Here is a 115,343-nt window from a genome sequence, read left to right on the forward strand (position 1 = left end):
TATTTGATTTTTTGCTTAATTTTTATGTAATTACTTCCCCACAATTTTTGCCCACATATTGTGGATAAATTTTCCACATTTTATTCACAATGTTGATAAGTTGTGTAAGTCGACTTGTTGGCTTTATAAAGCAAATGACACACTGAAAGTTATCCACAAACAAATTTTTCAAAAGTGTTTAAATCAAAAAGTTATCCACAAATAATGTGGAAAACTTTTTAATAAATTTGTCGTTTCTTATGCTATCATAGTTTTACATAAATTATTAACTACTATAGGGAGGCAGTCATGAGTCCAAACAGCACATTATGGCAGACAATATTACAGGATTTAGAAAAACTATACAACGAGGAGACTTACAACGAGCTATTTCTACCAGTGACTTCTACTTTTAAAGATCAAAACGGATTACTTACAATGGTTGTAGCTAATGAGTTCTTAAAGAATCGTATCAATAAACTATACATTGCAAAAATTAACGAACTTGCTACAAAATATTCAAGTACTCCAGTTAGATTGAAATTCGTATCACAAGAAGAAGTTATTGAAGAACCAGTAGCTGATCGTAAATTAACCATTGATTATCGTCAAGGGAACTTAAACTCTACCTATACCTTTGACTCTTTTGTTGTTGGAAAATCTAACATGTTTGCTTTTCGTATGGCGATGAAGGTTGCTGATCAACCTGGAGCAGTAGCAAACCCTTTCTACATATTTGGTGATGTAGGTTTAGGTAAAACCCATCTTATGCAAGCAATAGGTAACTATATATTAGATAATGATGTCGAAAAACGTATCTTATATGTTAAAGCTGATAACTTTATTGAAGACTTTGTATCTTTATTATCAAGAAACAAAAATAAGACTGAAGAATTCAATGCTAAATATAAAGATATTGACGTTATATTAGTAGACGACATCCAAATTATGGCAAATGCTAGTAAAACTCAAATGGAATTCTTTAAGCTCTTTGACTACCTATATTTAAATAATAAACAAATCGTTATAACATCTGATAAACCAGCTTCACAATTAACAAATATCATGCCACGTTTAACGACACGTTTTGAAGCTGGTCTCTCTGTAGACATACAAATACCTGAATTAGAACATAGAATAAGTATTTTAAAGAGAAAAACAGCTACATTAGATGCCAACTTAGAGGTAAGTGAGGATATTTTAACCTTTATAGCATCTCAATTTGCAGCAAACATTAGAGAAATGGAAGGTGCACTCATTCGTTTAATTAGTTATGCACAGACCTTTAATCTAGAAATTACAATGAATGTTGTTGAAGAAGCACTTGGTGCTGTATTAAAAACTAAGAAGAAAACAAATGATTTAAACGAAAATAACTACGATAAGATCCAAAGTATTGTAGCAGATTACTTCCAAGTTTCATTACCAGACTTAATTGGTAAGAAAAGACATGCTAAATTCACATTACCTAGACATATAGCGATGTATCTTATTAAACTTAAATACAATATTCCTTATAAAACAATTGGATCTTTATTTAATGATAGAGACCACTCCACAGTATTATCTGCTTGTGAAAAAGTAGAACGCGATATGAGGATGGATTCGAACTTAAAGTTTGCTGTTGACTCGATTGTCAAAAAAATAGATTCACCATTATTAAAGTGATAAATGTTTATAAAAATGATTAAATGTGGTAAAATAAATGGTAGATGAAGCGATTATTGCTAGTTTCCCACTTTCCCACAGACACTAACAATAACAAAGAAGAAATAATAATTAATAAAAGGGGTAAAATATGAATTTTACAATTGAAAGAGATATCTTACTAAACCATCTAATGCCATGTACAAAAAGGATTACCAAATAAAACACCTCTACCTATTTTATATGCTATTAAATTTGAAGTGTTTTCAGATTATATCCAATTAACAGCTTCTAACTCTGATATAGCCATTCAAGTATTAATTGATGATCCATCATTAGTTGTTCATAAGACAGGAAAGATTGCTTTACCCTGAGAGATCCCCTCATAATTTCCCCAAAGCGTAACCATGTGTGAATAAATTTTGAGCTAGTAGGGTTGCAGCCACGAGTAAGTCTTCCCTTGTTATTGTGTAGCCAGAATGCCGCAAAACTTCCATGCCTAAGCGAACTGTTGAGAGTACGTTTCGATTTCTGACTGTGTTAGCCTGGAAGTGCTTGTCCCAACCTTGTTTCTGAGCATGAACGCCCGCAAGCCAACATGTTAGTTGAAGCATCAGGGCGATTAGCAGCATGATATCAAAACGCTCTGAGCTGCTCGTTCGGCTATGGCGTAGGCCTAGTCCGTAGGCAGGACTTTTCAAGTCTCGGAAGGTTTCTTCAATCTGCATTCGCTTCGAATAGATATTAACAAGTTGTTTGGGTGTTCGAATTTCAACAGGTAAGTTAGTTGCTAGAACCCATGGCTCCTTTGCCGACGCTGAGTAGATTTTAGGTGACGGGTGGTGACAATGAGTCCGTGTCGAGCGCTGATTTTTTCGGCCTTTAGAGCGAGATTTATACAATAGAATTTGGCATGAGATTGGATTGCTTTTAGTCAGCCTCTTATAGCCTAAAGTCTTTGAGTGACTAGATGACATATCATGTAAGTTGCTGATAGGTTTCCAGTTTTCCTCTCCTAGGTCTGCATATTGTACTTTTCCTCTTACTCGACTTAACCAGTACCAACCCAGCTTCTCAACGGATTTATACCATGGCACTTTAAAGCCAGCATCACTGACAATGAGCGGTGTGGTGTTACTCGGTAGAATGCTCGCAAGGTCGGCTAGAAATTGGTCATGAGCTTTCTTTGAACATTGCTCTGAAAGCGGGAACGCTTTCTCATAAAGAGTAACAGAACGACCGTGTAGTGCGACTGAAGCTCGCAATACCATAAGTCGTTTTTGCTCACGAATATCAGACCAGTCAACAAGTACAATGGGCATCGTATTGCCCGAACAGATAAAGCTAGCATGCCAACGGTATACAGCGAGTCGCTCTTTGTGGAGGTGACGATTACCTAACAATCGGTCGATTCGTTTGATGTTATGTTTTGTTCTCGCTTTGGTTGGCAGGTTACGGCCAAGTTCGGTAAGAGTGAGAGTTTTACAGTCAAGTAATGCGTGGCAAGCCAACGTTAAGCTGTTGAGTCGTTTTAAGTGTAATTCGGGGCAGAATTGGTAAAGAGAGTCGTGTAAAATATCGAGTTCGCACATCTTGTTGTCTGATTATTGATTTTTCGCGAAACCATTTGATCATATGACAAGATGTGTATCCACCTTAACTTAATGATTTTTACCAAAATCATTAGGGGATTCATCAGTGCTTTACCTGGCCGTTATTTTATTGATATTATTAGAAAAGTAGCTGCTAAGCGTATTGAGGTTGCTCTACAAGAAGAAAGACTATTAGTTATTAAAGCAGATCGTTCAGAATTTAAATTAAAACTTATGGATATCGATGATTATCCAGATGTTGATTTTTTAGACTTAGCAGAACCAGTGATTCTATCATCTGATATGGTGAAAGAAATTATTAAAGAAACTAATTTCGCTACAGCTGATAACGAAAAACGCCCAATTCTTACTGGGGTAAACTTTAAATATCAAGATAACCACTTATTTGCAGTTGCAACAGACTCTTACCGTTTATCTCAAAAAAATTTAAAACTAAGAACACATTCTAAAACATTTAATATTGTTATTCCAAATAAATCATTAGATGATCTATCAAAAATATTAGATCATGTGAATGAAGAAATTGAAGTATTTATTAATCCAAATAAAATATTATTTAAAATGAATAAAATTTGGTTTCAAACTAGATTATTAGAAGGTACATACCCGGATACAGCAAAAATCATACCTGTTAATTTTCCTACTGTCATTACATTTAATAAAGAAGAATTATTAAATGCAGTGGACCGTGTCTCTTTATTATCTCCAAGAGATAGAGAATCAAACTACAACATTATTAAATTAACATTAAGACCTGATCAAGTTGTTGAGATATCTTCAACAAACACTGAAGTTGGGGATGCAAAAGAAGAAATTATTCCATCAGAAGATGTAGTGGGAGAATTAATTTCAATCGCATTTAGTTCTAAATACTTAAATGAAGCACTTAAAGCATTTAATTCAACTGAAGTTACACTTAACTTTGCAGGTGAAATTAAACCGTTTGTAGTAAAAGGAAATCAAGATCCTGATCTCTTACATTTAATCTTACCAGTACGTATTGACTAATAAATATAGATAAAAATAGATGTCTTAAGAACCTATAAAACAGGTCTTAAGACATTTTTTATAAAAATTAAAAAAACAGGATTAAAAAGAACATAAAAATCTAAATACTTCAAAAACAGCCGAAATCACCATTTTTTATATATAGGCCATAGTAAACATTAATATAGACAAAAAGCGTTAAAAAGTGCGCTTTTTTACTTATATTATGTTATAATATAATAGGTAGGTGAATGAAGCGTATGAATCATTTTGAGTTAGAAGGCGAGTTTATAACCATCGCACAATTATTAAAAGCTTTAGACTACATCGGTTCCGGAGGGGAAACGAAGTATTTTTTATATGAGCATAAAGTATTACTAAATGATGCAGAAGTTTACGAGAAGAAAAAGAAGATTAAAAAAGGTGATGTCGTTACAATTAACGGCAACAAGATTTTAATTAAATGATTACTTCAATTGAATTAAGAAACTTTAGAAATTTAGAAAATTATAAAGTTTTAATCAATAAACCACTTGTGATTATTCAAGGCTTAAACGGAGTTGGAAAGACTTCCATTCTAGAATCGATTTATTTTGCTGCAACAACAAAGTCACATCGATCAAGCGTTGAAAAGGATATGATTCAATATGATAAACCCTATGCCTCAGTAAAACTTATAGAGGATTCAAAACTACATGAGATTGTACTTACACCAAATGGTAAAAGAACAACCATCAATAAATCAGAAGTTAGAAAAATTTCTGACTATATAGGTCAATTAAGAGTTGTAATGTTTGCTCCTGAAGACTTAATGCTTATCAAGGGAAGTCCTTCCGAGCGACGTTACTTTTTAGATATGGAACTCATGCAAGTTTCTAAAACCTATTTAAGAAATTTAAATAGTTATAAAAAGATCTTAAAACAAAGAAATGCTTTACTTAAGAAAAACAGAAATTTAACAGATTATACATTCTTAAATATTTTAGGTGAACAACTCTATGATGTAGGTATTCAAATTTTTGATGAAAGACAAAAGTTTATTGAAGCACTTAATCAAAAATTTAAAACAATACAAACAAAGTATAAGGACTTTGAAGTTGAGATGCTATATGAACCTAACGTCACTAAAGAAAATTTCCTTAAACATCTTAAAACAAAACAAAAACAAGATATTATGTATGAGACAACAACTGCCGGTATACATAAAGACGACTTTAAACTACTTTATAAGGGTTTGAATGCAAAAGACAGTGCATCACAGGGAACAAGTAGATTAATTGTCATAGAACTCAAATTAGCCTTGTTAGAATGGATTAAAGAAGTAACTAAGACAGATGCAATCTTACTATTAGATGATGTATTATCTGAATTAGATTTAGAACGTCAAAACTTGTTTATGAGTCAACTATCTAAAAATCATCAAGTATTTATTACAACAGCACTACCTATAAATGGACACATAGATTTTCAAAAAATAGTATTACAAGAAGGAGAAACAATCAATGCCAAATAATAATAACAGTCATTATACTGCAGATAATATTCAAATATTGGAAGGATTAGAAGCAGTTAAAAAAAGACCAGGTATGTATATCGGATCCACAGGTGAACGTGGACTTCACCACTTAGTTTGGGAAATCGTTGATAACTCAATTGACGAGGCTTTAGGCGGATATGCAGATGAAATCACCATAGAGATTTTAAAAGGTGAAGTGATACGCGTTACTGATAATGGTCGTGGTATTCCAGTAGATATCCACCCTAAGACAAAAAGACCAGCTGTTGAAACGATTTTAACAACGCTTCATGCAGGTGGTAAGTTTGATAAAGGTTCTTATAAAGTTTCTGGTGGTCTACACGGTGTAGGGGCATCTGTAGTCAACGGTTTATCTGAATGGTTTGTTGTAGAAATTCATAAAGATGGAACGATTTATGAACAAAAATATGAACGTGGTATTCCAGCATATGACCTTAAAGTAAAAGGAAGTACAGATAAATCAGGAACGATTATTTCATTCCAAGCGGATCCACTTATTTTTACTGAAACAGTTATTTATAACTATGAAACATTAAGAACAAGAATCCAACAATTAGCATTCTTAAATAAAGGACTTAAACTGAATTTAATCGATGATCGTTTTGAAGAAAACAAGTCTGAATCATTCCACTACGAAGGTGGTATTACAGAATATGTTAAGTTCTTAAATCAGTCTAAATCAAAGATTCATAATGACATTATTTATATCGATAAAGAACAAGATGGCATCACGGTAGAACTTGCTATGCAGTTTGTAGATAGCTATTCTCCAAACCTACATTCATTTACAAATAACATCTCAACTACTGAAGGTGGAATGCACGAAGATGGCTTCAAGATGGCATTAACGCGTGTTATATCTAAGTATGCAGATGATTTAAAAATGAAAAAAGATGACAGTATTTCAGGTGAGGATACTAGAGAAGGTTTAACTGCAATTATTTCAGTTAAACACCCTGAACCTCAATTTGAAGGACAAACAAAAACTAAATTAGGTAACCCTGAAGTTCGTGCAATTACATCCCAAATTACTAGTGAAGCCATAGAACGTTTTTTAATGGAAAATCCAGCTCAAGCAAAAGCGATTGTTGAAAAAGTTTTACTTGCAACACGCGCACGTGTTGCTGCAAGAAAAGCAAAAGATTTAACAAGAAGAAAATCACCACTTGATGCTTTAGGATTTGCAAGTAAACTAGCGGATTGCCGCAGTAAAGATCCTGAAAAATCAGAAATCTATATTGTGGAAGGGGACTCTGCGGGTGGTTCTGCAAAACAAGGTAGAGACTCAGAATTCCAAGCAATTATGCCATTACGTGGTAAGGTCTTAAACGTAGAAAAAGCACGTCTAGATAAAATGCTTTCTAATAAAGAAATTGTGAACTTAATCCAAGCTATGGGTACAGGTATCTCTGATGAGTTTGATATTACCAAAGCACGTTATCATAAAATTGTTATTATGACCGATGCTGACGTCGACGGTGCACATATTAGAACCCTACTATTAACATTCTTATTTAGACATATGAGACCATTAATTGATGCTGGTTATGTATATGCAGCTCAACCACCACTATATAAAATTTCTTGGGGCAGAAATTTTCAATATGCTTATAATGAACAAGAATTAAATGAACTACTAAAAACAATAGAAACAAAACCATCTATTCAACGTTATAAAGGTTTAGGAGAAATGGATGCTGAGCAATTATGGGATACTACAATGGATCCTGCAAAGCGTACTTTACTTCAAATTAAATTAGAAGATGCTATCGAAGCCGATCAAGTGTTTTCTATGTTAATGGGTGAAGAAGTTGAACCAAGAAAAGAATTTATTCAAAATAATGCACAATATGCAACAGATATTGACGCATAGGAAAGGATGTAAATAATAATGAGTGAAAATACAGATAAACTACATGATAAGATTAAAGAAGTAAACATTACTTCAGAGATGAAAACATCCTTCTTAAACTATGCGATGAGTGTTATTGTATCTCGTGCACTTCCAAATGCTAAAGACGGATTAAAACCAGTTCAAAGACGTATTCTTTACGGTATGCATGAAAATAACATGTATGCAAATACGGCACATAAAAAATCAGCGAGAATCGTTGGGGATGTTATGGGGAAATATCACCCTCATGGTGACTCTTCAATTTATGATGCCATGGTGCGTATGGCACAACCATTTAGTTATAGAAAACCATTAGTTGACGGTCATGGTAACTTTGGTTCTGTTGACGGTGATGGTGCTGCTGCGATGCGTTATACCGAAGCTAGACTATCTAAGATAGCTGGTGAAATGGTTAGAGATATCGACAAAAACACAGTAAATTTTGTAGATAACTATGATGGTTCAGAACGTGAACCACAAGTACTACCATCAAGATATCCAAACTTACTAGTAAACGGTTCAACCGGTATTGCTGTTGGTATGGCTACAAATATTCCACCACATAATTTAGGTGAAGTGATTGATGCAATCTTTGCATATTTAGATAATCCTGATATTACAGTACTTGAATTAATGCAATACATTAAGGGACCAGACTTCCCAACAGGTGGTCAAATTCTTGGTATTACAGGTCTTCGTCAAGCATATGAAACAGGTAAAGGTATTATTGCTGTTCGTGCACAACATGAAATTGTTGAAACTAAAAATAGAACAGAATTAATCATTACTGAAATACCTTACCAAGTAAATAAAACAACATTAATTGAAAGAATCGCTGAAGTTGTTAAAAATAAGATCATCGAAGGTATTTCAGACTTAAGAGATGAATCCAATAGAAAAGGTATGCGTATCGTTATTGAACTTAGAAAAGATACTAATCCATCTGTTACCTTAAATAACTTATATAAACATACTCAACTTCAAACATCCTTTGGTATTAATATGATTGCTTTAGTCGATGGACAACCAAGACTACTTAGTTTAAAAGATGCATTAACACATTATATTGCACACCAAATTGAAATTATTACACGTCGTACACAATTTGATTTAGAAAAAGCTGAAGCTAGAATGCATATATTAGAAGCACTTGTTAAAGCTTTAAATGATGTAGATAATGTCATTAAAATCATCAAAGATGCAAAAAATCCTGAAGATGCTAGAAATAATTTAATAGCAACTTATGATTTCACAGAAATTCAAGCTCGTTCTATTTTAACGATGCAACTTCAAAGATTAACAGGTCTTGAAATCGATAAAATTCATGAAGAAGCAGATAATTTAGCACATAAAATTACTGAATACAAACAAATTTTAGGTGATGAAGATCTAAAAATCGAAATCATAAAGTCTGAACTTCAAGAAATTAAAGATAAATATGATGATCCTCGTATGTCAGAAGTGAATTTATATGAAGATCTTGATATTGATAATGAAGATTTAATCCCTGTTGAAGATATCGTTGTAACTGTAACAAATAATGGTTACATCAAACGTATGAATTTAGATGAGTATAAATTACAAAACAGAGGTGGCGTCGGCATGAGTGGTGTTAAACTACATGACGATGACTTTGTTGAGCATATTGCGATGACATCAACACATGACTTCCACTTATTCTTTACCAACCTAGGTCGAGTATTTAAACTTAAAGGGTATACCTTACCATCTGGATCACGTCAATCTAAAGGGGTACCAATTGTAAACTACCTAAACTTCCAACCAGGAGAAAAATTAGCAAGCTTTACAACCATTAAAGACTTTGATGCTGAAGATCACTATCTATTCTTTGTTACAAAGAGGGGTATCGTAAAACGTACACATATTAATAACTACAAGAATATTAGACAAAACGGTATTATAGCAATCAGTTTAAGGGAAGATGATGAACTCTTAGTGACGAAATCAACCAATGGTCATAAACATATCTTACTAGGTGCATCAAACGGTAAAGCTATCCACTTCCTTGAAACAGATATTAGAGAAATTGGACGTACAGCAACCGGTGTCCGTGGTATGGACATACCAGATGATGAAGAAATTGTTGGATTTGCAGTTGTAGACGGTATTGAAGACGATATCTTAGTCATTACCGAAAACGGCTATGGAAAGCGTACATCGATTACTGAATATAGACTTCAAAACAGAGGCGGTAAAGGTGTTAAGACATTAAATGTAACAGATAAAAACGGTAAGTTAAAAACTTTACGTAAAGTTACAAACGATGAAGACATCATTGTAGTAAGTGATAGAGGTATTACAATACGTATGCCAATTGATCAAATCTCACAAACAAAACGTGCAACTCAAGGTGTAAGAATTATTACATTAAAAGGTGATCAAAAAGTATCAACAATCGCGATTGTAGATCATCAGGAACCTGAAGAAGAAGTTGTATCTAATGAAGCTGTAGTAACTCAAGAACAAATGGCTCTAAGCAATCAAAAAAAGGTCTTAGAAGTTGTTGAACTTGAAGCACTAGAAGAATCAGTAGATGAAGAAGATACAAAAAACGCCAAACAAACTAAATTAGATTTATAATCATATAAAACAAAAACCACAGACCAATATAATTACTTTATTTGGTCTGTGGTTTTTTTATATATTAAGGATGATAGTTAATTCTTAGTATTATTCTTTATTAGGAATTAAGTAGAACAACCGAAAAAAAGGCATATTTCGGCAACCTATCACAAAAAAGGGACTGTAAAGAAATGAAGAATTAATATTCTTCAGGGATTTTATAGCTCCTTTTTACATAATGTAAAATCTTTCACATATATATGTAATTCACAAATTTAATAGTCTAAAAATGATAAAATGTAAATAGTTTATATTGTATACATTCATTTATCTTAATGTTGTATACCGGGAAGGTAAGTATAAATATGTTAGAAGTTAGAAAATTAACTAAGTACTATGAAATAGGTGAACAAAGATTTGATGCTGTTAAGGGTATCAATTTAACCTTTAGACAAGATGAATTTGTCTCTATTTTGGGTGAATCAGGTTCAGGAAAAACAACCTTATTAAATTTAATTGGTGGTTTAGACAGATATAATAGTGGAGATATTATCATTGATAATGTATCTACTAAAAATTATAAAGATAAAGACTGGGATGCATACAGAAACCATAGAGTTGGTTTTGTATTCCAAAACTATAATTTAATTGCGCATTTAGATGTGTTATCTAATGTTGAGTTAGCTCAAACATTATCTGGTGTTTCAAGAGAAGTTAGAAGAAAAAGAGCACTTGATGTTTTAACTAGAGTTGGATTAAAAGATCATGTCAATAAGAAGCCTAATCAATTATCTGGTGGTCAACAACAGCGTGTTTCTATCGCAAGAGCACTTGTTAATAACCCAACAATTATTCTAGCGGATGAACCAACTGGTGCATTAGATAGTGAAACATCTGAAGACATTATGAATCTACTAAAAGAAATATCTAAAGATAAACTCATCATAATGGTAACCCATAATGCTGATTTAGCAAAGAGATTTTCAAATAGAATTGTAAGATTAAAAGATGGTGAAGTCATAGGGGACACCAATCCATATGATAAGAAAGATAATAAAGCATTAAAAAACGAAACAAGTAAGTCAAGTATGAGTTACTTTACTGCATTAAGACTATCCTTTAAAAATATGCTGACTAAAAAGACAAGAACACTTATTACAGCACTTGCAGGATCTATCGGTATTATTGGGGTAGCACTTGTAATGTCCTTACAATATGGATTTACAGAGTACTTAAATGATATGGAGCGCGGTACATTTGCTGGACTACCACTTGAGGTGAGTCGTTCTTATACCGACTTTAGTGCAATTATTAACGCTAACCGTGACCGTGTGGAACCAGAACCGGTTGAAGGCGGCATCATTGGTTATGAACCAGAAATTAGTTTTGCTTTTGCAACTAATGATATTACACAAGATTATATTGATTACATAGAAAATAGCGAGTTAAGTGCACATGGTACAATTGTTTATCAATATGACTATAAGACACAATACTACTATTTAGATGGCAATAAGCTTAATGCGAATCCAACATCAAATCCCCAACCTCCATTTTCATTTGTAGGTACGGATTATATTAATCAAAGTGCCTTCTCATATGATTTTGTTACGGAATATTTTGATATTGTATCAGGTAGTTATTATAACCCTTTAAAGTATGAGGCGGTTATTGTTGTAGATGAAGGACATAGATTACCTAATAACATCATGACTTTCTTAGGGTTAAGTCAAAATACAATTATTCCTTTTGAAAATTTAGTTGGTCAAACATTTAAAATATTTACAAATAATGCAATGTATAAAGAAAATGACGGTATCTTCACAGCGAAAAATACAAATGTAGATACAGCAGACTTGTTATCATTATATAATGATGAATCTAACCAAAACGTCATCACTGTTACAATTTCAGGTATTATTAAGGTGAATACAGATTTTGTCTCAGTAGGTGAAGGGATTTATTATACACCTAAAGTTGCCGAAAGAATTATTGAACTCAATACCCAATCAGATGTTGTAGTTGCACAACGTGCAAGTGAAACATCTGTTGTCAACGGTGTAACCATCAGCTTAAATAATACCAAAGAAGATGTGTTGTATACCTTGGGTGGTTATGATATTCCAAGCGGTATCTTGGTTTATCCAAATAGTTTTGATGATAAAGAGGCAATTTTAAATATATTAGATGCTTATAACATTGGTAAAGATGAAGAGGCTCAAGTAAATTATGTGGACACTGTTGCATCCGCTGTAGGTATGATTAAAACAGTGATGGATTCAATTAGTGCTGTACTAATCGCGTTTGCTGCAATATCACTTTTTGTATCAAGTGTGATGATTGGTATTATTACTTATACCTCAGTGTTAGAACGAACTAAAGAAATTGGTGTTCTTCGTTCTATTGGAGCTAGAAAAAAAGATATTTCACGTGTATTTAATGCAGAAGCTATATTAATAGGTTTATTTGCAGGTTCTTTAGGAGTTATTATTACATATTTACTTGTACCTATTGTCAATATTTTCTTAGCTGAACCAACAGGAAATGATCAAATTGCTCAGCTATTCTACCTACATGCACTATTGCTTATTGGAATTTCTGTGTTACTTACATTTGTTGCAGGATTAATACCAGCAAAAATTGCATCCAACAAAGATCCCGTAGCCGCTTTACGTAGTGAGTAAAATAGAGTATAATATATATAATACGATGAAAGAGCTAATTTTAACGTTTATGTGGTAGAGAGTCTGTGGTAGGTGAAAACAGATCATATAGTTAGAAGTTCCACTCTGGAGTGATGCTAAAAACATCCGAGTTATTCACGTTAAGAATGTATGAGCGCTATTGTTTATATACAATAGAATTAAGGTGGCACCGCGATAATCAATGGATCGTCCTTAGACTATTTTTAGTCTAAGGACGTTTATTTTATAAGGAGAAGGAAAAATGTTAGATTTAAAATATATAACTGAAAATATAGATGAAGTCATCTTGAAGTTAAATACTAGAGGTGGTGATTTTAGCCACTTAAGACAATTAATAGATTTACAAGAAGAGCGTAAATCTGTAATTAAAGAAGTTGAAGACTTAAAAGCAAAAAGAAACGAATACTCCAAAGAAATTGGGGAACTTAAAAGACAAAAACAAGATGCTTCTCACGTGTTATTAAAAGTAGAGTCCATTAAAAGTGACATACCAGCACTTGAGTTAAAACTTGGTGAGATTGATGAAAAAATTAATAAAGAACTCATCGTTTTACCAAATATTCCTGCTGACGATGTACCGGTTGGTAAAGATGAATCTGCAAATATTGAAATTAAAAAATGGGGTACTATTAGACATTTTGATTTTGAAGTAAAAGATCATACTCAATTAGGTGAAGCACTAAATATATTAGACTTTGAACGTGCAACTAAAATCACTGGTCCACGTTTTGTAGTAGATAAAGGGCTAGGTGCTAGACTGGAAAGAGCGCTTATAAACTTTATGATAGATACACATGCGTATACACATGGTTATACCGAAATCATTCCACCGTTTATTGTAAATGATAAATCTATGTATGCAACAGGACAATTTCCTAAGTTTAAAGAAGATGCTTTTAAATTAGAAGGATTTGATTGGTATTTAAATCCAACAGCAGAAGTACCAACTATTAACCTATTTAGAGATGAAATCATTGATAATGATGCATTACCAATTCAGTATGTAGCTTATACAACAGCATTTAGATCAGAGGCAGGTTCTGCTGGACGAGATACTAAGGGTATTTTAAGACAACATCAATTCAATAAAGTTGAATTAATTAAATTTGCACGACCTGAAGATTCTGAACAAGCTCATCAAGATATGTTAGCAAACTCAGAAAGAATACTACAACTATTAAATATTCCTTATCGAGTAGTTGTCTTATCAACAGGAGACATGGGCTTTGGTATGAGTAAGACATACGATATTGAAGTATGGTTACCAGGTCAAAATATGTACCGTGAAATTGGATCTATTTCAAATGCTAGAGACTTTCAAGCAAGAAGAGCCAACATTCGCTTTAAACGTTCAAAAGATGCTAAAACAGAATATGTGCATACATTAAACGGTTCTGGTTTAGCTGTTGGTAGAACAATGATTGCAGTACTAGAGAACTATCAAAATCAAGATGGATCAATTACAATACCAGAAGTCTTAAAACCATATATGGGTGTAGAAGTTATTAAATAATGTTATTCATTACAATAAATAACATAGTTTTTCATAAAGATTGAGAAATAAAGGTACAGACTATATACTAGAGGTACTTCATTTTTCTCTCTCGAAACGCCACCTTTAAAAAGGTGGCTTTTCCTTTATAAATACTAAGTTTCAAATTATGTGATAAAATTATATTAAGAAATTAATTAATCCAAGGGGGAATACAATTAATGAAAATATATTTTGTTGAAGACGAAGTTAATATTTCAGAAATTATCCGTAAATACTTAACGAGAGAAAATTATGATGTTACAGTTTTCTATGATGGTGAAACAGCCATGGAACACGTTGGTGATCCAGTTGATTTATGGATTTTAGATATTATGTTGACTGGTGAAATTGACGGTTTTGATTTAATTAAGGCAATTTCAAAAGCAAATCCAGAAGCTGCTGTTATATTTACTTCAGCTAGAGATCAAGCTTTAGATAAAATCAAAGGTCTTGAATTAGGATCTGATGATTATATTGCTAAACCATATTCACCTAAAGAATTAATGCTTAGAGTCAAAGCTGTTTTAAAACGTAAGAATTCAAGACCAGGTCATATGACTTATAGTGACTATTCTATTCAATTAGACTCTAGAGAAATTAGACAAGGTGATAAACTAATTGAACTGACTAATAAAGAGTTTGAAATGTTACTTGTATTCTTAAAAAATAAACAAGAACCAATTGAAAGAAAACTTTTATTAGAAACTATATGGGGTAAAAACTATGTGGGTTCTGATAGAGTTGTAGATGACTTACTACGTCGTCTGCGTTCTAAAATGCCACTATTAAGAATAGAAACTATTTACGGATTCGGCTATAGATTATTATGACCAAACTAAAACTTGCCACACAACTCAATATCATATTTTCATTTGTCACGATATTAGGTGGTATGTTTTTTTTGTTTATCGTTAGTTTGAGTTTTACAAGAGCCTATGAAAATCAAAATAGAATTTATTTAGATAGTTATTTTAATGAGATTTTGAGAATATATGAAGAAAATCCTATGGGTTTTTCTTATGAGAGTCTTACAAAATATAATGATTTTTTCATTATTGTAGACGATCAAGTAGTCCACTATTCAAAAAATAACGTATCACTACAAGATTTTAATCAAATATCTAATTTCATGCTAAGGGAACACTTTAAGAGTCAAGAAACATATACCAACAGAACACTTAGATATACCATAGATGGCAACATAGCCTATATGGGACGAGTTAAAAGACCATTGAATGGTACCAAGTATGGTGTATTTGCAGTATCTAACGTGACTGAGTTTGTTGAAGATATGACAGGTAATATCCCGTTTTATACAACACTCGCATTCTTAAATATATTAGTCCTAGGTAACATCATTGTATGGCTATGGAGTACTAGTACAGTAGGAAAATTAAAGGATCTACAATCTAGTGTGAAACAAATGATTGAAGATGATTATCAATCAGAGGTGAAAGTAGATAGTAGTGCAGAAGAGATTGCTTCTCTTGCTGAAACTATTAATAATATGCGTATTGAAATTAAAAATAATGAAGATACTAAAAAAGAAATGATTCAAAACTTAGGTCATGATTTGAAAACGCCGATTGCTGTCATTAGGTCTTATGCAGAAGCGATTCAAGATGGTATTGAAGGTGTGGAATCGACTGATCTTATTATTAAACAATCAGATTTACTCAATAAAAAGGTTAAGCAAATTATTGAGTATAGTAAGATTGGCTATATTGATAACCATAATACTTATGAAAAGACATCATTTAAGACAATTGTTGAACAAGTTGTAAATAACTATAAATATATTACTAATTTAAGGTTTATTATTGATATTGAAACAGATTGGATTCATCTCATGGATCCAGAGGGGGCCCATATTGCAATATCTAACATTGTAGATAATGCAGTGCGCTATGCACAAACAAAAATCGTTATCCAAATAACAGAAAAAAAGCTCACCATCTTTAATGATGGAGAGCATATAGAAGAAAATGTTTTACCAAAGATTTTTAAAGCCTATGAAAAAGGTAGTAAAGGTCAATTTGGTTTAGGTCTAGCCATTGTGAAAGAAACAATGGATAGATTTGGATTAAAGGTTTCTGTTATCAATCACGCTAATGGTGTATTATTTACGATAGAGCTGCAATAATCATTGCTGCTCTATTTTTATAATCATCAGCAGTGATTATTTTTGAAGTATCGTTGAGTTTAATTGTAATCTCTTCTTTATCATATCGTGGGATAATATGTACGTGATAATGAAATACAGTTTGACCTGCAGTGGAACCATTATTATTTAATAGGTTAATCCCTGATGGGTTAAAAGCATGTTGAATCCCTTTAGCTAATTTTTGTACGACACCAAATAAATGTTTTAAAACATCTTCTGGAACCTCTAAAATATTTTCATAAGGCGATTTTGTAACAACTAACGTGTGTCCTTTAGTACTTTGTGTAATATCTAAAAATGCGATGACTAAATCATCTTCATATACGATATGGCTAGGAATCTTTCTTTCCACTATTTTTGTAAATATTGTTTCCATAATTATCATCTCCTTATACATATTATATCAAATATCTTTTCTTGTGGATGTTTCTTATACGTGATATAATTTATATAAAGATATAATTTGGAAGGAAAATAGTTATGAAAAAAATACCTGTAGGCATCTCTGGACGCCACGCTCACGTTACAAAAGAGCATTTAGAAATATTATTTGGAGCTGGTTATGAATTAACCATTTTAAAAGAATTAAGCCAACCTGGCCAATATGCAGCAGAAGAAAAAATTGATGTTGTATCTCCAGACGGTAGAGTATTAGAAGGCGTTCGAATTCTAGGACCAACACGTAAAGGTACTCAAATTGAAATCTCACAAAGTGATGCAATCCGTTATAAATTTGTTGCACCTGTTCGTTCAAGTGGTGATACTGCTGGATCAGGAAAAGCTAAATTAGTAGGACCTAAAGGTGAAGTAGAAATCAATGAAGGTGTTATCATTGCTGATAGACATATCCATTTCTCACCTGAGGATGCAGTAGCTTTTGGTGTCAAAGATAGAGATGTTGTCTCAATTAAAATTGATGGTATTAAAGCGGGTCTATTAGATAACGTATTATGCCGTGTACACGAAAGTTTTAGATTAGATTGCCATTTAGACACTGATGATGGTGCAGCATTTATGCTAAGAAATGGTGACACCGTATCACTTGTTAAAAAATATCAAATTTTAGACTAATAAATAGATAAGTGGCATTTGCCACTTTTCACTTCATAAGAGGTAATATATGGTAAAACTTGAAAGACAAGAAGTTTTTAGAGATCCATTATATGGTTATATTCATGTAGATTATGAATTCATCATTGATTTAATCGACACATCTGTATTTCAAAGACTCAGACGTGTTAGACAATTATCTGGTGTTCATATGGTGTTTCACTCTGCAGAACATTCTAGATTCTCACATGCTTTAGGTGTTTATGAATTAGCCAATAGATTCTTAGATATCAAAGAAATAAAGGAAAACTTAAACGAACGTGAAAGTTTGTTGTTTTTAGTTGCAGCACTCTTACATGATATCGGACACGGTGCATACTCACATGCATTTGAGTATGTATTTAAAGTAAACCATGAAGTCATTGGTGCAACCATTATTAAAACACACCCTGAAATAAGAAATATTTTAGATAAGATAGATGCTTCATTTGCTGATGATGTTTCAAGTATCATTTTAAAGGATAAGAAATTTCCATTAATTGAGCAACTCATTTCTTCTCAACTAGACGTTGATCGGCTAGATTACTTAGAAAGAGATGCTTATTTTACGGGGGCAGCTTATGGTCATATCGATTTAGACCGTTTAATGAGAGTCGTTAAAATACACAATAAGAAATTAGCCTTTAAAGCATCGGGTATTCACGCAATTGAAAACTACTTAGTTGCCAGATACCATATGTACTGGCAAGTATATTACCATCCAAAAGCTAGAGCTTATGAAGTAATACTAGAAAAAATATATTTTAGAGTTAGAGATTTACTAGAAACTAATTTTAATTTTGAGCATGATGTCACATCACTTAAAACCATATTAAAAGACCCAACAAACATGTATGCCTATTTAAAGATAGATGATTATTATATGAACGGACTTATTGCATATTTCTTAAATTCAAAAGATCCTATCTTAAAAGAATTATCAAGTGATTTTTTAAATCGAAATATTTGGTCATATATTGATGATACTAAAGAAAACCAACAACAAATCAATGACATCTTGAACTCAAGAAGCTCGGACGATATAAAATACTTTACCCTTAAAACAAGTGTTGAACAAAGTGCCTACCGTGAAACAGAAGCTAATTTGGGTGATCAAATTTATATTTACAATGAGAAAGGTAATATTGTAACTTTATCTGAGCATTCATCTATTGTACACGCACTTGTAACATCAAGTGTAAAATCAGATCCTAAGTTCTTCTATAAAAAAAGATGAAACAAAAAATATATGTTGTTGAAGGCACACACGATGAAACGCTACTTAAACAAATAGATCCAAATATTAGAACTGTTTCTGTTGGGGGATCACAAATCAAAGAAGATGTGATTCAGTTTTTAAAAACCTATGAAGATAAATTTCAAATCATACTTTTATTAGATCCTGATTATACGGGTGAACAAATAAGAAAAAGGATTGCTAAACATTTAACAAATCCTACACATATCTTTGTTCAAAAACATAAAGCGATTAGTAAAAATAAAAAGAAGATAGGTGTTGAACACCTATCCTTAGAAGATTTAAAGACCATGCTTCTCCATGAGGTACAAGAACTACCTAAAGTAGAGTCTATTACATTAGATAGTTTATATAAATTGGGACTTAGCGGTCAAACAGACTCTAAAGCCAAAAGAGACTACTTAACCAGCAAATTAAACCTAACCTATAGTAACTCCAAGACACTGATACAAAGGCTTAATTGGCTAGGGTTAAGTTATAAAGATTTAGAGGATATATTATATGCATCAAGCTAAAAAAAGATTTGGTCAAAACTTTTTAACAGATAAGAATTTATTGAAAAAGATTGTTGACTCAGCACAAATTCATGATAAAAACGTATTAGAAATTGGACCAGGGTTAGGTGCACTAACTCAGTTTATAGTTAAAGATGCCAAAAAGTATCTAGCCTATGAAATTGACTACTCTCTAAAAGATGTTTTAGAAAATTTCTTAAGTGAAGATAGCAACATCATATTCCAAGACTTTTTAGAATCTGATGTCACAAATGATTTAGATACATATTTTAAAGGTGAACCAATTCACTTGATTGGTAATTTACCATACTACATTACAACACCGATTATTTTTAAATTCTTAGAAATAGATCAACTTAAAACAGCAACAATCATGGTCCAAAAAGAAGTGGGTGACCGTATGATTAGCAAGAAGAATTTAAAAAGCTATAATGCCTTTTCTGCGATTCTACAATACTTTACAGATGTAAGGTTGGTTGTTAATGTAAATAGAAAAATGTTTAACCCGGTACCTAAGGTAGATTCCATGGTTGTTCAACTAACTAAAAAAGAAACTAAACTGGATAAATCATTAGAGCTTAAGTTTATTCAAATCGTTAAGTTGAGTTTTATGCATAAAAGAAAAACCTTGTTAAATAATCTATCTACAGGTCTAAACGAAGATAAAGCTAAGATACTAGAATCTTTAAAGTCGCTTAATTTAGATGAGAAGACAAGAGCTGAATCACTAAGTGTAGATGATTTTATTACACTTACTGAAAAACTTTATAAATAAAATAACTAAAAATATTGATCGATTGTATCAATATTTTTTTATTTATATAAGGACAATCAAATAAAATACATAAATAATTGCATAAAAACATATTAAGGAATCTATTATTACATCAAAATTTCATAATTATTATTATTTTGTAATGTAAGCGCTTGAAAAGGCGGAAAATGTGCTATAATATTTTTGTATCAAACATCCGGGAGGGGCAAAGTGAAAATAACAGACGTCAGAGTAAGACACGTAAGTAGTGACTCAAGATTAAAAGGTGTAGTAACAATTACATTTGAAGATGCATTCGTAGTGCATGACATACGAGTGATTGAAGGTGAAAATGGATTATTCGTTGCAATGCCTAGCAAGAAGATGCCAAATGGCGGTTTCAGAGATATAGCACATCCAATACACGCGGATATGCGTAAACAAATCGAAGATTCTATCATCAAAGCATATAAAGAAACACTTGATGCTGAAGCAACAGCTTCAGTTGAAGAATAAACTAAAGAGTTAATAGGATTTAGAGGATAATTAGTACTCGCAAAACAGCATCAATCGAAGATATTGCCATCGGCAATATTTTTTGATTATAGAAAGAGACAACAATTCGCGTAAATGGTTGTTTTTTTCGCTTAGATGCTTTATTAAAACATAATTGATGATATAATGGAAATTAGAAAAGGGAGGCTTACTAACAATGACTATAGATGAAAAAAAGGCTAAATTATTTACACTTTCCGCTAATAAACCGCTAGCTGAAAAAATAGCTAAAAGTGCAGGAATTCCATTATCAAATGTTGAAGTTATTCGATTTGCTGATGGAGAGATTACCGTTAACATTGAAGAATCTGTAAGAGGTAACCATGTTTTTGTGATTCAACCAACATCAGAACCAGCAAATGACCATTTAATGGAGGTATTGGTATTAACGGATGCACTTAAGAGAGCATCTGCAGCATCTATTACAATCATCATGCCATATTTTGGTTATTCAAGACAAGATAGAAAAGTTAAGTCACGTCAACCAATTACCGCTAAATTAGTAGCTAACCTACTGACTGTAGCAGGTGTTGATCGTGTCGTAAGTATTGACTTACACGCGGCTCAAATTCAAGGTTTCTTTGATATTCCAATTGACAATTTCCCTGCTGCACCAACACTAGCTTCATATTTTAGAAGAAAAAAATTAGAAAACGTTGTTGTAGTATCTCCTGACCATGGTGGTGTGACACGTGCACGTGTATTTGCATCATTTTTTAATGCCCCACTTGCAATCATAGATAAGAGAAGACCTGAACCTAATAAGGCAGAGGTTATGAATATCATTGGTGATGTAAAAGGTGCAACATGTATCATGATTGATGACATCATAGATACTGGTGGTACATTAATGGCTGGAGCAAATGCTTTAAAAGAAGCAGGTGCTAAAGAAGTATATGCAGCAGCAACACATGGTGTATTAACTTCTAATGCAACAGAAAGATTACAAAACTCAGTGATTAATGAGATTGTTATTACAGATACAATCTACTTAGATCCAGCTAAAAATCAACCAAAACTTAAACAATTATCTATTGGTGCACTGTTAGGTGAAGCAATCATCCATATTTTACAAGACGAACCAATCTCTCAAATCTTTAATAGAATTCAAGAGGATCAATAATGAAACTCATTGTCGGTTTAGGAAATCCCGGCAAACAATATGTTCAAACAAGACACAACATAGGTTTTATCGCTATAGACAAACTCTTAAGTTACCTAAATACGGAATTAAAAGTCGATTCAAAACTACAAGCAGCATACACTAAAACTAAAATTGAAGGTGAGGATGTTATCATCGCTAAACCACTGACCTACATGAATTTATCTGGTGATGCTGTTACAAAATTAATGAACTTCTATAAAATAGATGTAGAAGATATATTAGTTATCCTAGATGATACTGCATTACCTTTAGGCAAGATAAGAATACGCCAAACAGGTAGCCATGGTGGTCAAAATGGGTTAAAAGATATCATTAACAAATTAGGAACTAAAGACTTTAAAAGATTAAGAATCGGTATTGGAGAACATGCCCATATGGACAAAGTAGACTATGTCCTTGGCAAGTTCTCAACAAATGAGTTAAATACGATACTACCTACGATTGAATATGTAAATGATGCCATCATTGAGTGGATTTCAACAAACAATTTTAATAACATCATGACCAAATACAACACCCCCCAGACTCTTTAGTCTGGGCTTTATCACGTGCAAAAAGGAAGCATTTTATGACTAAAAATTTATTAAACTCCATATATAAAGATGCCGCCATTTTAAACGCCAGAACAGGTGATTTTAAAGGTGTATCCCATAGCTATCTACAGACAATGCTTTCGCTTAGATATGATATTTCTAATAAAAATATTTTTGTAGTTTTACCAAATCTATATGAGGCACAAAAATACTATGATACGTTATCTTCTATTATTGATGAAAGTAAAGTATTGTTTTATCCAATGGATCAAACACTAACCTCCATGATGGCGTTAGGGTCTCCTGAGTTTAAAAACGAGCGTCTATTTACTTTAAGAAAACTTTTACAAGCAGATGATAAGTATATCATCATCACCACTCAAGAAGGTATTTTACACAGACAATTAAAGCCTGAAGATTATGAGCGTAGTGTTAAAAAAATAAGTGTTAATCAAGATTACGATCTTACTGACCTTACAAAAAAACTAATATATGATGGCTATCAGTTTAACTATACAGTAGAACGACCAGGCGAGTTTTCTATTAGAGGTTCTATATTAGATATCTATACACATGATTATAAAGATCCTTACCGTCTAGACTTTTTTGGTGATACCTTAGAATCAATAAAGACATTTGATGTACAAACTCAAAAAAGTATGAATCATATTACATCCATAGACATTGCCCCATTAAATGAATTATTTTATACGGATGAATTAAAAGAACAGGCACTTGAAAAAATAAGTAAATATTTTAGTGGCTTTAAATTATCTGAAAAAGAAGATAAAAAGTTAGAAACTGATCTTATGCATATTGAAGAACGTAAACGTATGGATAGTCTATCTATGTATATAGAGTTCTTTAATGATGAAGTGACAACCATTTTAGATTTTAGTAACCCATATGACTTAATACTTGTTGATAGTTATAAGATGGAACTGAATGAAGAAACAACGTATCAAGATTTATTAACCTATAGTCATACCATGCAAGGAGAGGCATTCATAGGTTTAAACTTTAAAGTAAAATTAAAAGAACTACTGAAGAAAAATCATTTATCATTTCAAATATATTCAGTATCTGATAAACCATCTACTGATTTAGGTGTTTTAGATGTGGATCCATTTGTAGGACATTTAGAACAACTGATCTTATTTATAAATGAATATAACGGATTTAATATACTCATATCTACTAAGACTATGGTATCTTTTGAACGTATTAAAGAGCATTTAACGAATCACAAGATAAGTTATAGTGTCAACCAGTTTAAAGACGCAATGGTTGTATTAGTGGAAGAAGATTTACCGGGATCATTTATTGATCTAAATCATAAATTTATCATCTTAACTGAAGATACTATCTTAGATACTAAGAAAAAAGCTAAGGTCAGATACCGCTCAGTTATTAACCAAGCCGTAAAAATTAGAGATATCTCAGAACTACAAAATGGTGATTATGTTGTGCACTATGATTTTGGTATTGGTCAATACATTGGTCTAAAGACAATGACTTTATCTGGAGATAAAAGAGATTATCTACATATTGTTTATGATAAAGATGAGGCACTTTATGTACCAACAGATCAAATTGATTTAGTTTTAAAATATAAAAGTTATGATCAAGTTAAACCTAAACTATCTAAGTTAAACGCTAAACAATGGAGTAAAACCAAAGCTCAAGTCAAACAAAAGATTAAAGACTTATCGGATAGACTACTCAATCTTTATGCCAAAAGACATCAAGCAGAAGGATATCAGTTTAGTCCTAGAACAGATATGTTAACTTCTTTTGAAAAAGACTTTAATTATGATGAAACCATTGACCAACAAAAAGCGATTGATGCCGTATTTGAAGATATGGAAAGTTCTAAACCTATGGATAGACTTATTGCTGGGGATGTTGGTTATGGTAAAACAGAAGTGGCACTTCGTGCAGCCTTTAAAGCTGTTGTAGATGCCAAACAAGTTGCTTACCTAGTACCGACTACGGTACTGGCTAGACAACACTATTTAACCTTTAAAGACAGGTTTGAAAAGTATGGTGGAAGTGTTGCACTACTTTCTAGATATGTTAGTAAAAGGGAACAAAAAGAAGTGCTAGAAAAAATAGCTAAGGGTTATATTGATGTCGTTATCGGAACACACAGATTATTAAGTGATGACATTGTCTTTAAAGATTTAGGTTTATTTATTATCGATGAGGAACAACGCTTTGGGGTTCAACATAAAGAAAAAATTAAAGAAATTAAAGTGAATGTGGATACCCTAACTTTATCTGCAACACCTATTCCAAGAACGCTTCAAATGGCCATGTACGGGCTTAAGGACCTATCTATGATTGATACACCGCCTTTAAATAGATATCCCGTACAAACCTATGTTGTTGAAAGACAACCTGCATTAATTAAAGAAGCTATTGATAGAGAACTATCACGAGGTGGACAAGTATTTTATTTATTTAATAATACAGAGCGCATGGAAGCTCAAGTATTAAAACTACAACAACTTGTACCAAATGCAAGAATTACATATGCACATGGTAAGATGACGAAAAATAGAATTGAAGATACACTGTCTAGATTCGTTGAAAAAGAATTTGATATTTTAGTTTCAACGACTATTATAGAAACAGGTGTAGATATACCAAACACCAATACACTTATTATCCATGATGCCGATCACTTAGGTCTTGCACAACTCTATCAATTACGTGGACGTGTAGGTAGATCAGATAGAATTGCTTATGCGTATTTAATGTTTGATGGCTATAAAGATGTAAATGATGAAGCCAAGAAACGTTTATCTGTTATTGAAGACTTTACCGATTTAGGTTCAGGGTTTAAAATTGCACTAAGAGATTTAGGTATTCGTGGTGCAGGTGATATTTTAGGTGAAGAACAATCAGGGTTTATTGATTCAGTAGGTATGGACCTGTATATGAAACTTCTTGATGAAGTTATGACGGGTAAAGCATATGAATCTCCTAAGACAGATACGGTTGATCAAGTATTTTCAAAAAGACACATACCGCCTACATATATTAATCATGACCCGGTCAGAATTGAAATACATAAAAGAATTGCTTCTTTAAATAAGATGCAAGATTTAGAAGATTTAAAACAAGAATTACTAGATAGATTCGGTCCAATTGATATAGATTTGATGACCTATATGTATGAGAAACTTTATAAGAAGTTAGGACATCAAGTCGGTATTGAAAAAACTGTGCATGAAAAAGATTTCGTTAAAATGGTCATATCCTTAGAAAAAAGTGAACTTATAGATGGTATGAGACTACTTTATGTAGCCTCCAAATCTAAGATGAATATCAGACTTGGACAATCCAGAGGACATGTTGAAATCAACATGTCTACTAAACATGAAACAAAACACTGGCTATATTTAGCATGTGAATTATTAGAAATGTATATTGACTCAAAGGAGATAACAATTAATGAGTGATGTAGGTGTTGTAGCACGAGGTATACGTACCCCGATTATTCGTAGTGGTAATGATGTAAGTCAAATTGTAGTAGATTCAATTATGAAGGCTTCAAAAACAGATAACTTTAACTTTGATGATAAGGACATTATCGCTGTGACAGAAGCTGTTGTAAGTATTGCACAAGGAAATTATGCAACACTTGATCAAATAGCTTATGATGTGAAAGAAAAGTTTCATACAAAACATATAGGATTAGTGTTTCCAATTTTATCTAGAAACCGTTTTGCAAGTCCGCTTCGTGCTATTGCACGTGCAATGGACAAATTAACCATTTTATTAAGCTATCCTAAAGATGAAGTAGGTAATAGTATATTATATGAGAAAGACCTAGAAAGACTTGGCATCAATCCATATGATACTATCATCGATGAAGCAACCTATCAAAAAGAATTTAGCCATTTTAAACACCCGTTTACGGGTGTCAATATGGTTCAATATTATAAAGACATTATAGAAAAAGAAAACTGTGAAGTTAGCTTTGTATTTTCAAATAATCCAGAAGATATTTTGAAGTATACAAGCGAAGTATTAGTATGTGATATCCATACTAGAATAGCTACAAAAGAAAGACTAAAAAGCCATCAAGCAAGTAAAGTCTTAGGGCTAGATGATTTATTAAATAAACCAGTATTGAACTCAGGGTTTAATGAAGTCTATGGTCTATATGGATCAAATGCTGCTGGAAGTGAAAGTGTCAAGTTATTTCCTCATCATAATGATCTAATAGTTTATGATATTCAAAAGAAATTTAAAGCGTTAACTGGGAAACATGTAGAAGTATTAATTTACGGAGACGGGGCCTTTAAAGACCCGGTTGGTGGTATTTGGGAGTTGGCAGACCCTGTTGTGAGTCCTTCTTATACAAAAGGCTTAGAAGGTACACCAAACGAAATTAAACTTAAATATATGTCAGATGATAAATATAAAGATTTATCTGGTGATGCACTTAAAAGTGCAATCATTAGTGAAATTAGTCAAAAATCAAATACGTTAACGGATGATGCCAAATTAGGTACTACACCAAGAAGATATGTGGATTTAATTGGATCACTTTGTGATTTAGTAACCGGTAGTGGCGATAAGGGTACACCGGTCGTATATATCAAAAACTATTTTAAAAACATTTCTGATAAATAACCACAAAAGTTACGTAATCATAATACATGCTAAAATGATATATATAAATATGTTTTAGCGAAGGAGAATCTAATGTCTAAAATTGATATATTAAAAATTGCTAAATCAGCACAAATAGCAAAGTCTAAAAATGAGCATGTCATTGATGCTACAATCGGCATGTTTTATAATGATGACTCTAAACTCATCATACCAGCAGTAGAAAAAGCATATTATGATCTAGATTTACTAGATGCATTTAAATATGGTGCTACCGATGGTGGGCCTATGTTTGTAGAAAACGTCATAGATTGGGTATTAGATGATAAAAGAAAATCAGTGGAAGAAAAGTTTTTAATAGGAGCACTATCTACACCGGGTGGTAGTGGTGCAATTTCACTTATTTTTAATACCTATGGTCATGTCGGTGATAAAGTCTTAGTACCGAATTTAAGATGGCGTTATGAATACTTTTTGAATGCAGCTAAGCTTAAAGTGCATGAGCATAATATGTTTAAGGGTGACGGATTTGATTTGGAAGATTTTAAAACACAATTAAACTATTTAACCAGTATTCAAAAGCGTGTGATTGTTGTTATTAACGATCCATGTCATAATCCAACAGGTTTTAGCTTATCAGATAAAGAGTGGCAAAGTATCATTGAAATACTAAATAGTTTTGATAAGAATGAACTTATTTTAGTCTACGATATAGCCTACTTTGATTATGATCCTAAAGGTTTTAAAAATGCTAGAAATAACTTCTTAGCATTTAAACAACTGAAACCACACGTTCAAGTATTAACCGCCTTTAGTGCATCTAAATCATTTGCAATGTATGGCGTAAGACTAGGTGGTTTATTAGGTTTATTTCATACAAAGGAACAACAAGCATTCTTTAAAGTTCACGTTCTTGAAGATGCACTTGGTAAATGGTCAACAGCACCATCTGTAGGTGTAGGTATCTTTAATAAACTTGCTACTAAAAAAGATGAATATGTTCAGTACTTAATTACACTCACATCAACACTTAAACAAAGAGGTGAGATATTCATTAAAGAAGCCTTAGAAAATAATTTAGATATCTATCCTTATAGAGGCGGATTCTTTGTTTTAGTAAAATCAAATAATCCAGAAAAAGATTATGAAAAACTAATAGATGATAACATCTACCTTATTCCTATGGAAAAAGGGCTTAGAGTGGCGCTTTGCGGGATAACTACTAAAGAAGTTATAGGTCTTGCAAAACGTATTAAAAATGTTGTAGGAGCGTAACAAGTATGAGCCAATTAAAACGTATGCTAAGTGGTGAACTCTATATGGCTGAAGGCGAAGAGTTAGGCAAAATAAGAGATAATATGCTTGATAAACTTTATCAGTATAACCATGCACACTATAACAATCACAAACTAAGAGATGAACTTATTAAAGAGATTCTTGGCGGTTATAAAGATAAATTAAAAATTACACCACCGGTTTATTTTGATTATGGTAAACATACTTTTGTAGGAAAGAATTTCTATGCTAATTTTGATTGTATTTTCTTAGATGTAAATACAATCACCATTGGAGACAATGTCATGTTTGGTCCACGTGTTGGATTATATACTGCAGGACATCCAATTGATAAAGATGTAAGAATTACAGGTTTAGAATATGGTCTACCAATCACCATCGGTAACAACGTATGGATTGGTGGTAATGTAGTTGTAATGCCTGGTGTACATATTGGAGATAATACCATCATTGGAAGTGGTAGTGTTGTAACTAAAGATATACCAAGTGATGTGATTGCTGCTGGAAACCCATGTAAAGTTATAAGAAAAATCACAACAGAAGATAAGATCTATTGGGAAGGTAAGAAGAAAATATATGAAGAAAGTTTTTAATATCTTAAGATATGTTCACATCATCTTAACTGTAGTTACGATACTTAGTTTTTTCTTATATTTAATTTACTTTAAAACAGATTATAAAAATGTGACTGCAATCCTTGTTGCTACAACATACCTTAATTTTGTCGTATCTTTAATATTTTTTATACCGGTTATAACGTTCATGATTAAATTTAGAGATGAAAGAGAAAATTCACCTTATTTAATGAGTTATGTGATTTATGTTGTAAGTACCATCGCATCTATTATGTTAATGCCCCTGATTCAAAGTTTCTTTTAATTATTAAAAGGAGTTTAAAATGAGAAGGTTTATAAATTTACTAACGAATAGACTTACAATCATTGGACTAATTTTGTTACTTCAAATTGGTATTTTATGGTGGTTTGTCTATGAGTTTGCAGCAACCTGGTATTACCTTCATCTTGTATCTATGATACTTGGTGTGATATTAAGTTTATATATTATTACAACCGATGAAAATCCGATGTTTAAATTGATGTGGGTGGTATTTATGATTGTGCTACCTGTGTTTGGTGTACTCTTTTACTTATACGCCAAAACAGAAAGACTATCTATCTCTTCTTCATCAACCATGAGGCGGATGCAAAAGGTAAGAGAAAATGAGATGCGAAAAATTAAATCCGTTTTTGACCCTAAGTACTTAAAACAACAAAAATACCTAACCAATTTAAATTTCCCATCTTTTAAAAACACATCTTCCATTTTTTTAGGTAGTGGTGAAGAAAAACAAACTGAACTTTTAAGAGAACTTAAAAAAGCAAAACACTTCATCTTCATGGAATACTTTATTATCACGATTTCTAAGATGTGGGATGAAATATTACAGGTTCTTATAGAAAAACAAAAACAAGGTGTGGAAATCAGAATCATGTATGATGATTTTGGTTCTGCAACCAAACTTCCATTTTATTATCATAAAAAGTTAACTAAAATGGGAATTAAAGTTGTTCGTTTTAACCCGATGAAACTACACGTGAACTTTGCTATGAATTTTAGAGATCATAGAAAAATTGTAGTTATAGATAATAGAGTAGCCTTTACTGGTGGATTTAATATAGGAGATGAATATACAAATAAGAAAAAAGTATTTGGTCACTGGAATGATGCTGGTATCATGATTGAAGGTGAAGCTGTTTGGAGTATGACAATGCTCTTTTTAGAAAACTGGTCGTTTTCTAAAAAAGATGATACAACTGATTTTTCAAAATATAACATCAAATATCCACCAATTATAAATGATGCAATCTATATTCCGTTTGGAGATATCCCGGTAGATAATAATCTAACAGCTAAAAATATATATCTACACTTAATTAATGATGCACAGCAGACAATTTATATTACTGCACCGTACTTAATTTTAGATAATGAAATCGCAACCGCACTTAAACTAGCCGCTCAAAGTGGTGTCGATGTACACATCATTATGCCAAGTATACCGGATAAGAGATTTGTATATATGGTGTCAAAATCATATGCGGAAGAACTTGTTCATAGCGGAGTTAAAATTTATAGATATAAACCAGGGTTTATCCACTCTAAGATGATTATTTGTGATAAAGAAGCAGCGATGATTGGATCAAGTAATTTAGACTTTAGAAGCTTATACATGCACTTAGAAAACAACTTATGGTTGAATGATATAAAAACTATTTCTAATATGGTTAATTATTATGAATACACACTCAAAGAAAGTGAACGTATTACAATCAAAGACTTCACTAAGAGAAATATTATCTATAGAGTAGTACAGGCAGTATTAAAGGGTTTCTCGCCATTATTATAAAATGAATATATTAAGCTATTATAAAGAAATAACCTTATACGAGGGGATTTAAGAATGGGAAAAGATTACAAATTTATTAAAAACGGAATAAAGGTTGCACAAATACGTGCTATAGGCTCAGTGATTTTGGGATTAATGGTATTATTTGGTGGAATATATATTGTTAATTTGTATGAGACAGAAGATGAAAAAATAACGGTAATTATTGCTACAATTGCACTGTTTTTCTTGTTTATTATTGCTTTCTACTCAAACATAAGGGCAATCAAAAAGTATAAAAGTTTTTTAGAATAGAAGACAAACAAATAATAAAATAACGGTTTGATACCTAAGCATCAAACCGTTTTTACTATTTATTACTATGTATTTTTTCATTTCTTGGCATATTTGTAATACGACTTACTTCATCAATTTCATTGAATTGTTCAATGTAACCTACTACATGCGGTTCTAATTTGTTTTTTTCAATAACACTTAGTGATATACCGTGGTGAGCTGTCATATGTTGAAGCACAGTTTCTATAATATCTCTTGGGATTATATCTTTTGGTTTGTTTTTAACTTCATCGAAGAATCGTAATGCATAGATACTAGAAATTGTTTCATGACCTTTGTAGTGTCCATTGTACTTAGCTTGAGATTTACCAAGATCATGTAATGCGGAAACAATGTGCATAACTGGATCATGTGAATTTTTAATACACATATCGATATGTGTGTCAATATCTTCTAAATGATAAGGAGTTTCATGATTCTCGTTTAAACGTTCAAACTCTGGCATATATGCAGCGGAAATGTATCTTCTAACAGTCTCATAGATTCCATCTTTTAAAGCACTATTAATAAAGTCATTATATTCCGTATTGGAATTTAAGAATGTAGACTGACTAATAATCTTATAGTTATCACAATCTACTCCAACTCTAGGTGGTGCCATAAATTTATACATGTGCTCAATAATATGAAAAGGTACTACCTTTTCAAAAGAACGCTTCTCATTTTGATATTTTGCAAACATAAGTGGTTCTAGGACCATATGAATTTCTACAGTATATCCACGTGCCTTGAATTTTTCATAAAGCGATGTACGAAGGGCTCTTGAAATATTGGTTGCATCAAAAATTAAGGAGTCATCATAAGAAAAGACACGATCGTGTAATAAATTAAACACCGTCTCATCATCTTTTTGGCTATGGTGCTTTCTTAAAGTACCAAATAGCTCTAAACGAATCATATCTGATGAAAAATGCATGTATTCAAGTTTTTTTGCATAAGTAGATTTTCCAGAACCTGGAACACCTACTAAAATAATTGCTTTTTTCATGAAACCTCCGAATAAACATATATGAATATATGATACCATAATCATAAAATAATTTCTCTTAAATATCACACATTCTAATAGCGCACCAGAGGAAGCGTTTTCATTTATAACATTCCAAGCAAAATGCTTTTGAAGGTTATAAAATGATAGTAAGAATACATGATTCATATGTAAACATTAATTAGGAGGAATGAAATCATGGCTCAATCATGGAAAGGTTTTAAATCTGGTAACTGGGAAAAAGCAGTCGATGTTGCAGATTTCATAAAACAAAACTATTCAGAGTATACAGGAGACGGCACTTTTTTAGAAGGTGCAGTAGAAAGTTCTTTATCATTAAATGAATCTTTTAAAGATTTATTGAAACTTGAAAAAGAAAAAGGTGGCGTAATTGATTTAGATACAAAGGTTGCATCTACAATCATTAGCCATGCGCCAGGGTATATCGATAAAGATATCGAAAAAATTGTTGGTTTACAAACTGATGCACCATTAAAACGTGGATTCTTTCCTGAAGGTGGAATTAACGTTGCTGTAAAATCCGTTGAAGCTTATGGTTATAAAGTAGAACAAGAAACAATTGATATTTATACAAACGTTAGAAAAACACATAACCAAGGTGTATTTGATGCATATACTAAAGAAATTAGAAACGCTAGAAGTTCTCATATCATTACTGGTTTACCAGACGGATATGGTAGAGGACGTATTATTGGAGATTATAGAAGAGTACCTCTTTATGGTGTAGACGCTTTAATCAAAGATAAATATGCACAACAAGAAGAATTAACATTCCCAATGTCTGAGCACAAAATCCGTTTAAGAGAAGAATTATCTGATCAAATTAAATCATTAAATGAATTAATTCAATTAGGAGATATGTACGGATTTGACTTAAGAAGACCTGCAAGTGACTCAAAAGAAGCGATTCAATGGTTATACTTAGCTTATTTAGCAGCTGTTAAAGAACAAAACGGTGCGGCAATGAGTTTAGGTAGAGTCGATGCATTCTTAGATATCTATATCGAAAGAGACTTAAAAGCTGCAAAATATAGCGAATTAGAAATTCAAGAATTTATTGACCATTTCGTCATGAAATTAAGAATGGTACGTTTTGCTAGAACTCCAGAATATAACCAATTATTTACAGGAGATCCAACATGGGTTACTGCTGTATTAGGTGGTATGTCAAATGATGGTAGATCACTTGTTACAAAAACAGCATTCAGATTATTACAAACTTTATATAACCTAGGTACATCAGCAGAACCAAACCTGACTGTTTTATGGAGCAACAACCTTCCAGAAGGATTTAAAAACTTCACTGCGAAGGTAAGTATTGATACTTCAAGTATTCAATATGAAAATGATGATACAATTAGACCACTACATGGCGATGACTATGGTATCGCATGTTGCGTGTCACCAATGGCTATTGGTAAAGAAATGCAATTCTTTGGTGCACGTGCAAACATCGCTAAAGCATTATTATATGCATTAAATGGTGGACGTGACGAAGTAAGTGGCAAACAAGTATTTGAAAAATCTAAGATGGAAGTTTTAAAAACTGATGTATTAGATTATGATGTTGTGATGTCACGTTATGAAAAAACATTAGAAGAATTAGCTGAAGTTTATGTGAATGCTTTAAACATTATTCACTACATGCATGATAAATATGCATATGAAAAACTAGAAATGGCTTTACATGATCGTGATGTTAAGAGATTATTTGCAACTGGTATTGCAGGATTAAGCGTTGTTGCTGACTCATTATCAGCAATCAAATATGCAAAAGTACACCCAATCTATGATGAAACATCAGGATTAATTACTGACTTTGAAACTGTTGGTGAATTCCCATGTTATGGTAATGATGATGATAGAGTTGATGATATTGCTGTAGATGTATTACGTAAATTCATGAGCTATATTAGAAAGAACCCAACATACAGAGAATCACATCCAACAATGAGTGTTTTAACGATTACATCTAACGTTGTATACGGTAAAAACACAGGTAATACACCAGATGGTCGTCGTTATGGTGAACCATTTGCTCCAGGTGCTAACCCAATGCACGGTAGAGATAAATCAGGTGCATTAAAATCATTAATGTCTGTTGCTAAATTACCATATGAAGATGCAGAAGACGGTATTTCAAATACATTTACAATTATTCCAAAAGCATTAGGTCATTCGATAAGTGCTGAAGGTTCTATTGTTCACCTTGTAGATGATGTACAAGTAAATAACCTTGTATCCTTATTAGATGGATACTTCACATCTGGTGGATATCATTTAAACGTTAACGTGTTTAACAGAGAAACATTAAAAGCAGCTTATGACAACCCAGAATTATATCCAAACCTTACAATTAGAGTATCAGGTTATGCTGTAAACTTCTCAAATCTAACGAATGAACAAAAATTAGAAGTTATGAAGCGTACATTCCATGAAGGATTCTAATCTACTAGAAGTAGTAGGTAATGTACACTCAATAGAAACATTTGGTGCCTTTGATGGACCAGGACTTAGATATGTATTATTCTTACAAGGTTGTCCTTTAAGATGTAAATTCTGTCATAACAGAGACACTTGGGGCACAGAAGATAATAAGTTAATGACCGTAGAAGAGATATTAAACGACTATAATAAATATAGAGCATTCTATAAAAAAGGTGGTTTAACAGTATCAGGTGGCGAAGCTACCTTACAAATCGGGTTTTTAACTGCATTATTCAAAGAAGCTAAAAATAGAAATATACATACGTGTTTAGATACATCAGCAGGTACATTTAGTGAAGCAAGATTACCTGAGTTTGAAGAACTTCTCAAATACACAGATCTTGTGTTACTAGATATTAAACATATTGATGATGAACGTCACAAATGGTTAACCGGTGCAAGCAATAAAAACATATTAAAGTTTGCAAGACTGTTAAGTGATAAAAAAATACCTACGATATTAAGACATATACTCTTACCACAAATTAACTCGCAAGATGTTTACTTAGAAAGACTAAGAACATTCATTGACTCTTTAGATAACTTTATTGGTATTGACATTCTTCCTTATCATACTAAAGGTATTATGAAGTGGGATAACATGGGTATTGAATATGAACTTAAAGATACACCAGAACCTACTAAAGAAGAGGTTTTAAGAGCAGAGCATATACTTAAAGACGACTATAAGTATATGAAACTAAATTAGTTCCTAATTAAGGGATAACATAGCATCTTAAACAGATGATATGTTATCTCTTTTACTTTATATGTTGTTTTCTAATATAACCTCTAAGGAAATTGAATGTGGAAAAACTTAATACCTTTTAGTGTATAATGGATATAGATTGGAGTGATTTTATGTCTCATACACACAAAGATCATGACCATACATGCTTGGTCACGGTACCTATATTTAATCATCTAGAATTAGATGAACTAACAAAGATCACAGAACTTATCAAATCTAAATCATTTGATAAAGGTGAACTTATTTTTAGTTATGGTGAAAAATCAGACACCTTATATATTGTAAGAAGTGGACAAATTAAAATGTACTACTTATCTGAAAATGCTAAAGAACATATTTTAAGAATGTTATTTCCAGGAGACTTTATAGGTGAGTTAAGTATTTTCTTAGATGAAAAAAACAATGCTTATGCAGAAGCAATAACTCCAGTTGAAGTATGCATGATAAAAAAAGAAGACATCTCAAAGCTTATGGAGATATATCCTAAAATTGGTCTTAAAATTATTGGTGAATTAACCCAGAGATTAAAGAAATCAGAAAAACAAGCAAGTTGGATTGCTACAGAACAAGTAGAAAAAAGAATCCTGTTATATATGCTTGAACTGTATGATTCAAATGAGCCATTAAAGCCAATTGAACTTCCAATGACTAAAAAAGATTTAGCATCCTTTCTAGGTACTACACCAGAAACTTTAAGTAGAAAACTAGCTTACTTAGAAGATTTAGGTATGATACATCAATTAAGTAATAAACAAATTAAAATTGTTAAAATGGATTTACTATTAGAATTTTTAAATCAAATGTAATAAAAACATAAGAACTAAAATTCTTATGTTTTTATGTATGAATTAAGTTAAGGAAGATATCATGACAATTATTTTTGCCCCTACAAAACTATTTAACCCACAGGCCCAAACCACAGAAAATAAAACAATGTTTGAAACAGTTACTATGTCCATTGTAGAAGAAATTCAAAAGATAGATAAAGCTAATTATAAAAAGCACTTTAATTTAAGTGATAACTTAGTGGATACTGTATATAATTACTATCATAATTTTGAATCAAATAATAGATTCACTGCATTTGATTATTATTTAGGTGAATCATTTAAGGCATTTAACTTTAATCAACTAGATGATATAAAGCGTACATATCTAAACGATAATGTGTATATTATTGATGCATTATATGGTGTTATAAAGCCGTTAGATGGTATTAAACCATATAGGATGGACTTCACACTAAAACAATCTAAATCGGTTTGGCGAGATTTGATTAATAATTATTTTTCAAGTAAAGGTGCTAAACAGATACTAAGTCTGGCCTCAAAAGAGTTTAGTGCATTAATTGATAAATCAAAGTTTGAGTTATATGAAGTATCTTTTATAGACTGCAAAGAAGATGTTTGTAAGAAGATCAGTGTGTTTAATAAACAGATGAGAGGTAAGTTATTGAGATATATTGTTGATCATGAAATCAATGATATTTCTGGTTTACCAAAGATCATTTTAGGATATCACTTAACGGTTGTGGATAAAGAAATAAACTATATTAAAAGTGTTTAATAATACTAAAAGGTTATTTTACAAAAATTACACTCGTAAATTTTGTATAATATACATATATGTTCTATTGAAATAAAATAAACGAGGTTGATTGCATGAATACATATAATTACCTAATTGATGAATTACATATCTTAGATGATGAAATCATATCCTATGGTAAGGATAAGTTTAAAATAGAGTTAAGTTTACAAGAAAGATTAAAGGATAAAGCACCTGGTAAACTTATTCTTGTAACATCGATTAACCCTACATCTAGTGGTGAAGGTAAAACAACACTTTCCATTGGTTTAGCCCAAGGGTTTAAGAAAAATGGTAAAGATGTTATGTTAGCACTTAGAGAACCATCCATGGGTCCTGTTTTTGGTATGAAGGGTGGTGCTACTGGTGGAGGTGTTTCTATTTTAGAACCTTCATTAGATATCGACCTTCACTTTAATGGTGACATACATGCACTCACATCAGCGAATAATCTTTTATCAGCAATCATTGATAATCATATGTACTTTGGTAATGAATTAAATATTAAAGATGTTTACTGGCAACGCGCACTAGATGTTAATGATCGTAGCTTAAGAGAAGTTAAGACAAAAGCTAGAGATGATAAATTTACCATTACAGCAGCAAGTGAAATGATGGCGATTTTGGCACTAGCAAGGGATTTTAAAGACTTAAAAGAAAGATTAAATAATATCTTAATAGGTACCGATAAAGATGGAAAAGATTTATTTGTAAGTGACTTAAAGTGTGCGGATAGTTTAGCATTACTACTAAAGGATGCTATTAAGCCAAATTTAGTATTTGCTAAAGAAATGGTACCAGCACTTGTTCATGCTGGACCATTTGCAAATATAGCACATGGATGTAATAGCGTTATAGCAACAAATACTGCTTTAAAGTTAGCTGATTATGTCATCACAGAAGCTGGTTTTGGTGCAGATTTAGGTATGGAAAAGTTTTTACATATTAAGCAACCACATTTATACACAAAGGCTAGTGTAGTGGTTGTAGTTGCAACTATTAAAGCGCTTAAACTACATGGTGGTGTTACAGAATCTAATTTAGATGAACCTAATATTGAGGCACTTTCTAAGGGATTAGAAAACATTGAAAAACACTTAGAAAATATTAAACTGTTTGGTTTAAACAGTGTTGTAGCACTTAATAAGTTTGATACTGATTCAGAAGAGGAATTACAATTCTTAAAAAACTGGGCAAGAATCAATCACCTAAATTATGGTATTTCAGAAGGGTATAGTAAGGGTGGTGAAGGTACCAAAGACTTAGCTAAGTTAGTTGAAAAAGTGGCATACGAACCATCTAAATTTAAGAGAATTTATTCTAATGAAGAAAATCATGAATATAAGATCAGAAAAATAGCGGAAAATATTTATGGGGCAAAGGATGTGATTTTCTCTCAACAAGCAAAGAAGAAACTAAACCAATATAAACATTTAGAAATTCCTATTTGCATTGCTAAAACACCACTTTCTTTATCTGGAGATCCTAAATTAAAGGGTAGACCAAGAGATTTTGTTTTAGAGATTAGCGACATTAAAGTGTCTTTAGGTGCGAACCTTTTAGTAGTGCTTACAAAAGGGATTAATACGATGCCTGGTTTAAATAATCGTCCACGGGCACTGGATTTTAAGTTGGATGATAAAGGAGAACTTATATAATGTTATTAGATGGAAGAAAAACAGCAGATATACTTAATGAAGCACTTCGTGTTAAAGTTCAATATTTAACTAAAAAGCCTAAATTAGAAATCATTTTAATTGGTAATGACGAGGCAAGCAAAAGTTATGTTAAAGGAAAGCTTAATACGGCCTCTAATTTAGGTATGGAAGTTCATATAAATTATCTAGATGAAGCAATTGATCAATTAAGTGTAGAAGCTTTAATACAAAAGTTAAACACAGATAAAGGTGTTCATGGTATATTACTTCAATTACCTATTCCTAAACACTTGGATTCAGATTATCTTATATCTTTAATAGATTATAAAAAAGATGTTGATGGATTTCATACAATGAATCAAGGTTTACTATTTCAAAAAAAGGACGGTATTAGACCTGCTACACCGCTAGGTATAATGATGTTACTAGATTTTTATAACATTCCAATTGAAGGTAAACATGTGGTTATTATTGGTAGAAGTCAAATCGTTGGTGCACCACTATCCAAAATGTTTTTAGATCGTAATGCGACAGTAACGATTACACACTCTAAAACTAAAAATCTTCCATCCATCACCAAACAAGCAGATATACTGGTAGCTGCAATTGGTAAACCTAAATTTGTTACTAAAGATATGGTCAAAGTAGGTGCTGTTGTCGTTGATGTTGGGATTAACCGAGTAGATAAAAAATTAGTAGGAGACGTCGACTTTGAACATGTAGAGCCGATTGCTTCATATATTACACCTGTACCTAAAGGTGTTGGTCCCATGACAATTTGTGCACTGGCACATAATTTATATGCCCTGTATCTTAAACAGGAGAAAGAATAGATATGAAAATATTACTAAAAGTTGTTAAATGGACACTTATTACAGTTTTAAGTTTTATCTTAGTGCTTGCTGTACTTAATATCGTACCATTTAGTTTATCTAAAGCTAAAAACGAAAACCACTTTAGAAAAACCACAGATTATCCTATGGTCATTCCTCATGGTGGAGCTAAACTATTAGCACCAGAAAACACCATATGGGCATATGATATGTTAATTAATGAATTTCAAGCAGATGTCTTAGAAATAGACTTAGCACTAACAAAAGATAATATCTTAATTGCACATCACGATCTTGATTTAGAGTTTTCTAGTGAGTCTGATATGAATGGTACACTGATAAGAACCCATAACTACCAAGATATCTTAGCTGAATATGAGAGTGATAATTACTATTTAGCTAGAAGATTTACGTACCCTAGTGATTATGCATATGATCCTGTTAAAGGTATCAAACCATTTGAAAATGAAACAGATGAAGCTATACTATCTAAATTAGTACCTGCTAAGTTATAAGATATCTTCACAAATGTTGGTGATGATGTATTATACATATTAGAAATAAAAGATTCACCAACATCTGAAGGTTATGATCATGAGATTCATGACTTTGTATTAGCTTCTCAAATACTAATTGATTTAGTTAACTTATATAATTTAGAATCACATGTAGTCCTAGCATCATTTTCAGATGATGTCACAACTTACTTTAAAGACAATGCACCAGATATTTTAGTAAATGCTGGCACATCAGAAGTTACAATGTTTGCAGTATATAGTGCATTCTTTATCGATTTCTTTTGGACAGTTAAATCAGAGGTGTTAATCCTTCCGACACCATCATCTATGTCTATTACAGGATCAACAGCAAACCTTTTAGATATGCTACCTGGTTTTATTAGAAATAATATTGCAATTAAGGGTGATGATGATATCTACCGTGCAAACCTTATGGGTAAAGAAATTATTAATGATGCACATAGAAAAAATATGGCTGTCTTATACTGGACAGTAAACTCTAAAGAAGAGATGAGACTCCTAATTAAAAACGGTGCAGATGGTATCATTACAGATAGACCTGATTTATTAATTGAGGTCATTAATGAATTAGAAGCAGAAGCGTAAAAATTTTAAAATAATTGCATATAATTTTTAAAATAGGCCATAATCATTTGATAGATTATGGCTTTTATTTATAGTAAACCACCAAATTTAATCTAAAAATAAGAAATAAACCAGCAATTTAATAAGTAACACAACACGAAAATGCGAAAACGTTTACGTAAGAAAAATTACGTTAACGCCTTACTAAAGCGAATCACATAATTTTTGAAAATAAAACGCTTACATTCAGGTAAAAAAATTGCTTGAATTAAAAAAGTGACATGATAAAATATAGTTGCGCAAACGTTTACGTCGATAGGGGATTGATAATATGGTGAAGTTAAAGGATATTGCTGATGTGGCTGGTGTAAGTATTGGTACAGTGAGTAAAGCCTTAAGCAATAGTCATGAAATCAGTATTAAAGTCACAAAGAAAATACATAAGATTGCCAGAGAAATGGGATATATCGCAAACTCTCAAGCTAGGAGTTTAAAAACAAATAGATCCTATAATATCGGTGTTGTATATATTGATAAATCTAAAGCAGGTTTAAAGCATGAGTATTTTTCAACTATGCTAAGTAGTATACAAGAAACCTTACGTATCAAAGGATATGACTTTACCTTCATCTCTAATTTGGTTGGTACAACAAAGCATACCTTATTAAGTCATGCACGCTACCGAAGATGTGATGGTGTCATTATTGCTACTGCAGACTATGATGATCCTGAAATTCATCAACTTATGGCATCAGACATGAAGGTTGTTACAATTGATCATGATTTTCCAAATAGAACAGCTATCATGTCGGATAATAATATTGGTTTAGGAAAGATTGTGGATTATATATATAAATTAGGTCACACCAAAATTGCATTTATACATGGTGAAATGACCCAAGTTACGAAAGATAGATTAGAATCTTTTAAAACAGCATGTCAAAGACTAAATATCGATATACCACAAGCATATATTAAACAAGCAGATTATCATTTACCAAAACAAAGTGGTATAGCAACCAGGGAATTACTTAGTTTAGATGAAAAACCAACATGTATCATATATCCTGATGATTACTCATTTATGGGCGGGATGACTGAAATAGAAAAACATGGATTAAGCATACCGAATGATATTTCAGTTGTTGGATATGACGGGATTTATCTATCTAGAATACTTAGACCAACGCTAACAACTTATGTTCAAAATAGCGAAGAGATTGGTAAACAAGCAGCATTAAAGCTTATCAATCATATAGAAAATCCCAAAGAGTTTATTTCTGAAAGAATAACAATTACTGGAAAACTTCAAAAGGGTCATACAGTTAAAGATATTAAAAACACTTTTTAAAATTTAAAATATAGAAAAGGGGTACTAAAATGTTTAAAAAGTTATTTGTAGGGTTACTTGTATTACTTGCAGCTATTGGGTTAGTTGCTTGTGACAATGGATCAGGTGGTGTAGAGGCAAAAGAAGAAGGTTCTACACTAGTTATTCGAGTTTGGAACGATGAGTTTATCGGTCGTTTCAGAAATTTCTATCCAGGCTTTGTTAAGACAAACTCTGATGGAACAGATCTCTTAGATGATGGAACAATCGTCAAATGGATACAAGTTGCAAATGATAACAACGCGTATCAAATCGCATTAGATGCTGCACTGGCAAACCAAAATTCAGCAGCAGCTAATGATAAAGTGGATATCTTCTTAATTGAAGCGGATTACGCTACAAAATATGCAAACGATCGTTATGCATTAGATATTCATGGTGATTTAAAAATTAAAGAATCAGTTGTTGCAGATATGTATCAATATACTAAGGATATCGTTACAGATGATAAGGGTATATTAAGAGCAGTATCATGGCAAGCAACACCAGGCTTATTTGCTTATAGAGCAGATATTGCAAGAGAAGTACTAGGTACTGACGTACCAGCAGAAGTACAAGCTAAAATTGATACTTGGGCTAAATTTGACACAGTTGCAGCACAAATGAAAGCTAAGAGTTATAGTATGTTATCTGGTTATGATGATGCATTTAGAGCATATTCAAATAATACATCGGCTAAATGGGTCAATGATAAAAATGAAGTAGTCGTAGACCAACAAATCTTAAACTGGATTAAACAAACTAAAAACTATTCAACAAATGGATATAACAATGGTAATGGACTATGGAGTGATGGATGGCAAAGTGACCAAGGATCAACAGGCAATGTATTTGGATTCTTTTACTCAACATGGGGTATTAACTTTACGCTATTAGGTAACTCACTAGATGATGCTGATGCACCTAAAGAAGTAGGTAATGGATTATTTGGTGAGTACCGTGTTGTTCAAGGTCCTGCAAGTTACTATTGGGGTGGTACTTGGATAGTGGGTGCTAAAGGTACAGACAATCCAACACTTGTTAAAGACATTATGATCAAGATGACTGCAAACCCAGCAATTGCAGAATCTATTACAAGAGAAGTTGAAGACTACACAAACAATAAAACAGCTATGACTAAAATAGCAAACGATGCAACATATGGTTCAGCATTCTTAGGTGGACAAAACCATATCGCTTTATTTACGTCAGCTGCCCAAAAAATCGATATGAGTAATGCATCACCTTATGACCAAGGGTTAAATGAAGGTATTCAAACTGCAATGAAAGACTACTTTGCAGGCACATCAACATTTGATCAAGCATGGACAAGATTTAAAGAAATCGTTGGTGAAAAATATCCAGAATTAAAATTCCCAACAACACCGGCAGAACCAAAATAATTAATATACATTAAATTTGATGAGGGAATTACCTTCCCTCATCAAGTCTTTTTGAATCAATAACTTTTAAAATTATGTAAACTTATTTTTAAATATAAGTACATGAAGGGGTATAATTTATGTCTAAAAAGCGAAATAAAATTAATTACAACAAATGGGGATATTATTTTGTAGCACCTTTTATCATTGTATATTTGGTCTTTTCTCTGATCCCGCTATTATCAACGTTTTACTATAGTTTCTTTGAATATTACTATGCACAAGGTGGGTTTATAAAGATAGGACCAAATTTCATAGGCTTTGAAAATTATGTAACATTGTTTAGCCAAGGTGTCTTCATAAAATATCTGGGTAATACAATTGTTTTATGGTTGATGGGTTTTATACCCCAAGTTATTGTTTCATTACTGATGGCATTATGGTTTACATCCTTTAGACTTAAACTAAAAGGTACGGCATTTTTTAAAACAGTCATGTATCTTCCAAACCTAGTGATGGCAGCAGCCTTTTCCATGTTATTTGTTCAACTATTTTCAAATACAGGTGGGTTAACAACATTACTAATTGAATTAAACATTATCCCCGAAACATTTAGTTTCGTTGATAATGTTTGGCCAACAAGAGCGCTAATAGCACTGATGAACTTCTTGATGTGGTTTGGTAATACAACGATATTACTCATGGCAGGTATTATGGGTATTGATGATTCTTTAATTGAATCTGCCAGTGTAGATGGTGCAAATAGTAGACAAGTATTTACTAAGATTACACTACCACTTTTAAAACCTATATTATTATTTGTTTTAGTTACTTCTTTAGTTGGTGGTATTCAAATGTTTGATATACCATTTGTCTTTACAAGAGGGACTGGTGGTCCACAAGGATCATCACAGACTGTTATGATGTACATTAGTGGCTTACTAAGAACAAGTAAGCAATATGATATGGCAGGTACTGCTTCTGTTATATTATTTATTCTTACAACGATTATTAGCTTATTATTCTTCTTTATCATGAATAAAGATGAAATTAAAGAATACCGTGAAGAGAAGAGAATAAGAAAGGAGATGAAAAGATGAACAAATCATTTAATTTAAAAAAGATGCGTTTTGTTGATAAGCTCCCTTTATATTTTCTTAAATTCTTTATCTACTTTATTTTAGGTGTGTTTGCATTTGTAATTATCTTCTTATTCTATACATTGTTTGTAAATGCATCAAGACCACACATTGATATTTCTAAGGGGTTTTCAATATTTCCGGGTTCATTTTTTATTAGAAACTTAAATAAAATCCTAACTCAAGAAAACCTATTTGTTATAGAAGGTATTAGAAATAGTTTCTTTATAGCCTTTGTATCTGGGATACTTACAACATACTTTAGTGCATTAACAGCTTATGCAATACATCTATATAAATTTAAAGGAAATAGATTTATCCATCTAGCGATATTAGCGGTTATGATGATTCCATCACAAATCGCCGGTATCGGGTTAGTAACGATATTATATAGTATAGGATTTGTAAATAATTACTGGGTAATCATCATACCCGCAATTGCATCACCAGCGACATTCTTTTTCATGAAACAATACATTCAAAGTGTATTACCTTATGAGATTATTGAAGCTGCACGTGTTGATGGATCAAGTGAATTTAGAACGTTTAATCAAATTGTACTTCCAATTATTAAACCAGCTTTATCCGTTCAATTTATCTTTGCTTTTGTAGCAAGTTGGAACAACTTATTCATACCATCTTTAATTATTCAAGATGGTAATAAAAGAACGTTGCCAATTATAATTGCTCAACTGGGTGTATCTGATCCGAAAAACTTTGATCAAGGTGCTCGATTTATGCTTATGTTTCTAGCAATTATTCCAACAGTGATCATATATCTGATTTTTTCTAAATATATTATAAAAGGTACTACAGCAGGTAGTGTGAAAGGTTAATAAAGGACAATACTTATGAAATATGGCTATTTTGATGATTTAAATAAAGAATACGTGATAACAACACCTTACACACCCTATCCTTGGATAAACTATCTAGGTAGTGATGACTATTTTGTTTTAATGTCAAATACTTCTGGTGGTTATAGTTTTTATAAAGATGCAAGAGATAGAAGAATTACTAGATATCGCTACAATAATGTCCCTGTAGATAATGAAGGTAAATACTTCTTTATAAAAGATAAAGAAAGTATCTGGAATATTGGTGTTAAACCGACTAAAACACCATTAGACAGTTATGAAGTTAGACATGGTATGGGATACACCAAGTTTAATTCTAAAAAAGATGGACTTGTTGCTAAACAACTATCGTTTGTACCAAAAAACTTTAATGGTGAAATCCATAAAATCACTTTAGAAAATACAACAAATGAAACAAAACATATAGAACTTATATCTTATGTTGAATGGGCATTATGGAATGCCTTAGACGATCAAACAAATTTCCAGCGTAATTTATCGATTGGTGAAGTAGAAGTAGATGGGTCTACGATATATCACAAAACTGAATATAGAGAACGTAGAAACCATTATGCATTTTTTCATGTGAATCACGATCTTAGTGGATTTGATACAGATAGAGAACAATTTTTAGGTCTATATAATGATGTATCTAGTCCTGAAGTTGTAAGAGAAGGTAAACCTAAAAATAGTATAGCTGATGGATGGTCACCTATTGGTTCACACTTTATAAGCGTTGAACTCAAAGCACATGAACATAAAGACTTTATATTCATGATTGGTTATGTTGAAAGTGATAAATTTGATAAATTTGAAAGTCACAAAGTTATCAACAAAAAATTAGCAAAAGAAATGATCGATAAATATAAAAACGTAGACCAAGTAATGGCTTCATTTAGAGATTTAAACACATTCTGGCATAACACGCTTTCAAATTATCAAATCAAGTCTAATGATGATAAGTTAAACCGTATGGTCAATATTTGGAATCAATACCAAACCATGACAACCTTTAATTTAAGTCGTAGTGCATCCTATTTTGAATCTGGTGTAGGAAGGGGTATGGGTTTTAGAGACTCTAACCAAGACTTACTAGGATTTATGCATATGGATAGTGTTAAGACACGTCAAAGATTAATAGATTTAGCATCAACACTACTCTATGATGGTGGTGCATACCATCAGTATTCACCACTTACTAAAAAGGGAAATGCTGATTTAGGTTCAGGTTTTAATGATGATCCAAATTGGTTTATATTAGCATGTGTACAGTACATTAAAGAGTCTGGTGATTTTACAATCCTTGATGAAGTCATCATGTATGAATCAAATCCAAATTTAAAAGGAAGCATGTTAGAACACTTAGAAAAAGCATTTTATAAAACGGCACTTAATCTTGGGCCGCATGGTCTACCATTAATTGGTAGAGCTGATTGGAATGACTGTCTTAATTTAAACTGTTTTTCAGACGAACCAGGAGAGTCTTTCCAAACAGTTCAAAATAAGGGTGATGGTAAAACTGCAGAAAGTATCTTTATAGCGGGACTCTTTGTATATGTAGGTAAAAAATACAGTGAACTGCTAGATAGAATAAATGATCATCATAACAAACAAAAAGTAGATGCACTCGTACAAAAAATGACACATCAAGTTGAAAAACATGGTTTCGATGGTAATTGGTTTTTAAGAGCATATGATGCTTATGGTCATAAAGTGGGTTCACACACAAACGATGAAGGAAAGATATTCATCGAGCCTCAAGGTATATGTGTCATGGCAGGTATTGGTCTTCAAAACGGTATGGCCAAAAAAGCTTTAGATCATGCTAAAACCATGTTAGATACACCATATGGTATGGTTCTAAACTATCCAGCCTATTCCACATACCGTTTAGAATTGGGTGAGATTTCAAGTTATCCTGAAGGCTATAAAGAAAATGGTGGAATTTTCTGCCACAATAATCCTTGGATTGCATGTGCAGAGGCAGTAGTTGGCAATGGTAATCGTGCATTTGAAGTGTATAAAAAAATCGCACCTGCATATATTGAGGATATCTCTGATATCCACAAGACAGAACCGTATGTCTACTCACAAATGATTGCAGGTAAAGAAGCTAAAAGACATGGTGAGGCTAAAAACTCATGGCTCACTGGAACCTCTGCTTGGAACTTTGTAGCAATTAGTCAATATATTTTAGGTATTCAACCAGAATTTGATGGTTTAAGTATCAAACCTGTATTACCTGATCATCTAAATGAACTAGAAATTACTAGAAAGTTTAGACAAAACACATATATTATTAAAGTTATAAGAACTGGTAAGCAAATGATTGAATATAAGGGTAGAATCTATAAAGATCACATGATACCTTACGTGGTTTCAAACCAAATAGAACATATTACAGTACACATATAATTTTTTTCATCTTCCTCCTTATATAGGTGTGGTAAACCTATTAAAAAAATATGGATATCATGGCATCCATATTTTTTTATTGTTATGTATAATTCTTATGCTTGATAAGGAACAATTGTTAAAGTAACACCTGGTTTATCACCAATTAACTTGGATACAGGACATAATCTATGTGCGTAATCAATAATCTCTTTAGTAGTTACAGGATCTAAGTCTTCAATTGCTGCAGTAGCATCCAAAGTAAAACTATATCTTTCAATTGGGTGTAACCATAGTTTAACCTTCACATCCACTCTAGAACGGTTTGTTAACTTTTTAGAACGGATTACAGAAATAATAGCTGCATTTAAACAAGTTGCCCATGCAGCACCAATAAGTTGCTCAGGATTTGTATGTTCAGTGTCCGCTTTTAATACAGAAGCAAGACCAAAAGCATGTCCGTTATCTGCTGTTGCAAATCCCTTAGTACCTTCCATATTAGTTATAACAGTTTCATATATTTGTTTTAAATCATCCATAAAAACACATCCTTTCATATCTATTATATAGATACCTGTGAAAAAATCATAATTTACGCTATTTACATAGGTGTTTTCCACTAATATTGTGGTTTTTCACATTTAGAATAAAACTTTTGATATCTTAGTGTCTAATTCATTGATAACGTTATATCGTTAAGATATAATCAATATGTGAAAGCGTTATCAATATTAGGAGGAATTCAATGACAAAACTATTTTCTTACCCTATGAAAAAATTAGTTGTCTTAACAGTGCTTATAGCTACATTATTTACACTTATAGCTTGTATAAATGAAAATGAACATACGAATGATACAGATGTTACTATTACATTTGAAACAAATGATACAGTGACTAAAGGATCAGTAATAATCAAATCGGGAACCTTATTAAGTGAAACAGATCTATCTATTCATGATAGAGAGCATTTCACTTTTAATGGTTGGTATATAGATGAGGCATTAACTCAACCTTTTGACCCATTAGAAGAAATAAAAGAATCTATAAAATTATACGCTAAATGGACAGAAGATGAAGTGCCTACTTATCGTTATGAACTTCTATTCAACGGTGGTAACTACTGGTATGAAAACAGAGAACAAATGGTAGATGATTTTATAAGTGATTATAATACATTTAGTGATAATACATATACCCTTGAAACTTTACCGATGGATAAAGACAGTTTATTAGATATTGCTGAATTTATGTATGAAGAAACCTATAGAACAAAGTGGTTATGGTTAACAAGATATTTAAGATTAGTCGGATCAGATACTAATAAATCCTCTATGAGTGCATTATTAGCTCAATCTAGTTTAGATAAGTTCTTGGCACAAAACGAGAAAAATAGAAAAGCTGTATCTTATGAAATTAGAGCGTTTATCAAAGGGGCACAGTTTACAGATGATGCAACATTAAGTTCATCAGATTATACAGACACAGAACTTAAAACAGGATTTTGGCCATTCATAGTCGGATCTCAACAAGCCATATTTGAAGATGCAAAACACGAGGTGATATTACCAACCACCTTATACAAAGAAGGCTTTGTGTTCTATGGTTGGTATTTAACTGAAAACTTTTATGGTGAACCAGTAACTAAAATTAATGGTTCAGCAACTTTATTTGCAAGATTTGATGGTGAAAATCCAATTGATTCCGTCATTATTGAAAACGAAGTAGAATATATGGAAAAAGGCACAGAGTTAGCACTGGATATAACAATTCTTCCACTAGATGCAACCTATACTGATTTAAGATTTGAAATTAGAGAGCAATCTGTAGCATCGATAAGTGCTGATGGTGTTATTACAGCACTTAATGAAGGAGAATTTACATTATATATCATGGCTGAAAATGGTAGATTATTAAAGGTTCTTGACATGACAGTTTATCCAAAAGATGATATTAACTTAACCTTTAATGAAGGTTTTAACGGTTACTTAAAAGTGGATGAACAATTTGAAATTGAAGTTACTGGTGTAGGTAGAGATGCATCAAGTAACCACTATACATTTAGTGTTGTTGATGACAGTGTGATTCAAATGTCTGAATCGGGTGTATTTAATGCACTTAAAGTAGGTTCTACAGAAATTAATATCTTAAACTTAGATACAGTTGTAATGACATATACTGCAATTGTTCAAGATGACTTATCTACATCGAGAGTTGATCAGTTACTTGAGTTATTAAGAGATGGACATAATGCTGTAGCTACACCATTTACTTTAGTAACCAGATATGAAACAACCAATGAATGGCGTGATCCTAGACATGAAAGTGTCAACACCTATTTATTTGATGATTTAGTGATTGATAAAGATAGTTATCCAATGCCAGACGGCTTAAAAAACAGTGGTGCTAGACCTTCAACAGAATTTATCTTATTACATGATACAGCAAATCTTCATATTGGATTAATGGCACACGGTGCATTTTTCCAAAGTGCTGCAAATGCAGTATCTATTCACTATATTACAGGGGACTATGGTGTACTACAAAGTCTAGCTGAAGATAGAATTGGATGGCATGCTGGTGATGGTACTGGTACAAGTTTTCAGTGGTATAAGACGGGTGTCATGGCAACCAATAATGAAAAACCATTTATTGATATTTCAGAAGATGGATTCTTCACCTTTAACGGTGAAAAATCAGTAGTTGAAGCACCAAGAGGTTTAAATGGTGAAATTCTTACTAGAGATTACTTTACATATCTAGGACCAACTTGGGATATATTTGATGGTGAGTATGTCATCGGTAGAACATACCTTGCAACTAACCAACAAAAACGTGGCGTGATTGCATCCTTTGGTGGAAATAGAAACTCAGTGGGTATTGAAATGAGTATTAATGTCGATGGCGATATTGTCGATACAGTACAAAGAACAGCAAAACTTGTTGCATACCTATTAGAAAAATATGACTTACCAAATCATAGAGTTATTTCACATAATACAACAGATGGTAAGGGAGATCCTTACACATTACACAATACAGTCTATAAAGGCACTTGGTACTTTGATAGATTTATGGAACACGTCGAAATCGAGCGTGAGATCTTAGTGAATTATAGCGATGCTAAAATTACACTCACATCAGATTCAGATTTAGTATCAAGCACAGGTAGAATTACAAGATTCCCTGATGTAACAACTGAAGTTAAATATACAATAACAGTTGAAATTGATGGTGTTTCAAAATCAATCGATCTAGTAAGTGTTGTTCCAGGTATGAGTACATGGAATCAATACCATGGCTTCTTTACACCAACACAAGCATGGGCTAAAGCAGACTATAGAAATTAATAATGCAAAAAGATAAGAGAACTTTATAAAAACAAAACATAAAGTTCTCTTATGTATATAAAGGGATAAAAAAATATGAGAAAAATAAGGGGAATAAGAGAACTATGAATATCATCAAATATCCAAAAATAGTAACGAGTATTTTGATGGTTTTAAGTATGTTTATACTCGTATCATGTACAAATAATCAAGAGAATATAATTTTAAGTTTATCCACATATGAAGAAGCGTTAGAAGTTGGACAAACACTTCAAATAAACCATGAACTTAAAACAGGTGATAAAATCATTAATGACACCATAAACTGGGAAAGCACGAATGAAGGTGTAGCAACCATTCAAACAGGTTTAGTGCGTGCTATAAGTGAAGGTACTACAACAATTAAAGCTACCTACAAAACGCTAAGTCAAAGTGTTGTAATTACAGTTACAAAAAAATCTGAAACTTCCTATACCGTGTCGTTTAATACAGATGGTGGAACCGTTATAGAACCGGTAAATGTTTTAGAAGATTCGATTATAACTAGACCAGCGAATCCTACTAAAGAAGGACACTCATTTAGTAACTGGTATATAGATGAAGAGTTTTTAGAAGCGTTTGACTTTAATGATGTCATCACAAGTGATTTAGTGTTATATGCTAAGTTTATACCTAATCAATATAGAATAACTTTCACTACAAATCATACGACTTTAAAAGAGGATATTTTAATCCATCACGGGAATACTTTAAATGAAGAACAACTCACTCTAGAAGCTAATGACAAGGCAGTGTCTGGTTGGTATTTAGATAGTGAATTAAAGAACGCTTTTAATTTAGAAACTGTTATCACAAATGATTTAACACTTTATGCTAAGTGGGATGTAAAAAAAATAAGTATATCCTTTATAACAAATGATGAAACTATCACGAAACCCGCTATTCAAATGAACTATGGTACTCAAATGAGTGCTGCTCAATTAAATATCGGCAGTAAGCCGTTTCACGACTTTGATGGCTGGTATTTAGATAGTGATTATAGCGAGGCTTTTGTAAGAACGATACCCTTAACTACATCACTTACTTTATATGCTAAGTGGGTAGAACATGAAAAGACTTATTATACTGTAAACCACTTAATTAAAACATCATCTACAACAAGTGAAGTACATCAAACTTACCAAGTACAAGATGTCTATGTCGGCCAAGTTGTTCGAATTGATGCACTCAATATACCAGATATGTATGCTGATAATTTAGTAGTAGAGGCGACCATAGAAAAAGATGGTCAAACCATAATTAATCTATATTATGGTCCAAAGGGTTATACATATGAACTCGACTTCAACGGTGGTAATACAAGATATAGTAATAGAGAAGCTATGGTTGAAGATTGGATTAAAGACTATAATAGTTTCGCTGGAAAAACATATACATTAGAAACCCTACCAATGGGTTCTTGGGAACTTGGTAATATCCATAGTTTTATGTATAGTCCAGTATACCGAAATAAATGGTTATGGATTGCAGACTATTTAAAAGTGGTTGGATCAGCAACCAATAAAGGACCTGTAGGATTACTTATTACAACACCTACGCTTCAACAATTTGATGCCGTTAGTGATAACAATAAATACGCGGTAAGTTATGAAGTTAGAGGCTTCATTAAAGGTGAAAAGTTTACTGCAAATGCAAGTTGGCAGTCTTCTGATTATGGAATTAATGATTTAAAGCACGGCTTTTGGCCATATCTAGAAAAGGCAGAACAAAAGATTATAACGAATGGACAATTTGATGTAACACTGCCTACAAATGTGTATTATCCGTATCATGAATTTATTGGTTGGTATGATAATGAAGCACTTGAAGGAGAGTCTATCACGGTGATTAATGGACCAACCAAGGTATATGCTAAATTTGAAGAAATTAATCCGGTTACGCTATTAGAAATAGATAACCCGATTGAAGAGATGGAAAAATTAACACAGTATCAATTAAATGTCACGATCTTACCTGAGGATGCCTACAATAAAACATTGGTATATAGTTCCTCAGATGTGCGTATTGCAACAATTAGTTCAAGTGGTTTAATAGAAGCACACAATGAAGGTGAAGTTGTCATAAAAGTAACTTCTCAAAATGGTAAGGTCTCATTAGAATTTAATTTAAAGATATATCCCAAAGATGATATCATGCTTCAATTTGATGAAACATTTAATGGTTACATTACAGTTGGAGATAGTTTTAATATGGAAGCTATTGGTGTTGGCCGTATGGCTACAAGTGAGCACTATAACTATGACATACTTGATACAAACGTACTTACAATGTCTGAACCTGGGTTATTTCATGCGGTGTCAGAAGGTACAACTCAAATTGATATATATAACTTAGATACGCTTCAATATAGTTATAAAGTCATCATTCATCCTAAGTTTTCAACTTCTAGAATTGATCAATTACTAGAAATACTTGCAAACGGACATAATCCTGTTGCAACAGGTGTAAACTTCATTCCATACTACACAGCAAGTGAAGAATGGTCTGATCCAAGACATGAAAGTGTAAATAGCTATTTATTTGATGATTTTGTAGTAGATAGAACGGGCTATAGAGTACCAGATGGCTTAAAGGATAGTGGAACACGTCCTTCTACGGAATTTATTCTCATGCATGATACAGCAAACTTAAATGGTGGGCTCGTTGCACACGGAAACTTCTTTATGAAGACTGATAACAACGTATCCATTCACTATATTACAGGTGACTACGGAATTATTCAAAGTTTAAGTGATGATAGAATAGGTTGGCATGGAGGGGATCGTAACTTACCATTTGAGTGGTTAAAAACCGGTGTGATGGCAACATCAAATGAAGCGCCTTACATTGATATAGCTCCAAACGGGTTTTACACATTTAATGGTATACAAACACTTATCATGGCACCAAAACATACCAATGGTAGCATGTTAGATCGTTCATACTTCACATATCTTGGACCAACTTGGGATATATTTGAGGGTGAATATGTCATGGGAACAACCTACTTTACTACAAGTCAACAAAGTAGAGGGGTGATTGCTACTAGAGGCGGAAATAGACACTCAGTGGGTATTGAAATGTCTGTCAACAAAGATGGTGATATTATGGATACAGTGCAAAGAACTGCTAAACTTGTTGCTAACTTACTAGAACAATATGACCTAGACAATAGCCGCGTGATTCTTCATAATACAACAGATGGTAAGGGCGATCCTTATACATTTAACAATACGATTTATAAAGGTAGTTGGTATTTCGATCGTTTTATGGAGTTCGTTTCGATTGAACGTACGATATTAAAAGACTTTTCTGATGCTAAAATTACCTTAACATCAAACTCACCTTTAGTATCAAAAACAGGACGCATTCTTCACCTACCTGATATGACAACAGAAGTAACTTATACAATCACTGTTGAACTAGATGGTGAAACAAAATCTATAGAACTTGTAACAGTAGTTCCAGGTATAAATACTTGGAGTCAAAACTATGGTTTCTTTAAACCGTTCCAAGCTTATTCAAAATCAGATTATAGACAATCCTAACGAAACTACATGACACCCCAAGTTTGAGATTAAACTTGGGGTGTTTTACTTAATTAAAAATATATATTGAAATAAGACTCGTATATTTGATATAATAAAACACCGCAAAAGATAGAAAAATACCTAATTTAGTGATACAATGTATATGCTAATAGAGGAAAAAGGTGAATATTATGAATATATGGCATGACATAAATCCATCCCGCATAACACCGGAGCGTTTTATTGTTTGTATTGAGATTACTAAAGGTAGTAAAAAGAAGTACGAACTAGATAAAGAAACAGGGATGATTATTTTAGATAGAGTATTATACACATCAGCACATTATCCAGCGAACTACGGATTTATTCCTAGAACATATGCTGGTGACAATGACCCACTTGATGTATTAGTACTATGTCAAGAAGACATTGAGCCAATGTCTTTAGTAGAAGTGTATCCAATTGGTGTCATTAAAATGATTGATAGTGATGAAGTAGATGAGAAAATTATTGCAATTCCTTATGGGGATCCATCTATGACACAGTATAAAGATTTAAAGGGGTTACCACATCATTTGCTTTCTGAGATTTCTCACTTTTTTGAAGTGTATAAATCCCTAGAAGGAAAGAAAACATACATTCTTGACATTGAGTCAAGAGATGAGGCAATTAAAGTTGTATCTGAGGCTATGGTCTCATACGACAAAGTATTTACAAATAAGAAAGAGAAGTAAACATTATGGGTAGAGCATTCGAAGTAAGAAAAGCATCAATGGCAAAAACTGCCGCAGCAAAATCAAAAGTATATTCAAGATATGGTAGAGAAATCTACATGGCAGCTAAAGCAGGAACACCAGATCCTGAGACAAACCAAGCTCTTAAAAGAGTTATTGAACGTGCAAAGAAGGAACAAGTCACAGCTGATATTATTAAACGTAATATTGATAAAGCTAAAGGTGGCAGTGATGAAAACTATGCAGAAATCAGATATGAAGGTTTTGGTCCAGAAGGTAGCTTAATTATTATTGAGTGTTTAACTGATAATACAAATAGAACCATTTCAGATGTACGAAAACTATTTAACAAGGCATATGGAAAACTAGGTGTATCCGGTTCTGTGTTACACCAATTTGACCATAAAGCAGTATTTGAAGTTGAAGCACCTGAAAATAAATTATTAGAAATCTTATTAGAAAACGATGTTGATATTACTGACTATGAAGCAGAAGAAGGTGTAGTTACAATCTATGCTGAACCTACTGAGTACGGTAAAATAGCTGACGTTTTAAAGGATAACAACCTAGAGAGTAAGGAAGAAGCAATTATGTTTATTCCGATGCAAACCATGGAAATTAAAGATCCAGAAGAACAAGCTAAATTTGATCGCTTGATTGAAGGATTAAATGAACTGGATGATGTCAAAGATGTTTTCCATAACGTTATAAGTTCTGGAGAGTAATTTATAATACTTTTATAAAAAAACTTTGAGGTATATCACTTGATTAATCGGTGTGATATACCTCGTTTTTTTTATTTATTAGTGGTTTTATAAATTGATAGTAAGTTTAATCGCTACATGTTTATTCTGATAATTATAATCTGTTAATATTGCTAATATATGAGCACTATGAAAAATAAAAATATGTTTGATATAAGTGACTTTGTTGGTGTCGAAACAATTCAAGTAGTCAAACATAATTTAATAAATAGATTTAAATTAAGAAGAAAAGAATCTAGAATGACTCAAAGACTTTTAAGTCAAATGTCTGGTGTTAGCTATGCATCAGTTAGGCGATTTGAGACTTCAGGAGATATTTCTTTTGCCTCACTTCTAAAGCTAAGTGAAGCACTTGGATTGCTTTTGGAATTTAATCAGCTATTTAGTAGACCTATAATTAAGGATATTCGGAGGGGAAAATGAAAATCGATATAAAGCGACTTACGGTAACCTATAACAATAAAGTTGTTGGTTATCTGGAAGATATAGGTGAAGGTGAAATTGCTTTTCAATATGACGTTTGGTGGAAACAATCAGGTTCTTTACAGTAACATATATTGTAAATATTCTAGTGATTCATTTGATTAATATGAATTTAGAGAATAGATTTCATGTTGTTTTTAATTTACTTAAAAATAATATATATCTTTATATAACACCACTCATATTATCTTTACTAACACTTATGGGCAGTTACATACAGATAGTCACTAGACTTAGCAGAAAACAAATCATTGCTGAATTTGACTAGTTCTGGATTTAATAAATTCAATGTTAAAGAAATCAAAAGGATATTGATTGTTTTAAAGACTATCAATATCCTTTTAATTTATAGATAAAATACGACAAAAATGTTGTAAGCGTTATCAATTATAGGTTTATTTGCAATTAGATTATTTAATCTATAAAATATATGCATTGATTTACTTTACGCATTTTTTGTTATGTCCAAATCACCATTGCAATGTATAAATATATTTATACATGGTAAAATATAATGAAAAGATATTTTGCGGTGAGGTATAACTATGACATTAAAAGACTATGATCTTGAATTATTTAACGCGATTCAAAGAGAAGATAACAGACAAAAAGAACACATCGAATTAATTGCGTCCGAAAACTTTGTTTCTGATGCAGTGTTAGAGGCACAAGGTTCAATTTTAACCAACAAATATGCAGAAGGCTATCCAAATAAAAGATATTATGGAGGTTGCGAATTTGTTGATCAAGTAGAGATACTAGCTCAAGATAGGTTAAAACAAATCTTTAATGCGAAGTTTGTAAATGTACAGCCTCATTCGGGTTCACAGGCTAATGCTGCTGTTTATCAGGCACTACTTAGTCCCGGAGACAGGGTTTTAGGAATGGATTTAAATGCGGGTGGTCACTTAACTCATGGTTATAAATTATCATTTTCTGGACATTATTATGAAGCACATGCCTATGGTGTAAGTAGGTTTGATGAAAGAATTGATTATGAAGAAGTACTGAAAATTGCAATTGAAGTTAAACCTAAAATGATTATTGCAGGTGCGAGTGCATATCCAAGAGTCATTGATTTTAAAAAGTTTAGAGAAATTGCAGATACAGTTGGTGCATACTTGTTTGTAGATATGGCACATATTGCAGGACTAGTTGCTTGTGGATTACATCCATCACCACTACCTTATGCAGATGTTGTCACGTCTACTACACATAAAACCTTAAGAGGTCCACGTGGTGGTATTATACTTACAAATGATGCAAGTATTGCTAAAAAAATAGATCGTGCAGTATTTCCTGGCCAACAAGGTGGTCCATTAATGCACATTATTGCTGCAAAGGCGGTTGCATTTAAAGAAGCACTAGACCCTAACTTTAAGGTATATCAAACACAAGTGATTAAAAATGCTAAAGCCTTAAGTGATACATTCAAATCACTTGGATATAAATTAATTTCAGATGGTACAGATAATCATTTAATCTTAGTAGATGTTAAATCAAAATTAGGTATTACAGGAAGAGATGCTGAGGATGCGCTATATAAAGCAAATATCACAATCAATAAAAACCAGTTACCGTTTGATCAAGAAAAACCGATGTTAACCTCAGGTATAAGATTAGGAACACCTGCGATGACAACTAAGGGTTTTAAAGAAAATGAGTTTATTAAAGTAGCACAACTTATTGATGAAGTGTTATCGAATATAAACAATGAAGAAGTTATCAATAAAGTTAAAAAAGAAGTACTAAAACTAATGAAAGATGTTAAATGAAAAGGAGTGATTTTCTTTGATCACAAGAACAAGATATATACCTGATGGTAAAGATGTTTTAAAGAAACTACCATTAATCCATCACTTAGAAGCACCATATTTATACTATCCAATTACAAACCAAAGATGCCCGGAAGGTGAAACTTGCGTCGTTTTTGGTCAATTTGTTAAAGTTGGTGAGGTTATTGGTACAAGAAAGGGTGCTTTCTTTGAGCAACCAATTCACTCAACAGTTAGTGGTGAAGTTGTCGGGCATGAAATGAAGTTTGATGCTTCAGGAAAACGTGTAAACTGTATGATTGTTAAAAACGACTTCAAATATGAATTACATGAGTCTGTTAAAACAAGAACTGATGAAGAAATAGACAAACTTACTAAAGAAGATTACGTAAATATTACTAAAGAAGCGGGTTTAGTTGGTCTAGGTGGTTCAGGATTCCCAACATATATTAAACTAAACACTAAAAATAAAATAGACATTATCTTAGCAAACGGTGTGGAGTGTGAGCCTAAATTAATTTCAGACTATGAAGTTATGATGGAAAGCCCGGATGAACTTATTAGAGGTTTAATCTATGCAATGAAAGCTGTTGGTGCACCAAAAGGTGTAATTGCAGTTAAGAAAAGATATGTGGAATTAGTAGAAAGAATCCGTTTTTCTCTAAACTCATATACTGAATATGACATCAAAGTTGTACCAGTTGGTAACCACTATCCACAAGGTTGGGAGTTAGAAGCAATTGAAGCGGCTACAGGTATTAAGGTACCTCAATTTAAACTTCCAGCGGATTACGGTATTATTCCATTTAACGTTTCTACCTTACAATCTATTTATCATGCAGTGAAGTTTAACTTACCTGTACTAGAAAGATACTTTGTATTATCAGGTGATGGTGTTGTAAACAAATCATTTAAAGCTAGAATTGGTACTCCAATTCAAAGTTTAATTCAACTTGCTGGTGGTTATGTAGATAAGGCAGTGCCTAAAACATTAATCATGGGTGGGCCAATGATGGGTAGTAACGTAACAAATGATGATATTGTTACAACACACACAGCAACATCATTAATTGTTCAAAACTCACTTTTATTAAACGAAGATCCTTGTATCCACTGTGCAAGCTGTGTATACTCTTGCCCAGTACAAATACAACCGGTTCAAATTATGAATGCTGTGAAAGCAAACGATAAAGATTTCTTAAAAGCTTTATCAGTTAATAAATGTATTGAATGTGGATTATGTTCATTTGTATGTCCATCTAAGATTCATTTAACAGATTACATGCGTGAAGGTAAACGCATCTTAAGAGGTTAATTATGCAAAATATATCTATTTTAAGCCAAACATCACCGTATATACGTAAAGAAACTTCTACAAAACGTATGATGTTTGATGTGTTAATTGCACTAACGCCTGTAGTATTCTTTTCAATCTACAGATTTGGATTAGATGCATTAGCAAGAATATTAGTGAGTTTAATTATCTTTGTTGGTGTGGAAGCTCTATATTTTTTAAGTGTTACGCGTGTAGATGGTTATAACTTCAAAGATAAAATTAAAAATAAGTTTAAAAAATACAGTATAAATAACTTTAGTGCTCCTGCAGTATCTGCAGTCATCTATGCGATGTTATTACCAAACCAACTACATCTTTATGTGGTTGTTATGGGGGCTTTATTTGGTGCTGCAATCGGCAAAATGATTTTTGGTGGTTTAGGGATGAATATCTTTAACCCTGCAGCAGCTGGCCGTGTATTTATTGCACTAGCATTTACAACATTCTTCACAGGTTCTTATGGGTTTATTGATGCTGCAGCAGGTGCTACAGCATTATCTACAAGTTTTCCTGAAGTATTAAATAGTTATTCACTAATCGATTTACTCGTTGGTAATATTCCGGGTTCTATGGGTGAAATCAATTCCCTTGCTATTTTATTTGGTCTTGCTTATCTATTAATTAGAAAAAGTGCAGATTATAGACCTGTTTTATCAGGACTATTAATCTTTACAGCACTTGCTACAGTTGCAGGATTCATACTACACCCAACATTAGTATTTGAATATGTGATATTCCAATTATTATCTGGTGGTTTATTATTTGGTCTAACCTTTATGATTACAGACCCTGCGACATCACCAATCACAAGACCAGGTCGTTGGTGGTTTGGTTTAATTGTTGGTTCATTAGTATTCTTTATTAGAAGTTTTGGTAGTCTTCCAGAAGGTGTGGCGTTTGCTTTATTATTTGGTAACTTAATGGTACCTTTACTAGATTACCCAATGTGGGCAAACAACAGATTTACAAAGAAATTCTATATTAGCTTTAGTTTAGTATTTGTGGCTTTAGTAGCACTTACCTTCGTGATTTTAGGAGGTTACGCGATATGACAAAAGCAGTTAAAAGCATCATTACATTAGCGGTTGTAGCTATTTTAGGTATTGGACTATCAATTGGTACGCACTTCATCTTTAATCCAATTAAAGAAGAACGTGCTAAACAAGAAACTCTATCTATATTAGATGATTACTTTACAGGTGTTACAGACTTTGAAGCAAACAAGCTCGAAGTAATTGAAGGCGTTGAGATTTTAAGATCTGTTCGCGTTTATAAAAATGAAGATCCACTAGGTTATCTATATGAGGCAAATATTACAAATGATTTTGGTAATATGAAAGTTCGTTTAAGTGTGGATGTTAAAGATGTTATTCAATCCATTGAGTTCTTAGAACTTAACCAAACAATGTACTTACCACAAACAACAAAAATGCTTGAAACATATGTATTAAGCAAGTTAAGTACAGATATTTTTGATGGTGCTGCTGGTGCAACATCCATCTCAAAAAATGATCTATCACACTTAATGAGTATGGTAGGATTACATCATGATAGAACAGATAAATTTGAAATCCAAGCACCTTATAAAGATTTCTATGGTGATGACTACGTGATTTCAAATACAGAAGAACTATCCAACTCTGGTGCGACTATCAAGGTTGAAACGATTGAAGGTTTAGGTGTAGTTTATACAATTACTAAATCAGGTATTTATCAAACAGATAGTACTCAAGAAAAATCAATTACACTTGTTCTTGCATTAAATAATGATAATAAAATTATTGGTGTACTTTTACCAGCTGAGTTATATAACCACACTAAGGGTGGATTTATGACAAGTGCAATGGAATTTGCACAAAGTTTTAAAGATATGTCACTACTTGATGTAACAGATGGCAATGCTGGTGCAACAGGTGATGTTGTAGCACATAATTCAAGAACCTTAATCGAAGATATGGTGTTAATTGTTCAGGGGGTACATATCTCATGAAAAAAGAAAATTTAATTTTAGTATTAATGTTTGGTCTAATGTTGCTTATTAGTGTTATTGCATTAAGTTTTGATTATCTATTCCCAACATCAGTTGTGGATAAGATGTTTAATCAAAATGTTAATGTTGTGAATGTCAAACCAGTCATTGATGCTGAGTTTAATGAAATATTAGAACAAGCAGAAGTTACTACATTAGATGGTAAAAAAATTGCTGATCTATATACAGTCAGAGTTGATCATACATACTTCTATTTAGAATTATATGTAGGTATTGATTTAGATGGTAAAGTCTATGCAAGAGATAAATATGTTAGAACTAAAGACGATACATCTTCTAGTTACTTCCCACTTGTTCGTGCGTACCTATTAAAAAACTATAACGGTCTATATTACGAAAACATACAGTTTATTGATGGTGCTGCAGGCGCAACAACGATTGTAGTATCAAGAACTATCATTAAAAATGCTGTAAGTAAAGTTGTAGTCTTTCACGTAGGTGAAGAAGAAGATTACATCGAAACATTACTTGGTGGTAAATACACATTAAATAATGAATCAACAGACGGTAATGTAACAACGTATGATGTAACCTACAATAATGCAGACTATACAGTCTATATGGCATCAGATACAGGTACATACTATGATTTCCAAAGTGTAAATGAAGGTAGTATTACAATTTATGTTGCAGTCGATAGTGATGGTAAAATTACACATACATTATTACCTGAAGCATTATACGGCCATTCTGGTGGAAACTTCTATAGTGCAACAAATACCTTCTTAAGTGGAGTTATCGGTTATAATTTAAATGATCCAATGCCAGATTCAACAACTGGACCAACTACAAACTCAAACGGTTCACAATACTTAGTAAATCAGTTATTACTAGATATTCAAGGAGGGGCTTAAGATGAATAAAAACAATTTAAAACCATTTATTTTATTAAGCATCTTACCACTTATCTATTTAGCAAATACATTAGAAACTGCGCTTTTTATGGGGTTAGTTTATGTTGTATTAGCACTTATCATTTATGCTGGTGGTCTATTAATTAATAAATTTAGTGAAGGTAGAATGCGTTCTTATGCATATATCTTATTAACAGCTTCAATTGTAACAATCATTATGACAGTATTAGGTACATATTTCTCATTAAATCAATTAATGGGTATTTACTTAGCACTTACAATATTTACAATTCCTCAACTCAGATTAGAAACAGTTGAAGAAAAATCTATTGTGGATCATGGCTTTATGATTCTGGTAGGTTTTGTAGCACTCATACTCATTGGTTTCTTAAGAGAGTTCTTAGGTACTGGAAGTATTAGTTTACTAGCATTTGGATTAGACACTGTACAAGTGTTTGATGCTAAATTTGGTATTGCTATCTTAAAAGACAACTCAGGTGGTTTCATCTTAGCAGGATTTATCTTTGCAATCATCAATGCCATACCTTTTGTAAAGGAGGATAAAGCAGATGTTATTTAATTTATTATCTAGTTTATTAGGTGCTGCAATCCTTTCAAATGTTATTTTACAAGGGGTTGGATTAGAAGCAATTAAAGATCGTGAAATCAGAGTTAAACCAGTATTGGTTAAATCTTCAATGATTAGTTTATTAGCACTTGTTGTTTTCTTAATTGATTATGTTGTGTTAGAATTTGTTTTAGTACCAATTGATATGGCATTTTTAAACATCATCGTATTAGCTTTATTAATGATTGGTGTGAATGAACTTTATAAAATTGTTACTGATAAAACAAAGTTTGCATTACCTAAAGAAGAATTATTTGGATTACACTCTATTGTGATTATTGTTGGATTTATGGGGTTGTCAAATGTTGCATTTGATGAAGCATTTATCCAAGTTGTTGGTTCATTAATAGGCTTTGTTGGTCTATCCATATTACTTACAATGATTCAATCTAGAATGCGTGTAAATCCGCTTATCAAGTCATTTAAAGGATTACCAATTCTACTCATTATACTGGGCTTAATTGCTTTAGTATTTAGTGGGTTAGCAGGATTATTTTAAAAACATATAAAAAGGAAAAAGAACATGAAAAAAATATGGGCAGTTATCAACTTAATATTAATCAGTGTTCTTTTTTCTGCTTGTACACAACAAGCAATTGATAACAGTTTAGCCATATCATCTATGGATACATTTATTGGTGGCACAGTACATGCACCAAAAGCTGTTTGGGATAAAGCGGATAAAAAACTAAAAGAAATGTATATGCTCTACCACGAGTTAACCGATAACTATAGAGGTTATGAGGGTGTACAAGGTGTTTACTATATTAATAATTTAGTAGAAACAACGAAAACTGACCAAACAGTTGAGATTAAAAAAGAACTTTATGATCTATTAAGTTTAGGTGTAGAACTCTATGAATTTACAGATGGATACTTTGATATGTCCATTGGTAAGATCATCGATGTTTGGAAAAACTTAATTGATGAAAGTGATTATACGGGTCAAGAAATACCTAAAGAAGATATCGATTATGCGATAAACTTAGTGGATGCTATTGATATCATTGAAGATCCGGTGATTTTAAGTGAAGTAGATAATAAATATTACGTGACACTTAAATATGGTGCAAAACTAGACTTAGGTGCGCTTGCTAAAGGGTATGTCACTCAGTTAGCAGCAGATTATTTAACGGATTTAGGTTTAAGTACCTATCTCATTAGTGGTGGTGGCTCATCCATGTTATATGGTGAAGGTAATCCAAAAACTGAAGATGGTAGTTACAGAACAGGACTTATTAATCCACAAGATGTTATTGATAACTTAGATATTATTGGATATCGACCTAAAAATTACGGTATATATACAGCTAAAAATTATAACTTCACAACATCAGGAAGTTATAATCAATTTATCTTAAGTGAAGGTGTGATGTATCATCACATTGTCTCACCTAAAACAAAACGTCCGGTAAATCATTATCTAACACTTTCTATTGTTGGAACAGATGCAGGATTTAATGATGGTTTATCCACAGCATTATTTAGTATGCCACCTGAAGTGTTAGAACAGTTTTTAGAAACGAATGGTTATGAGGTCTATACATATTTATTTAATAATACTTATAAATCCTATAATCAATCTGAAAACTTTAGACCACTTTAATTAGGTGATGATATGAAGAAAAGAGATTATATCATCATTGGTGGACTATTAGTTGTTGTAGGTATACTTTATATTTGGGTTACATATTTTGGTGCCCCAACTGGTAGTATCGCATACGTTTATCAAGATAATGATGTGGTAATTAGTGTAAACTTTGATGACAATAGTTATGAGTTAACACCACAAACGATTGATAATAACTATCCAGTTGTTACAGATCCTGTACCTGATGAGGGTGGCGATGTTGCTTTCATTATTAAGGGTGCTTATATCCATGAAGGTGAAAGAACGTTAGTCTATATCGAAATTGATTGGGATAAAAAGGCAATACGTATACAAAAAGATGAAACACCAAGACAAATTGGTGTTAGACGTAATTGGTATGATGGCACAGGTTTACCTGCTGTATCCTTACCAAGTAAAGTATTTATCGTATTTGAAACAGTAGAAGATGACGGGATTGATGGTGTTGTATGAAAAACTTAAATAAAATTACAACATTGTCGATGTTAATTGCAGTAGCAATTGTCTTAAACGTTATTGAAATCTCAATTAATGTCATACCGGTACCAGGTGCAAAAATTGGATTTGCAAATATCGTAACGGTCATTGTCTTATATATGTATGGATTTAGATCTGCTTCACTTGTTACAATTTTAAGAGTATTCTTAGTAGGGTTACTCTCAAGATCGTTTACCATACCATTTTGGATGGGCTTGGGTGGTGCAATTGTATCTATTACAGTGATGGGTATCTTTAAAAACTGGATTAAGCTACACTTAATAAGTGTCTCTGTCTTAGGTGCTATTACACATACATTAGGACAAGTGATTGTAGGGATATATCTATTAGAGACAGACCTACTCATACTCTACTTACCACTGATGTTACTTATTAGCATACCTGCCGGTATTTTAATCGGTATCATCGCTCAGAGATTCTTTAAAACATTTAACCGTAGTAAATATCAACGTTCATTATAAAACCCACTTAAAATTTAGTGGTTGTTACATAAAAAAATAATAAATATGTGAGTATTTATATTATGAAATTATGGTGTTGCATTACTTTAAATACATGATATAATAACTATTGCGAAACTTACTATGAGTATTATTTTCTCATGGCGGAAGGAGAATTCTATGAAAGCAAATATTCATCCAAAAACAAGATTAGTAATCTTTGAAGATGCTCAAACTAAAAAACAATTTTTAATTGAATCATCTGTCAATACAAAAGACACTGAAGTTTATGAAAAAGATGGTAAAACTTATCCGGTAGTCCGTTTAGAAGTTACATCTGAAACTCACCCATTCTATACAGGTGAACAAACTTTCGTTGCTCAAGCTGGTCGTGTGGATAAATTTAACAAGCGTTTAGAAAAAGCTAAAAAAGAATAATCATTACAGCGAGATTGCATCTCGCTTTTTGTTATAATAGGATTAAGTGGGGTAAAAAACATGTATCATACATACCGTAATGGTTTCATTGAAGTAGTTTGCGGACCGATGTTTGCAGGTAAAACTGAAGAACTTATAAGACGTGCAAAACGACTTAAATATGCTAAGCAAAACTATTTAGTGTTTAAACCAGTCATTGATAATAGATATAGCAGTAAAGCAGAGATTGTATCGCACAGTTTATTAACGGAAAATGCCATATTAATAGAAAAGTCTAAAGACATTCTTGAACATATGAATGATTCTATTGAAGCTGTAATCATTGATGAAGCACAATTCTTTGATCAAGATATTGTTGAAATTGCTGATAGACTCGCAGACAGTGGTGTGCGTGTAATTATCGGTGGTTTAGATAGAGATTTTAAGGGGGAACCCTTTGGTCCAATGCCACAACTTTTAGCGATTGCAGAGTTTGTTGTAAAACTCACCGCAATATGTCCTAAAACTGGTACACCAGCAACGCGTACACAACGCATCATTAATGGTAAGCCAGCACGTATGGATGATCCACTGATTGTTGTAGGCGCATCTGACTCTTATGAGCCAAGATCTAGACATGCCCACGAAGTACCAGGAAAATATGATAAAAAATAGTCGTGAGTACTTCATGAATGAGGCTCTAAAAGAAGCTAAAAAAGCTAATGATAAAGACGAGGTTCCTGTTGGTGCAGTTGTCGTATTAGACGGTAAAATTATTGCAAGAGCACATAATTTGCGTGAAAGTAGACAATCCATCCATGCTCATGCTGAATTTTTAGCAATAGAAAAAGCAGCAAAAAAAATTGGTAGTTGGCGTTTAGAAAATGCAGATGTATACGTTACATTAGAGCCTTGCCCAATGTGTGCAGGTGCAATGATACAAGCGCGTATTAAGAATTTGTATTACGGCGCGAAAGACCCAAAGACTGGTGCAGTTGAAAGTGTTATAAAACTGCTTGACAATCCCTTTAATCATAAGATATACTATGAAGGTGGATTGTTGATGGATAAGTGTTCAAACATCCCTTTCGACATTCTTTAAAAATAAGCGAAAATAAAAGAGTAAACATCCCTATAGGGTATTCTCATTCAATATTAAGGATCGAACCTGGTCAGGCCTTGATTGGAGCAGCCATAAGATACCTGATATGTGGATGAGGATACCCTATGGGGATGTTTTATTAAAACATAAAACGATATGATATAATTAAAACTAGATGATAAACTTAAAAATTTGGAGGATTTAAAGTATGAAAATGTTACCAAAAGATTACGCTAAGGCAGTAGGCACTCCCTTTAGAGTAGAAAAATATAACGACGCTACCTTAGAAATGTATTATTTAAACGATAGAAGTGATTTCCACAAATTTGCATCACGTGGTAGATTTTCTGTTTGGACATCAGATGGTGTAAACTATAGACTATTTGTTGAAAAAGGATATTATGAATCAGTCACTGATCTTTATACAAATGAAGTGAACACAATCTGGTTAGATTTCACAAATACAATCTATGCTCAACAACGTAAAATGTCACGTATGTATATGATGGTATCGATGATTGTATTACTTATTGTATTAGGTGCATCTATTGGGTTACAACAAATTATTCCCGATCAAGCAGATAATGTTTTTTTAGCTGCAATGGTTGTATTATTTATTGGATTATTTGTTTCATCTAATAGACAACAAAAGAAATTAAGAACTTTAGTAAGCGATGAAAATAAAAAAGCAACACAATTAATCAAAGATACATTAGGGGAAACAAGATTCCAAGGTATTTTAGAAGGTCAAGAAAAATACTACGAAGCATACTACAAATCAGATGATGAAGTCACAGAAGAAGAAGCATCTGAAGAAGAAACACCAACTCAATTAGAAGATTCAGAAACAGAAAACAATTCAGAAGAAAAGACTAATAAGGAGTAAAAAAATAATGGATATAAACAAGTTATCTATTGATACGATTCGTTTTTTAGGGATTGACGCTATTAATAAAGCAAATAGTGGACATCCTGGTATTGTCATTGGTGCTGCACCAATGGCGCATACTCTATTTACAAAACACATCAACATTTATCCAAAGATGAGTCGCTGGATAAACCGTGACCGCTTTATTCTTTCTGCAGGTCATGGTTCTATGCTACTTTATGCATTAAATCATTTATCGGGTTACAAAGTCTCTATTGATGATTTAAAAAACTTTAGAAACTATCCAGGAAATACACCAGGACATCCAGAGTATGGTCATACAGATGGTGTTGAAACAACATCTGGTCCGCTTGGACAAGGTATTTCTAATGCTGTGGGTATGGCAATTGCTGAAAAGCATTTAGCTGCACGTTTTAATGAACCAAACTTTGATTTAATCAGTCACTATACTTATGTATTAGTAGGTGATGGTGACTTACAAGAAGGGGTAGCTTTAGAAGCTATTTCACTTGCGGGACATTTAGGGTTAGGTAAACTTATTGTTTTATATGATTCTAATGATATTCAATTAGACGGTGAAACAAATCTAGCAATATCAGAAGATGTTAAAAAGAAGTTTGAAGCACAAAACTGGCACTACACTAAAGTAGAAGACGGTGAAGATTTAGATCAAATTAACCGCGCTATTTTACGGGCTAAAAAGATCGTTGATAAACCAACCATTATTGAAGTTAAAACAATTATTGGTAGAGGTACAACATCAGAAGGTACTTCAAAAGTTCATGGTTCACCTTTAGGGGAAGCTGAACGTGAAAAATTAGCACAAAAATCAGGCTATAACTACAAACCATTTGAAGTAGACGGTGAAGTATATAGTTTCTATAAGAGCAAAGTATTTAACAAAGGTAAACGTGTCTACAACAAATGGGTTAAGATGTTAGATGCTTATAAAGCACAATTCCCAGAAAAACATGATTTATTCAACCAATTCTTAAGTGGAAATATGCAAATAGATTTAAGTAGCCTAGTATATAATGCAGGTTCTAAAGAAGCAACACGTAACGTATTAGGTAAAGCTTTAACACTTGCAAGTCATCAAAACTTAAATATTGTTGGTGGATCAGCAGATCTAACTTCATCAACTAAAGCTAAAGGTAATGATGGACATTTCAGTAGAGATAATGCTTTAGCAAGAAATATTAACTTTGGTGTTAGAGAACACGCAATGGGTGCTGTAGTTAATGGTATGACACTGCATGGTGGTTTAAAATCATTTACAGGTGCATTCTTTGTCTTCTCAGACTATATGAAACCACCAATTCGTTTAGCTGCAATGATGAAAATACCTAGTGTATTTATCTTCTCACATGACTCAGTTGCAGTTGGTGAAGACGGTCCAACACATGAACCGATTGAACAACTTATTGGATTACGTAGTATTCCAGATTTAAACGTTATTCGTCCAGCGGATGCAAATGAAACAAAAGCAGCAGTTGAGATTGCATTTGAATCTAAAGATACAGCAACAGCGATTATCACTTCTAGACAAAATGTCTTAAATTTAGAACACACAAGTAAAGAGGGTGTTTTAAAGGGAGCATATATCGTAAGTAAAGAAGAAAACAAATTAGACGGTATCTTATTAGCATCTGGTTCTGAAGTGGGACTAGCTTATGAAGCAAAACAAATCCTTAAAGAAAAAGGATTAGATATCCGTGTTGTTTCTATGCCATCACATCATGCATTTTTATTGCAAAATGAAGACTACAGAAGTAAAATACTTCCGGCAAATGTCAAAACCCTTGCAGTAGAGATGGGATCTAGCTATTCATGGTATAGATTTACACCTCATGTATACGGTATTGATACATTTGGACTTTCTGCAAATGCTGATGTGGTATTAAAACATTTCGGCTTTAACAAAGAAAGCATTGCAGAAGCATTTATAAATATTAAATAAAAGTTTTAAAGGAAGATATATATGATTTATGATGGCATTATTGTAGGTGCTGGACACGCCGGTGTCGAAGCTGCACTTGCTATGGCAAAAATGAAACTTAATACTTTACTCATTACAGGCGATCTAACAAAGGTTGCTACTTTGCCATGTAATCCATCAATTGGTGGACCTGCTAAAGGTATTGTAGTTAGAGAAATTGACGCACTTGGCGGTCAAATGGCAAAGTCAGCAGACTTAAGTCAAATTCAAATGAAGATGTTAAATCCTTCAAAAGGTCCAGCAGTTCGTGCACTACGCGCTCAAATTGATAAATTAAAATATCCTAAAGTGATGTTAGATGTGTTACAAAACACACCGAATCTAACTTTACTTCAAGGATTTGTTGACACATTAATTGTTGAAGACAATACCGTTAAAGGTGTAAACCTAGAAGATGGTAGTCAAGTATTTGCCCAAACTGTAATTATTACAACAGGTACATATTTAGGTTCTCAAATTTTAATTGGTCACGAAAAAACATCAAGTGGTCCAAATGGTGAACGTACAACACGTGGTATTTCTAATCAACTTAAAAACTTAGGTTTTGAAATGCTTAGACTAAAAACGGGTACACCACCAAGAATTGCTAGAGATTCTATCGACTATTCTAAAACTGTACCACAACCAGGTGATGGTGTTTTCCAAACATTTTCACATGATTCACCAATCACTGACTTAGGTCACCAAGAATTTAGCTACTTAATCCACACATCACCAGATACTAAAGATATTATATTTAATAACTTAGATGCATCAGCAATGTATGGTGGTGTTGTAGAAGGTGTTGGTCCAAGATACTGTCCATCTATTGAAGACAAATTTGTTAGATTTAAAGATAAAGACAGACATCAAATCTTTATTGAACCAGAATCCATGGATTTAAATGAAATGTATATCCAAGGATTATCCACATCGATGCCAAAACATATTCAAGAGCAAATGGTAAGATCTTTACCTGGTATGGAAAACGCACGTATTGTGCGTTATGCATACGCAATCGAATATGATGCAATTAATCCAAGACAACTCTATCAATCCTTAGAGACTAAAGTCATCCATAATCTATTTTGTGCTGGTCAAATTAACGGTACATCAGGTTATGAAGAAGCTGCTGGTCAAGGTTTAATGGCAGGTATTAATGCAGGATTAAAAGTACAGGGTAAAAAACCACTCGTATTAAAAAGAGATGAAGCATATATTGGTGTATTAATTGACGACCTTATTACTAAGGGAACTAGTGAACCATATAGACTTTTAACCTCACGTGCAGAACATAGACTGTTATTAAGAAACGATAATGCCGATATAAGATTAAGAGATTATGGCTATCAAATCGGTTTAGTCGATGATGCAACGTATGAAAGATTCGAACATAAGAAAATAGCATTAAAAGAAATGATTGAAAGAGCAAAATCAACAAAGATTAACCCAACTGAGGAAAATCTAAACTATTTAGCTTCGGTAAATTCAAGCCCGATTTATGAAGGCGTTACAGTCTTTAAATTACTTGAAAGACCTGAACTTAAGATAGAAACCCTTAAACATTTTTTACCATCAGACTATAATCATGAAATCTATGAACAATTAGAAATATATATTAAGTATGATGGATATATTGAAAAAGCTAGAAGAGAAGCGGATAAATTATTACGCTATGAATCTAGATTTATTCCAAACGATATTAATTATCATAGTATTCACAACATATCTGCAGAAGCTAAAGAAAAATTAAGTAAGATTAAACCAGAAACATTAGGTCAAGCAACTAGAATCCTAGGTGTTGGACCAACGGATGTATCCATGTTACTCGTTTATCTAGAAGCCAAGAATGCTTAATACATACATTACAAATATATTAGGCATCAAGTTAACCGAACAACAAAACGGGCAATTTGATGCCTATTATAACTTATTAGTAGCATATAATAAGCATACGAATTTAACACGTATTACTTCAAGAGATGATGCAGACATCAAACACTTTTTAGATTCCGTACTGATAAGTAAGTTAGTAGATTTAAATAAAGTTGTGACATTATGTGATATGGGTGCAGGTGCTGGGTTTCCATCGATACCTTTATTAATTGTTTTTCCTAATATTCAAGTGACTATTGTAGAGTCACAAATTAAACGTGTGCAGTTTTTACAAGAACTCAAACAAGCGCTTGGCTTAGAGTTTAATATCGTTCACGATCGTGCTGAAAACTTTAGCAGTAAAAATTATCAACAATTTGATATAGTAACCGCAAGAGCATTAGGTGAGTTAAGACTGATTTTAGAGTTTGGTGTACCAATGCTAAAAGTGGGTGGACATTTCATTGCACCTAAGGGAAGTAAGTTTGAAGAAGAACTTACATCAGCAGCACACGCAATTAAGGTATTAAATGTCGAATTAATCACACAAGACTTATTTGAACTTCCTTTAGAATCAGGGTTTAGAGCAAACCTATTATTTAGAAAAGAAAAACACGTATCTGGATATCCTAGACCGTTTCCAATCATAAAGAAAAAACCACTGTAAGGATTGATTATATGAGCAAGTATACAATCGGACAAATCGTAAAAACAAAAAAACAACATGTATGTGGATCCAAAGAATGGATAGTTTTAAGAGTTGGTGTAGATATGAAGCTCGAATGTAAGGGTTGTGGTAGACAAATCATGATGTTACAATTCGAACTTGATAAGCGATTAGTAAAATAAATCAGGTAAATTTTTACTCTAAGAATGGCTTTATAGATTCAAGTAATGGCTATAAATAGGTAAAAAAAACATAAATCATAAATTTATTCATTTTTTGTTTGACTTATGATTTGAAATGTCGTATCATGGTATTTGGCTTTTCCAGGGATTTATATAAATTGCGCCTATATATATTTATATATATGACGTAAAATATCTAAACTTTAGATTATTCGCCAAAAGATAATAAAATGGTTGCAATTTGACTTAAGTTAAGTTAGAATAATAAGGCAATCAAAAAACGGAGGGGTAGCGAAGTGGCTAAACGCGGCAGACTGTAAATCTGTTCCTAACGGTTCGGCAGTTCGAATCTGCCCCCCTCCACCATTCTAATTTATAAGTTTATAACGGCCTTGTGCATTTGTTGAAAAAAGTTGTTGACAAGGTTATTTTATAATGATAGAATGATTAAGCGCTCGAACAAAGAGACGCAAAATTGAGTCTTTGAAAACTGAATGATGATGAACAAGAGAAAACAAAAATAAGAGCTAAAATCAAAACAAAACATAAATTATATGGAGAGTTTGATCCTGGCTCAGGATGAACGCTGGCGGCGTGCCTAATACATGCAAGTCGAACGAAGCATCTTCGGATGCTTAGTGGCGAACGGGTGAGTAACACGTAGATAACCTACCTTTAACTCGAGGATAACTCCGGGAAACTGGAGCTAATACTGGATAGGATGTGTGCATGAAAAAAACACATTTAAAGATTTATCGGTTTAAGAGGGGTCTGCGGCGCATTAGTTAGTTGGTGGGGTAAAAGCCTACCAAGACGATGATGCGTAGCCGGACTGAGAGGTCTACCGGCCACATTGGGACTGAGAACGGCCCAAACTCCTACGGGAGGCAGCAGTAGGGAATTTTCGGCAATGGGGGAAACCCTGACCGAGCAACGCCGCGTGAACGACGAAGTACTTCGGTATGTAAAGTTCTTTTATATGGGAAGAAAAATTAAAAATTGACGGTACCATATGAATAAGCCCCGGCTAACTATGTGCCAGCAGCCGCGGTAATACATAGGGGGCGAGCGTTATCCGGATTTACTGGGCGTAAAGGGTGCGTAGGTGGTTATAAAAGTTTGTGGTGTAAGTGCAGTGCTTAACGCTGTGAGGCTATGAAAACTATATAACTAGAGTGAGACAGAGGCAAGTGGAATTCCATGTGTAGCGGTAAAATGCGTAAATATATGGAGGAACACCAGTGGCGAAGGCGGCTTGCTGGGTCTATACTGACACTGATGCACGAAAGCGTGGGGAGCAAACAGGATTAGATACCCTGGTAGTCCACGCCGTAAACGATGAGAACTAAGTGTTGGCCAAAAGGTCAGTGCTGCAGTTAACGCATTAAGTTCTCCGCCTGAGTAGTACGTACGCAAGTATGAAACTCAAAGGAATTGACGGGACCCCGCACAAGCGGTGGATCATGTTGTTTAATTCGAAGATACACGAAAAACCTTACCAGGTCTTGACATACTCTGCAAAGGCTTAGAAATAAGTTCGGAGGCTAACAGATGTACAGGTGGTGCACGGTTGTCGTCAGCTCGTGTCGTGAGATGTTGGGTTAAGTCCCGCAACGAGCGCAACCCTTATTGCTAGTTACCATCATTAAGTTGGGGACTCTAGCGAGACTGCCAGTGATAAATTGGAGGAAGGTGGGGATGACGTCAAATCATCATGCCCCTTATGACCTGGGCTACAAACGTGATACAATGGCTGGAACAAAGAGAAGCGATAGGGTGACCTGGAGCGAAACTCACAAAAACAGTCTCAGTTCGGATTGGAGTCTGCAACTCGACTCCATGAAGTCGGAATCGCTAGTAATCGCAAATCAGCATGTTGCGGTGAATACGTTCTCGGGGTTTGTACACACCGCCCGTCAAACCACGAAAGTGGGCAATACCCAACGCCGGTGGCCTAACCCGAAAGGGAGGGAGCCGTCTAAGGTAGGGTCCATGATTGGGGTTAAGTCGTAACAAGGTATCCCTACGGGAACGTGGGGATGGATCACCTCCTTTCTAAGGAGAAAGGCTAACTAACACTTAGCACAAGATGACTACTAGTAAGTAGTAATATTCTCTAAATTTGTTCATCATATTCAGTTTTGAAAGACTTAAAGTAATTTAAGTGTTTCAAGAAGTAAAGAAAGTCTTTGAAAAGTAGATAAATGATGTCTGAAAAGAAATAAGGTTAAGGAACAAAGGGCACACAGTGGATGCCTTGGCACCAAGAGGCGATGAAGGACGGAACTAACACCGAAATGCTCGGGGAAGCTGTAAGTAAGCGACGATTCCGAGATGTCCGAATGGGGGAACCCACTATGTTGAAGACATAGTATCTAACACACGTGTTAGAGGCAATACGTAGGGAACTGAAATATCTAAGTACCTACAGGAAAAGAAAGTAATAACGATTCTGTCAGTAGCGACGAGCGAACGCGGAGGAGCCAGATACCTAAGGTTACAAAATTATATAATAGATGAACGATGTGGGAAAATCGGTCGAAGAAGGTGAGAGCCCTGTAGTCGAAATTATATAATCCATGGTATCAGAAAGTAGGGCGGGACACGTGGAATCCCGTTTGAAGATAGGAGGACCATCTCCTAAGGCTAAATACTACTTGGTGACCGATAGTGAACCAGTACAGTGATGGAAAGGTGAAAAGAACCCCGGGAGGGGAGTGAAAGAGAACCTGAAACTGTGTGCTTACAATTAGTCAGAGCCCGTTAATGGGTGATGGCATGCCTTTTGTAGAATGAACCGGCGAGTTATGTTACATAGCAAGGTTAAGGATGAAGGTCCGGAGCCGAAGCGAAAGCGAGTCTGAATAGGGCGCTTAAGTTGTGTGATGTAGACCCGAAACTGGGTGATCTAGCCATGAGCAGGTTGAAGTAAGGGTAGTACCTTATGGAGGACCGAACCGCCGCCTGTTGAAAAAGGCTCGGATGACTTGTGGCTAGGGGAGAAATTCCAATCGAACTCAGAGATAGCTGGTTCTCCCCGAAATATCTTTAGGGATAGCGTCAACAAAATAGGTTTATCGAAGGTAGAGCACTGAATGTGTGATGGCCCCACCTCGGGGTACTGATCTCAATCAAACTCCGAATGTCGGTAAAGTAAGTTGGCAGTCAGACTACGGGTGATAAGGTTCGTGGTCAAAAGGGAAAGAGCCCAGACCGCCAGATAAGGTCCCAAAATATATGCTAAGTGGAAAAGGAAGTAGAGATGCACAAACAGCCAGGAGGTTGGCTTAGAAGCAGCCATCCTTTAAAGAGTGCGTAAAAGCTCACTGGTCGAGTGACTCTGCGCCGAAAATGTACCGGGGCTAAGCATATTACCGAAGCTGCGGATTTAAAAAGATTTTTTAAGTGGTAGGGGAGCGTTCCTAACAGCGGTGAAGCTAGATCGTGAGGACTAGTGGAGCGTTAGGAAGTGAGAATGCCGGTGTAAGTAACGAAAAGACAGGTGAGAATCCTGTCCGTCATAAACCCAAGGTTTCCAGGGGAAGGTTCGTCCGCCCTGGGTAAGTCGGGGCCTAAGGTGAGGCTGAAGAGCGTAGCCGATGGATAACTAGTAGAGATTCTAGTACCAGTGTAGTGACTGATGGAGTGACAAAGAAGGATAGGCGTCCACCCTTAATGGATTGGGTGAGAAGGATTCGAGGCTAGTACTTAGGCAAATCCGGGTACTGTTAAAGCTGAGAACTGATATAAAGACGTACGAGTTCATGCTTTCAAGAAAAGCTTCTAAGGTTAATCATTATACTGCCCGTACCGTAAACCGACACAGGTGGGTGAGTAGAATATATTAAGACGCGCGAGAAAACTGTTGTTAAGGAACTCGGCAAATTGACCCCGTAACTTCGGGAAAAGGGGGACTCCTTATGAAAACGAGGAGTCGCAGAGAAAAGGCCCAAGCGACTGTTTAGCAAAAACACAGGTCTCTGCAAAACCGTAAGGTGAAGTATAGAGGCTGACGCTTGCCCGGTGCTGGAAGATTAAGAGGAGATGTCAGGGTTAAACCGAAGCATTGAATTGAAGTCCCAGTAAACGGCGGCCGTAACTATAACGGTCCTAAGGTAGCGAAATTCCTTGGCGGGTAAGTTCCGTCCTGCACGAAAAGCGTAACGATTTGGGCACTGTCTCAACAACAGACTCGGTGAAATCAAGCTGCCGGTGAAAACGCCGGCTACCCGCGATTAGACGAAAAGACCCCATGGAGCTTCACTGTAACTTGATATTGAAACTGGGTGTAAGATGTACAGGATAGGTGGGAGGCTATGAAGATAGTACGCTAGTATTGTCGGAGCCAACGTTGGGATACCACCCTTCGTGCACTTAGTTTCTAACTTCTAGATGTGTAATCTAAAGGACAGTGTCTGGTGGGCAGTTTGACTGGGGCGGTCGCCTCCCAAAGAGTAACGGAGGCGCTCGAAGGTTACCTCAGAATGGTTGGAAATCATTCTATAGAGTGCAATGGCAGAAGGTAGCTTGACTGCGAGACCAACAAGTCGAGCAGGGACGAAAGTCGGACATAGTGATCTTACGGTACCGAATGGAAGGGCCGTGACTCAACGGATAAAAGTTACCCTGGGGATAACAGGCTTATCGCTTCCAAGCGTTCACAGCGACGAAGCGGTTTGGCACCTCGATGTCGGCTCGTCGCATCCTGGAGCTGGAGTAGGTTCCAAGGGTTGGGCTGTTCGCCCATTAAAGCGGCACGCGAGCTGGGTTCAGAACGTCGTGAGACAGTTCGGTCTCTATCTATCGTGGGCGTTGGAAATTTGAAGGGAGCTGTTCCTAGTATGAGAAGACCGGAATGGACGCACCCCTGGTGCACCAGTTAGTACGCCAGTACTACAGCTGGGTAGCTATGTGCGGAAGGGATAAACGCTGAAAGCATCTAAGCGTGAAGCCCCCCTTAAGATGAGATTTCCCAATTAGTAAGACCCCTCAAAGACTATGAGGTTGATAGGCCAGGTGTGTAAGTACAGCGATGTATTCAGCTTACTGGTACTAATAGGTCGAGGACTTAACCTTTCGTGATGATTCGCATCACATTCTTTTCAGAGAAAATCATTTATCTAGTTTTGAGAGCATTATGTCTGGTGACGATGGCAAGATGGTTCCACCTGTTCCCATCCCGAACACAGAAGTTAAGCATCTTAGCGCCGACGATAGTTATTACAATTAGCGAAAATAGGACGTTGCCAGGCATATCATCTCAATTTTATACCATTTTTTGGAGGATTAGCTCAGTTGGGAGAGCACCTGCCTTACAAGCAGGGGGTCGGCGGTTCAAGCCCGTCATCCTCCACCACTTTACAAGCCGAAATAGCTCAATCGGTAGAGCAACTGATTTGTAATCAGTAGGTTGCGGGTTCAATTCCTGTTTTCGGCACCACTACAATGTCCCGTTAGCTCAGGTGGTAGAGCACTTGACTTTTAATCAAGGTGTCGATGGTTCGAGTCCATCACGGGACACCACTTTTATAATTTAATGCCCGGGTGGTGAAATCGGTAGACACGCAGGACTTAAAATCCTGTGGCATAAAAGCCATGTCGGTTCAAGTCCGACCCCGGGCACCACTAAAAAATTAATTAAATTGTTGGGGCTTTAGCTCAGCTGGGAGAGCGCCTGCCTTGCACGCAGGAGGTCAGCGGTTCGATCCCGCTAAGCTCCACCAGTTTACGATTTTAATCAAGTATCAAAAAGTTTCTAACCAATATATGGCGGTGTAGCTCAGCTGGCTAGAGCGTGCGGTTCATACCCGCAAGGTCGAGGGTTCAAGTCCCCCCGCCGCTACCAGTACGGACCCGTAGCTCAGTTGGTTAGAGCTACCGGCTCATAACCGGTCGGTCGTTGGTTCGAGTCCAACCGGGTCCACCAGTATTAACTTTTAAATAAACGTGGAGGAATACCCAAGAGGCTGAAGGGATCGGTCTTGAAAACCGACAGGGTGTAAAAGCCGCGGGGGTTCAAATCCCTCTTCCTCCGCCACTACAATTTTAAAACCAGTTATGGTATAATAACAACATATCGCGGGATAGAGCAGTCTGGTAGCTCGTCGGGCTCATAACCCGAAGGTCGATGGTTCAAATCCATCTCCCGCAACCAAATAAAATTTAAAACGGTCCGGTGGTGTAGGGGTTAACATGCCTGCCTGTCACGCAGGAGATCGCGGGTTCAAATCCCGTCCGGACCGCCATTTTAGTGGCTCTGTAGCTCAGTCGGTAGAGCAGTGGCCTGAAGAGCCTCGTGTCAGCGGTTCGATTCCGCTTGGAGCCACCACTTATGAACTTAGTAAAGTCTGTTAAATACAGGCTTTTTTTATTGTTTAAGTATAGAGTTTTGGTATAATAGGTTTAAAATAAAGGGGAAAGTTATGAAAATATTAGGAAATATTATTTGGTTCATCTTTGGTGGCTTGTTTGCAGGACTCGCTTGGTTCATTTTAGGTATACTTTTATGTATTACCATTATTGGTATTCCAATTGGATTACAGTTTTTCAAGTTTGCACAATTGGTTATCTGGCCATTTGGTAATGATGTGAACATAGATTTTAATAAACATCCAATTCTAAATATCTTATGGATCATCTTCTTAGGATGGGAAACAGCACTAGGTTACATCTTTATAGGTGCAATATTTTGTATGACTATCATTGGTATCCCTTTTGGGTTACAATGGTTTAAACTATCTAAATTAGCACTCATTCCATTTGGTGCAACGATAAAGTCTACTTAAAGGTAGGCTTTTTATTTGGTAAATTCTGGGTTTGGGTGTAATGTCTATCGTTATTTGATATACTAATGTATAGACAATATATATGAAATATATACTCCATATTAAAAATATAATAACTATAATTAAAAAGAAGAGGTATGAGATGAATATAGGATTAATAGGAACAGGCATCATGGGAAGTCCAATTGTAAGACATCTTGCTGAAGGTGGTCATACATTAACGGTATACAATAGGACAAAAGAAAAAGCAGAAAAACTTTCAGATGTTGCTTATGTTGCATCAACGATAGAAGAACTAACGCAAAAATCAGACATTATATTTATGATTGTTGGTTATCCAAAAGATGTAGAAACTGTAGCACTTGAAATATTTAAAACAGCTAAACTAAATACAATCATTGTAGATATGACAACATCATCACCATCACTTGCAGCATACTTATATGATATGGCTAAAGAAAAAGGCCTACACATGATGGATGCACCTGTAACTGGTGGAGAAGTTGGTGCTATAGCAGGTACACTATCTATTATGGTAGGTGGCGATGAAACAAACTTTGACATCATCAGCCCTTTACTAGAAACCTTTGGTAAAACAATCCAGTATATGGGCAAAGCTGGTAATGGACAACGCACCAAGTTAGCAAATCAAATCGCAATAGCAGGTGCACTTGCAGGTACAGTAGAGAGTTTATATTATGCAAACTCACTGAATCTAGATCTTACAAAAGCATTTGAAATCTTTATGGGTGGTAGTGCATCAAGTACTCAGATGAAGACCAACGGTCTACATATGATTAATAAGTACTATGAACCAGGATTTTACATTAAACATTTCTTAAAGGACTTAAATTTAGCGATCGAATCAAGCGTTAAACATTTAGAAGTTACAGTTAAAGTACGAGATATGCTAGAAGTATTAGTAGATAATCACCATGAAAATAAAGGTACCCAGGCACTCATACTATATTACCTAGATAATTTGGCGATTTTATAACAATATTCGCTTGATTATTCATTTAATAGTATGAATTTTCATAATTATGTGATACACTTAATCTATAAAATATATTTTGATACTCAAAGTATTTTAAGGGAGAAAATTATGAAAAAAATAGCAGTCGCAGTATTATCTACATCTGGAATGGATTATCTAAAAGAAAAAGATCAAACAGAAATTATAAGACTTACCGTATTCTTTGATGGAAAAGAATATGTAGACCATACAGAAATTAAATCTGATGAGTTCTATACAATGATGGTGGATAAACCAAACGCAGATATTCATACATCACAAGTATCAACCGGTAAATTCCAAGAAGTATATGAAAAAATTAGAGACAAGGGTTATTCAGACCTGATTGTTGTATCTATTTCATCGAAGTTAAGTGGTACTTATCAAGGTGCTTTACTTGCTCGTGATTTGGTAGAAGGTCTAAATGTTGAAGTGATTGACTCAAAAAGTGTTTCATTTGGAGAGTTTGTATTAGCTAGAAAAGCACTTGAACTGATTAAACAAGGTAAGAATGTAACTGAAATTGTATCTAGTTTAAATGATTTAAGATCAAAAGTTAAGATTTATGTTTTAGTAGATACACTTAAGTATCTAGTAAAAAATGGAAGATTATCTGCAGCAGCAGGTTTAATTGGAACATTACTAAAGATCAAACCACTTCTAAAAATTATGGAAGACGGTTCACTTAAACCTTTTGAAAAAATTAGAACAACTACTAAAGCTCAAAAAAGAGTATTAGAAATCATCTTAGAAGAAACTAAAGACAAAGATGTTGAGTATTATATAGCTTATACAACTAATTTAAGTAAAGCCGAAGAATTAAAAGAAGAATTAGTTGCTGCAAAACCAAATGCAACAGTGACAATCATTCCACTTACACCAGTTGTAGGTGCACATGCTGGACCTGGTACTATTGGTCTGGGCTATTTTGAAATTTAAGGAGCGTATAAATGCCATCTGCAAAGGAAATTATTAATACATTACTTGTTGACGTATTCAACCACATCTTAAGAATTGAAGAAGAAAAACTTAAAGAAAATAATGTTAAGTTATCAATGACTGAAGTACACGTACTTGAAGCAATTAGAAATACCGAGATTCCGACCATGGGTGAGGTTGCTAAAAGATTGCGTGTCACATTAGGTACTTTAACAACTTCCATTAATATTTTAGTTAGAAAAAAGATGGTATACAGATATTCCGATGATAAAGACAGACGTAAAGTATACTTAAAATTAACAGATGATGCACTTAAAGTTCTAACAATTCATGATAACTTTCATGAGGATATGATTACCTCATTATTTCATGACACAGACATAGAAAATGATGAAGTATTATTGAAATCATTGGAAAATATTACAACTTATTTCAAGTCAAAATATTAATTTGAAAAAACTATATGAATAGTCCCACAAAGCGAAGTTAGATATCAAAGATCTAACTTCTTTTTTGTAATATAGACAGTTTTTAGTATAATGATATGTAGTTTTTTTTGCAAAAAAACTATAGAAACTTTGTATAAGGGAGTACGCATTGAAAGAAAATTTTATCAGAGGAACATACCTCGAAGTAGATTTTGACAAACAAATCATAACACATCAACAAGATGTAGAAACCATCAAAAATATATTGAATGATATCATCAACACCAAGAATGAAGCATATATTAATAGGTATCATCAGGGATTTTTAGATATTAACGATCCGGATATACTGGATACACTACCTAAGATAGTAGAAATGCTTGAACAACAATTTATAGAGTCTATCAAAGTAAACTCTACGCTATCAAGCGTGATATCCAACTTTATTATAAACTTGGAAGTTTTATCCAGTTATCATGAAGATATAATAAGTTATATGTGGGAAATACTAGATGAAATGCACACTAGAATGTATTATAGTCTACTAGATAGTCAAACAAAGTTAGTAATTGAAATGAAAAATTTTCAACCCAAATACTTATTTGATTTACCAGATAATGTTATAGGCATACTTTATAAAGATAGACCAAGTTCATTAGAAATTGATATTCTGGATTCAAAATGCATCGCATGTTTGGCATCAAGAGATACCTATAAAATAGGTAGTAGTTATAAATTTAAGAAATATGATTTAGGATTACTACCGGGTTTAGAACTTGAATATACTAAACTAACTAGAAAAGACAGAGGCAAATTCCAGTTAGGACTAGCCATACATAAGCTGTCGCAAATACATAAAGCCAAGCATGTAGATCCAGATTTTGTTATAGTAGAACCAGAAAAAGGATATATTCAAACCTCTGGTGTTGCTTGTCTAGCAAGGAGACAGGTGTTTTATAAGAAATTATTTGAAACCTTTCCAAATAGTGATATACTCATTACTTTACCAAAGCTAGAATTACTTGATGTATACTTTAGTCAAGGTAATGAAACGAAACTAGATGTAACAACTATCACTAATCATTCAAATATTTATGAAATTGAACTAAAATCAGCATTTAAAACACCAAATGATCGTGTATGTATTACAATTCCTGATATTGAAGACGTCAACGAATTCAATCAAATAAAGAAATATCTAGAACATTTTAGTATTAAAAAGTTTGGATATAAGTTAAAAATTGGCTTAGAGGTAAATACAGAGTATAGTAGTTTGAATTTATCAGCTTTCAAAGGTTTTGAGTACGCCATCATAGATTTAGATAAAAGATTTGAATTATTACTACCGGATGAGGTCAATAGTATTAAATATGCTTTACAACATTCGGATTTAAGAAATATATTGTATAGAAAATCTAAAAGAACCTATGCGATGGGAAAAGATCTATATAATCCAGACTTTGTACAAAAACTCATATATAGAGGATTTAGAAAATTTACAATAAAACCCGAACTTTTTCCACTATATAGTGAGATCATTTATCGATATAATCAAGGTGAGAGATTATACGGTAAAACAGTGTGAAAATACCACATTTTAAACATAAAGATATACAAAAAGACAAAAAAGGGTTGCAATAAAAACTCTTTTTTTATATAATAATAAGGCTTGCGTAAATACAAGTAAAGCGTTGATCTGGAAGGTTGTTGATACACTGATAGCCGTTGTCGAGGTATCGAGTATTTCCAGGGAGTAAAGTCTATGCAAGGATTATAGGCGAAAGGAGAATAAAAATGGCAAAAGATATTATTAAAATCAGTTTAAAAGCATACGATCACAGATTAATTGATCAGGCTGCTAAGAAGATTATTGAAAGCGTTGAAAAGACAGGGGTAGTAGTCCAAGGTCCAATTCCGCTTCCAACTAAAAAAGAAATCTTTACTGTGTTAAGAAGTCCACACGTCAACAAAGACAGTCGTGAACAATTCGAAAGAAGAACACATAAGAGATTAATTCAAATCTTAGATCCAAATTCAAAAACAATCGATGCTTTAATGAGAATTGATTTACCATCAGGAATTGACATCGTTCTGAAAAAATAAAACAGATGTTACAAGGCTAAAAAATAAAAAGAAAGAGGAAAGACAATGGCCAAAGGAATCTTAGGTAGAAAAATTGGAATGACACAAATTTTCGATGAAAATGGTGTATTAATTCCTGTCACTGTAATTGATGTTGAAGGCAACGTTGTACTACAACAAAAAACTGTTGAAGTAGATGGTTACCAAGCAACTCAAGTTGGATTTGAATCCAAACGTGAAAAATTAAGTAACAAGCCTGAATTAGGGCACGTGAAAAAAGCAAATACTGCACCTAAGCGCTTCGTTAAAGAAATTCGATTTGATGCGCTTAATAATGAACTGTTAGCTTTAGAAGTAGGAACGGAAATTAAAGCTGACTTATTCACAGCAGGAGAAGATGTAGACGTAACAGGTACATCAAAAGGTAAAGGCTTCCAAGGTAACATTAAACGCCACAACCAATCAAGAGGACCTATGACTCACGGTTCTAGATATCATAGAGGCGTTGGTTCATTAGGAGCTATTAAAGGAAACATGAAGGGTAAAAACTTACCTGGACAAATGGGTAATGAACAAGTAACTGTTCAAAACTTAAAAATTGTTGCGGTTGATACAGAAAATGATTTACTACTAGTATCTGGTTCAGTACCAGGACCTAGAAAAGGGTATGTCGTTGTAAGAAGCGCAATTAAGAAAGGTAACTAAGGAGAATAATTATGCCAACATTAAATTTATTCAATCAAGCTGGTGAAAAGATTTCTGAAGTTGCTTTAAATGACGCAATCTTCGGTATCACACCTAACCAACAAGTGCTATATGATGTTGTCAATGCTCAACGCGCAGCGTTAAGACAAGGTACAGCAAAAACGAAGACTCGTGCTGAAGTCCGCGGTGGTGGTAAAAAACCATGGAGACAAAAAGGTACAGGTCGTGCACGTCAAGGTTCAATCCGCTCACCACAATGGAGAGGCGGCGGGATCGTTTTCGGACCAATCCCAAGAAGTTATGCTGTGAAAGTTAACCAAAAAGTTAAGCAATTAGCTTTAAAGAGTGCACTTTCATATCATGTACTAGCAGAAAATTTAGTTTTAGTAGACAACATTACAGTTGCTGAGCCTAAAACAAAATTATTCATCGAAATTATGAACAACTTAAAACTAGACGATAGATCAATCGTGTTAGTTGACAGTGTTGATAAAAATTTATTACTAGCATCAAACAACCTACCAGGAGCAGTTGTTAGAGAAGTATCTCAAGTATCAGTATATGAGTTACTTAAGTTCAAACAAGTGGTCTTGACACAAGGTGCTGTTAAATACTACGAGGAGGTATTAGTATAATGGCTAAAGTAGTAGAAGCTAAATATTATGATTTATTACGCGCGCCGATTATTACTGAGCAATCAATGAAACTCGTCGAAGATAGTAATAGATACACATTCAAAGTACCTAAAACTGCAAACAAAGTTGAAATCAAAAAAGCAGTTGAAGCAGTCTTTGGAGTTGAAGTACTAAAAGTTAACACCATTACTGTTTTACCTAAACGTAAAAAAGTTGGTAAGTATGAAGGTTTAAAGCCAGGATACAAAAAAGCGATTGTCCAGCTTAAAGAAGGACAAAAGATTGCTGCATTCGCAGTTTAATCAATAGTGAAAGATATAGGAGAATTAACTTATGGCAGTTAAAATTTATAAAAGAACGACCAATGGTCGTCGTAATATGAGTGTTCTTACCTTTGATGAAATTACAACATCTACTCCTGAAAAATCACTTCTTGCGCCAATTACTAAAACTGGTGGTCGTAACAACCAGGGTAAATTAACCGTTAGACATATCGGTGGTGGAGCAAAGAGAAAATATCGTATCATTGACTTTAAACGTGATAAAGATAATGTTCCAGGAAAAGTAACATCAATTGAGTATGATCCAAATAGAACAGCGAATATCGCATTAATTACTTATTTAGATGGTGAAAAAAGATATATCATCGCACCTAAAGGCTTACAAGTTGGAGCGTTAATCGTTTCAGGTAGCGAAATCGATATTAAAGTTGGTAATGCATTACCAGTTATGAGTATCCCAGTAGGTACAATTGTACACAACATCGAGTTAAAACCTGGTCGTGGTGGACAAATTGCAAGAAGTGCTGGTACATCCGCACAAATCTTAGGACGTGAAGAAAAATACGTTTTAGTCCGTCTACAATCTGGTGAAGTACGTCGTATCTTAGGTACATGTAAAGCAACAATCGGTGAAGTTGGTAACGAATCACACGAATTAGTTCGTATCGGTAAAGCTGGTAGAACACGTCACCTAGGTGTACGTCCAACAGTACGTGGATCTGTTATGAACCCGAACGATCACCCACACGGTGGTGGTGAAGGTAAACAACCAATCGGTAGAAAACAACAAATGACCCCTTGGGGTAAAAAAGCACGTGGTATTAAAACTCGTGATAAGAAAAAAGCGTCTACAAGCATGATCGTAAGACGTAGAAACGGATAAGGAGGGTAACCCATGGCACGTTCACTTAAAAAAGGACCTTTCGCTGATCAATCATTATTAGATAAGGTCGCAAAACAAGCTAAATCAAACGATAAAAAAGTAATTCAAACATGGAGTCGTCGTTCAACGATATTCCCAGAATTTATTGGTTTCACGATTGCTGTATACAATGGTCGCGAACACGTACCTGTATACGTTACAGAAGACATGGTTGGACATAAATTAGGAGAATTTGCTCCTACACGTACATTCCGTGGACACAAAAAAGAAGACAAGAAAGTTAAGAGATAGGAGAAAGATAATATGGAAGCTAAAGCAATTGGAAAAACCATTAGAATCGCTCCTAGGAAAGTACGTCTTGTCGTCGATTTAATTCGTGGTAAGAATGTTAAGGAAGCACAAGCTATTCTAATGTTTACACCTCGTGGTGCATCACCAGTTATTGCTAAAGTCTTAGACTCAGCAATCGCGAATGCAACACACAACTTAAATTTAAACCCAGAAAACTTATTTGTTAAAGAAGTATGGGCTAACGAATCAATTACTATGAAAAGAATGTTACCACGCGCTAAAGGTAGTGGGCATTTAATCAGAAAACGTACATCACACATTACAGTGGTTGTCGCAGAAAGGGAGTAATTAAAGCATGGGACAAAAAACAAATCCAAACGGACTTAGATTAGGTATCATCCGTACTTGGGAATCAAAATGGTATGCTGATCAAAAAGATGTACCAGCACTTATTAAAGAAGATGCTTTAATTAGAGAATTCCTAAACGAGAACTTTAGTAAAGCGGGTGTATCTCAAATTGAGATTGAACGCGTTAAAGCTAAGTCTAAAGAAAGAGTTACAATTAAACTTTATGTTTCAAAACCTGGTATTGCATTAGGTAAAGAAGCATCAGTTAAAAATAAAGCAGTTTCTACTTTAGAATACTTAACTAAAAAAGAAGTTATCTTAAATATTATTGAAGTAAGACGCCCTGAAAAAGTAGCAGTTTTAGTTGCTCAAAGCATTGCAGAACAATTAGAAAACCGTGCTTCATTCAGACGTGCTCAAAAAATGGCTATTCAACGTGCCCTTAAATCAGGCGCTAAAGGTATTAGAACTTTAGTATCTGGTCGTTTAGGTGGAGCAGAAATGGCTAGAAGCGAAGGTTATTCAGAAGGACGTGTGCCTCTACATACATTAAGAGCAGACGTAGATTATGCTACAGCAGAAGCAAAAACTACTTATGGTATCTTAGGTATTAAAGTATGGATTTATCATGGTGAAGTATTACCAGGACAATCTATTTTAGACACAAGAAAACCTTTTGAAGCTGGTAATCAAAAACGTGGTCAAAAACGTCGTCCACGTAATGACCAACCAGGTCAAAGACCTCAACAAAGAAATAGAAATAGCAAGGAGGACTAATTACTATGTTAATGCCAAAAAGAACAAAATACCGTCGTCCTCATCGTGTTTCCTATGAAGGAAAAGCGAAAGGTAGAAACGAAATTATAAATGGTGATTTTGCATTAGTGGCTAAAGAAGGTGCTTGGATAACAAACCGTCAAATCGAAGCGGCTCGTATCGCGATGACTCGTGAAATGAAACGTTTAGGTAAAGTATGGATTAATATCTTCCCACACTTAGCTAAAACTAAAAAACCAATGGAAGTACGTATGGGTTCCGGTAAAGGGGCACCAGATTCATGGGTTGCAGTAGTAAAAGAAGGTAAAATCATGTTTGAAATTAACGGTGTAAGTGAAGCGACTGCTAGAGAAGCTCTTCGTAAAGCAGGTCACAAATTACCTATTAAAGTTAAAATTGTCAAGAGAGGTGAAGAAGCGTGAAAGCAGCTGATATCAGAAATTTAGATTCAAATCAAATTCATAACAAAATTGCTGAATTAAAAGCTGAATTATTCAATTTACGCTTTCAGCACGCTGTTGGTCAATTAGAAAACACAGCAAGATTAAGAACTGTTAAAAAGACTATCGCTCAAATGAAAACAATCATTTCTGAGCGTGGCGAGTAAGAGAGGATATGACAATGGAACAAGTTAAAAATAAAAAACTTTATACTGGAAAAGTTGTATCTGACAAAATGGATAAAACCATTACTGTACAAGTGGAAACTCACAGAGTGCACCGTATCTACGGTAAAGCTGTGAAAGTTTCAAAAAAATTCCATGCACATGATGAAAATAATGTTGCAAAAATGGGCGATACTGTAACAATAGCTGAACATAGACCATTATCTAAAACAAAGAAATTTATTTTAGTAAGCGTCGATAAAACAGCAGAAATTGTTTAAGAAGGGACGGAAAAATATATGTTACAACAAGAATCAAGATTATTAGTTGCTGACAATTCCGGAGCACGTGAAGTTCTAGTTATTAGAGTTTTAGGTGGTACCCGCCGTCGTTATGCAAACATTGGCGATATCGTTACTGTCACAGTTAAAAAAGCTAGCCCAACTGGCACTGTTAAAAAAGGTGATGTTGTTAAAGCAGTTGTTGTTAGAACAAAACATGGCATTAGAAGAGCTGATGGTTCAACTATCAAGTTCGATGATAATGCAGCAGTTATTATTAAAGATGATATGAACCCAAGGGGTACACGTATCTTCGGACCGGTAGCAAGAGAACTTAGAGAGAAGAACTTCATGAAGATCGTCTCACTTGCACCAGAAGTATTGTAAGGAGGAAGCCCATATGAATATTAAAACTGGAGACACAGTTGTAGTTATTGCAGGTGGTGACCAATTTGCAGTAGATAAAAAAGGTGTAAAAACTAGAAAAACTGGTCGCGTATTAAAAATTGACCGTGTTAAAAACACAGTTATCGTAGAAGGTGTTAACATTGTTAAAAAACATCAAAGACCTACATCAGCAAATGATAAAGGTGGCATTGTTGAAATTCCAGCTCCAATCCATGCAAGTAATGTAGCAATCCTTGATCCAAAAACAAACACACCTACACGTATTGGACATCGTATCGAGAATGGTGTTAAAGTACGTTATGCTAAGAAATCTGGTCAAACTTTAGATAAAGCAGCTAAACCTGCTAAAACTAAAGCTGAAAAGGTAGAAAAGGCAGCTACATCAAGCACAGACAAACCAGCTAAAGTTACTAAGGCAGCTAAAGAAGCTAAACCAGTAAAAGCTGTTAAATCACAAAAAGTTGAAAAGAACACAAGCGTACAAAAGAAAGGAGCTAGTGGTAAATAATGAGCGCAGCATTTAAAGAATTATACAACACAAAAATTGTTCCTAAACTAGTTTCTGACTTTAATTACGATTCAGTAATGCAAGTACCGAAATTAGAAAAAATTGTTGTTAACATGGGTGTTGGTGAGGCAGTATCTAATTCTAAATTACTTGATCAAGCAGTTGAAGAGTTAACATTACTAACTGGTCAAAAACCTGTTATTACTAAAGCAAAGAAATCAATTTCTAACTTTAAATTACGTGAAGGTCAATCCATTGGTGCTAAAGTAACTTTAAGAGGCGATAGAATGTATTACTTCTTAGAAAAGTTAGTATCAGTTGCATTACCACGTGTTAGAGACTTCCGTGGGGTATCCGCAAACGCATTTGACGGTCGTGGAAACTACACATTAGGTGTAAAAGAACAAATCATTTTCCCTGAAATAAACATTGATAAAGTAAATAAAGTTCGTGGGATGGACATTATTATTGTAACAACGGCACAAACCGATGCAGAAGCTAAAAGCTTATTAACTGAATTTGGTTTCCCGTTCAAGAAGTGAGGTGTAGATTATGGCAAAGAAATCAAAAATCGCTAAAGATAAAAAACAGCGCGAAATCGTAGCAATCTACGCTGAAAAACGTAGAGCTTTGAAAGAAGCTGGAGATTACCAAGGTTTATCTAGTCTACCAAAAGATGCATCACCGGTAAGATTAAGAAATAGAGATTCATTAGACGGTAGACCAAGAGCATATATGAGAAAATTCGGTGTATCTCGTATAACATTCAGAGAATTAGCACACAAGGGAGAAATTCCTGGTGTTAAAAAAGCTAGCTGGTAAGGAGGAAGAACAATGGTTATGACTGATCCAATTGCGGACCTATTAACGCGAATCCGTAATGCGAATAAAGCGCGTCATCCTAAAGTTGATATGCCATCTTCAAAACTTAAGTTAGAAATACTTAAAGTTATGAAGCAAGAAGGATTTATTAAAGACTTTTCAGTAAACAAGGATAAATTTCCGAAAATTACTGTAACTTTAAAATATTCTGATACAAATGAGCGTGTCATCAAAGGATTAAAAAGGATATCGAAGCCAGGTCTTCGTGTCTATGCAAGTATAGATAACTTACCACGTGTACTAAATGGTTTAGGTGTGGCATTAGTATCTACATCAAAAGGAATTTTAACAGACCGTGAAGCTCGTCAACAACAAATTGGTGGCGAAGTTCTAGCGTATGTCTGGTAATAAAGGAGGAATACAAAAATGAGTCGTATAGGCAATAAAGTTATTGTTGTTCCTGCTGGTGTTACCGTTGACATTAAAGAAGGAAACTTCTTAACTGTTAAAGGGCCAAAAGGTCAACTTGAAAAACAATTAAACTCAGATTTAAGCATTACATTAGAAGGAAACTTACTAACTGTAAAACGTCCAAACAATGAAATGTTCATGAGAAAAATCCACGGAACAACTCGTGCCCTATTATTTAATATGGTACATGGTGTATCTGAAGGATTCTCTAAGAAATTAGAAATCAAAGGGGTTGGGTATAGAGCTCAACTTCAAGGTAACACTTTAGTATTACAATTAGGTTTCTCACACAATATTGAAATGCCATTACCAGAAGGTATTTCATTAGATGTTCCTAAAAATACTGAAATTACTGTAAATGGTATTGATAAAGCGGTTGTAGGACAATTCGCTGCAGAAATTAGAAAACACAGAAAACCAGAACCTTACAAAGGCAAAGGTATTCGTTATGTTGACGAATATGTTGCTCGTAAAGCTGGTAAAACTGCGAAGTAAGGAGTATAGACTATGATTAATAAAAAATCATCTAACGAGACGAGACAAAAAAGACATTTAAGAATCAGAAAACATGTCATCGGTACTCCAGATCGTCCAAGATTAAACGTATTTCGTTCCAATACCGCGATTTATGTTCAAATCATTAATGACGAAACTCATAACACACTAACAAGTGCAAACACAAAAGAACTAAAAGTGGGTGCTAACATTGAAGGTGCTGCAGCATTAGGTAAAGCTGTTGCTGAGCAAGCTTTAAAGTTAGGTATCACAAAAGTTGTCTTTGACCGCGGTGGTTATTTATACCACGGACGTATAAAGGCATTAGCTGATGCAGCAAGAGCTGCCGGCTTAGAATTCTAGGAAAGGAGTCTATCATGGCACAAAATTTTACAGATAACAAAGAAGAAATCGTTTTTGAAGAAGAAGTTGTAGCGATTAATCGTGTAACTAAAGTCGTTAAAGGTGGACGCCGTTTCCGTTTTGCTGCACTTGTTGTTGTAGGTAACAAACAAGGTAAAGTTGGTTTTGGTACAGGTAAAGCTACTGAAGTACCTGAAGCAATTAAAAAAGCAGTGGAAAATGCTAAGAGAAATATTATTGATATTCCGTTAAAGAACTCTACAATTCCTCACCAAGTACTAGGCGTATTCGGTGGTGGACGTATCGTTATTAAACCTGCTGCACCTGGTACAGGGATCATTGCAGGTGGTGCGGCTCGTATCATCTTTGACTTAGCTGGTATCCATGACGTATTAAGTAAATCATTAGGTTCTAAAACTGCAATTAACGTAGTGCGTGCTACTTTCCAAGGTTTAGAATCTCTAACAACACCAGAAGCTGTAGCTAAGCTACGTGGTGTATCTATCGAGAACTTGGTGTAAACTTATGTTAAAGATTACATTAAAAAAATCATTAATCGGTAGACGTCCAAACCAAGTTAAAACCGCTCACGCACTCGGTTTAAGAAAAATTGGACAAAGTGTTTCAAAAGTAGAAAATGACGCTATCAACGGAATGATCAACACAATTGGTCACCTAGTTGTAGTGGAAAAAGAATAAGGAGGCAAACCATGATATTAAGCAATTTAAAACCAGTTCCTGGAGCGAGACATTCTAAAAAACGTTTAGGACGCGGACCAGGTAGTGGTACAGGTAAAACCTCTGGTAAAGGACATAAAGGTCAAAAAGCAAGATCTGGTGGCGGTGTACGTCCAGGATTCGAAGGTGGACAAATTCCATTCTTCCAACGTATTCCAAAACGTGGATTCAACAACCACACTAGAGTAGAGTACGCGATTGTGAATACCAAAGAGCTCAATGTTTTTGAAGACGGTACTGTCGTAACACCTGAATTACTATTACAAACTAAATTAGTTTCTAAAGTACTAGCAGGCGTTAAAATATTAGCTGATGGAAAGTTAGAGAAAAAGCTAACTGTTAAAGCAAACAAATTCTCAAACAGTGCTAAAGAAGCAATTGAAGCAGCTGGTGGAACAATCGAGGTGATCTAAAATGTGGCAGCGCATAAAAAATGTATTAGCAAATAATTCAGTTATGGCTCGTGTGGGTATAACGTTATTACTTATCTTCATATTTAGAGTCGCAAGTTACATCCCAATTCCATTGTTTAACATTGAACTTTTCAGAAGCAATCAAACATGGTCATCAGGATTCTTAGGTATTTTAAATAGCTATACAGGACAAGCATTGGCACGTTTTAGTGTGTTATCTCTAGGGATTTCACCTTATATCACTGCATCTATTGCAGTACAATTATTACAAACAGTTGTTCCTTCTATGAAAGAGTGGCAAGAACAAGGTGATACTGGGAAAGTTAAAACTCAACGTATGACTAAGTACTTAGCAATCGTATTAGCGTTTGCTCAAAGTTTACTCTTAATTTTAGGTACAGGTGTTAGAGGCTCACAAATTCAAGTGGGCGTAGATAGTGGATTCTTTACTTACTTTTATATGGCTTTAGTTGTAACTGCAGGTTCTGCATTTGCAATTTGGCTAGCTGATCTAATTACAGCTAAAGGTGTTGGTAATGGTTCATCTATATTAATTGGTGTGGGTGTGTTAACATCTATTCCAATTATGATCACAACTTTAAGTGATAAATACTTAGGTACAGGTGAATGGACTGACATCTTAATCTATGTATTAATTCTATTACTTTATGTAGGTATTTTATTAGGTGTTGTTTATATGAACATCGCTAAACGTAAGATTCCTATAAACTATGCAAATAGACAAGGTGGTAAAACAAGAACAGATTCAAATATCCCATTAAAGATTAACTCTGCTGGGGTATTACCTGTAATCTTCGCATCAACCATCCTATCAGTTCCACTTTCTATTGTTGGTTTCTTAGAAGGCAGTTTAGGTGCAGGAACTCAAAGTTGGATCAATGCAATCTTCAATTACCAAGAACCACTTGGATTCATTATTTATCTTATCTTAATCATTGCATTCTCATTCTTCTATACATTCATGGTAACAAATCCACATAAGATTGCTGATAACTTATCAAAATCTAATGCATATGTTCCAGGTGTAAGACCAGGAGATGATACTAAAAACTATATTGCTAGAATTCTATTTAAAGTCACAGTTATTGGTACAGTATACTTAGTTGTATTAGCTGCACTTCCAATTATTACTGCATGGGTATTCGGCTTTGTAGGTGCAGAAGCTGCAAGCATCACCTTAGGTGGAACCGGGCTATTAATCGTAGTTGGGGTTGCTGCAGACACTACACAACAACTTGAAGCACAAGCTAATCAAGAGACGTATCAAGGATTGTTCTAATGAAAACAAGGATGATATTTGTAGGCCCTCCTGGGGCTGGCAAGGGATCACAGGCAAAAATAATTTCACAGACATTAAATATCCCACATATATCAACCGGTGATATGTTCAGAACACATATAAAGGGTAGTACGCCACTTGGTTTGGAAGCTAAAAAGTATACAGACCAAGGGCTACTTGTACCTGATGATGTAACCAATCAAATGGTTAAAGATCGCCTAAGTCAGAAAGATGTTGAAAAGGGATTCATCTTTGATGGATATCCAAGAACACCTGATCAAGCAATTTTCTTAGACAATCTATTAATGGTAACAAATCAAAAACTTGATGTAGTATTAAATATTTCATCAAGTGATGAAGTTATTGTTAAACGAATCACAGGTAGAAGAACATGCCCAGTATGTGGTGCTATATATCATGTTGATAACTATCCACCAAAAGTGGCAGGTATTTGTGATAATGATGGTGCAACCTTGGTTCAAAGAAAAGATGATCAAAAAGAAACAATTATTCGTAGACTTAGTGTTTACAAAGAAGAAACATTCCCATTAATTAAGTATTATGCACATAAAAACTTACTTATGGATGTTGATGGTAATCAACCTTTAGAGGTGATTACAAAACATGTATTAGAAATTCTGGAGCAAAAATGATTACAATAAAAAGTTCTAGAGAAATTGAACTCATGAAAACAGCTGGTGACATCTTGGCACGTACTAGGGAATATCTAATTCCTTTCATTAAGCCAGGTGTTACCACACATGAGCTTGATATGCTCGCACATAATTTCATACTCGAAAATGATGCAACACCGTCATTTAAAGGATACCAAGGATTTGATGGATCGATTTGTGCATCCGTCAATGAAGTTGTGATTCACGGTATACCTTCCAAAAAGAAGGTTCTCAAAGATGGCGATATTCTATCACTCGATTTAGGTGTGAATTATAAGGGTTATCACGCTGACTCTGCATGGACATTTCCTGTTGGGGTTATCTCAAATGAAGTTAAAAAGTTGTTAGAAGTAACAGAAGAAGCACTATGGAATGGCTTAGCGGTTATTAAACCAGGTGCAAGCGTCAATGAGATTTCTAAAGCAGTTGAACAAACCATTAGACCACATGGTTATGGTATTGTTGAAGAATTTACCGGTCATGGCATCGGTCAAAGTCTCCATGAAGATCCAGCGATTCCTAACTTTGGTTATGAACCAAATCATGTGATTTTAAAAGCTGGAATGACCTTTTGTGTAGAACCAATGGTCAATATAGGAACTAAAAGAGTTCGTATATTAAAAGATGGTTGGACAACAGTTACACAAGACAAATCATATAGTGCACATTTCGAGCATACGGTACTTGTAACCGAAACAGGCTATGAAGTATTGACTAAAACAAAGGAGTAATTATGGCAAGAGAAGATTTAATAGAAGTTGAAGCAAAGGTTAAAGAAATTTTACCGAACACAAAGTTTATAGTTGAGCTAGACAACGGTCACACCGTTGTAGCACACGTATCTGGTAAAATCCGTATCCACAACATACGCATTTTACCTGGTGATAAAGTAACAGTTGAATTATCACCATATGATTTATCACGCGGACGTATAACATACCGCAAAAAATAAGGAGCAATTAAAATGAAAGTTAAAGCATCAGTTAAAAAGCGCAGCGCAGATGACATCATTGTGCGCCGCAAAGGTCGCGTATACGTGATCAACAAAAAAAATAGAAGACACAATCAAAGACAAGGTTAAGGAGATTAAACTATGGCAAGAATTGCAGGAGTAGACATCCCTACTCAAAAACGAGTGGTTATCTCGTTACAATACATCTATGGCATTGGTCAAACTACAGCACAAGAAGTGCTAAAGAATGCTAATGTATCAGAAGATATTCGTGTTAAAGACTTAAATGACGATCAATTATCAGCAATCCGTGGCGAAGTAGCGAAAATCGTTACAGAAGGTGACTTACGTAGAGAGTCAACATTAAACATCAAACGTTTAATGGAAATTGGTTCATATCGCGGTATTAGACACCGTAAAGGCTTACCTGTAAACGGTCAAAACACAAGAAACAATGCACGTACTCGTAAAGGGAAACCTAAAGCGGTTACTGGAAAGAAACAGGCAGGTAAATAACAATGGCAGCTCAAAAAAGAAAAACAACTAAAAGAAGAGTAAGAAAAAACATACCTTCAGGTATTGCTCACATTCATACAACTTTCAATAATACAATCGTAACTATCACAGACCCAGCAGGTAACGCTATCTCTTGGTCAAGTGCTGGTGCTTTAGGTATTAAAGGATCAAGAAAATCTACACCATTTGCAGCTCAACTTACAAGTGAAGCAGCAGCAAAAGGTGCAATGGACAACGGTATGGCTCGTGTAGAAGTATATGTTAAAGGTCCAGGACCTGGTAGAGAGGCTGCAATTAGAAGTTTACAAGCAGCAGGATTAGAAATTACAGCGATTAAAGATGTGACGCCAGTTCCTCATAATGGATGTCGTCCACCAAAACGTCCACGTAACTAATTTAAACCATAGGAGGTAAACTTGTGAAAGATTTAAAATTTGAAAAACCAACATCTGTCGAAGAAATATCTCAAGAAGGTAACTTGGGACGTTTCTTAATCAAACCACTTGAACGCGGTTATGGGTTAACCTTAGGTAATGCATTAAGACGTGTCTTATTATCATCGTTACCAGGTGCTGCAATCGTCAATGTTAAAATTGAAGGTGTGGAGCACGAGTTTTCTACCATTGAAGGCGTTTATGAAGATGTGATGGGAATCGTTCTTAACCTTAAAAAGGTCGTATTCTCAGTTGATTCACAAGATCCACAGTATGAACAACAATTAGAATTATATGCAGAAGGTCCAGCTGTGATTACTGCAGGTGATTTTAATTTGGCAGACGACATTGAAGTTGTCAATAAAGACCAACATATTGCAACTCTAGCAGAAGGTGCTAAGTTCAATATGACAGTTACAGTTAGACGTGGTATTGGTTATGTACCAGCTGACCAAAATAAACAATATTCTAAATACGAATTAAACGTTATTCCAATTGACTCACTTTATACACCAGTTGAACGTGTAATCTACAGTGTAGAAAAAACACGTGGTGATTTAGATGAATTAACAATTGAAATCGAAACAAACGGTGCTATCTTAGCAAAAGAAGCATTAGCCCTCGCATCTAAGATGTTAGTGGATCACTTCCAAGTACTTGTAGATATTTCTGAAAAAGCTAGTGAATTTGATTTCATTCGCGATATTGAAGAAGAACCAGCAAGCAAAAAATCAGATACTAAGATTGAACAACTTGATTTATCAGTTCGTTTATTCAACTCACTAAAACGTAGTGGTATCACTACAGTTGGTGAATTACTAAAATTATCTGAAGAAGAAGTTATGAGACTACGTTCATTAGGTAGAAAATCATTCAAAGAATTAAAAGAAAAATTAGCAGAACATGGACTTGAATTCGAGCACTCTACTTCAAAAGAAGCAAGATTCGGATTTGATTCAGACGAAGATAAGGAGTAATAATTATGGCAATACCATCAAGACTACGCCGTACGACTGATCAAAGAGAAGCTTTACTACGCGATTTAGTAACAGACTTAATCATCAATGATCGTATTACGACAACAGAAGCAAAAGCAAAATCCGTACAACGCGTTGCTGATAAAATGGTCACATTAGCTAAAAAAGGTACGTTAGCAGCTCGTAGACAAGCAGCTGAAACAGTACGTTTAGAAGATGCTGGTGAAGGCAAAGATGCACTTCAAAAGCTATTTAGCGTAATTGCACCACGTTACAACGATCGTACAGGTGGATATACAAGAATTATTAAAACTGTACCTCGCCGTGGCGATGCAGCACCGATGGCAATCATCGAATTTATTTAATATTAAATTCTAAAAACCTTCTATAATTAGGAGGTTTTTTATTTTACTTTTAACAAATTATCTTAAGTAAATTAAATCGTATTAAAAAACAACACCTAATATTTTAGTTATCAAAATGAATAAAGATTGGTGATTCATGCTATAATAATAGTAATCAATACATGCATAAGTATTTTTTAAATACGTATTAAATGTATGAGATGGAGGTAAAAGGGAAATGAGCAAAGACATGATAGTCTATAAAGCTGATAATGGGGAAACAGTTTTATTTTCAAAAGGTAATGCTTGGCATGTTCATATAGATGGTTTAACAGATCATTATAAAGCAGTCGAGGGAGATAAGGTTAAACTTACCGGTAAAGTTGTATTTATATCTAAGAGTGTGAAGAAAGTTACCATCACTCAAAATCAATATGAAATTGTGAAACGTTCAGCCAATGAACGTCAATATATCACATTTGATTTTGTGAGTTTAAATGAAGTACGTCTTGGTACACGTATCTTTTTAACTGAAGCTGGTCAAGTAGAACGTGAAAAACGTGATCACAAACGATCTGTTCGCGAACAAAAAAGCCAAGCTCTTGCAGATAAAAAAGCTGCAGCGATTCAAAAAAAGGCTGATAAGCGTATGAAAAAAGAAGAAAAACGCGCATCAAAAAAAGATAAAAATAAACTAGATATGTTTGATGAATAATTTAGATAGGTGCTTAAATGTAAGCACCTATTTTTATAGTTGTATTCTATGGTAAAATAAATTAAGTAAATTAATAAGGAGGCCCAATGAAAAAAATAGCAATTTTACTTATGATAGTAAGTAGTATCTTTCTTTTAAGTTCATGTGATATAATCACGGACTTACTAAATGAAAAGAGTTATGAAGTGACTTTTCATATTGTTGATGAAGAAAGTTATAGTGTGATGGTAACTGATTTTACTAAGGAAGATTTTAATATAAGTCAAGTACCCAATAAAACAGGGTATGATTTTAAAGGATGGTATTTAAATGAAGATTTCACAAATGCCTATATCCCTAAATATGAGTATGAGTCTGCATTAAACTTTTATGCAAAGTTTGAAATAAAGACATTTGACGTAAGTATTTATGATACAGTTATGAATGAAACAAATATTTTTAAGATTAACTATGGTAGTACACTAAGTGATATAGAATATAGTCATGAAGGTGTTATCTTAACTGGATATAAATATATGGATGATGATGTTACATTTGATATAGCATCAGAAGTTACAACGGATTTAGACCTTTATACAGTCTTTGAATCGAGTGAAGGTTATGTACTAGTAACATTTGAAACAAACACGGATTTACCTACTATAAACAGAGTTTCAACGGCTAATATAGAAATAGAGATGCCCCAAAATCCAGTTAAAGAAGGTCAAATATTCGTTGGCTGGTTTACGGATAACACCTATTCAACATTCTATGACTTTAATGAATTAGTAACAACAGATCTTACACTTCATGGTAAGTTTGTAACACCGACTACAATGGATTATGAAGTCGATGATACAGTGGTGAGTTTTGAAGGATTAAATGATGCCCTACAGTATCAATATTATATAAAAAACGATGAGATATTAGATGAACCATTTACTGAAACATTCACAAATTACATTGACTTAAAACCATTTGAAAGTCTATTTTTAAATGAGACAGAAATGATTGTTAAAGTAGTATTTCCATCTGGGGAACAATATGTATTGTTTAATGTATTTTTAAAGTTTGATGACCTTACAATATATAAAGAGAACTTTGAATCCAGTGCATTTTTAGCAAGAACAAATTATTCCAATAATACAACACCAAGAATTGATGGACCATTAGATTATCAGTACAGTATCTTAAATGGTACAGCATCGACTACAAAACCGATTGAAGGTTTAAAGTCTGTACAACTTAGAAATGGCACCAATACGCCATACTTGCAAACTAACTTTTTATTAGAGGGTGTTACGAAGATTAGTTTTCTATCAAAATCTTCAAATCATAATTTATCTTTAAAGGTTTTAAATAGTTTAGGTGAAGTCTTAGAAACATACCTATTTGAACTCACAACAACACCTACAATGTATCAAGTAGCAATCAATCAAATTGGTCCAATCAAACTTAAATTTGAACTTGTAGCAACGTCTAATATTACAACAGGTGAACAAATATTTATAGATGATATCAGAGTATTTGGTAGTACTTCATCTAAAGTGTTAGTCGAAATTATTAAAGAAGAAGAACCAAATGCAGACCTAGAAGCCATTAGACAAGCCTTTGAAGCACATAGAAGTAAATTAACGCCTCCAGGATTTAATGCACTATCTAATGAAGGTTTACTTCAATATTACGCTTCATTAAATGGTTTAACTGGTAATGCATTTAAAACAGAACTAACAAATATATTAGTTAATACACACAGAAGACTCATTAGTTATGATGAAGCAAGGTTTGTTCTTGAAATGTCAGATATCGTAACTAATGGAGATAAAACTTATTTAGATGGTATTTACTCTGGTCATGAAATTGTCCGTTATTGGGACGGTGGTACTACATGGGCTAGAGAACATGTTTGGCCAAACTCTAGACTAGCAATGGATAGAGTTACGGGTTCTAATAAAAACCAAGCTAGTGATGTTCATAACTTAAGAGCGATTGACCCTAGAGTAAATAGTTCTAGATCGAATAGATATTTTATGGAAGCTACAAGTTATGGACTTGTAGGAACTACTGCCTATTATCCAGGGGATAATTATAAAGGTGATGTTGCTCGTATATTATTTTATATGGTAGCAAGATATCCTGATATATTAACCTTGCGTGATGATAACATTATTGACAGTGCCTATACAAGTGAAGGTGCAGTCATGGGTGTCTTATCACTACTAATTAAGTGGCATGAAGAAGATCCTGTTTCACAGTTTGAAATAAATAGAAATAACATAATTTACAGTTTCCAAGGTAATAGAAATCCATTTATAGATTTTCCGGAGTATGTAGATGTCTACTTTAACTAGATGCCACTGGGCAAATTCAACAGAAAACATGGCGCACTATCATGATCATGAATGGGGTGTACCGTTATATGATGATCTTAAACTATTTCAAAAGTTACTTTTAGACATGCAACAAGCAGGACTGTCTTGGTCAATTGTTTTAAACAAGCGAAAAGATATCTTAGAAGCGTTTGATAACTTTGATCCATACATCATGATAAATTATGATGAACAAAAATTAAATAGTTTATTAACTAACCCTAAGATTATTAGAAATAGGCTTAAAATAGAAGCTATGATTCATAATGCTAAAATGTATATTAAACATTTTGGACAGATTAATAGTTTTTCGGACTTCTTATGGTCCTATGTGGACCATAAAGTAGTCGTACACGACATTAAAGTACCTAAAGATACACCAACTGAAACAGATATATCTAAACTTATCAGTAGAGATTTAAAAAGATTAGGATTTAAATTTGTAGGCAGTATTACAATTTATGCCTTCTTACAAGCAGTTGGTATCTATAATGATCATCAAAATGATTGTTTTAAAAAAAGATAACAGGAGAACAAAGTCATGAAGTTTAATGAATATACATATGAAAGACCTAACTTAGAGGATTTAAAATCTAAATTAGAAACACTGACAAAAGATTTAACTGAAGCACAAGATGCTAAAGAAGCATTAAGTGTTGTCAAACTATACCACAAGATCATGGATAATGTGGATACACAAATGCAACTGGTTTTAATTAGACACTCTATTGATACATCGAATACCTTTTATGATGATGAACAGGCATTTGTTGATAATGCTGCGCCTTTAATTGAATCCTCTGCTGTTAAGTTTACTAATGCACTTTTATCATCTAAATTTAGAAGTGAATTAGAAGCATCACTTGGTGAACTACTCTTTAAAAAAGCAGAACTGAGTAACAAAACATTTAATGATGAAGTCATTGGTGACTTACAGTTAGAAAACAAATATACAACAGAGTATGTCAAAATTAGATCAAGTGCTCAAATAGCGTTTGAAGGTAAAGTTTATAACTTATCTCAAATGGCACCTTTTACAACACATAAAGATAGAAAAATTAGAAAAGAAGCAGCGAAAGCAGTATCTAATTGGTATAAAGAAAAAGAGTCCGCTTTTGATGAAGTCTATGATAACCTAGTTAAAGTACGTACAACAATCGCAACCAAATTAGGATATGAAAACTTCATCCAATTAGGTTATGATAGATTAAAACGTGTAGACTATCATGCAGAAGATGTTCAATCCTATCGAAAACAAATTGCAGAAAAAATAGTACCAGTCGTAAGTGATTTGATGAAACGTCGTCAAAAAAGATTAGACTTAGATAAGATGATGAGCTATGACTTAGGGTTAACCTTCTTAAATGGAAACCCAGAACCTAAAGGTGATAGAGCATGGCAAGTCGATCAAGCAATTAAGATGTATGATGAATTAAGTCCTGAAACATCCAAATTCTTTAGATTTTTAGTGGATAGCGAATTACTAGATTTAGACAGTAAAGCCAACAAAGAAGGTGGTGGATATTGTACATATATCCCAGATTATGAAGCACCATTTATCTTTGCTAACTTTAATGGTACATCAGGCGACGTCGATGTATTAACCCATGAAGCAGGACATGCTTTCCAAGTGTATATGTCTAAAGACTTAATACCAGAATATAGATGGCCAGGCTATGAAGCTGCTGAAATTCACTCGATGAGTATGGAGTTTCTAGCATGGCCATATATGGAGTTATTCTTTAAAGAAGATACAGACAAATATAAGTTTGCTCACCTTTCTGGGGGACTTGAATTTTTACCATATGGGGCACTTGTTGACCACTTCCAACACGAGGTATATGGTAACCCTAATATGACACCTAAAATGCGTAAAGATACTTGGAAAAAGTTAGAAAAAATCTATCAACCTTGGAAGATTTATGAAGAACTAGATCCAGTTGGTGAAGGTTTATTTTGGTTTAGACAAGGACATATCTTCCAAGATCCATTCTATTATATTGATTATACACTTGCTCAAGTACTAGCATTTGACTTCTGGGGACACAATCAAAAAGACCCTAAAAAGACTTGGGAACGCTATCTAGAGTTATGTAAGATGGGTGGCCAATATAGTTTTGTAAGACTCCTTAATGAAGCTAAATTGCCAAATCCATTTATCGATGGCACGATTGAAGAGATTTTAAAACCCGTCAATGCTTATTTAAGTAGCATTGATGATTCTAAATTTTAAATAACAAAAATCCTATCAGCACGATAGGATTTTTTTATGGATGTATAAAATTAATCAACGAGTTTTACAAAATCTAAATTCAGTACATGATCATAGACTTGATACAGCAGTTTTTCTAGTATATCAAGATGAACATCATCTAATTTTTTGATGTACAAACACCCTTTTCCTGTAGTGTATTTTCCAAGACTACTTAATATATCAAACTGGTTCACATCATACGATAAATAAAGCGTGATGGCTTGTTTTCTACTAGATAATCCAATGATAGGCATATGGCCAGAGGTGTTGGTAGAATACTTGTAAAATAGATTACCATAACCGATGATGCTACTACCCCAAAGTTTTGGAGATCTACCAGTCACTTTTGAAAGTAAATTGGTAAGTACCAAAATATCTTCTAATCTATTCGGTTCAAGTGTGGATAAATAATTATCAATATGTGTACTGGTTATTTCCATGGTTGTTACCTCTTAGGTACTGATTGATGCCATGAGCAGCCATGAAGCCGTCATGTATTGCTTTTGGGATTTGTAGCATGCCACCAACACAGTCGCCTGCTGCAAATAAGCCCTTGATATTTGTTTGCATGAAGTTATCGACAACGATATTATCATCTTTCATAAGTACACCTAATTTCAAGGATAACTCGGTTGCCATCGGGTGACCAATCGCTAGAAAGACGCCATTGACTTGATACGTATCTTTAATTGTCTTAATATGTGTTAGTCGCTTTTCACCAAGAAATGCGACTAATTTATCTTGAATCACTGGATATTTTTTATGTGTATAGGGTGAGCCATTTGTGAATATCATAATATCTTTAGTATAGTTTTCTAAGGTTTCAAGTTCATGTTCTAAATAAGCACCATTTCCGATTAAAGCGACTTTTTTATTTTTGTAAAATAAGCCGTCACAAGTTGTACATAAATGAATACCTTTAGATTTAAATGCTTGATATCCTTCTAACTTGATTTGAACTCTAGGTTTACCTGTAGATAAGACAACTGTCTTAGCTTCATAGGTTTGGTGTGTGGTTGTTACTACAAAGTGATCTGTAAAATCTTCGATATTTAAAACAGATTCATTTTTAACTTCAATACCAAGTTGACGTGACTGCATGATACCTTTAGTAATTAACTGTTCACCAGCAATAGGACCATGGCCATAGAGATTATCTATCACATCTAAATTAGAAAGTTGACCTTTATCTTTACCTAATACTAATACAGAATGATTTAACTTTCTTAAATTGATAGCAGTAGATATACCAGCTGGACCAACACCAATAACGATAGCATCAATCATATACTTAACCAACTTTCTATATCTTGATAACTGTGTAACCCAGCTAATTCTTTAATGGGGTTACCGTGTTCAAATAAAATCATTGTAGGTAGACTAAAAATGTCATATGCATCAGCAAGTTCACTTTCGGTTTCACAATTAATTTTGAAAACTTTTATCTTTCCATAGTAATCATCAGATATATCTTCTAAAATATTTAAAAGAGACTGACAACTTTTACAAGTAGGTCCATAAAACTCTATTAATACATAACCTGAAGTTTCATGTACATGTTTCATAAAATTTTCTTTAGTTAAATCAAACAACATTGGGTATCACATCCTTATAAGCATATATTTATTATAACCCAATACAGTGTATAATTTTAACAAATAGAACCTATATGTGAAACTTACAAAAAAAATATAAATATACCATAAACTGATTTTAGACTAAGTGCATCACCAAAATAGGTGTGAATAATGATATAATAAAAAGAAGCAAGATTGGTGGTTATTATTTTGATAAAAGTAGAAAATTTAAATTTTACATATGATGAAACTAAAGAGACAATCAAGGACTTAAGTTTTAACATACCTAAAGGTAGTTGGGTATCTATTTTAGGTCATAATGGTAGTGGTAAATCCACATTAGCCAAACTCTTAGTTGGATTACTTAAAGCTGAAAGTGGCAATATTTATATTGATGATATCGTATTAACAGAAGATACAGTCAATGATGTTAGAAAAAAGGTGGGTATTGTATTTCAAAACCCAGATAACCAATTTGTTGGTGTCACAGTCAGACATGATATAGCTTTTGGTTTAGAAAATATGCAAGTACCTCAAAAAGAGATTGTTGAACGCGTTGAAACATATGCGAAGTTAGTAGGGATGGAAGATTATCTTAAAAAAGAACCATTCCAATTATCTGGGGGACAAAAACAAAGAGTTGCGATCGCTGGTGCGCTTGCAATGCATAAAGATTTAATTATTTTTGATGAAGCGACTTCGATGTTAGATCCAGAAGGTGTAGCTGAAGTAACTTCTTTAATTACAAAACTTAACCAAGAACAACAACAAACAATTATTACGATTACCCATGATTTAGATTTTGCTTTAAAAAGTGATTATGCAATCATCTTAAAAGATGGCCAGTTAATGGCTGAAGGCAAACCCTCTGAACTGTTTTTACAACAAGAATTATTAGAACAATCTAAATTAACAATACCTTTAGGCTTAAAGGTATATATTGACGTGTTAAATGATAACGAACTAAAAAATAATAAAAAATTGGTAGATGAACTATGGACATACAATTTAAAGAAGTAGGACACGCCTACAAAGGATTTAAGGAACTATATCACGCAATCAGCAATATCAACTTGACTATTCATGAAACGGGTGAGTTCATTGCGATTGTAGGTCAAACAGGTAGTGGTAAATCCACACTTGTACAACACCTTAATGTACTTATGCGTCCTACATCTGGAAAAATAAATATTTTAGGTACAACGCTACCTTCAAAAAAGAAAATCAAAGTGAACCACTTACGTCAAAAGGTCGGTTTAGTTTTTCAATTTCCAGAGTACCAATTATTTGAAGTAAACATTTTAAAGGATGTTGAGTTTGGTCCTTCAAACTTTAAAGAAACTAAAGCTCATGCACATGAGTATGCTAAAGAAGCACTACAGGTTGTAGGTATAGATGAATCTTTATACCATGAATCACCATTTAGAATATCTGGTGGTCAAATGAGAAGAGTAGCGATTGCAGGTATTCTTGCTATGAAACCACATATTTTAGTATTAGATGAACCAACACGTGGTTTAGATCCTCAAGGTAAAGATGATATTATGGATATGTTTAACGACATCCACATTAAGGAAAACAAAACCATTGTCATGATTTCTCATGACATGGATATTGTTGCTAAATACGCCAAACGCGTGGTCGTATTAGATAAAGGCCATATTGTATTTGATGGACCTAAAGAAGAGCTATTTACACATAAAGACTTTGATACATTCCACTTAGACTATCCAACACCAATGAAAGTATTAAATCATCTGCATCATACATTAGGCTATCCTAAGAAGTTAGTACTATCCAATGATGAACTCCTTAAACATTTAAAGGAGGTACAAAAATGAATATTAAAATAGGGCAATATATAGCAGGTAATTCTATACTACATAAACTAGATCCTAGAATTAAAATCATGAGCATGATTTTACTTATTGTAGCAATCTTTTTAGTACCAATTAATTTAGAACCGAAAAATATCATTTGGATGATTTCATTATTCCTATTTTCATTAGGTGCTGTCTTTTTATCAGGTATTCGTATTGGCAAAGTACTTCAGGGTCTTAAAGCAATTGTTTTCTTAATGACTTTCACATTTATCATTCAACTATTTACCATTCAACCGGTAGACGAAACAGCCATACTTGACCAACCAATGACTTTAAGTCTTATATCTGTTATTGGTCTAGTATTACTAACGTTTTTCTATCACTATTTAAAACCTAAAATTAAATTCCGTACCACTTGGTTTTTTACATATGTCATACTGATATTTGTTTTACAGTGGTTGGTTATAATGTATGTGCCATCTTATGACTTAGTATTTAACTTTGATTATAATTTTAAAGTCTTTCCATCAGGGCTGATTCGTGGTGGATTTATCTTCTTAAGAATTATCGCTGTGATGGTGATTGCATCGCTTCTTACATTTACAACCTCTACAATTGAATTAAATGATGGCTTAGAATCTTTAATGAAACCATTAAGAGTGATTAAAGTGCCAACCTATATTTTTTCAATGATGATTTCTTTAACACTAAGATCAATTCCAACATTACTTGTTGAAACAGATAAGATTATGAAAGCTCAAACCTCTCGTGGAGCGGACTTTAATGAATCTACACTACGTCAAAAGATTCGACAAATTATCGCACTCTTAATTCCGGTATTCGTTATTAGTTTTGATAGAGCAGATGATTTAAGTAATGCGATGGAAGCTAGAGGCTATATTATTGGAGAACCTAGAACGAAATTGGATGTCTATAAAATCAACTATAAAGATATTATAATTTTAAGTGTTGTCATACTCATAATTATTGGATTGTTGGTGACTAGATTTGCGTTATAAGGCAATTTTCAGTTATGATGGCACAAATTATAGTGGCTATCAAAAACAAATTAATCAATTAGGTATTCAAACAGTTATCGAAAAAGCATTTAGGCTGATGACTCAAATAGATATAGAAACCTTTGCCGCCTCTAGAACAGATAAGGGGGTACATGCATTACATCAAGTACTTCATTTTGATTCAGATATTGAGTTAACATCGGATCAATGGGTAGATGCTTTAAATAAAAGACTACCTACAGATATTAGACTGATGAAAGTTACACCAGTAAAGGATAACTTTCATGCAAGACACAGTGCAAAGTCTAAAAGATATATTTATAAAATAGCCAAACAACCATCAACAGTCTTTAGAGGTAACCACGAACTTTATGTGAAGCACTTTGACATTGATCTTGTTAAAGATCATTTGCATACAATTGTAGGTACACACGACTTTAGCGGGTTTAGTCCAAACAAAGAACATAAACCACCAATCAAAACTATTTATAGTTTTGATTATAAAGAAACCAAAACTCATTATATATTTAGCATTCATGGCAACAGCTTTTTAAGATATATGGTGCGTATTATTATGGGGAATGTGATTGCTGTAGCAACAAATAAAAAACCTCAAAACCAACTAGAAATATTACTTGAAACTAAAAATAGAGAACTATCTGCAAAAACAGCAGATGCTAAAGGACTATATTTAAAACATATTTATTATTAATATTAGAAAAAGGGGCATGCATTATGTTTATTACATTTGAAGGCGGAGAAGGTAGCGGTAAAACGACCTTAATCGAAAAACTAAAACACACATTACTAGAGAAAAAATACGATGTACTAACCACGCGTGAACCTGGTGGATCTAAGGTTGCTGAAAAAATTCGTTCTGTATTACTGGATAATAAAAACACAGAAATCACTGCACATACAGAAGCTCTTTTATTTGCAGCAAGTAGAGCACAACATTTAGATGAAGTCATCATTCCTAATTTAGATAAAGTCATACTTTGTGACCGATATATCGATTCATCCTATGCGTATCAAGCGTTTGGTAGAAACCTAGGTATGGAGTTTGTTCAAAGTATTAATAGTTATGCATTAAAATACTTACCTGACTTAACATTTTATATCGACTTAGATCCTAAAACAGGTATTGATAGAGTAAAGAAAAACAGATTACATAAAACAGATAGATTAGACATGGAAGTTCAAACATTTCATCAAAAGGTACGTGAAGGTTATATTCGCATTTCAGAAATGTTTAAAGAACGTATCGTCGTGATTGATGGTAATCAATCGATTGATGCAATCTATCAAATTATAATGGATAACATATTAAAACGCCTATGAATAAAATAGTTGAAAGATTTAAATATGCAATTGAAAAAGAAAGACTTTCCCACTTATATGTTATAAGTGGGTCTTTAGGTCTTACCAAGCAAAATCTAGTTAAAGATATCGCGTATTTAATCTTTAAACATCATAAGGACTATCCAACTTTAAAACACCAACTAGATAGTTTTAATCATCCAAACTTAGTTTACATCTCAGGGGAAGGTCAATCTATAAAAAAAGACCAAATCATGAGTTTACAACAAGAGTTTTCTAAAACATCATTAGTCAGTGGGCCTAGAATCTTTATTATTGAACAAGCTGAGACGATGTCTACTCAAGCAGCAAACTCACTTCTTAAATTCTTAGAAGAACCAAAAGATGATGATACCATTGGATTTTTACTCGTAGATGATATCAATCTAATGTTACCTACTATTTTGAGCCGTGCTCAAATTATTAGGTTAACAGACACTTTTGATGATAGTTTTATACAAGTTTTAATGGAACAAGAAATAGATATTAAAAATGCACATTTTATTGCATCCTTGACTAAAGAGTTAAACGAAGCTTTAGCTATTTTTGCAGACCAAAAATATATGGATACTGTGGAGTTTATTGATACCTTTATCAACTGGCTTAACAATCCAAGAACACCGCTTACGCCACTTTTTATGACGATAAGTCAAGCGCTATATCAAGATAAAGAATATATCATCTTTATCTTAGATACAATGTGTCAAATCTTTTTAGACATACTTCATTTACATATGAATCAAAAAGTGACCTATGAGTTTATGATGGAATCTTTATTAGAGTATGTAAAGCGTATTAAATCAGATACAGCACAACGTGTTATTTTAAGATTACAAGATCAAATTAAAAATTTAAGATTACCAGTCAATATAAGTTTACAACTTACCTCATTAGCACTGGATTTAGAAAGTATTGTTCGAAATGGTTAAAAGAGATTTGTTAGGTACTAAATTATATATTGAATCAGATATTGGTAAAGCATTTAATATGGATACCATTATTTTAAGTGACTTTGTAAGAGTTCCTAAAGACACCAAATCTATTTTAGACTTTGGAACTGGTAATGGAGCGATTATGCTGTATTTATCCCAAAGATTTTCTGGGCATATCACCGGTATTGAACTTCAAGAAAAACGTTATGAACTGGCAGTTCATAACATTAAACTCAACAACTTAGAATCTAGACTTGATGTAGTCAACATGGACCTAAAAACTTATCGATCTAAAAAACATGCGGACATCATCGTATCAAACCCACCGTTTTTTAAGGTCAATAACCAAACCAAACAAAGTATCGACATGGATATGCAAATTGCTAAACATGAAATACACTTAAATTTAGAAACCTTAATTGAAGCTGTTAGTAAAAACATTAAACATGGTGGACTATTCTTCATGGTACATAAAGCGAATAGATTAGAAGAAATTATCTTAGAACTTAACAAATTTGACTTTAAATTAAAACGTATGAGACTTGTTCATCCATCACTTCATCATGAACCCAATCAAGTCTTAATTGAAGCTAAATTTAAAGGTAAGGGCCATTTAATTGTCGAACCACCTTTAATTCAGTATAAAGAAAAAGGCATCTACAGCGATGAGATGCAATCAATTTATGATGGAAGGATGTATCATAAATGAACATACAAATAAGTTATGATGTTTTAAAACCAACACTATACATCGTAAGTACACCCATTGGTAGCTTAAAGGATATCACCTTAAGAGCAATTGAAGTCTTAAAAAGTGTAGATATCATTTTATGTGAAGATACTAGAGTGACTTCAAAACTTCTAGATGCATATGATATTCATGTGCCACTAAAAAGTTATCAAAAATTTAATGAGCGCTCCATGGTTTTGCAAGTCATTGAATACCTAGATAATAAGATGTCAGTCGCACTTGTATCGGATGCAGGTACACCTTTAATTAGTGACCCAGGCTTTATTTTAGTCGATGAACTTATTGGTAAAAACTATAATGTTGTAAGTATACCAGGTGCATCCGCACTGTTATCAGCACTTGTAACATCAGGGATACTTACTCAACCATTTACCTTTATTGGTTTTTTACCAAGAAAACTTGGTGAAATCAATAAAGTATTAAAAGATTATGTGTCAAGAAAAGAAAGTTTAATCATTTATGAATCACCAAACCGTGTTCAAAAAACACTATCCTATATGCTAGATATACTAGGTAATAGAAGAGTAAGTGTAGCAAGAGAGCTTACAAAGAAATTTGAAACTTATTATAGAGGCTACATCAAAGATATTTTAGAAACTACACTAGATACACGGGGCGAATACGTCATTGTTGTAGAAGGAAGTACTACAAGTGATGTCAAAATTGAAGATCCTGTTGAGCTTGTCTTAAGTTATATGAAACAAGGTTATGATGAAAAAGAAGCCATTAAACAAGCGAGTAAGGATTTAGGTGTTCATAAATCTGAAGTATATAAAATATTTAAAATAGATAAAAGTAGTTGATTTACAATCACCCATTATTGGGTGATTGTTTTATTAATGAAATCCTTTTTGTTTTATAAAATATAAAAATTTGAATAAGTTATCTACGCATCTAATTTATCTAACCTAAAGGTATGAATAGTACCTATTGGCGGTGTATAAAAAACACCATAGCTTACTCTAAAATAGTACGTACCTGATGTTAAATCAAGCGTTAAGGATGTACTAGAATAACTCCTAATGAGTTTTCCTTGTTCATTAAAAATAGTGATGTTAACAGATTTACTAGAATAGATTTGAACTTTCGCATCATTTAAAAGAACAAATGATGCATAATCTGAATCACCTAAATAATCTAGTTTAAATTCAAAATCTTCTTTCCAATTTATGGTTGTTAAAGAGTCCATAAAAGAATCATCTAAAGCTACTAAAGGATCATCTACAATATAAACTTGTACAGCAATTTTTATCGTTTGATGCATGTCATTTTCTTTAAAATAAAGTGTATATGTTTCAGCTTCTAAATAGAGTAATAATGATGACGGATCATAAAGATTTATAACATTTCCTAGACTGTCTAAAAGAACTAGTTCATTAGGATAATATAAATCAATATAGACGTAATCGGCTTTACTTAATGAAAAGTGAAGTTTTTTTATGTTTTGAGGGTACCAATTATAAGTATCATAACTATTTATATTTCTATTCATAAGTGTATTTGATAGATTAGTTGTATCGTAAGGTGTTAGCGTATCGGAGGTTAAGTTTGTAGGAACATCTCTTGATGATTTGATTTTATAACTTAAAATTGTAGGTACTCTTAAGGCATAATCGCCTTTGGTTAAATATATTTTAGTTTGAGTTTCTGTAATACTAAAAGATGTATAAGACCGATAAACACCTAAATCGTTTGATTTGGAGATATATGCGCTATAACCGTATCTAGGAAAAGATAACATCTCATCTAATAATATATCAATGACAAAATAGCCATCATTATCCATTTTAAAAGTAAAATCATTTGATCCGTTTCTTGATGTGACAATAAACTCATCACTATAACTATCAGTTAAAGTGATACCATCATGCCAAGTCACACCGTGTAAATCTATCTCAAATAAAATGGTTTCAACATACCAACTACTGACTCTAAATTTGTTGATGCCTGGTGTTAAACTTATATAAATCGGCTTACCTTCTTTATGATTTAAATTGGAACTATCTAGATGATCAGCACTTATATATCGGTAGATAAAGAGATTAGAAGCTTTATTGGGAGAAAGTGTAAGTAGTCCACCTTCTGGTGCTTCAACTGCTAGAATAACATAATCATATAAGCCTTCTATTTCAACATTTATGGCATCTTCTGTAAGTAATATTGGGTTAAGTTGATCACCTATTGTTTTATAACTATTTAGAGGAAAAATCCTAAAGTCATAAAGTTTAATAAAGTCTGCTCGAGATGAAATGGCTAAAATATATGTACCTTCTGTTATGTTGTAGATATTTTTGTGTTCTGCATAAAGAGGATCAGTTGACTTATCAAATTGAACTAATGTTCCATCTAAAGTGTAGAAGGTCATATCAAATGAGGAATCAATTTCAAAGGCATATAAGTCTGCGGTTAGTTCAACTCGATAATAATTTGTTGTACCTGAAACAAATAGTTGGTCTTTAACTGTTTGGCTAACATCTGTTGAATGTGCTATAAGATCAGGGTTTAAAGGAGGCATTTGAACATAGTTATTTAGATTAGCCTCACTAAATGTTGAAGTATCATAGGTCATACTGACCATAATAGATCCACCCTCAAAGTTGAGTTTTACTGTTTCTGTGTATGAATAATCATTAACTTTAATAGTTACAGTCAATGTGTTCTCTTTATAGACATTTAAGAAAGCATTCATAGTGTTTTCATCTGTAATCAGTTGTCTTAAAATGGTTTTTGTATCACCGGTTAGTGTATACATATCATCTTCAAATGAATAGAAAAAATCATCCGATAAAACAATACCAATATTTGTATCGGGCATGGAGTCAACCTCATCAATGGAATCAAATTGATCAATTAATCTATAATAATTTAGAGATTCAAATCGTCCAACCTCTGTGAGTATATATGAATTATTTGACTCATTTATAATAATTCCTTGATTGTTAGAAAAACTACTTAGGTAAAATGGTGATTGCCTGATGTTTATAAAGACACTTTCATTAAACGTTTGACCGCTAATTGTTAGTGCTATCTTTGTTTCGATAGAAAGTTCAGTGGCATCTAAGAAAGGTGTTAACTTGGATTCAAGTTGTAACTTTATCTCTTCAGATTTTTCATAATCTATTTCTCTAGATATATTTGTTAAAATTTTTCCTTTAATAGAGGTTATTTTGACGGTTGTTTGATCACTAAATCTTGGCACGTTAATTGTCAAATTAGAATTCAATGTATAAGTATGTGTGTGTGATGTAGTTGTGTTATTATCAAAAAAGTTGGAATAATGTTTTAAACTGTAGGTTATTTCAACATCATCTAATAATGCATCACCATCTTTAATTGTAACAATGATTTGAATAAACTTCACACCTTCGTTAGATGAAGGTGTGAAAGTACTGATTTCTATAAAGTCAGTATAGTTATCCATCATTAAATCATAGCTAAATTTGTAGCGATTTGAATCGTTAGAACAACCTGTTAAAAATAATATAAATATAGTAACACTAACATAAATAAATTTTCTCATAATCATCCCCCATAAACATATTCTAGCATATTAAAGTGTGATTAAAAAGGTTTTAAATAAACATACGAAAGACGTAATTTATGGTACATATTTTATTTAATGAATCTAGGGGGGTTTTATTTTATTTTTTATAATATAATATACTTATAATTGAATCTATACGATGAAAAAGAAGTGTGTAGTTATAAAAATTTTAAAGAGAGTCTTTCGCTGGTGGAAGAAAGATAAATTTAGATTACACATATGGCTTTTGGAGTAATTTATCCGATATGTAGGGTAAATCGTGAAATCTTTGCGTTAAAAGAGTAAAGTGCTATGTACATTGTATATAGAACTAAGGTGGTACCGCGGATTATTAAATGATGTTCGTCCTTAGACTAGTTTTTAGTTTAAGGATTTTTTTATGGAAAGGAATAAAAAAATGGATAAGAAAAAATATTATATATCAACAGCAATTGCATATGCATCAGCAATCCCTCATATCGGTAACGTATATGAGATTATTTTAGCAGACGCAATCGCCCGTTTTAAGCGTTTAGAAGGTTATGATGTATATTTTCAAACGGGAACCGATGAACACGGTCAAAAGATTGAAAATAACGCTAGAAATCAAAATTTGGAGACATCTGA

At 33.5% G+C, this 115,343-nt stretch carries 115 protein-coding genes, 12 tRNA genes, 3 rRNA genes, 1 other RNA gene, 2 pseudogenes and 2 other annotated features (1 of these 135 running past the window's edge); of the genes and pseudogenes, 125 read left to right on the forward strand and 8 right to left on the reverse strand.

Translation table 11 applies throughout. From position 1 onward, the window contains the following. Positions 1 to 288: 288 nt before the first annotated feature. Positions 289 to 1,647 carry a chromosomal replication initiator protein DnaA gene (dnaA, locus tag ACL_RS00010; protein ID WP_012241976.1) on the forward strand — a complete coding sequence of 453 codons (1,359 nt, stop codon included), beginning with the start codon at positions 289 to 291 and terminating at the stop codon, positions 1,645 to 1,647. 362 nt (positions 1,648 to 2,009) lie between these two features. On the opposite strand, the gene ACL_RS00015 is transcribed toward dnaA, so the two are convergent. Then, positions 2,010 to 3,218: an IS4-like element ISVsa5 family transposase gene (locus ACL_RS00015; RefSeq protein ID WP_012241977.1), complete on the reverse strand. Its 1,209-nt coding sequence runs from the start codon at positions 3,216 to 3,218 to the stop codon at positions 2,010 to 2,012. A gap of 72 nt (positions 3,219 to 3,290) precedes the next feature. Here ACL_RS00015 and dnaN point away from each other — a divergent pair, with 72 nt between their 5' ends. The 9 genes from dnaN (at position 3,291) to ACL_RS00060 (ending at position 16,622) form a co-directional block, all read left to right on the forward strand. After that, positions 3,291 to 4,247, forward strand: coding sequence for a DNA polymerase III subunit beta (gene dnaN / locus ACL_RS00020; protein WP_049751929.1), 957 nt, complete (start codon positions 3,291 to 3,293; stop codon positions 4,245 to 4,247). A gap of 239 nt (positions 4,248 to 4,486) precedes the next feature. Next, positions 4,487 to 4,693, forward strand: coding sequence for an RNA-binding S4 domain-containing protein (locus ACL_RS00025; protein ID WP_041633700.1), 207 nt, complete (start codon positions 4,487 to 4,489; stop codon positions 4,691 to 4,693). Further along, the gene (gene recF / locus ACL_RS00030) at positions 4,690 to 5,739 is read left to right on the forward strand and encodes a DNA replication/repair protein RecF (protein WP_012241979.1); all 1,050 of its coding nucleotides are present in this window, start codon (positions 4,690 to 4,692) and stop codon (positions 5,737 to 5,739) included. Before ACL_RS00025 ends, recF begins: the two co-directional genes overlap by 4 nt. Continuing rightward, positions 5,729 to 7,636 (forward strand): DNA topoisomerase (ATP-hydrolyzing) subunit B, encoded by a 1,908-nt coding sequence (gyrB, locus tag ACL_RS00035; RefSeq protein ID WP_012241980.1) that lies wholly within the window; start codon positions 5,729 to 5,731, stop codon positions 7,634 to 7,636. The genes recF and gyrB overlap by 11 nt, the downstream gene beginning before the upstream one ends. A gap of 18 nt (positions 7,637 to 7,654) precedes the next feature. Beyond that, the gene (gene gyrA / locus ACL_RS00040) at positions 7,655 to 10,258 is read left to right on the forward strand and encodes a DNA gyrase subunit A (protein ID WP_012241981.1); all 2,604 of its coding nucleotides are present in this window, start codon (positions 7,655 to 7,657) and stop codon (positions 10,256 to 10,258) included. Between the two features lie 347 nt (positions 10,259 to 10,605). After that, positions 10,606 to 12,924, forward strand: coding sequence for an ABC transporter ATP-binding protein/permease (locus ACL_RS00045; RefSeq protein WP_012241982.1), 2,319 nt, complete (start codon positions 10,606 to 10,608; stop codon positions 12,922 to 12,924). 16 nt (positions 12,925 to 12,940) lie between these two features. Beyond that, positions 12,941 to 13,142, forward strand: a binding site (T-box leader). Positions 13,143 to 13,186: 44 nt separating this feature from the next. Beyond that, the gene (serS, locus tag ACL_RS00050) at positions 13,187 to 14,458 is read left to right on the forward strand and encodes a serine--tRNA ligase (protein WP_012241983.1); all 1,272 of its coding nucleotides are present in this window, start codon (positions 13,187 to 13,189) and stop codon (positions 14,456 to 14,458) included. Between the two features lie 200 nt (positions 14,459 to 14,658). Further along, positions 14,659 to 15,309, forward strand: coding sequence for a response regulator transcription factor (locus ACL_RS00055; RefSeq protein WP_012241984.1), 651 nt, complete (start codon positions 14,659 to 14,661; stop codon positions 15,307 to 15,309). Further along, positions 15,306 to 16,622: a HAMP domain-containing sensor histidine kinase gene (locus ACL_RS00060; protein ID WP_012241985.1), complete on the forward strand. Its 1,317-nt coding sequence runs from the start codon at positions 15,306 to 15,308 to the stop codon at positions 16,620 to 16,622. Before ACL_RS00055 ends, ACL_RS00060 begins: the two co-directional genes overlap by 4 nt. On the opposite strand, the gene ACL_RS00065 is transcribed toward ACL_RS00060, so the two are convergent. Then, on the reverse strand, positions 16,603 to 17,019 hold the full coding sequence (locus tag ACL_RS00065; protein ID WP_012241986.1) for an HIT family protein: 417 nt from the start codon (positions 17,017 to 17,019) through the stop codon (positions 16,603 to 16,605). The two genes, ACL_RS00060 and ACL_RS00065, sit on opposite strands and share 20 nt — an antisense overlap. A gap of 104 nt (positions 17,020 to 17,123) precedes the next feature. Between ACL_RS00065 and ACL_RS00070 the strand changes: the two genes are divergently transcribed. From ACL_RS00070 to ACL_RS00135, 14 genes and pseudogenes are all read left to right on the forward strand, one after another. Then, positions 17,124 to 17,714: a phosphate propanoyltransferase gene (locus tag ACL_RS00070; protein ID WP_012241987.1), complete on the forward strand. Its 591-nt coding sequence runs from the start codon at positions 17,124 to 17,126 to the stop codon at positions 17,712 to 17,714. A 49-nt stretch (positions 17,715 to 17,763) separates the two neighbouring features. Next, complete coding sequence (locus ACL_RS00075) at positions 17,764 to 18,969, forward strand: HD domain-containing protein (RefSeq protein ID WP_012241988.1); 1,206 nt, start codon at positions 17,764 to 17,766, stop codon at positions 18,967 to 18,969. Then, the gene (rnmV, locus tag ACL_RS00080) at positions 18,966 to 19,505 is read left to right on the forward strand and encodes a ribonuclease M5 (protein ID WP_012241989.1); all 540 of its coding nucleotides are present in this window, start codon (positions 18,966 to 18,968) and stop codon (positions 19,503 to 19,505) included. Before ACL_RS00075 ends, rnmV begins: the two co-directional genes overlap by 4 nt. Further along, positions 19,492 to 20,280 (forward strand): 16S rRNA (adenine(1518)-N(6)/adenine(1519)-N(6))-dimethyltransferase RsmA, encoded by a 789-nt coding sequence (rsmA, locus tag ACL_RS00085; RefSeq protein WP_012241990.1) that lies wholly within the window; start codon positions 19,492 to 19,494, stop codon positions 20,278 to 20,280. Before rnmV ends, rsmA begins: the two co-directional genes overlap by 14 nt. 210 nt (positions 20,281 to 20,490) lie before the next feature. Continuing rightward, positions 20,491 to 20,775, forward strand: coding sequence for a septation regulator SpoVG (gene spoVG, locus ACL_RS00090; RefSeq protein ID WP_012241991.1), 285 nt, complete (start codon positions 20,491 to 20,493; stop codon positions 20,773 to 20,775). A gap of 196 nt (positions 20,776 to 20,971) precedes the next feature. Next, positions 20,972 to 21,937, forward strand: a complete 966-nt coding sequence (locus ACL_RS00095) for a ribose-phosphate diphosphokinase (RefSeq protein WP_012241992.1) — start codon at positions 20,972 to 20,974, stop codon at positions 21,935 to 21,937. Continuing rightward, the gene (gene pth, locus ACL_RS00100; protein WP_012241993.1) at positions 21,937 to 22,512 is read left to right on the forward strand and encodes an aminoacyl-tRNA hydrolase; all 576 of its coding nucleotides are present in this window, start codon (positions 21,937 to 21,939) and stop codon (positions 22,510 to 22,512) included. Before ACL_RS00095 ends, pth begins: the two co-directional genes overlap by 1 nt. 452 nt (positions 22,513 to 22,964) lie before the next feature. After that, positions 22,965 to 25,979 (forward strand): annotated as a pseudogene (gene mfd / locus ACL_RS00105) (transcription-repair coupling factor); the annotation flags it as partial. After that, positions 25,972 to 27,159 carry a coenzyme F420-0:L-glutamate ligase gene (locus tag ACL_RS00110; protein ID WP_012241995.1) on the forward strand — a complete coding sequence of 396 codons (1,188 nt, stop codon included), beginning with the start codon at positions 25,972 to 25,974 and terminating at the stop codon, positions 27,157 to 27,159. The pseudogene mfd and the gene ACL_RS00110, both read left to right, overlap by 8 nt. A gap of 72 nt (positions 27,160 to 27,231) precedes the next feature. Then, on the forward strand, positions 27,232 to 28,413 hold the full coding sequence (locus tag ACL_RS00115) for a pyridoxal phosphate-dependent aminotransferase (protein ID WP_012241996.1): 1,182 nt from the start codon (positions 27,232 to 27,234) through the stop codon (positions 28,411 to 28,413). 5 nt (positions 28,414 to 28,418) lie between these two features. After that, positions 28,419 to 29,027, forward strand: a complete 609-nt coding sequence (locus tag ACL_RS00120) for a sugar O-acetyltransferase (protein WP_012241997.1) — start codon at positions 28,419 to 28,421, stop codon at positions 29,025 to 29,027. After that, entirely contained in the window at positions 29,011 to 29,313 is a 303-nt protein-coding gene (locus tag ACL_RS00125; protein WP_012241998.1) for a hypothetical protein, read from the forward strand. The genes ACL_RS00120 and ACL_RS00125 overlap by 17 nt, the downstream gene beginning before the upstream one ends. Before the next feature lie 19 nt (positions 29,314 to 29,332). Then, on the forward strand, positions 29,333 to 30,841 hold the full coding sequence (gene cls, locus ACL_RS00130) for a cardiolipin synthase (RefSeq protein ID WP_012241999.1): 1,509 nt from the start codon (positions 29,333 to 29,335) through the stop codon (positions 30,839 to 30,841). A gap of 54 nt (positions 30,842 to 30,895) precedes the next feature. After that, on the forward strand, positions 30,896 to 31,135 hold the full coding sequence (locus ACL_RS00135; protein ID WP_012242000.1) for a hypothetical protein: 240 nt from the start codon (positions 30,896 to 30,898) through the stop codon (positions 31,133 to 31,135). Positions 31,136 to 31,190: 55 nt separating this feature from the next. Here ACL_RS00135 and ACL_RS00140 read toward each other — a convergent pair whose 3' ends face one another. After that, complete coding sequence (locus ACL_RS00140) at positions 31,191 to 32,165, reverse strand: ATP-binding protein (RefSeq protein ID WP_012242001.1); 975 nt, start codon at positions 32,163 to 32,165, stop codon at positions 31,191 to 31,193. A gap of 198 nt (positions 32,166 to 32,363) precedes the next feature. Between ACL_RS00140 and pflB the strand changes: the two genes are divergently transcribed. The 13 genes from pflB to ACL_RS00205 all read left to right on the forward strand — a co-directional run bounded on the left by pflB (position 32,364) and on the right by ACL_RS00205 (position 47,767). Further along, complete coding sequence (gene pflB / locus ACL_RS00145; protein WP_012242002.1) at positions 32,364 to 34,634, forward strand: formate C-acetyltransferase; 2,271 nt, start codon at positions 32,364 to 32,366, stop codon at positions 34,632 to 34,634. Continuing rightward, positions 34,621 to 35,382, forward strand: coding sequence for a pyruvate formate-lyase-activating protein (pflA, locus tag ACL_RS00150; protein ID WP_012242003.1), 762 nt, complete (start codon positions 34,621 to 34,623; stop codon positions 35,380 to 35,382). Before pflB ends, pflA begins: the two co-directional genes overlap by 14 nt. A gap of 128 nt (positions 35,383 to 35,510) precedes the next feature. Then, positions 35,511 to 36,230 carry a Crp/Fnr family transcriptional regulator gene (locus ACL_RS00155; RefSeq protein WP_064211987.1) on the forward strand — a complete coding sequence of 240 codons (720 nt, stop codon included), beginning with the start codon at positions 35,511 to 35,513 and terminating at the stop codon, positions 36,228 to 36,230. A gap of 61 nt (positions 36,231 to 36,291) precedes the next feature. Further along, on the forward strand, positions 36,292 to 36,990 hold the full coding sequence (locus ACL_RS00160) for a YaaA family protein (protein ID WP_012242005.1): 699 nt from the start codon (positions 36,292 to 36,294) through the stop codon (positions 36,988 to 36,990). Positions 36,991 to 37,085: 95 nt separating this feature from the next. Continuing rightward, complete coding sequence (locus ACL_RS00165; RefSeq protein ID WP_012242006.1) at positions 37,086 to 38,669, forward strand: formate--tetrahydrofolate ligase; 1,584 nt, start codon at positions 37,086 to 37,088, stop codon at positions 38,667 to 38,669. Further along, positions 38,669 to 39,502, forward strand: a complete 834-nt coding sequence (locus tag ACL_RS00170) for a bifunctional 5,10-methylenetetrahydrofolate dehydrogenase/5,10-methenyltetrahydrofolate cyclohydrolase (protein WP_012242007.1) — start codon at positions 38,669 to 38,671, stop codon at positions 39,500 to 39,502. Before ACL_RS00165 ends, ACL_RS00170 begins: the two co-directional genes overlap by 1 nt. Before the next feature lie 2 nt (positions 39,503 to 39,504). Then, entirely contained in the window at positions 39,505 to 40,017 is a 513-nt protein-coding gene (locus tag ACL_RS00175) for a glycerophosphodiester phosphodiesterase family protein (protein ID WP_041633705.1), read from the forward strand. A gap of 246 nt (positions 40,018 to 40,263) precedes the next feature. Next, the gene (locus ACL_RS00180; protein ID WP_041633707.1) at positions 40,264 to 40,626 is read left to right on the forward strand and encodes a glycerophosphodiester phosphodiesterase family protein; all 363 of its coding nucleotides are present in this window, start codon (positions 40,264 to 40,266) and stop codon (positions 40,624 to 40,626) included. A gap of 310 nt (positions 40,627 to 40,936) precedes the next feature. Next, on the forward strand, positions 40,937 to 41,956 hold the full coding sequence (locus ACL_RS00185; protein ID WP_012242008.1) for a LacI family DNA-binding transcriptional regulator: 1,020 nt from the start codon (positions 40,937 to 40,939) through the stop codon (positions 41,954 to 41,956). A gap of 29 nt (positions 41,957 to 41,985) precedes the next feature. After that, positions 41,986 to 43,377, forward strand: a complete 1,392-nt coding sequence (locus tag ACL_RS00190) for an ABC transporter substrate-binding protein (protein ID WP_012242009.1) — start codon at positions 41,986 to 41,988, stop codon at positions 43,375 to 43,377. Between the two features lie 119 nt (positions 43,378 to 43,496). Next, positions 43,497 to 44,456 (forward strand): carbohydrate ABC transporter permease, encoded by a 960-nt coding sequence (locus ACL_RS00195; protein WP_012242010.1) that lies wholly within the window; start codon positions 43,497 to 43,499, stop codon positions 44,454 to 44,456. Further along, positions 44,453 to 45,331: a carbohydrate ABC transporter permease gene (locus tag ACL_RS00200; protein ID WP_012242011.1), complete on the forward strand. Its 879-nt coding sequence runs from the start codon at positions 44,453 to 44,455 to the stop codon at positions 45,329 to 45,331. Before ACL_RS00195 ends, ACL_RS00200 begins: the two co-directional genes overlap by 4 nt. A gap of 15 nt (positions 45,332 to 45,346) precedes the next feature. Continuing rightward, positions 45,347 to 47,767, forward strand: coding sequence for a glycoside hydrolase family 94 protein (locus tag ACL_RS00205; RefSeq protein WP_012242012.1), 2,421 nt, complete (start codon positions 45,347 to 45,349; stop codon positions 47,765 to 47,767). 95 nt (positions 47,768 to 47,862) lie between these two features. Here the strand turns inward: ACL_RS00205 and ACL_RS00210 are convergent, their stop codons facing one another. Further along, a complete protein-coding gene (locus ACL_RS00210; protein ID WP_049751930.1) occupies positions 47,863 to 48,285 on the reverse strand; it encodes an OsmC family protein in 423 nt (140 codons plus the stop codon). A gap of 206 nt (positions 48,286 to 48,491) precedes the next feature. Here ACL_RS00210 and ACL_RS00215 point away from each other — a divergent pair, with 206 nt between their 5' ends. From ACL_RS00215 to ACL_RS00590, 79 genes and pseudogenes are all read left to right on the forward strand, one after another. Next, entirely contained in the window at positions 48,492 to 51,095 is a 2,604-nt protein-coding gene (locus tag ACL_RS00215; protein WP_012242014.1) for an N-acetylmuramoyl-L-alanine amidase, read from the forward strand. 104 nt (positions 51,096 to 51,199) lie between these two features. Then, the gene (locus ACL_RS00220) at positions 51,200 to 54,661 is read left to right on the forward strand and encodes an InlB B-repeat-containing protein (RefSeq protein WP_012242015.1); all 3,462 of its coding nucleotides are present in this window, start codon (positions 51,200 to 51,202) and stop codon (positions 54,659 to 54,661) included. A gap of 173 nt (positions 54,662 to 54,834) precedes the next feature. Further along, a complete protein-coding gene (locus ACL_RS00225; RefSeq protein ID WP_012242016.1) occupies positions 54,835 to 55,377 on the forward strand; it encodes an inorganic diphosphatase in 543 nt (180 codons plus the stop codon). A 5-nt stretch (positions 55,378 to 55,382) separates the two neighbouring features. Further along, the gene (locus ACL_RS00230) at positions 55,383 to 56,102 is read left to right on the forward strand and encodes a YebC/PmpR family DNA-binding transcriptional regulator (RefSeq protein ID WP_012242017.1); all 720 of its coding nucleotides are present in this window, start codon (positions 55,383 to 55,385) and stop codon (positions 56,100 to 56,102) included. Positions 56,103 to 56,261: 159 nt separating this feature from the next. Next, positions 56,262 to 56,564 (forward strand): helix-turn-helix domain-containing protein, encoded by a 303-nt coding sequence (locus ACL_RS00235; RefSeq protein WP_012242018.1) that lies wholly within the window; start codon positions 56,262 to 56,264, stop codon positions 56,562 to 56,564. Then, entirely contained in the window at positions 56,561 to 56,692 is a 132-nt protein-coding gene (locus ACL_RS07545) for a hypothetical protein (RefSeq protein ID WP_012242019.1), read from the forward strand. The genes ACL_RS00235 and ACL_RS07545 overlap by 4 nt, the downstream gene beginning before the upstream one ends. A 477-nt stretch (positions 56,693 to 57,169) precedes the next feature. Then, complete coding sequence (gene glyA / locus ACL_RS00240) at positions 57,170 to 58,399, forward strand: serine hydroxymethyltransferase (RefSeq protein ID WP_012242020.1); 1,230 nt, start codon at positions 57,170 to 57,172, stop codon at positions 58,397 to 58,399. A 16-nt stretch (positions 58,400 to 58,415) separates the two neighbouring features. Next, positions 58,416 to 59,714: an RnfABCDGE type electron transport complex subunit C gene (locus ACL_RS00245; protein WP_012242021.1), complete on the forward strand. Its 1,299-nt coding sequence runs from the start codon at positions 58,416 to 58,418 to the stop codon at positions 59,712 to 59,714. A 2-nt stretch (positions 59,715 to 59,716) separates the two neighbouring features. Then, positions 59,717 to 60,787, forward strand: a complete 1,071-nt coding sequence (locus tag ACL_RS00250; protein ID WP_012242022.1) for an RnfABCDGE type electron transport complex subunit D — start codon at positions 59,717 to 59,719, stop codon at positions 60,785 to 60,787. Further along, positions 60,784 to 61,725 (forward strand): hypothetical protein, encoded by a 942-nt coding sequence (locus tag ACL_RS00255; protein ID WP_012242023.1) that lies wholly within the window; start codon positions 60,784 to 60,786, stop codon positions 61,723 to 61,725. Before ACL_RS00250 ends, ACL_RS00255 begins: the two co-directional genes overlap by 4 nt. After that, positions 61,722 to 62,639 carry a hypothetical protein gene (locus ACL_RS00260; RefSeq protein WP_012242024.1) on the forward strand — a complete coding sequence of 306 codons (918 nt, stop codon included), beginning with the start codon at positions 61,722 to 61,724 and terminating at the stop codon, positions 62,637 to 62,639. The genes ACL_RS00255 and ACL_RS00260 overlap by 4 nt, the downstream gene beginning before the upstream one ends. Before the next feature lies 1 nt (position 62,640). Continuing rightward, positions 62,641 to 63,219, forward strand: coding sequence for an Rnf-Nqr domain containing protein (locus ACL_RS00265; RefSeq protein WP_012242025.1), 579 nt, complete (start codon positions 62,641 to 62,643; stop codon positions 63,217 to 63,219). Continuing rightward, a complete protein-coding gene (locus ACL_RS00270; protein ID WP_012242026.1) occupies positions 63,209 to 63,766 on the forward strand; it encodes a hypothetical protein in 558 nt (185 codons plus the stop codon). The genes ACL_RS00265 and ACL_RS00270 overlap by 11 nt, the downstream gene beginning before the upstream one ends. 24 nt (positions 63,767 to 63,790) lie before the next feature. Further along, positions 63,791 to 64,873, forward strand: a complete 1,083-nt coding sequence (locus tag ACL_RS00275; RefSeq protein ID WP_012242027.1) for an FAD:protein FMN transferase — start codon at positions 63,791 to 63,793, stop codon at positions 64,871 to 64,873. A 12-nt stretch (positions 64,874 to 64,885) separates the two neighbouring features. After that, positions 64,886 to 65,350 (forward strand): NusG domain II-containing protein, encoded by a 465-nt coding sequence (locus tag ACL_RS00280; RefSeq protein ID WP_012242028.1) that lies wholly within the window; start codon positions 64,886 to 64,888, stop codon positions 65,348 to 65,350. Then, the gene (locus ACL_RS00285) at positions 65,347 to 65,856 is read left to right on the forward strand and encodes a Gx transporter family protein (RefSeq protein ID WP_012242029.1); all 510 of its coding nucleotides are present in this window, start codon (positions 65,347 to 65,349) and stop codon (positions 65,854 to 65,856) included. Before ACL_RS00280 ends, ACL_RS00285 begins: the two co-directional genes overlap by 4 nt. 159 nt (positions 65,857 to 66,015) lie before the next feature. Then, positions 66,016 to 66,273 carry a type B 50S ribosomal protein L31 gene (locus ACL_RS00290; RefSeq protein ID WP_012242030.1) on the forward strand — a complete coding sequence of 86 codons (258 nt, stop codon included), beginning with the start codon at positions 66,016 to 66,018 and terminating at the stop codon, positions 66,271 to 66,273. 60 nt (positions 66,274 to 66,333) lie between these two features. Further along, positions 66,334 to 66,927 carry a thymidine kinase gene (locus ACL_RS00295; protein ID WP_012242031.1) on the forward strand — a complete coding sequence of 198 codons (594 nt, stop codon included), beginning with the start codon at positions 66,334 to 66,336 and terminating at the stop codon, positions 66,925 to 66,927. Continuing rightward, on the forward strand, positions 66,914 to 67,354 hold the full coding sequence (locus tag ACL_RS00300; RefSeq protein ID WP_012242032.1) for a nucleoside deaminase: 441 nt from the start codon (positions 66,914 to 66,916) through the stop codon (positions 67,352 to 67,354). The genes ACL_RS00295 and ACL_RS00300 overlap by 14 nt, the downstream gene beginning before the upstream one ends. Positions 67,355 to 67,388: 34 nt before the next feature. Beyond that, an RNA gene (gene ffs / locus ACL_RS07375) (signal recognition particle sRNA small type) lies at positions 67,389 to 67,482 on the forward strand. 80 nt (positions 67,483 to 67,562) lie between these two features. Further along, positions 67,563 to 68,240, forward strand: a complete 678-nt coding sequence (locus tag ACL_RS00305) for a hypothetical protein (protein WP_012242033.1) — start codon at positions 67,563 to 67,565, stop codon at positions 68,238 to 68,240. A 7-nt stretch (positions 68,241 to 68,247) separates the two neighbouring features. Further along, positions 68,248 to 70,203, forward strand: coding sequence for a transketolase (gene tkt, locus ACL_RS00310; protein ID WP_012242034.1), 1,956 nt, complete (start codon positions 68,248 to 68,250; stop codon positions 70,201 to 70,203). 21 nt (positions 70,204 to 70,224) lie between these two features. Continuing rightward, positions 70,225 to 72,078 (forward strand): tRNA uridine-5-carboxymethylaminomethyl(34) synthesis enzyme MnmG, encoded by a 1,854-nt coding sequence (gene mnmG, locus ACL_RS00315; RefSeq protein ID WP_012242035.1) that lies wholly within the window; start codon positions 70,225 to 70,227, stop codon positions 72,076 to 72,078. Next, positions 72,071 to 72,763, forward strand: a complete 693-nt coding sequence (rsmG, locus tag ACL_RS00320) for a 16S rRNA (guanine(527)-N(7))-methyltransferase RsmG (protein WP_012242036.1) — start codon at positions 72,071 to 72,073, stop codon at positions 72,761 to 72,763. The genes mnmG and rsmG overlap by 8 nt, the downstream gene beginning before the upstream one ends. Before the next feature lie 11 nt (positions 72,764 to 72,774). Further along, the gene (locus ACL_RS07380) at positions 72,775 to 72,945 is read left to right on the forward strand and encodes a DUF951 domain-containing protein (protein WP_012242037.1); all 171 of its coding nucleotides are present in this window, start codon (positions 72,775 to 72,777) and stop codon (positions 72,943 to 72,945) included. A 282-nt stretch (positions 72,946 to 73,227) separates the two neighbouring features. Then, positions 73,228 to 73,311 (forward strand) — tRNA-Tyr (locus ACL_RS00325). Positions 73,312 to 73,496: 185 nt separating this feature from the next. Further along, positions 73,497 to 75,000, forward strand: a 16S ribosomal RNA gene (locus ACL_RS00330). Between the two features lie 170 nt (positions 75,001 to 75,170). Further along, positions 75,171 to 78,021, forward strand: a 23S ribosomal RNA gene (locus ACL_RS00335). Positions 78,022 to 78,085: 64 nt separating this feature from the next. Continuing rightward, a 5S ribosomal RNA gene (gene rrf, locus ACL_RS00340) occupies positions 78,086 to 78,197 on the forward strand. Together the 16S, 23S and 5S rRNA genes with 12 tRNA genes alongside form the textbook arrangement of a ribosomal RNA operon. A gap of 28 nt (positions 78,198 to 78,225) precedes the next feature. Then, positions 78,226 to 78,301: transfer RNA gene (locus tag ACL_RS00345), tRNA-Val, on the forward strand. An 8-nt stretch (positions 78,302 to 78,309) separates the two neighbouring features. Continuing rightward, positions 78,310 to 78,385, forward strand: a tRNA-Thr gene (locus ACL_RS00350). 7 nt (positions 78,386 to 78,392) lie between these two features. Beyond that, positions 78,393 to 78,468, forward strand: a tRNA-Lys gene (locus ACL_RS00355). 15 nt (positions 78,469 to 78,483) lie between these two features. Next, positions 78,484 to 78,570 (forward strand) — tRNA-Leu (locus ACL_RS00360). Between the two features lie 22 nt (positions 78,571 to 78,592). Beyond that, positions 78,593 to 78,668, forward strand: a tRNA-Ala gene (locus ACL_RS00365). A 45-nt stretch (positions 78,669 to 78,713) separates the two neighbouring features. Next, a tRNA-Met gene (locus ACL_RS00370) sits at positions 78,714 to 78,790 on the forward strand. Between the two features lie 4 nt (positions 78,791 to 78,794). Then, positions 78,795 to 78,871: transfer RNA gene (locus ACL_RS00375), tRNA-Ile, on the forward strand. A 22-nt stretch (positions 78,872 to 78,893) separates the two neighbouring features. Further along, positions 78,894 to 78,982: transfer RNA gene (locus ACL_RS00380), tRNA-Ser, on the forward strand. Positions 78,983 to 79,022: 40 nt separating this feature from the next. Next, positions 79,023 to 79,099: transfer RNA gene (locus tag ACL_RS00385), tRNA-Met, on the forward strand. A gap of 15 nt (positions 79,100 to 79,114) precedes the next feature. Further along, positions 79,115 to 79,190 (forward strand) — tRNA-Asp (locus ACL_RS00390). Positions 79,191 to 79,197: 7 nt separating this feature from the next. Beyond that, positions 79,198 to 79,273: transfer RNA gene (locus tag ACL_RS00395), tRNA-Phe, on the forward strand. Between the two features lie 94 nt (positions 79,274 to 79,367). Next, entirely contained in the window at positions 79,368 to 79,730 is a 363-nt protein-coding gene (locus ACL_RS00400; protein ID WP_012242038.1) for a YccF domain-containing protein, read from the forward strand. A gap of 82 nt (positions 79,731 to 79,812) precedes the next feature. After that, entirely contained in the window at positions 79,813 to 80,727 is a 915-nt protein-coding gene (locus ACL_RS00405; RefSeq protein ID WP_081423626.1) for an NAD(P)-dependent oxidoreductase, read from the forward strand. 108 nt (positions 80,728 to 80,835) lie between these two features. Further along, entirely contained in the window at positions 80,836 to 81,684 is an 849-nt protein-coding gene (locus ACL_RS00410; protein ID WP_012242040.1) for a DegV family protein, read from the forward strand. A gap of 11 nt (positions 81,685 to 81,695) precedes the next feature. Further along, a complete protein-coding gene (locus tag ACL_RS00415; RefSeq protein WP_012242041.1) occupies positions 81,696 to 82,133 on the forward strand; it encodes a MarR family winged helix-turn-helix transcriptional regulator in 438 nt (145 codons plus the stop codon). A 148-nt stretch (positions 82,134 to 82,281) separates the two neighbouring features. Continuing rightward, positions 82,282 to 83,697: a hypothetical protein gene (locus ACL_RS00420; RefSeq protein ID WP_041633711.1), complete on the forward strand. Its 1,416-nt coding sequence runs from the start codon at positions 82,282 to 82,284 to the stop codon at positions 83,695 to 83,697. Positions 83,698 to 83,906: 209 nt separating this feature from the next. Beyond that, positions 83,907 to 84,215: a 30S ribosomal protein S10 gene (gene rpsJ, locus ACL_RS00425; RefSeq protein WP_012242043.1), complete on the forward strand. Its 309-nt coding sequence runs from the start codon at positions 83,907 to 83,909 to the stop codon at positions 84,213 to 84,215. Positions 84,216 to 84,260: 45 nt separating this feature from the next. Further along, positions 84,261 to 84,899: a 50S ribosomal protein L3 gene (gene rplC / locus ACL_RS00430; protein ID WP_012242044.1), complete on the forward strand. Its 639-nt coding sequence runs from the start codon at positions 84,261 to 84,263 to the stop codon at positions 84,897 to 84,899. Positions 84,900 to 84,910: 11 nt separating this feature from the next. Continuing rightward, the gene (gene rplD / locus ACL_RS00435; RefSeq protein ID WP_012242045.1) at positions 84,911 to 85,534 is read left to right on the forward strand and encodes a 50S ribosomal protein L4; all 624 of its coding nucleotides are present in this window, start codon (positions 84,911 to 84,913) and stop codon (positions 85,532 to 85,534) included. Then, entirely contained in the window at positions 85,534 to 85,836 is a 303-nt protein-coding gene (gene rplW, locus ACL_RS00440) for a 50S ribosomal protein L23 (protein ID WP_012242046.1), read from the forward strand. The genes rplD and rplW overlap by 1 nt, the downstream gene beginning before the upstream one ends. 31 nt (positions 85,837 to 85,867) lie before the next feature. Next, positions 85,868 to 86,698, forward strand: coding sequence for a 50S ribosomal protein L2 (rplB, locus tag ACL_RS00445; RefSeq protein WP_012242047.1), 831 nt, complete (start codon positions 85,868 to 85,870; stop codon positions 86,696 to 86,698). A gap of 12 nt (positions 86,699 to 86,710) precedes the next feature. Next, positions 86,711 to 86,989, forward strand: a complete 279-nt coding sequence (rpsS, locus tag ACL_RS00450) for a 30S ribosomal protein S19 (RefSeq protein WP_012242048.1) — start codon at positions 86,711 to 86,713, stop codon at positions 86,987 to 86,989. 12 nt (positions 86,990 to 87,001) lie between these two features. Next, complete coding sequence (gene rplV, locus ACL_RS00455) at positions 87,002 to 87,337, forward strand: 50S ribosomal protein L22 (RefSeq protein WP_012242049.1); 336 nt, start codon at positions 87,002 to 87,004, stop codon at positions 87,335 to 87,337. A gap of 7 nt (positions 87,338 to 87,344) precedes the next feature. Then, positions 87,345 to 88,115: a 30S ribosomal protein S3 gene (gene rpsC, locus ACL_RS00460; protein ID WP_012242050.1), complete on the forward strand. Its 771-nt coding sequence runs from the start codon at positions 87,345 to 87,347 to the stop codon at positions 88,113 to 88,115. 5 nt (positions 88,116 to 88,120) lie between these two features. Next, positions 88,121 to 88,537: a 50S ribosomal protein L16 gene (gene rplP, locus ACL_RS00465; protein WP_012242051.1), complete on the forward strand. Its 417-nt coding sequence runs from the start codon at positions 88,121 to 88,123 to the stop codon at positions 88,535 to 88,537. Further along, positions 88,534 to 88,722, forward strand: coding sequence for a 50S ribosomal protein L29 (gene rpmC, locus ACL_RS00470; RefSeq protein WP_012242052.1), 189 nt, complete (start codon positions 88,534 to 88,536; stop codon positions 88,720 to 88,722). The genes rplP and rpmC overlap by 4 nt, the downstream gene beginning before the upstream one ends. A gap of 14 nt (positions 88,723 to 88,736) precedes the next feature. Further along, entirely contained in the window at positions 88,737 to 89,000 is a 264-nt protein-coding gene (rpsQ, locus tag ACL_RS00475; RefSeq protein WP_012242053.1) for a 30S ribosomal protein S17, read from the forward strand. A gap of 18 nt (positions 89,001 to 89,018) precedes the next feature. Then, positions 89,019 to 89,387: a 50S ribosomal protein L14 gene (rplN, locus tag ACL_RS00480; RefSeq protein WP_012242054.1), complete on the forward strand. Its 369-nt coding sequence runs from the start codon at positions 89,019 to 89,021 to the stop codon at positions 89,385 to 89,387. 13 nt (positions 89,388 to 89,400) lie between these two features. Then, positions 89,401 to 89,739 (forward strand): annotated as a pseudogene (rplX, locus tag ACL_RS07500) (50S ribosomal protein L24); the annotation flags it as partial. A 176-nt stretch (positions 89,740 to 89,915) separates the two neighbouring features. After that, positions 89,916 to 90,458, forward strand: coding sequence for a 50S ribosomal protein L5 (gene rplE / locus ACL_RS00490; RefSeq protein WP_012242056.1), 543 nt, complete (start codon positions 89,916 to 89,918; stop codon positions 90,456 to 90,458). Between the two features lie 10 nt (positions 90,459 to 90,468). Continuing rightward, positions 90,469 to 90,738 carry a 30S ribosomal protein S14 gene (gene rpsN / locus ACL_RS00495; protein ID WP_012242057.1) on the forward strand — a complete coding sequence of 90 codons (270 nt, stop codon included), beginning with the start codon at positions 90,469 to 90,471 and terminating at the stop codon, positions 90,736 to 90,738. A gap of 12 nt (positions 90,739 to 90,750) precedes the next feature. After that, entirely contained in the window at positions 90,751 to 91,146 is a 396-nt protein-coding gene (gene rpsH / locus ACL_RS00500; RefSeq protein ID WP_012242058.1) for a 30S ribosomal protein S8, read from the forward strand. 18 nt (positions 91,147 to 91,164) lie between these two features. Beyond that, a complete protein-coding gene (gene rplF, locus ACL_RS00505; protein WP_012242059.1) occupies positions 91,165 to 91,704 on the forward strand; it encodes a 50S ribosomal protein L6 in 540 nt (179 codons plus the stop codon). 12 nt (positions 91,705 to 91,716) lie between these two features. Continuing rightward, the gene (gene rplR / locus ACL_RS00510) at positions 91,717 to 92,067 is read left to right on the forward strand and encodes a 50S ribosomal protein L18 (protein ID WP_012242060.1); all 351 of its coding nucleotides are present in this window, start codon (positions 91,717 to 91,719) and stop codon (positions 92,065 to 92,067) included. A gap of 14 nt (positions 92,068 to 92,081) precedes the next feature. After that, positions 92,082 to 92,588, forward strand: a complete 507-nt coding sequence (gene rpsE / locus ACL_RS00515) for a 30S ribosomal protein S5 (RefSeq protein WP_012242061.1) — start codon at positions 92,082 to 92,084, stop codon at positions 92,586 to 92,588. A 4-nt stretch (positions 92,589 to 92,592) separates the two neighbouring features. Further along, entirely contained in the window at positions 92,593 to 92,766 is a 174-nt protein-coding gene (gene rpmD, locus ACL_RS00520) for a 50S ribosomal protein L30 (RefSeq protein WP_012242062.1), read from the forward strand. Positions 92,767 to 92,777: 11 nt separating this feature from the next. After that, the gene (rplO, locus tag ACL_RS00525; RefSeq protein WP_012242063.1) at positions 92,778 to 93,218 is read left to right on the forward strand and encodes a 50S ribosomal protein L15; all 441 of its coding nucleotides are present in this window, start codon (positions 92,778 to 92,780) and stop codon (positions 93,216 to 93,218) included. Between the two features lies 1 nt (position 93,219). Further along, entirely contained in the window at positions 93,220 to 94,518 is a 1,299-nt protein-coding gene (secY, locus tag ACL_RS00530; protein WP_012242064.1) for a preprotein translocase subunit SecY, read from the forward strand. Further along, entirely contained in the window at positions 94,518 to 95,171 is a 654-nt protein-coding gene (locus ACL_RS00535) for an adenylate kinase (RefSeq protein WP_012242065.1), read from the forward strand. The genes secY and ACL_RS00535 overlap by 1 nt, the downstream gene beginning before the upstream one ends. After that, complete coding sequence (gene map / locus ACL_RS00540) at positions 95,168 to 95,923, forward strand: type I methionyl aminopeptidase (RefSeq protein ID WP_012242066.1); 756 nt, start codon at positions 95,168 to 95,170, stop codon at positions 95,921 to 95,923. The genes ACL_RS00535 and map overlap by 4 nt, the downstream gene beginning before the upstream one ends. A 2-nt stretch (positions 95,924 to 95,925) precedes the next feature. Beyond that, positions 95,926 to 96,144 carry a translation initiation factor IF-1 gene (infA, locus tag ACL_RS00545; protein ID WP_012242067.1) on the forward strand — a complete coding sequence of 73 codons (219 nt, stop codon included), beginning with the start codon at positions 95,926 to 95,928 and terminating at the stop codon, positions 96,142 to 96,144. Between the two features lie 12 nt (positions 96,145 to 96,156). Then, positions 96,157 to 96,273, forward strand: coding sequence for a 50S ribosomal protein L36 (gene rpmJ / locus ACL_RS00550; protein WP_012242068.1), 117 nt, complete (start codon positions 96,157 to 96,159; stop codon positions 96,271 to 96,273). 12 nt (positions 96,274 to 96,285) lie between these two features. After that, positions 96,286 to 96,660 (forward strand): 30S ribosomal protein S13, encoded by a 375-nt coding sequence (rpsM, locus tag ACL_RS00555; protein WP_012242069.1) that lies wholly within the window; start codon positions 96,286 to 96,288, stop codon positions 96,658 to 96,660. A gap of 2 nt (positions 96,661 to 96,662) precedes the next feature. After that, positions 96,663 to 97,055 carry a 30S ribosomal protein S11 gene (rpsK, locus tag ACL_RS00560; protein ID WP_012242070.1) on the forward strand — a complete coding sequence of 131 codons (393 nt, stop codon included), beginning with the start codon at positions 96,663 to 96,665 and terminating at the stop codon, positions 97,053 to 97,055. Between the two features lie 23 nt (positions 97,056 to 97,078). Beyond that, positions 97,079 to 98,071: a DNA-directed RNA polymerase subunit alpha gene (locus ACL_RS00565; protein WP_012242071.1), complete on the forward strand. Its 993-nt coding sequence runs from the start codon at positions 97,079 to 97,081 to the stop codon at positions 98,069 to 98,071. Positions 98,072 to 98,076: 5 nt separating this feature from the next. Continuing rightward, positions 98,077 to 98,436: a 50S ribosomal protein L17 gene (gene rplQ, locus ACL_RS00570; RefSeq protein ID WP_012242072.1), complete on the forward strand. Its 360-nt coding sequence runs from the start codon at positions 98,077 to 98,079 to the stop codon at positions 98,434 to 98,436. Between the two features lie 217 nt (positions 98,437 to 98,653). Beyond that, positions 98,654 to 99,130, forward strand: coding sequence for a hypothetical protein (locus ACL_RS00575; protein WP_012242073.1), 477 nt, complete (start codon positions 98,654 to 98,656; stop codon positions 99,128 to 99,130). Positions 99,131 to 99,216: 86 nt separating this feature from the next. Further along, on the forward strand, positions 99,217 to 101,460 hold the full coding sequence (locus ACL_RS07100; RefSeq protein ID WP_012242074.1) for an endonuclease: 2,244 nt from the start codon (positions 99,217 to 99,219) through the stop codon (positions 101,458 to 101,460). Then, a complete protein-coding gene (locus ACL_RS00585; protein ID WP_012242075.1) occupies positions 101,444 to 102,004 on the forward strand; it encodes a DNA-3-methyladenine glycosylase I in 561 nt (186 codons plus the stop codon). Before ACL_RS07100 ends, ACL_RS00585 begins: the two co-directional genes overlap by 17 nt. Positions 102,005 to 102,019: 15 nt before the next feature. Continuing rightward, complete coding sequence (locus tag ACL_RS00590) at positions 102,020 to 103,711, forward strand: M3 family oligoendopeptidase (RefSeq protein WP_012242076.1); 1,692 nt, start codon at positions 102,020 to 102,022, stop codon at positions 103,709 to 103,711. A gap of 50 nt (positions 103,712 to 103,761) precedes the next feature. On the opposite strand, the gene ACL_RS00595 is transcribed toward ACL_RS00590, so the two are convergent. The 3 genes from ACL_RS00595 to ACL_RS00605 are packed head-to-tail and all read right to left on the reverse strand — an operon-like array spanning position 103,762 to position 105,327. After that, positions 103,762 to 104,172 carry a DUF1801 domain-containing protein gene (locus ACL_RS00595; protein WP_012242077.1) on the reverse strand — a complete coding sequence of 137 codons (411 nt, stop codon included), beginning with the start codon at positions 104,170 to 104,172 and terminating at the stop codon, positions 103,762 to 103,764. After that, entirely contained in the window at positions 104,147 to 105,019 is an 873-nt protein-coding gene (locus tag ACL_RS00600) for an NAD(P)/FAD-dependent oxidoreductase (protein ID WP_012242078.1), read from the reverse strand. Before ACL_RS00600 ends, ACL_RS00595 begins: the two co-directional genes overlap by 26 nt. Beyond that, positions 105,016 to 105,327, reverse strand: a complete 312-nt coding sequence (locus ACL_RS00605; protein ID WP_012242079.1) for a thioredoxin family protein — start codon at positions 105,325 to 105,327, stop codon at positions 105,016 to 105,018. Before ACL_RS00605 ends, ACL_RS00600 begins: the two co-directional genes overlap by 4 nt. 192 nt (positions 105,328 to 105,519) lie before the next feature. On the opposite strand from ACL_RS00605, the gene ACL_RS00610 reads away from it, so the two are divergent. The 8 genes from ACL_RS00610 to rsmI are packed head-to-tail and all read left to right on the forward strand — an operon-like array spanning position 105,520 to position 111,996. Then, on the forward strand, positions 105,520 to 106,329 hold the full coding sequence (locus ACL_RS00610; RefSeq protein ID WP_041633714.1) for an energy-coupling factor transporter ATPase: 810 nt from the start codon (positions 105,520 to 105,522) through the stop codon (positions 106,327 to 106,329). Further along, entirely contained in the window at positions 106,305 to 107,150 is an 846-nt protein-coding gene (locus ACL_RS00615; protein WP_012242081.1) for an energy-coupling factor transporter ATPase, read from the forward strand. The genes ACL_RS00610 and ACL_RS00615 overlap by 25 nt, the downstream gene beginning before the upstream one ends. After that, complete coding sequence (locus tag ACL_RS07105) at positions 107,147 to 108,151, forward strand: energy-coupling factor transporter transmembrane component T family protein (RefSeq protein WP_012242082.1); 1,005 nt, start codon at positions 107,147 to 107,149, stop codon at positions 108,149 to 108,151. Before ACL_RS00615 ends, ACL_RS07105 begins: the two co-directional genes overlap by 4 nt. Then, positions 108,141 to 108,863 carry a tRNA pseudouridine(38-40) synthase TruA gene (truA, locus tag ACL_RS00625; RefSeq protein WP_012242083.1) on the forward strand — a complete coding sequence of 241 codons (723 nt, stop codon included), beginning with the start codon at positions 108,141 to 108,143 and terminating at the stop codon, positions 108,861 to 108,863. The genes ACL_RS07105 and truA overlap by 11 nt, the downstream gene beginning before the upstream one ends. Positions 108,864 to 108,886: 23 nt before the next feature. Continuing rightward, positions 108,887 to 109,492, forward strand: coding sequence for a dTMP kinase (gene tmk, locus ACL_RS00630; RefSeq protein WP_012242084.1), 606 nt, complete (start codon positions 108,887 to 108,889; stop codon positions 109,490 to 109,492). Beyond that, complete coding sequence (locus ACL_RS07110; protein ID WP_012242085.1) at positions 109,489 to 110,439, forward strand: DNA polymerase III subunit delta'; 951 nt, start codon at positions 109,489 to 109,491, stop codon at positions 110,437 to 110,439. The genes tmk and ACL_RS07110 overlap by 4 nt, the downstream gene beginning before the upstream one ends. Then, positions 110,432 to 111,151, forward strand: coding sequence for a tRNA1(Val) (adenine(37)-N6)-methyltransferase (locus ACL_RS00640; protein WP_012242086.1), 720 nt, complete (start codon positions 110,432 to 110,434; stop codon positions 111,149 to 111,151). Before ACL_RS07110 ends, ACL_RS00640 begins: the two co-directional genes overlap by 8 nt. Further along, a complete protein-coding gene (gene rsmI / locus ACL_RS00645) occupies positions 111,148 to 111,996 on the forward strand; it encodes a 16S rRNA (cytidine(1402)-2'-O)-methyltransferase (RefSeq protein ID WP_012242087.1) in 849 nt (282 codons plus the stop codon). The genes ACL_RS00640 and rsmI overlap by 4 nt, the downstream gene beginning before the upstream one ends. 83 nt (positions 111,997 to 112,079) lie before the next feature. Here rsmI and ACL_RS00650 read toward each other — a convergent pair whose 3' ends face one another. Next, positions 112,080 to 114,713: a hypothetical protein gene (locus tag ACL_RS00650; protein ID WP_041633717.1), complete on the reverse strand. Its 2,634-nt coding sequence runs from the start codon at positions 114,711 to 114,713 to the stop codon at positions 112,080 to 112,082. A 154-nt stretch (positions 114,714 to 114,867) separates the two neighbouring features. Then, positions 114,868 to 115,090 (forward strand) — a binding site (T-box leader). A 26-nt stretch (positions 115,091 to 115,116) separates the two neighbouring features. Here ACL_RS00650 and metG point away from each other — a divergent pair. Then, a protein-coding gene (gene metG / locus ACL_RS00655) for a methionine--tRNA ligase (RefSeq protein WP_041633719.1) crosses the window boundary here: on the forward strand, positions 115,117 to 115,343 show its 5' end (the start). Its footprint extends 1,342 nt past the window's final position; 227 of the gene's 1,569 nt are visible here — the first part of the coding sequence; it begins with the start codon at positions 115,117 to 115,119; the stop codon falls past the right edge of the window.

Origin of the sequence: Acholeplasma laidlawii PG-8A (assembly GCF_000018785.1) — a bacterium.
Classification (GTDB): Bacteria; Bacillota_I; Bacilli_A; order Acholeplasmatales; family Acholeplasmataceae; genus Acholeplasma; species Acholeplasma laidlawii.

Coding starts and splice junctions, on each gene's coding strand:
- ACL_RS00205 (WP_012242012.1), top strand. CDS start 45,347: ATGAAATATGGCTATTTTGATGATTTAAATAAAGAATACGTGATAACA.
- ACL_RS00235 (WP_012242018.1), top strand. CDS start 56,262: ATGAGCACTATGAAAAATAAAAATATGTTTGATATAAGTGACTTTGTT.
- mnmG (WP_012242035.1), top strand. CDS start 70,225: ATGATTTATGATGGCATTATTGTAGGTGCTGGACACGCCGGTGTCGAA.
- rplO (WP_012242063.1), top strand. CDS start 92,778: ATGATATTAAGCAATTTAAAACCAGTTCCTGGAGCGAGACATTCTAAA.
- gyrB (WP_012241980.1), top strand. CDS start 5,729: ATGCCAAATAATAATAACAGTCATTATACTGCAGATAATATTCAAATA.
- rsmG (WP_012242036.1), top strand. CDS start 72,071: ATGCTTAATACATACATTACAAATATATTAGGCATCAAGTTAACCGAA.
- ACL_RS00045 (WP_012241982.1), top strand. CDS start 10,606: ATGTTAGAAGTTAGAAAATTAACTAAGTACTATGAAATAGGTGAACAA.
- rpsJ (WP_012242043.1), top strand. CDS start 83,907: ATGGCAAAAGATATTATTAAAATCAGTTTAAAAGCATACGATCACAGA.
- ACL_RS00405 (WP_081423626.1), top strand. CDS start 79,813: ATGAAATATATACTCCATATTAAAAATATAATAACTATAATTAAAAAG.
- ACL_RS00160 (WP_012242005.1), top strand. CDS start 36,292: ATGACAATTATTTTTGCCCCTACAAAACTATTTAACCCACAGGCCCAA.
- ACL_RS00650 (WP_041633717.1), bottom strand. CDS start 114,713: ATGAGAAAATTTATTTATGTTAGTGTTACTATATTTATATTATTTTTA.
- ACL_RS00615 (WP_012242081.1), top strand. CDS start 106,305: ATGGACATACAATTTAAAGAAGTAGGACACGCCTACAAAGGATTTAAG.
- rpsN (WP_012242057.1), top strand. CDS start 90,469: ATGGCAAAGAAATCAAAAATCGCTAAAGATAAAAAACAGCGCGAAATC.
- ACL_RS00255 (WP_012242023.1), top strand. CDS start 60,784: ATGACAAAAGCAGTTAAAAGCATCATTACATTAGCGGTTGTAGCTATT.
- rplN (WP_012242054.1), top strand. CDS start 89,019: ATGTTACAACAAGAATCAAGATTATTAGTTGCTGACAATTCCGGAGCA.
- rpsK (WP_012242070.1), top strand. CDS start 96,663: ATGGCAGCTCAAAAAAGAAAAACAACTAAAAGAAGAGTAAGAAAAAAC.
- rsmI (WP_012242087.1), top strand. CDS start 111,148: ATGAACATACAAATAAGTTATGATGTTTTAAAACCAACACTATACATC.
- ACL_RS00170 (WP_012242007.1), top strand. CDS start 38,669: ATGTTATTAGATGGAAGAAAAACAGCAGATATACTTAATGAAGCACTT.
- rpsQ (WP_012242053.1), top strand. CDS start 88,737: ATGGAACAAGTTAAAAATAAAAAACTTTATACTGGAAAAGTTGTATCT.
- tkt (WP_012242034.1), top strand. CDS start 68,248: ATGGATATAAACAAGTTATCTATTGATACGATTCGTTTTTTAGGGATT.
- rplP (WP_012242051.1), top strand. CDS start 88,121: ATGTTAATGCCAAAAAGAACAAAATACCGTCGTCCTCATCGTGTTTCC.
- rnmV (WP_012241989.1), top strand. CDS start 18,966: ATGAAACAAAAAATATATGTTGTTGAAGGCACACACGATGAAACGCTA.
- recF (WP_012241979.1), top strand. CDS start 4,690: ATGATTACTTCAATTGAATTAAGAAACTTTAGAAATTTAGAAAATTAT.
- pth (WP_012241993.1), top strand. CDS start 21,937: ATGAAACTCATTGTCGGTTTAGGAAATCCCGGCAAACAATATGTTCAA.
- ACL_RS00190 (WP_012242009.1), top strand. CDS start 41,986: ATGTTTAAAAAGTTATTTGTAGGGTTACTTGTATTACTTGCAGCTATT.
- rpsS (WP_012242048.1), top strand. CDS start 86,711: ATGGCACGTTCACTTAAAAAAGGACCTTTCGCTGATCAATCATTATTA.
- rplD (WP_012242045.1), top strand. CDS start 84,911: ATGCCAACATTAAATTTATTCAATCAAGCTGGTGAAAAGATTTCTGAA.
- ACL_RS00215 (WP_012242014.1), top strand. CDS start 48,492: ATGACAAAACTATTTTCTTACCCTATGAAAAAATTAGTTGTCTTAACA.
- ACL_RS07110 (WP_012242085.1), top strand. CDS start 109,489: ATGAATAAAATAGTTGAAAGATTTAAATATGCAATTGAAAAAGAAAGA.
- ACL_RS00280 (WP_012242028.1), top strand. CDS start 64,886: ATGAAGAAAAGAGATTATATCATCATTGGTGGACTATTAGTTGTTGTA.
- ACL_RS00400 (WP_012242038.1), top strand. CDS start 79,368: ATGAAAATATTAGGAAATATTATTTGGTTCATCTTTGGTGGCTTGTTT.
- ACL_RS00605 (WP_012242079.1), bottom strand. CDS start 105,327: ATGTTGTTTGATTTAACTAAAGAAAATTTTATGAAACATGTACATGAA.
- ACL_RS00590 (WP_012242076.1), top strand. CDS start 102,020: ATGAAGTTTAATGAATATACATATGAAAGACCTAACTTAGAGGATTTA.
- ACL_RS07105 (WP_012242082.1), top strand. CDS start 107,147: ATGAATATTAAAATAGGGCAATATATAGCAGGTAATTCTATACTACAT.
- rpsM (WP_012242069.1), top strand. CDS start 96,286: ATGGCAAGAATTGCAGGAGTAGACATCCCTACTCAAAAACGAGTGGTT.
- rpsH (WP_012242058.1), top strand. CDS start 90,751: ATGGTTATGACTGATCCAATTGCGGACCTATTAACGCGAATCCGTAAT.
- ACL_RS00270 (WP_012242026.1), top strand. CDS start 63,209: ATGTTATTTAATTTATTATCTAGTTTATTAGGTGCTGCAATCCTTTCA.
- ACL_RS00165 (WP_012242006.1), top strand. CDS start 37,086: ATGAATACATATAATTACCTAATTGATGAATTACATATCTTAGATGAT.
- ACL_RS00225 (WP_012242016.1), top strand. CDS start 54,835: ATGAATATATGGCATGACATAAATCCATCCCGCATAACACCGGAGCGT.
- tmk (WP_012242084.1), top strand. CDS start 108,887: ATGTTTATTACATTTGAAGGCGGAGAAGGTAGCGGTAAAACGACCTTA.
- ACL_RS00135 (WP_012242000.1), top strand. CDS start 30,896: ATGGGAAAAGATTACAAATTTATTAAAAACGGAATAAAGGTTGCACAA.
- pflA (WP_012242003.1), top strand. CDS start 34,621: ATGAAGGATTCTAATCTACTAGAAGTAGTAGGTAATGTACACTCAATA.
- pflB (WP_012242002.1), top strand. CDS start 32,364: ATGGCTCAATCATGGAAAGGTTTTAAATCTGGTAACTGGGAAAAAGCA.
- ACL_RS07100 (WP_012242074.1), top strand. CDS start 99,217: ATGAAAAAAATAGCAATTTTACTTATGATAGTAAGTAGTATCTTTCTT.
- ACL_RS00185 (WP_012242008.1), top strand. CDS start 40,937: ATGGTGAAGTTAAAGGATATTGCTGATGTGGCTGGTGTAAGTATTGGT.
- ACL_RS00265 (WP_012242025.1), top strand. CDS start 62,641: ATGAATAAAAACAATTTAAAACCATTTATTTTATTAAGCATCTTACCA.
- ACL_RS00065 (WP_012241986.1), bottom strand. CDS start 17,019: ATGGAAACAATATTTACAAAAATAGTGGAAAGAAAGATTCCTAGCCAT.
- ACL_RS00305 (WP_012242033.1), top strand. CDS start 67,563: ATGAAAATGTTACCAAAAGATTACGCTAAGGCAGTAGGCACTCCCTTT.
- ACL_RS07380 (WP_012242037.1), top strand. CDS start 72,775: ATGAGCAAGTATACAATCGGACAAATCGTAAAAACAAAAAAACAACAT.
- rplR (WP_012242060.1), top strand. CDS start 91,717: ATGATTAATAAAAAATCATCTAACGAGACGAGACAAAAAAGACATTTA.
- ACL_RS07545 (WP_012242019.1), top strand. CDS start 56,561: ATGAAAATCGATATAAAGCGACTTACGGTAACCTATAACAATAAAGTT.
- rpsE (WP_012242061.1), top strand. CDS start 92,082: ATGGCACAAAATTTTACAGATAACAAAGAAGAAATCGTTTTTGAAGAA.
- rsmA (WP_012241990.1), top strand. CDS start 19,492: ATGCATCAAGCTAAAAAAAGATTTGGTCAAAACTTTTTAACAGATAAG.
- rplW (WP_012242046.1), top strand. CDS start 85,534: ATGGCTAAAGTAGTAGAAGCTAAATATTATGATTTATTACGCGCGCCG.
- rpsC (WP_012242050.1), top strand. CDS start 87,345: ATGGGACAAAAAACAAATCCAAACGGACTTAGATTAGGTATCATCCGT.
- ACL_RS00055 (WP_012241984.1), top strand. CDS start 14,659: ATGAAAATATATTTTGTTGAAGACGAAGTTAATATTTCAGAAATTATC.
- rplF (WP_012242059.1), top strand. CDS start 91,165: ATGAGTCGTATAGGCAATAAAGTTATTGTTGTTCCTGCTGGTGTTACC.
- ACL_RS00120 (WP_012241997.1), top strand. CDS start 28,419: ATGAGCCAATTAAAACGTATGCTAAGTGGTGAACTCTATATGGCTGAA.
- ACL_RS00015 (WP_012241977.1), bottom strand. CDS start 3,218: ATGTGCGAACTCGATATTTTACACGACTCTCTTTACCAATTCTGCCCC.
- rpmJ (WP_012242068.1), top strand. CDS start 96,157: ATGAAAGTTAAAGCATCAGTTAAAAAGCGCAGCGCAGATGACATCATT.
- rplC (WP_012242044.1), top strand. CDS start 84,261: ATGGCCAAAGGAATCTTAGGTAGAAAAATTGGAATGACACAAATTTTC.
- ACL_RS00025 (WP_041633700.1), top strand. CDS start 4,487: ATGAATCATTTTGAGTTAGAAGGCGAGTTTATAACCATCGCACAATTA.
- ACL_RS00175 (WP_041633705.1), top strand. CDS start 39,505: ATGAAAATATTACTAAAAGTTGTTAAATGGACACTTATTACAGTTTTA.
- ACL_RS00640 (WP_012242086.1), top strand. CDS start 110,432: ATGGTTAAAAGAGATTTGTTAGGTACTAAATTATATATTGAATCAGAT.
- ACL_RS00070 (WP_012241987.1), top strand. CDS start 17,124: ATGAAAAAAATACCTGTAGGCATCTCTGGACGCCACGCTCACGTTACA.
- ACL_RS00115 (WP_012241996.1), top strand. CDS start 27,232: ATGTCTAAAATTGATATATTAAAAATTGCTAAATCAGCACAAATAGCA.
- ACL_RS00075 (WP_012241988.1), top strand. CDS start 17,764: ATGGTAAAACTTGAAAGACAAGAAGTTTTTAGAGATCCATTATATGGT.
- ACL_RS00275 (WP_012242027.1), top strand. CDS start 63,791: ATGAAAAAAATATGGGCAGTTATCAACTTAATATTAATCAGTGTTCTT.
- ACL_RS00585 (WP_012242075.1), top strand. CDS start 101,444: ATGTCTACTTTAACTAGATGCCACTGGGCAAATTCAACAGAAAACATG.
- dnaN (WP_049751929.1), top strand. CDS start 3,291: ATGATTTTTACCAAAATCATTAGGGGATTCATCAGTGCTTTACCTGGC.
- ACL_RS00575 (WP_012242073.1), top strand. CDS start 98,654: ATGAGCAAAGACATGATAGTCTATAAAGCTGATAATGGGGAAACAGTT.
- ACL_RS00415 (WP_012242041.1), top strand. CDS start 81,696: ATGCCATCTGCAAAGGAAATTATTAATACATTACTTGTTGACGTATTC.
- ACL_RS00285 (WP_012242029.1), top strand. CDS start 65,347: ATGAAAAACTTAAATAAAATTACAACATTGTCGATGTTAATTGCAGTA.
- dnaA (WP_012241976.1), top strand. CDS start 289: ATGAGTCCAAACAGCACATTATGGCAGACAATATTACAGGATTTAGAA.
- rplB (WP_012242047.1), top strand. CDS start 85,868: ATGGCAGTTAAAATTTATAAAAGAACGACCAATGGTCGTCGTAATATG.
- rpmD (WP_012242062.1), top strand. CDS start 92,593: ATGTTAAAGATTACATTAAAAAAATCATTAATCGGTAGACGTCCAAAC.
- rplE (WP_012242056.1), top strand. CDS start 89,916: ATGAGCGCAGCATTTAAAGAATTATACAACACAAAAATTGTTCCTAAA.
- ACL_RS00535 (WP_012242065.1), top strand. CDS start 94,518: ATGAAAACAAGGATGATATTTGTAGGCCCTCCTGGGGCTGGCAAGGGA.
- rplQ (WP_012242072.1), top strand. CDS start 98,077: ATGGCAATACCATCAAGACTACGCCGTACGACTGATCAAAGAGAAGCT.
- ACL_RS00295 (WP_012242031.1), top strand. CDS start 66,334: ATGTATCATACATACCGTAATGGTTTCATTGAAGTAGTTTGCGGACCG.
- ACL_RS00110 (WP_012241995.1), top strand. CDS start 25,972: ATGAGTGATGTAGGTGTTGTAGCACGAGGTATACGTACCCCGATTATT.
- ACL_RS00260 (WP_012242024.1), top strand. CDS start 61,722: ATGAAAAAAGAAAATTTAATTTTAGTATTAATGTTTGGTCTAATGTTG.
- ACL_RS00180 (WP_041633707.1), top strand. CDS start 40,264: ATGTTTGCAGTATATAGTGCATTCTTTATCGATTTCTTTTGGACAGTT.
- ACL_RS00095 (WP_012241992.1), top strand. CDS start 20,972: ATGACTATAGATGAAAAAAAGGCTAAATTATTTACACTTTCCGCTAAT.
- rplV (WP_012242049.1), top strand. CDS start 87,002: ATGGAAGCTAAAGCAATTGGAAAAACCATTAGAATCGCTCCTAGGAAA.
- ACL_RS00125 (WP_012241998.1), top strand. CDS start 29,011: ATGAAGAAAGTTTTTAATATCTTAAGATATGTTCACATCATCTTAACT.
- ACL_RS00300 (WP_012242032.1), top strand. CDS start 66,914: ATGATAAAAAATAGTCGTGAGTACTTCATGAATGAGGCTCTAAAAGAA.
- infA (WP_012242067.1), top strand. CDS start 95,926: ATGGCAAGAGAAGATTTAATAGAAGTTGAAGCAAAGGTTAAAGAAATT.
- secY (WP_012242064.1), top strand. CDS start 93,220: ATGTGGCAGCGCATAAAAAATGTATTAGCAAATAATTCAGTTATGGCT.
- serS (WP_012241983.1), top strand. CDS start 13,187: ATGTTAGATTTAAAATATATAACTGAAAATATAGATGAAGTCATCTTG.
- ACL_RS00195 (WP_012242010.1), top strand. CDS start 43,497: ATGTCTAAAAAGCGAAATAAAATTAATTACAACAAATGGGGATATTAT.
- ACL_RS00250 (WP_012242022.1), top strand. CDS start 59,717: ATGCAAAATATATCTATTTTAAGCCAAACATCACCGTATATACGTAAA.
- glyA (WP_012242020.1), top strand. CDS start 57,170: ATGACATTAAAAGACTATGATCTTGAATTATTTAACGCGATTCAAAGA.
- ACL_RS00200 (WP_012242011.1), top strand. CDS start 44,453: ATGAACAAATCATTTAATTTAAAAAAGATGCGTTTTGTTGATAAGCTC.
- ACL_RS00140 (WP_012242001.1), bottom strand. CDS start 32,165: ATGAAAAAAGCAATTATTTTAGTAGGTGTTCCAGGTTCTGGAAAATCT.
- ACL_RS00060 (WP_012241985.1), top strand. CDS start 15,306: ATGACCAAACTAAAACTTGCCACACAACTCAATATCATATTTTCATTT.
- ACL_RS00595 (WP_012242077.1), bottom strand. CDS start 104,172: ATGGAAATAACCAGTACACATATTGATAATTATTTATCCACACTTGAA.
- ACL_RS00410 (WP_012242040.1), top strand. CDS start 80,836: ATGAAAAAAATAGCAGTCGCAGTATTATCTACATCTGGAATGGATTAT.
- ACL_RS00155 (WP_064211987.1), top strand. CDS start 35,511: ATGGATATAGATTGGAGTGATTTTATGTCTCATACACACAAAGATCAT.
- gyrA (WP_012241981.1), top strand. CDS start 7,655: ATGAGTGAAAATACAGATAAACTACATGATAAGATTAAAGAAGTAAAC.
- ACL_RS00220 (WP_012242015.1), top strand. CDS start 51,200: ATGAATATCATCAAATATCCAAAAATAGTAACGAGTATTTTGATGGTT.
- ACL_RS00600 (WP_012242078.1), bottom strand. CDS start 105,019: ATGATTGATGCTATCGTTATTGGTGTTGGTCCAGCTGGTATATCTACT.
- ACL_RS00210 (WP_049751930.1), bottom strand. CDS start 48,285: ATGGATGATTTAAAACAAATATATGAAACTGTTATAACTAATATGGAA.
- map (WP_012242066.1), top strand. CDS start 95,168: ATGATTACAATAAAAAGTTCTAGAGAAATTGAACTCATGAAAACAGCT.
- ACL_RS00290 (WP_012242030.1), top strand. CDS start 66,016: ATGAAAGCAAATATTCATCCAAAAACAAGATTAGTAATCTTTGAAGAT.
- ACL_RS00230 (WP_012242017.1), top strand. CDS start 55,383: ATGGGTAGAGCATTCGAAGTAAGAAAAGCATCAATGGCAAAAACTGCC.
- cls (WP_012241999.1), top strand. CDS start 29,333: ATGAGAAGGTTTATAAATTTACTAACGAATAGACTTACAATCATTGGA.